Source organism: Nocardioides sp. JS614 (assembly GCF_000015265.1).
GTDB lineage: Bacteria > Actinomycetota > Actinomycetes > Propionibacteriales > Nocardioidaceae > Nocardioides.
On sequence record NC_008699.1, the window covers coordinates 3670171 to 3785513 of the forward strand.

The following is a 115343-nucleotide window of genomic DNA, read 5'->3' on the forward strand; positions in this document are numbered from 1 at the left end:
CACACCAGGAGGCTCCCGAGCGTGACCAGCCCGAGAACGGCGAGCATCAGCACCCAGTCGAGGCCCGGGGCCCTGAGACCGGGGGGCCTGAGACCGGGGGGCCTGAGGCCGGACGTCCGGAGCCCGGAGCGGGGGGTCGGCACGTCAGTCCTCCTCGTCGCGGCGCTCGGAGCCCTGCTCGGCCGGCGGCAGGATGGTGCCGTCCTTCATGAACGTCGGCAGCCGCTCGGGCGGCGTGGTGCCCGGGATCGCGGCCTTCGACGGGTCGACGGTCATCCCATCCACGCCGTACAGGGCCTCCCAGATCTTGCGGACCGCGGGGCCCGAGGTGCCCGAGCCGGTGCCGGCCTGGCTGACCATCATCACCACGACATAGTTCTCGTCGTACGACGCGACCCACGAGGTCGACTGCTTCCCGTAGACCTCGGCGGAGCCGGTCTTGCCGCGGATGTGGACCCGGTCCAGCGGGAAGCCCCCGAACCGCCAGGCCAGGGTGCCGACCTTCGGGGTGCCCTGGAGCGCCTGGTCGACGTAGCGCAGGCTCGCAGGCGTGGCGTCCACCTTGCCCTCGACGACCGGGTCGAACCGCTTGAGCACGGTGCCCTCGGGGCTGACGACCGCCTTGGCAACCCGTGGGGCGTAGAGCGTCCCGCCGTTCGACAGCGCGGCGTACGCGCGCGCGAGCTGGAGCGGGGTGACCATCGTGTCGCCCTGGCCGATCGAGTAGTTCACGGCGTCGCCGGCGCGGTAGTAGCTGCCCTCGAGGCAGAACTCGTGGGCGAAGACCCGCAGGAAGCTGCTCTTCGCGCTCCCCTCGCGGTCGAGCTTGCAGTAGTAGCCCTTCATCGCCTTCCAGTAGGCGAGCTTCCAGTGCCGGTCGGCGATCCGGCCACTGGCCTCTCCGGGGAGGTCGATGCCGGTCTCGCTGCCGAAGCCGAAGTTCTTGGCCTCCTGGACCAGCGGGTCCTTGGCGTCCACGTTCGTCGGGTCGGAGCCGTACTTCTGCCAGAAGTGCAGGCCGACGCGGTAGAAGAAGGTGTCGCAGGACAGCTGCAGCGCCTGGTCGAAGCCGATCATCCCGTAGGAGGCGGACTCGTAGTTCTTGAACCACCGGTTGCCGACCTGGAGGCCGGAGGAGCAGTCCAGGCGGGTGCCGGTGGAGAACCCGTTGTTCAGCGCCCCGACGGTCATGATCGGCTTCCAGGTCGACCCGGGCGCGAACTGGCCCTGGGTCGCGCGACCGAGCAGGGGGTTGCCGGCGGCGTCGGAGTACAGCCGCGCGAGCTGCTTCTTGGTGATGCCACCGACCCACACGCCGGGGTCGTACGTCGGCTGGCTGGCCATCGCGACGATCCGGCCGGTCTGCGCCTCCATCACGACCACCGCGCCGGAGTCGGCGCGGTAGTTGCGACGGGTGACCTCGTCGTAGGTCTGCCGCGCGGTCGAGATCGTGTCGGCGAGCTGCCGCTCGACCACGCCCTGCACCTTCGCGTCGATCGAGGTGACCAGGGTGTCCCCGGGCTGGCCGGCGACCTCGCCGTCGTCGCCCAGCACCCGGCCCATCGAGTCCACGGCGACGCTCTTGTAGCCGGGCATGCCGCGCAGCCAGCGGTCGTACTCCTTCTCGACCCCGGCCCGGCCGACCGAGGAGGCGCCGTTGACCGAACGGTCGCCGTTCTCCTCGGCGCGGTCGAGCTCGTCCTCGGTGATCGGGCTCAGGTAGCCGAGTACGTGCGCGAGGTTCACGCCGTACGGACGCGGGTAGGCGCGCACGCTCTGCTGCTCGGCGAGCACGCCGGGGTAGTCCTCGGGCTGCTCCAGGATCCGCAGCGCCACCGCCTGCTTGACGTCCATCGCGACCGGGACCGGCTGGTACGGCGAGCCGTTCCAGCAGGTGCCGGGAACGGCGCCCTCGTCCCCGCAGGTGACCAGCTTCTGGTCGATCTTCCGGGCCGGCACCACCACGGCGTCGGCGACCCGGCCGACCAGCACCTCCTGCTGGTGGGCGGTCATCCTGCCGAGCACGGTGCGGTCGATCGACACCACCCACGAGGTGCGGTTGGCGACCAGCGGGCGGCCCTGGTCGTCGACGATCAGCCCGCGCTGGGGCTGCACGACGATCTCGCGCACCGACTGGGCGGCCGCCTGGGCGTGGTACTCCTCGCCGCCGACGACCTGGAGGTAGTAGAGGCGCGCGAACAGGGTGGCGAACAGCGAGAACACCAGCACCTGGATCACCACCAGGCGCAGCCGACCTGAGCTCGTGGACACCGAAGACACCCCGGCCCTACGCGACCGCGCGATCGGGTTCGATCCGGCGCAACAGCGCCATCACCGCCGGCAGCACGAGCGGGGTGAGCAGCAGGTCCCACAGCAGCGCGACGCCAATCACCTCGAGCAGCTCGGGGATGCCGAGGGCCGGGTCGTCGAGCACCAGCCCGCTGAGCGCGAAGACCGAGGTGCCGAGGAAGGACGACGCGGCGACCGTCGCGACCACCGTGCCGACGGAGGGCCGGGCCCCCTGGCGCACCCGGCCGGCGACGTACGCGACGAGCACCAACGCCAGTGCCCAGCGGCCGGCGACGTGGTCGGCCGGCGGCGCGAGGTCGAGGGCGACCCCGGCTCCGAAGCCGAGGACCATGGCGAAGGAGCTGCCCTGGGTCAGGGCGGCACCGACGACCACGAGCAGGCACAGGTTCGGGACGATGCCGTCCCACGCGAGGTGCGGGAAGACCGAGACCTGGAGCACCAGCGCGACCGCTACCGCAGCGGCGGCCGCGGCGGCCCGTAGGGCGGTCACCGCAGGCTCCCGTCGGACTCGATGATCGCGCGGTCGCTGGTCGTGCCGGACGGCACCACGACGCCGACCAGGTCCAGGGCGCCGAAGTCGACGAACGGGTCGATCACGGCGCGCTGCGAGGTCTCCCGCAGGCTGCTGTAGACGGCGGTCACCCGCCCGACGGGCACGCCGGAGACGTAGGGGCCGCCGGCCTCGCTGCCCCAGGTCACCACCGCGTCGTGCTTGGCCGGGACGGCCGTCTGGTCGACCAGCTCCAGGTCGAGCCGGCCGTGGTCGCCGAGGACGCCACGGCCGTGCAGGAAGCCGACCTCCATGCTCTCCCCGACCCGGCCGCCGACGACCGAGGCGGCGTCGACGATGAGCAGCACGGTCGCGGTGGTGCGGGTGACCCGCAGCACCCGGCCGACCAGGCCGTCGTTGTTGATCACCGTGAGGTCCGGCTGCAGGCCGGCGTCCGAGCCGGCGTCGATGGTCACCGTGCTGGAGAAGGACTGCGACGACCCGAGACCGACGACGCGCGCCGGCACGAGGGAGTAGCCGAGGCTGCGAGCAGCCGCGGTGAGGCCGTCGTACTCCTCGAGGCGGTTGCGGTCGTAGCCCTGGGTCGCGAGGTCCGACCTGAGCCGGGAGTTCTCGGCCTGCAGCGCGATCAGGTCGTCACGCATCGAGTCGCGCGAGCGGAACCACTCGGGCACGGCCGTGAACGGCCGGACCGCGGTCGCGGCCGCCACCTCGACGGGGCCGAACACCTCGCCCGCGACCCGCCGGGCCGGCTCCAGCGGCGAGCCGTCGCCCGCCTGGTCGAGCGTGATCAGGCTCAGGCAGGCCAGCACCAGGGCGACCAACAGCGCCGACGACGAGGGCGGGGGCTCGCCCGGGCTGCGCCAGCGGCGCTCGCGGGACATCAGTGGCGCCTCTGGTCGCTGACCAGCACCTGCTGGAGGGCCTCGAACTCCTCGACGCACTTGCCGGCGCCGAGCGCGACCGAGCAGAGCGGATCCTCGGCGACGTGGACGGGCATCCCGGTCTCGTGGCGGAGCCGTTCGTCGAGCCCGCGCAGCAGGGCGCCGCCGCCGGTGAGCACGATGCCGCGGTCCATGATGTCGCCGGCCAGCTCGGGCGGGGTCTGGTCGAGGGTGGTGCGTACGGCGTCGACGATCGCGTGCAACGGCTCCTCGAGGGCCTGCCGCACCTCGGCGCTGGACACGGCCACGGTGCGCGGCAGCCCGGAGACCAGGTCGCGGCCGCGGATGTCCGCCTCGGGCTCCTCGGCCATCGGGAACGCCGAGCCGAGGGTCGTCTTGACCTCCTCGGCGGTGCGCTCGCCGAGCATCAGCGAGTGCTCCTTCTTCATCCACGCGACGATCGCCTGGTCGAGGTCGTCGCCCGCGGTGCGGATCGACAGGCTCGTGACGATGCCGCCCAGCGAGATCACCGCGACCTCGGTGGTGCCGCCGCCGACGTCGACGACCATGTTCCCGGTCGGCTGGTGCACGGGCAGCCCGGCGCCGATGGCGGCAGCCATCGGCTCCTCGACGATGTAGACCCGGCGGGCGCCGGCCTGGTAGCCGGCCTCCTTCACGGCGCGCTGCTCGACCGCGGTGATGCCGCTCGGGACGCAGATCACCATCCGCGGCTTGGCGAAGTAGCGGCGCCGGTGCACCTGCTGGATGAAGAAGCGGAGCATCTGCTCGGTGGCCTCGAAGTCGGCGATCACGCCGTCCTTGAGCGGGCGGATCGCGGTGATGTGGTCGGGCGTGCGCCCGATCATCCGCTTCGCCTCGTGGCCGACCGCCAGGATCTCGCCGGTCGTGTCGTTGAGGGCGACCACGCTGGGCTCGTCGAGCAGCACGCCCTTGCCACGCACGTAGACCAGGGTGTTGGCGGTCCCGAGGTCCACGGCCATGTCGCGGCCGATGAAGCTGTTCGCCATGCGTCGCCCTGTCGCTGGAGCCCCGCCGCCTGGGGACGGTGGTGCAGGTGGGGAAGGTGTGACAACAGGCTACGAAGGCAGGGCGCTGCCGCCGGGGAGGACACGCGGCCCGCCCGGTGGAATCGGTGCCGGGGCCGGCCCAAGAGGGGGCGCGAGTTTCATCGGCCGGCCGACGGAGCTCGTGCCTGGACGATGAAGCTTCGTCGTCCAGGCACGGGTTTCATCGGCCGGCCGATGAAACTGGAGGACCGTCCGCCCGGCCCGGAGCGGCCCCAGGTCAGGTCAGGTCAGGTCAGGTCAGAGACCCGGGAACCAGATCCCGATCTCGCGCTCGGCCGACTCCGGGGAGTCCGAGCCGTGCACGAGGTTCTCGCGGTTGGACAGCGAGAAGTCGCCCCGGATGGTCCCGGGGGCGGCCTTGCTGCCGTCCGTGGCACCGTTCAGCAGGCGCACCACGTCGACCGAGTTGTCGCCCTCGAGCACCAGCGCCACGAGCGGTCCGCCGGTCACGAAGTCGCGCAGCGGCGGGTAGAACTCCTTCGCGACGTGCTCGGCGTAGTGCTGGTCGGCGACCGCGGCGTCGATGGTGCGCTGCTCCATCGCGACGATGGTCAGGCCCTTCGCCTCGTAGCGCGACAGGATGGCTCCGACCAGCCCGCGGCGGACGGCGTCGGGCTTGAGGAGGACGAGGGTGCGCAGACTCATGGTCCGCACCCTAGCGAGCGGCGAGGGGGCCGCCACGAGGGCCCTTCGGCGCTCAGCGGCAGGGCTTTGGGCCGCTCATCCGCGGGACTCGGCCGCCCGCTGGATCTCCGCGGGGACCGGGCCGACGGCGTCGGGGTCGGGCACCGGCAGGCCCGCTACCCGGCGGATCGGGACGTGGCCGCCCCAGCCGCCCGCCGCCACGTCCTCGGGCTCGTCGCCCGGGCCACCGGCGCGGGCCTTCATCGACGCCTCGTGGAGGGGTACGGCGAGCACCGCGGTGGCGGCGAGCTCCTTGCGGGTCGAGGGTCGCAGGGTCGCCGTACGTCCCGGGACCATGTGGTCGACGACCAGGGCCAGCGCCCGGTCCCGCTCGGCCGGGTCGTCGACCAGCCGGGCCGGGCCGACCACGACCGCGCTGCGGTAGTTCATCGAGTGGTGGAAGGCCGAGCGGCCGAGCACCAGCCCGTCGAGCTCGGTCAGCGTGACGCAGACCGTCGCCCCCGCCGCCGCCCGGGCCCACCCGGCCGCGACGGAGCCGTGCAGGTAGAGGGTGCCGTCGCGGTCCGGACCGTCGAGGTCGACCCCGAACGCGACGGGGAGGACCAGCGGGTGGTCACCGACGACCACGCCGAGGTGGGCGACCAGCGCGTCCTCGAGCAACCGGTGCAGCTCGGCCCGGTCGTCGACGGCGCGGTTGCGGCCGCGGCCGACGGTGGTGCGGGCGGTGGGCGAGAGCGGGGATCGGGGCGTGGAGCTGGTCACCGCCCTAGGATCGTGGAGAAGTGGCCTGCGCACACGGGCCAATCCGAGGCGATTCCGACAGGACAATCCGATGCCCACCCTGCCGCTCCGGCTGGACCGCGATGCCCCTGGCCCGCTGGGCGTGCAGCTCTCCGGGCGGATCCGCGACCTGGTCCTGGCCGGCACGCTGGCACGGGGCGACCGGTTGCCGAGCACCCGGGCGCTGGCCGCCGAGCTCGGGGTCAGCCGGGCGGTGACGGAGCAGGCCTACGAGCAACTGCTGGCCGAGGGCTGGCTGACCGCCCGCCGCGGCGCCGGCACCTTCGTCGCGGCCGACGGGTCCGGGCGCGCCGGCGTACCGCCCCGCCCGACGCCGGCCCGACCCGGGCAGCTGGTCCGCCTCGACGCCGGGACGCCGTGGATCGACCCGCGGCACGCCGCCGGGTGGCGGCGCGCCTGGCGGGAGGTGTCGACGGCCCGCCCGCCGCGGGGGTACGACGACCCGCGCGGCCTGCCCGAGCTGCGGGCGGCGCTGGCCGATCGCCTGGCCCGCACCCGCGGCCTGGTCGTGCACCCGGACGAGGTCGCCGTCGTGAACGGGACCACCGACGGGCTGCGGCACCTGCTGACCGCGTCGCCGCCCGGGCCGGTGGCTCTGGAGGACCCGGGCTACCGGGCGGCGGTCGAGACCGTGCGCGGCCTGGGGCGCGCGGTGCGGGACCTGCCCGCGCTGGCGCCGGTGACCGACCTGACCGGTGTCGCCGCGGCGTACGTCACGCCGGCCCACCAGCACCCGTTGGGCCGGGTGCTGCCGGGACCCGAGCGGGTCGCGCTGCTGGCCGCGGCGGACGCCGCCGGGACGCTCGTGGTCGAGGACGACTACGACTCCGAGTTCCGCTACGACGTGGCGCCGGTTCCGGCGCTCGCGAGCCTGGACCGGAACCGGGTCGCCTACCTCGGGACCGCCGCCAAGTCCGTGGCACCGACCCTGCGCCTGGGCTGGCTGGTCGCTCCGCCCGAGCTCGGCGAGCGGGTGCAGGCGCGCCGCGTCGTCACCCACGAGGGTGCTCCGTGGCCGGTCCAGCGGGCGTACCTCGCGCTCCTGCGCGACGGGTACGTCGACCAGGTCGTGCGCACCGCCCGCCGGGTCTACGCCGAGCGGGCGCCGCGGGTCGCGGCCGCGCTCGCGCCGTACGCCGAGCTGGCCGGCCCGCTCGCGGGCATGTACTCGACCTGGCTGCTGCCGGCGGGCGACGCCGTCCGGGCCCGGGACGCCGCCCGCGGTGCGGGCTTCGAGGTGAACCTGCTCGCGGACTACTGCCGCTCGGCGACGCTCACCGGGCTGGTCGTCGGGTTCGGCGGGGTCACCGACGAGGAGCTCGACCGGGCCCTGTCCGCCCTGGTCTCAGCCCTCTGAGCCGCCGGCGGCGTAGGCCGCCGCACGCTCCCGCTCGATCTTGCGGCCGAGGACGTAGGCCGCCCCCCACAGCAGCGCGAAGATCGCGCCGAGGAAGAACATCAGCGGGATCACGAAGCCCAGCCCGATCGCGGCGCCCTGCACCACCCACCCGAGGCTGTAGGCCCACTCGCCGCGAAGCATCCCGGCCAGCAGCAGGCACGCGACCGCGAGGCCGAGCCCGATCCACAGCGCGGTCGCGACGTCGATGTCGGCGACCGTGATCATCACCGGCGTGGTGAGGCCGAGGGTGACGGCCTCCAGGGCCAGGATCGCCGCGCACATCCCGCGCCGCGGCGACCGCTCGGGGACACCGACCGGGCCGCTCATCTCTTCCGCTCCGGGCGGACCAGGAGGGAGCGGGCCTCGCCGGCGGTCACCACCGAGCCGGTGACCAGCACGGCGCCGGATCCGAGCGGGTCGCCGAACGCCTCGCCTGCCTCGGCCAGCGTGGCCGCCTGCTCGAGCGCGACCGCGACGCTGGGTGCGACCGTGACCCGGTCCGGCCCGAACACCTCACGGGCGACCGCCGCGAGCCGCTCGGCGGGCAGCGCCCGGGCGGTGGAGTTCTGGGTGCACACGACGTGGGCGAGGACCGGCTCGAACGCGGCGAGCAGGCCCTCGTGGTCCTTGTCCCCCATCACGCCGACCACACCGATGAGCGGGGAGAACGTGAACGAGTCCTGGATCGCCGCGGCCGTCGCCGCGGCGCCGTGCGGGTTGTGCGCCGCGTCGAGCACGATCGTGGGGCTGCGCCGGACGATCTCGAGCCGCCCGGGCGAGGTCGCCTCCGCGAACGCGGAGCGCACCAGGTCCTCGTCGAGGGCCTGGCCGTGCTCACCGGCACCCAGGAACGCCTCCACGGCGGCGAGGGCGACCGCGGCGTTCTGCGCCTGGTGCGCGCCGTGCAGCGGGAGGAAGACGTCGTCGTAGCGGGCGCGGAGGCCCTGGAGCGCGAGCACCTGGCCGCCGACGGCCGGCACCCGCGAGACGACGCCGAACTCCACGCCCTCCCGGACCACGCTCGCGCCGACCTCGGCGGCCCGCTCCAGGAGCACCCGCGCGACGTCCGGCGCTTGCTGGGCGAGCACCGCGACCGAGCCGGGCTTGATGATGCCGGCCTTCTCGACGGCGATCTCGGCCGGCGTCTCGCCGAGGTACGCCGCATGGTCGACCGCCACGGGGAGCACCACCGCCACCGTCGCGTCCGCGACGTTCGTCGCGTCCCACGACCCACCCATCCCGACCTCGACCACGGCGACGTCGACGGGCGCGTCCGCGAACGCGGCGTACGCCATGCCGACCACGGTCTCGAAGAACGACAGTGGGTGGTCCTCGCTCGAGTCCACGAGGTGGGTGTACGGCGCGACGTCGTTGAACGCGCGCACGAACTCCTCGTCGCTGAGCGGCTCGCCGTCCACCGAGATCCGCTCGGTCATCCGCTCCACGTGCGGGCTGGTGAACCGGCCGGTGCGCAGGTCCAGCGCGCGCAACAGGGTGTCGATCATCCGCGACGTCGAGGTCTTGCCGTTGGTGCCGGTCAGGTGGATGACTGGATAGCCGGACTGGGGGTCGCCGAGCACCTCGGTGAACGCGCGGATCCGGTCGAGGGACGGCTCCAGCCTCGTCTCCGGCCAGCGGGACAGCAGGGCGTCCTCCACCTCCTCGAAGGTCTCGGCGAGGCGGGGGCCCGCGGGAGTGTCGCTCATGGTGCAACGAGTCTAGGGACCGTCAACCTGCTGACAGAAAGTGGAACAGGTTCTAGGTTGCTCGTCATGAGAACCACGGTCGCGGTCGTCGACGGTCCCGGAGCGGAGTTCGTGCTCGAGGAGGTGGAGATCGACGGCCCGCGCGCCGACGAGGTGCTGGTGCGCATCGTGGCCACCGGCCTGTGCCACACCGACCTCTCGTTGCGCGACACCCTCCCCGCGGAGATGTTCCCCCGGGTCTTCGGCCACGAGGGCGCCGGCGTGGTCGAGGAGGTGGGCGCGGACGTGACCGGCATCGAGGTCGGCGACCACGTGGTGCTGAGCCTGGCCTCGTGCCGCGGCTGCGCGCGGTGCAGCGACGGGCTGGTCGGCTACTGCGAGCAGACGCTGATGCTCAACTACATGGGCTTCCGGGCGGACGGCTCGACGTCGTACTCCCGCGCGGCCGGACCGGTCTACGGCCACTTCTTCGGGCAGTCCTCGTTCGCGCGGCACGCGGTCGCGCTGGCCAGCAGCGTGGTCGTCGTCGACCAGGACCTCGACCTGACCCGGGCGGCGCCGTACGGCTGCGGGTTCATGGCGGGCTCCGGCGCGATCCTCAACGTCGCACGGCCGAAGGCGGGCGAGACCGTGGTGGTGTACGGCGTCGGCGCGGTCGGCCTGGCCGCCGTGGCCGCCGCGCGGGCCAGCGGCGTGGAGACGGTCGTCGCCGTGGACCTGCGGGCGCGCCGGCTCGAGGCCGCCGAGAAGCTCGGCGCGGTCGGCGTGGACTCGGCGGCGCTCGGCGAGACGTCCGTCGTCGACCGGGTCAAGGAGCTGACCGGCGGCGGCGCGTCGTATGCCATCGAGACGACCGCGGTGCCCGCGGTCCTCAAGGAGGCGGGCCAGTCCCTGGGCGTGCGCGGCACCCTGGTGGTGCTCGGACTGGACATGAGCCGCCCGGAGTTCCCCGTCGACGCGATCGACCTGCTCCAGAACGGCAAGGTCGTGCGCGGCTCGGTCGAGGGCGACTCCGACCCGCTGGAGATGGTGCCGCGGATGCTGCGCCTCAACGCCGAGGGGAAGTTCCCCGTGGACGATCTGGTGACCACCTATCCGTTCACCGAGATCAACACGGCGATCGCGGACGTCCTGGCGGGGAGGGTCGTCAAGCCGGTCCTGGTGTGGTGACCACCAGGTTCGCCATGTCGACCACGGCCTCGTAGCCCAGCGCCTGGTAGATCCGGTTCGACGTCGGGTTGGCCTGGTCGGTGAACAGGCAGCAGCGCACGCCCTGCTCGACGTACTGCCGGGAGACCTCGGCGACCGCGGCACCGGCGTAGCCGCGGCCCCGGTGCGGCGAGGGCGTGTAGACCGGGCCGACCCGGGTGACGCCGTTCGCCGGTGGGTTCGCGGCGGTGAGGTGCACGACCTCGCCGCGCTCGTCCTCCCAGAGCCAGACCACGCCCTGGTCGATCCGCTCCAGCATGTCGTCGGTCGTGAGGTCCGGCATCGCGTGGGGCTCGGACCGGCCGGCCTGCTCGGCGGCAGCCACCCCGAACGCCCGGAACCACTCCAGCGCCAGGTCGAGGTCGTCCGAGGTCGCGAGGCGCAGTCGGCCTGGCGGGCTGGGCGGCACGACGAGCTCACCGAGCTGGAAGAGCCGCAGGTGCTCGTGCACGCGCACCTCTCCGCCGGCCAAGCGCGCGGCCTCCTCCGCGACCAGCCGTGCGGCCGGCAGCGCCCCGTTCACCCCGGCGAGCGCCTCGCCCCGGTCGCGGACCAGGCGGGCCAGCTGCACCGCGGCCTCGTCGGGCATCGGCAGCACGTAGACCGGATACGGCGCGAAGGGCGCGGTCCGCATGGCGACGCCGGCCACCGCGCCCGTCTCGTCGCGGACGACCGCCCACCAGCGGGGGTGCTCACCGTGCGGCACCCCGCGCGCATCGGCCGCGGCGATCCGCGCGGTCACCGTCGCGATCACCGTGCTCAGCACCGGCTCGGCAGCCAGGTGGTCGCCCGCCGCGTCGAGGAACCCGGCCGCGTCGTCGAGGATCTCGAGGTGGTGTGCCATAGGCGGAAGTCAGCCACCCGGGGGTCCACCGTCACAACCGGTTTCCGCGGCACCGCGGCCTGAGCCTAGGATTTCGCCCATGACCGACACGCAGGCTGACCAGGCACCGGAGACGACGACCGCCCCGCAGGCCGTCGTAGCCGTACCCGACAAGCCTGCACTGGAGGGCCTCGAGGCCACCTGGAGCGAGCGCTGGCGCGCCGAGGACACCTACGCCTTCGACCGCACCCAGCCGCGGGAGAACGTCTACTCGATCGACACCCCGCCGCCGACCGTGAGCGGGAGCCTGCACGTCGGGCACGTGTTCTCCTACACCCACACCGACCTGATCGCGCGCTTCCAACGGATGCGCGGCAAGTCCGTGTTCTACCCGATGGGCTGGGACGACAACGGCCTGCCGACCGAGCGCCGGGTGCAGAACTACTACGGCGTCCGCTGCGACCCGTCGCTGCCGTACGACGCCGACTTCACCCCGCCCGCGAAGCCGGACCCGAAACGGCAGGTCCCGATCAGCCGGCCGAACTTCGTCGGGCTGTGCGAGGAGCTCGTCGTCGAGGACGAGGTGGTCTTCGAGCAGCTGTGGCGCACGCTCGGCCTCTCGGTCGACTGGGCGCAGACCTACACGACGGCCGGCAGCAAGGCGCGCGAGATCAGCCAGCGGGCCTTCCTGCGCAACTTCGCGCGCGGCGAGGCCTACCTGGCCGAGGCGCCGACGGTCTGGGACGTCACGGACCGGACGGCCGTCGCGCAGGCCGAGATCGAGGCGCGCGAGTACCCCGGCGCCTACCACCGGGTGGCCTACCACCGGCCCGACGGCACCGCCGTGCACGTCGAGACGACCCGCCCCGAGCTGATCGCATCCGCGGTAGCGCTGATCGCGCACCCGGACGACGAGCGGTACCAGCCGCTGTTCGGCACGACCGTGACCAGCCCGGTGTTCGGCGTCGAGATCCCGGTGCTCGCCCACCCGCTGGCGGAGATGGACAAGGGCGCCGGCATCGCGATGTGCTGCACGTTCGGCGACCTGACCGACGTGCAGTGGTGGCGCGACCTGCAGCTGCCCGTGCGCACCGTGATCGGCCGCGACGGTCGACTGGCCCGCGAGACGCCGGAGTGGCTCTCCTCCGCGCAGGCGACGCCCGCGTACGAGCGGCTCGCCGGCAAGACCGTCTTCTCCGCCCGGGAGGAGATGGTCGCGATGCTGCGCGAGACCGGTGACCTGGACGGCGAGCCGAAGCCGACCACCCGGATGGCGAACTTCTACGAGCGCGGCGACAAGCCGCTCGAGATCGTCGCGACCAGGCAGTGGTACATCCGCAACGGCGGCCGCGACACCGACGTCCGCGCCGAGATGCTGGACCACGGCTCCGAGATCACCTGGCTGCCGGCCCACATGAAGGTCCGGTACGACAACTGGGTCTCCGGCCTCACCGGCGACTGGCTGATCTCCCGCCAGCGGTTCTTCGGCATCCCGTTCCCGGTCTGGTACCCGCTCGACGCCGACGGCGAGCCCGACTACGACCACCCGCTCCTGCCCCGCGAGCAGGACCTGCCGATCGACCCGTCCACCGACGCTCCCGCCGGCTACACCGATGACCAGCGCGGGAAGCCGAACGGCTTCCTCGGCGACCCGGACGTGATGGACACCTGGGCGACGTCGTCGCTGACACCGCAGATCGCGGGCGGGTGGAGCGTGGACGACGACCTGTTCGAGCGCGTCTTCCCGATGGACCTGTGCACCCAGGCGCACGAGATCATCCGGACCTGGCTGTTCTCGCGGATCGTCCGCGCCCACTACGAGAACCACGCGACCCCGTGGACGCACGCGATGCTGTCCGGCTGGATCCTCGACCCGGACCGCAAGAAGATGTCGAAGTCCAAGGGCAACGTGGTCGTCCCGACCGAGATCCTGGACAAGTACGGCGCGGACGCCGTCCGCTGGCGCGCGGCGACCGTGCGGCCGGGGATGGACTCGCCGTTCGACGAGAGCCAGATGAAGGTCGGCCGCCGGCTGGCGATGAAGGTCCTCAACGCCTCCAAGTTCGTCCTGGGCGGCGTCGGCGCCACGGCCATCACGCCGTTCGAGGTCTCCGAGCCCGTCGACTGCGCCCTGCTCGGCCGCCTCGCCGAGGTGATCACCAAGGCCACCGACGCGTTCGAGGCCTACGACTACACGACGGCGCTCGAGGCCACCGAGAAGTTCTTCTGGGAGTTCTGCGACGACTACCTGGAGCTGGTCAAGGAGCGTGCGTACGACGAGGAGGGTGGCGCCGCCACCGCCTCGGCCAAGGCCGCGCTCGCGCTGGCCCTGCACGCCCAGCTCCGGCTGCTCGCGCCGTTCCTGCCCTACGTCACCGAGGAGGTCTGGTCCTGGTGGCAGGAGGGCTCCATCCACCGCGCCTCCTGGCCGACCGTGGTCGAGCTCGGCTCGGCCGCCGCCACCGACGCCGCCACCCTCGATGCCGTCTCGGCGGCGCTGATCGGCATCCGTGGTGCGAAGTCGAACGCCAAGGTGTCGATGCGCGCCGAGCTCTCCCGCGTCGAGATCCGGGGACCGCAGGCGCTGGTCCGGGCGGCCGAGCAGGCCGCCGACGACCTGCGCAAGACCGGCAAGGTCACCGGCGACCTGGTGTTCACCGTCGACGAGGCTGCGGCCGAGCTGAGCGTGGACGCGGAGCTGGCTCCGACGGAGTAGCAGCCGCGGCGCGTGGGCTAGCGGTGCCCGTGGCCCTGCCCGTGCCCGTGGCCCTGCCCGTGCCCGTGGTCGCCCCGGTCACCATCGTGCCCGTGCCCGTGCCCGTGCCCGTGGTCGCCCCGGTCACCGTCGTGGCCCTTCGCGTGGCCCTGGCCGTGGCCGCGGTCGCCGCCCCGGTCCGAGCGCCAGTCGTGGTGGTCGCGAGCCTGGGACGGGTGCGGCGGGCCGGGCGTGGTCACGTCCGGCTGCTCGCCCCGGCCCTCCCCGTGCCCGTAGGCGTGACCGTGCCCGTGGCCGGGCCCCGTCGAGTCGTCGTCACCCTCGCGGACCACCTCGCCGACGACGGAGCCGGTGGCGGTGCCATGGTGGCGGTGGGTCGCGGGTGAGTGCTCCGCGGGCGCCGGGTCGACAGCAGCAGGGGCGGCCGCGAGCGGCGCCGAGGAGCCGGCAGCCGGCCCGACCGGCAGCGGCCCTGCGGCGATCGTCCTCGAGTCCTGCACCGGGTCGTGCTCGAGGACGGTGGCCGCAATCACCCGCTGGCCGACGATGCCGTCCAGGCCCGCGCGCAGCCAGCTCGGGGAGGCCTCGCTGCGGGCCATGTACACCATCATCAGGGCGCAGGCCAGCGCCACGACCGTGAACGCCACGAGGGGCGGCTTGTGGTCGAGGAAGAGGCGCGGCCTGCGTCGGGCGTTCATCGCTCCCGAGTGTCCCGGGTCCAGCGACGTAGCTCCAAGCCTTCGCGCCACGATAGGCGCGATATGACCCGAATGGACTAGTCGGGCTAGTCAGGTGGGGTCAGGGGTGCAGACGCACCCGCTGCCACGTCCGCCTACGCGGACTTCTTCTTCTTCTCCGACTCGCGCGGGATCAGGGTCGGCGAGACCCCGTCCATGACGACCTCGCGGGTGACGATCACCTTCGCGATGTCGCCACGCGAGGGCACGTCGTACATCACGTGGAGGAGGACCTCCTCGATGATCGCGCGCAGGCCACGGGCACCGGTGCCGCGCTCGAGCGCGTTGTCGGCGATCGCCTCGATGGCGTCGGGGGTGAACTCGAGCTCGACACCGTCGAGCTCGAAGAGCTTCTGGTACTGCTTGACCAGGGCGTTGCGCGGCTCGGTGAGGATCTGCACGAGGGCCTCCTGGTCGAGCTTGCTCACGCTCGCGATCAGCGGCAGCCGGCCGATGAACTCGGGGATCAGGCCGAACTTCGTGAGGTCCTCGGGCCGGACCTGGGCGAGCAGGTCCTCGGCCTCGCGCTCGGCCTTGCCGCGGACCTCGGCGGTGAAGCCGAGGGTCTTCTTGCCGACCCGCTGCTCGATGATGTGCTCCAGCCCGGCGAACGCCCCACCCACGACGAACAGGATGTTCGTGGTGTCGATCTGGATGAACTCCTGGTGGGGATGCTTGCGGCCGCCCTGCGGCGGGACCGAGGCGGTGGTGCCCTCGATGATCTTGAGCAGCGCCTGCTGGACGCCCTCGCCGGAGACGTCGCGGGTGATCGAGGGGTTCTCCGCCTTGCGGGCCACCTTGTCGATCTCGTCGATGTAGATGATGCCGGTCTCGGCCTTCTTGACGTCGTAGTCGGCGGCCTGGATCAGCTTGAGCAGGATGTTCTCGACGTCCTCACCGACGTAGCCGGCCTCGGTGAGCGCGGTGGCGTCGGCGATCGCGAACGGCACGTTGAGCATCCGGGCCAGGGTCTGCGCGAGGTAGGTCTTGCCGCAGCCGGTGGGGCCGATCACCAAGATGTTGGACTTGGCGACCTCGACGACCTCCTCCTTGCTGTGCTTGCCCGACATGGGCTGGAGGCCGGCCTGCACCCGCTTGTAGTGGTTGTAGACCGCGACGGCGAGTGACTTCTTGGCCTGCTCCTGGCCGATGACGTAGGAGTTGAGGAACTCGAAGATCTCCTTGGGCTTCGGCAGCTCGTCGAGGCTGACCTCGGCGCCCTCGCTGAGCTCCTCCTCGATGATCTCGTTGCACAGGTCGATGCACTCGTCGCAGATGTAGACGCCGGGGCCCGCGATCAGCTTCTTGACCTGCTTCTGGCTCTTCCCGCAGAACGAGCACTTGAGCAGGTCGCCTCCGTCACCGATACGTGCCACGGGCGGTCATCCTCCGGTCTGTCGAGCAGTGCTTCGTGCTGTGCGGTCGATCCTGGTGCCGATGGGTGGGCCGAGGCCCTCTCCGACGGTACCTCCTGCCGCCCCCTGCCGGGGGCCGGACACGAGGAACACTCCGGACGGGTCAGCCGGCCACCGCGGGAGTGCCCTTGAGCGACTCGAGCACGGCGTCGATCAGGCCGTACTCGACCGCGCCCTCGGCGGTGAGGATCTTGTCCCGCTCGATGTCGTGGCTGACCTCCTCGATGGAGCGGCCGCTGTGGTCGCTGATCATCTTCTCGAGCAGCTCGCGCATCCGCAGGATCTCGTTGGCCTGGATCTCGATGTCGGAGGTCTGGCCGAAGGTGCCCTCGGTGTAGGGCTGGTGGATCAGGATCCGGCTGTTCGGCAGCGCCAGCCGCTTGCCGGGGGTGCCGGCCGCCAGCAGGATCGCCGCCGCGGACGCGGCCTGCCCGATGCACACGGTCTGCACGTCGGGCTTGATGAACTTCATCGTGTCGTAGATCGCGGTCAGCGCGGTGAACGAGCCGCCGGGGCTGTTGATGTAGATGCTGATGTCCTGGTCGGGGTTCATCGACTGCAGGCAGAGCAGCTGGGCGATCACCGCGTTCGCGACGTCGTCGGAGATCGGCGTGCCGAGGTAGATGATCCGGTCCTCGAACAGCTTGGCGTAGGGGTCGATGCGCCGGAAGCCGTACGACGTGCGCTCTTCCCACTGCGGGATGTAGTAGTTCATCTCAGACATTCGGGTCAGTCCTTCTGCCGGGCCGGGCGGCCGTCGTCGGCGGCCTCGCGAGCGCTCTTGATGACCTGGTCGACCAGGCCGTACTCCTTGGCCTGGTCGGCGGTGAACCACCGGTCGCGGTCGGCGTCCATCTCGATCTGCTCGACCGTCTGGCCGGTGTGCTCGGCGATCAGCTCGAGCAGGACCTTCTTGATGTGCAGCGACTGCTGGGCCTGGATCTTGATGTCCGAGGCCGAGCCGCCCATGCCGGAGGAGGGCTGGTGCATCATGATCCGCGCGTGCGGCAGCGCGTAGCGCTTGCCCTTGGTGCCCGCGCAGAGCAGGAACTGGCCCATCGAGGCGGCCAGCCCCATCCCGACGGTGGCGACGTCGTTGGGGATGTAGTTCATGGTGTCGTAGATCGCCATGCCCGCGTCGACCGAGCCACCGGGCGAGTTGATGTGGAGGAAGATGTCCGCCTCGGGGTCCTCCGCCGAGAGCAGCAGCAGCTGGGCGCAGATCGCGTTCGCGTTCTGGTCACGCACCTCGGAGCCGAGGAAGACGATCCGCTCGCGCAGCAGCCGCTGGTAGATGTGGTCGTCGAGCACGTTCATGCCCGCGCCGCCGTTGAGCTGTGGGCTGGAGTTCTGGGTCACGAGAGCGACCCTAGCCGGAAGGGAGGACAGAACCACTGCCAATCCCCCGCTGTTCGCCGACAGCAGATAAGTCACGCCTCGGCGGCGGCCTTCAGCCGGGCCACGGTGCGAGCCATGGCCTCCTCGAGCTCGTCGGCGTGCCCCTCGCTGCCACCCAGGGCGAGCGGTGCGAAGACCTTGCTCACCAGGGTGAGCCGCTTCGGGACCGGCCGGCGGTGCACCACCCGGGTGGCGGTCCCGTCGGGTCCGTCCGGGGTCAGCTCCCAGATCCACCGGGCGCCGCTCGAGACGGTGTCCCAGGCGATCCGGAGCCCCGGCTCCAGGGCGGAGACGACGTTGCGCGTGGGCCACACGGCCGCCTTGCGGCGGTTGATGCCGAGGTACCACTGCCCGACCCGGAGCCCGCCGGGCTTGAGGGGGATCATCCGGACCAGCTCCGGACTCCACTCGGGCATCCGGTCGAAGTCGGTGACCAGGGCCCACACCCGCTCGGGTGGCGCCTGGATGGTGGCCGCGGCGCTCAGCTCTCGCTCGGCCCTCGACGACTGGGTCACGTCAGGCAGTCTGGCAGAGCCAGTCCCGGAGGGCACGGTGCACCTCAGGGTGGTTGAGCAGCCCGAAGTGGTCGGTGCGGCCCACGTGCAGCACGTCGGCGTCGGGGAACAGCTCCGCGCCGTAGCGGTCGCGGCCGTACGCCGAGGGCACCCGGACGAGCAGGTCGCCCACGAGGTGCCCCACGGGGTGCCGCCTGCTGGCGGTCACGGTGGCCGCGACCAGCCGGTACCGGGCGAGCGGTAGCGGCGGGACGTCCTGCGCCAGTCCGGCGACGAGGTCGTGCACGCCGATCGAGCGCAGGTCGAGGATCCGCCCGAACGTCGCCGTCTCGGGCAGCCGGCCGAGACCGCGGCTGCCGTGCCCGACCCCCCGGGCGATCGGCGCGCCCAGGTGGGGAGTCCCGAGCGTGACCACGTCGGACACGAGGTGCGTCCACGGCCGCTCGACGCCGTGCGCCACCGCCCCGGCCGCGCGCAGGATGAGCCCGCCCATGGAGTGCCCGACCAGGGCGATCCGGCGCACCGGCTCCGGCCACTCCTCGACCAGCCGCTGGAGCAGCGCCGAGAGCGCGACCCCGTTCTCCCGCAGGCCGAGACCGGTGTTGGCGCGCAGGAAGACCGGGGTCCAGCCCGCGGCCGCCAGCATCTCGCCGTACGTCGTGCCGGTGCGCTCGCGGCCCCGATCCCAGTAGGACTCGTTCTCGCAGAGGCCGTGCAGGAGGACCACGACGCGGCCCGTGGCCTCGGGGAAGGCGGTGGCGAGGCCCGGCGCGTCCAGCGGCACGTCCCGGCCCGCCGACCGGACCGCCATGGGGATCGCGAGCCGCGGTCGCTCGGCCACCAACCGGTCGCCGATCAGCCCGTTGACGGCCGAGCTGACGAAGCGACCGCGCGGGCCGTCCTCCAGGCGCGGCCCGACACCGGTCTCGGCGACCCGGGCCAGCCCCGCGGAGGCCGCGCGCAGGCCGAGGCCGACGCCCCCGCACACTGCCGACGTGACGGTGTGGCCGGGATAGCCGCCGAACCGCCCGGCCCAGGCATCGTGGGTGTCTCGCACGCTGCGGACGACCAGCTCGTCGGCGACCTCGGACAGCAGGGAGAGCGCGTCGAGATAGGTCGGCGCGGAGGGGCTGCTCACGGCCGACACCCTAGCCGGTGAGTGCACAGTTGTGCACTCACCGGCTAGGGGTCACTGCTCGGTGTCGGCCTCGGTGTCGGTCTCGGCGGCCGGCTCGATCTCGATCTCGGTCTCGGCCTCGATCTCGTCCTCCGGCTCGCCGATGGTGCCGTCGGGACGCAGGTTCTTCAGCTCGACGACGTTGCCGGAGCCGTCCTTGACGACCGCGGCCTCCACGATCCGGGCGAGCGCCTTGCCGCGCAGGATCTCCTGCACCAGCTCGGGGATGTGGTTGTGCTCGAACATGTGGTTCGCGAACTCCTGCGGGTCCTGGCCGGACTGCTGGGCGCGGCGCACCAGGTGCTCGGAGAGCTCGGCCTGGTCGATGCCGAACTCCTCCTTCTTGGCGACCTCGTCGAGGAGGAACTGGGCGGCGACCGCGTCGCGGACCCGCCGCTCGAGGTCGGCCTCGAACTCCTCCATGGTCTGGCCCTCGTCCTCGAGGTACTTCTCCATGGTGATGCCGGCGTACGCGAGCTGCTGCTCGACGTTCTGGCGGCGGGCGTTGAGCTCGTCGGTGACCACGACCTCCGGCAGCGGCACCTCGACCCGGTCGAGCAGCTGCTCGAGGACGGCGTCGCGGGCGGCGGCCGCCTGCTCGAGGCGACGGCCCCGGCCGAGGCGCTCACGGACGTCTGCGGTGAGCTCCTCGACGGTGTCGAACTCGGAGGCCATCTGCGCGAACTCGTCGTCGAGCTCGGGGAGCTCCTGCTCCTGGACCTGACTCACGGTGACCGCGACGTCGACCGCCTCGCCGACCATGTCGCCGCCGACCAGCTCGGACTGGAAGGTCTTCTCGTCGCCGGCCGACATGCCGACCAGCGCCTCGTCGAGGCCGTCGAGCATGCCGCCGCGGCCCACGCGGTAGGACATGCCGGAGACCTCGGCGCCCTCGATCGGCTCGCCGTCCCGGGTCGCCACGAGGTCCATGACCACGAAGTCGCCCTCGGCGGCCGGCCGCTCGACGTCGATCAGGGTCGCGAACCGCTCGCGCAGCGCCTCCACCTGCTCCTCGACATCGGCGTCGCTGAGCTCGATGTCGTCGACCTGCGCCTCGACGCCGTCATAGTCCGGCAGCGCGATCTCGGGCCGGATGTCGACCTCGGCGGTGAACTCGAGGGCCTGGTTGTCCTCGAACTTGGTGACCTCGATCTCCGGCTGCGCCAGCGGCTGGAGGGAGTTGGCCTGGAGTGCCTCGACGTACTTCTGCGGGACGACGTCGTTGATCGCCTGGTCGAGGACCGCGCCGCGGCCGACCTGGCGGTCGATGATGGCCGGCGGGACCTTGCCGCGCCGGAAGCCGGGCACGTTGATCTGCTTGGCAATCTGCTTGTACGCCGCGTCGAGGCTCGGCTTGAGCTCCTCGAAGGGCACCTCGACGGTCAGCTTGGCCCGGGTCGGGCTCAAGGTCTCGACGGCGCTCTTCACAGGCTTTTCTCCTCATGCATCTGTTAGGTGGGTGGTGCGTCGGGGCGACAGGACTCGAACCTGCGATCTCCTGCTCCCAAAGCAGGCGCGCTAGCCACTACGCTACGCCCCGCCAAGCGGGGTCCGGTCCGCCTCGGTGGCGGCTCGGTCCCTGCTTGGAGCGGATGACGGGAATCGAACCCGCGTAGCCAGTTTGGAAGACTGGGGCTCTACCATTGAGCTACATCCGCGCACCCGGGGGCCAGGCCCCCGCGAACCCCCGAATCGTGCCATACGCGCACGGCAGCCCCCCAACCGAGGGCACCACGCGGGCCCGGCTCCCGCCCGGGTCGCACCGGTCGTCAGCGGCGGTGCAGCAGCACCAGTGCGCGGTCGTCGTTGTCCGAGCCGAGGGACTCGACCAGCCGGTCGGCGCCGCCCGCGAGCCCGCCGCGCAGCAGCCGCTCCGCCTGACCGAGCATCCGGTCGATGCCCAGGCCGATCTCGCGGCGCGGGGTCTCGACGAGACCGTCGGTGTACAGGAGCAGCGCGTCGCCGGGCCGGAGCAGGCCGTGGACGACCGCGAACTCGGCGTCCTCGATCAGCCCGAGCACCGGGCCCTCCCCCTCGTGGACGGTCCACCGTCCCGAGCCGGCGTCCAGCTGGGCGGCCGGCGGGTGGCCCGCCGTACGGACCTCGAACTCGCCCGTGTCGGTGTCCAACGAGAGATGGATGGCCGTGGCGAAGCCCTCGTCCCAGTCCTGGCGGAGCAGGTAGTCGTTGGCGGCCTCGAGGAACTCGCCCGGTGGCAGCGCGCCGAGCAGGCCGCCGAACGCCCCGGACAGCTGGAGGGCGCGGGTGCCGGCCTGCTCGCCCTTGCCCGAGACGTCGACCACGGCGAGCTCGACCAGGCTGCTGCGGCGGGGCCTGGTGGCGACGACGAAGTCGCCGGCGAACGGTGTGCCGCCCGCCGAGCGCAGCGCCGTCTCGAGCAGCCAGTCGTCGGAGAGCGCCGGGACGCCGCCCTGGTTGAGGATCCGGTCGCGCAGGTCGACGAGCATCGACTCGCCCAGGACCCCGGCGACCCCGAGCCGCGAGCGGCGGAAGGAGGTGACCAGCACGATGAAGCAGAGCAGGAAGACGATCGCGATCGAGATCACGGTGCGCAGCAGGATCCGCTCCTGGCGACCCACGGTGAGCATCAGCATCACCATCAGGAACACCACGAACCACGGCAGGTGCCGGGGCCCGAGCAGCAGGCTGCCGAGCAGCAGCGGGACCATCAGCGCGGTCAGCGGGATGATCGTCGGCCAGGTCATCACGACGGCGGTGATGACCACCGTGAGCGCGACCAGCGCGACCAGGACCCGGTTGTGCGGCCGGATCCCCCGCCCGATGGCCTGGCTGACGGAGGGTCGCCGCCGCGCGGACCGGAGGGGCCGGGCCACCTCGGAGGGAGCGGTCATGGTCGGGATCGGTCCTCGTGCTCGGGGGTGCTCACTGTAATGCCCGGGATCGGAACCGGGGCTGGCAACGCGGACACCAGAACAGGTTTCTCCCCTGGAGCTCGGCCGTGCGGACCGTGGCGCCGCAGACGTGGCACGGCTGTCCGGTCCGGCGGTAGACGTAGACCTCGCCCCCGTGGTCGTCGCGGCGCGGCGGCCGGCCCATCGCCTCGGGCGTGTGCTCGGGCCGCACGGTGTCGATCCGGCCGGTCCGGACGCCCTCGCGCATCAGCACCACCAGGTCGTCCCACATCGCCTGCCACTGCCCGACGCGCAGCGTGTTGCCGGGGCGTTGCGGGTCGATCCGGTGCCGGAACAGGAGCTCGGCCCGGTAGACGTTCCCGACGCCGGCAAGCACGGCCTGGTCCATCAGCAGGCCGCCGATCGGCGCCTTGCTGCGGCGGATCCGGGCCCAGGCCCGGCCTGGATCGGCATCGGCACGCAGCGGGTCGGGACCCGAGCGCGCGACGACGGCGTCACGCTGCTCCCGGGTCACCAGCTCGCAGGTCGTGGCGCCGCGCAGGTCGGCGTACGCGTGCCAGGACCGGTCCGCGGCCACGATCCGCAGGCGCACCTGCCCGACCGCCGCCGGCACCTGCTCGACGCCCGCGACCAGGTCGAGCTTCCCGTAGAGCCCGAGGTGGATGTGCACGAAGCGCTCGTCGGGGAAGGCGATGAACAGGTGCTTGCCCCAGGCCTCGGCGCCGACCAGCACCTGCCCGTCGACGAGGGCGGCCGAGTCGGCGAACCGGCCCTGCGGGCTGCCGGTGCGCACCACCCGGCCGGCGAAGGTCGCGGTGATCTCGTCGGCCAGGCGGTGGAGGGTGTGGCCCTCAGGCATCGCCGGGGAGGGCGGGGAGCTCGCCGGTGCTCTCGTACGCCGCCAGCTGCCCGATCCGACGCACGTGTCGCTCCTCGCCGCTGAACGGCTCGGCGAGGAAGATCTCGACGAAGCGGGTCATGTCCTCCAAGGAGTGCATCCGGCCGCCGACCGAGACGACGTTGGCATCGTTGTGCTGACGGGCGAGGACCGCGGTCTCCTCCGACCAGACCAGCGCACACCGGATGCCGTGCACCTTGTTCGCGGCCATCTGCTCGCCGTTGCCGGAGCCGCCGATCACCACGCCCAGGCTGTCCCGCCCGGCGGCCCGCTCCTCGGCCACCGCCGCCGCGGCGCGCAGGCAGAACACGGGGTAGTCGTCGAGGGCGTCGTAGGCGAACGGGCCGTGGTCCACGGGCTCGTAGCCGTGGTCGGTGAGCCAGCGACTGAGGTGGTCCTTGAGGTCGAGTCCGGCATGGTCGCAGCCGAGGTGCACGCGCATGGCGCCCATCCTGTCAGCCGTGCTGGCGCAGGAAGCCCGCCGCCTGCCGGATCAACGGCTCGGACGCGGTGAAGACGCTCGGGTGGCGCCAGAAGCCGTGCACCTGGCCGAGGTAGCGGGTGGCGGTCACCTCGACGCCGGCCTCGGCCAGCCGGCGGGCCAGCTCCTCGCCCTCGTCGCGCAGCGGGTCGTGCTCCGCGGTCACGACCAGGGTGGGAGGAAGCGTCCCGAGCCGCTCGGAGAGCAGGGGCGCGAGGCTGGGGTCGGCGAGGTCGGCCGGCGTTGCGGCGTACTGCTGCCAGTACCACTCCGCCTCCCGCCGGTCGAAGCCGTCCGCCGCGGTCCGGTAGGACTCGAACGCCGCCGTCGGGTCGAGGAACGGGTAGATCAGGACGAGCGCCGCGAACCGGTCGGGGTGGCGCAGGGCGGCGACGAGCGCCAGGTTGCCACCCGCGCTGTCTCCGTGCGCGAACAGCGGTCCGTCGAGCTCGCGCTCGGCCCAGGCGGACGCGGTCGAGACGTCGTCGGGCGCGGCCGGGAACCGGTGCTCCGGCGGTCGGCGGTAGTCCACGCTGAGCACGCTCAGGCCGCTGCGGTTCGCCAGCCGCCGTGCGCCCGGGTCGTGCACGTCGATGTCGTTGAACACGAACCCGCCGCCGTGGACGTGGAGGACCACGCCCGGCGCGGCGCCCGCCGGCCGGTAGAGCCGGCACGGCACCCCGTCCGCGTCGACGTCGCGCACCTCCGCGACCTCCTCGCGCGGCTCGGTCGCAGCCGCCTCCCGGGCCCGGGCGCGCGCGTCCTCGACGTCGTAGCCCTCGGCCCACACGGGCGTCTCGTCGGCCGCGGCCGCCACGGCGCGCTGCGCCTCGGGGTAGAGCATGGCCCGCACCCTACTGAGCCCTGCGGCCCGAGACGGCGCTCCTGGCCGAGGGCTGACCACGGCGGTACTCCGGGCCAGCCGATCGGCACCTCAGATGGAGGCGACCCGATCCCGCGGTTCCTAGCGTCGAGGCCATGACGATCCTGCTCGCGGACCGGCAGCGGACCGGTGCCGGGCCGCGCCCGGACATCGACCTCGCCGCGGTCGCCCACAACACCCGACTGCTCGCGGGTCGGGCGACCGGTGAGCTGATGGCGGTGGTGAAGGCCGACGACTTCGGGCACGGCGCGGTCGAGCTCGCACGCACGGCGCTCGCCAACGGCGCCACCTGGCTGGGCGTGACCACGATCGACGAGGCGCTCGCGCTGCGGGCGGCCGGGCTGACCGCTCCGCTGCTGAGCTGGCTCAACCCGGTCGACGCCGACCTCGCCGCCGCGGTCCGGGCGGGGGTCGATCTCGGCGTACCGGGCCTGCCGCACCTCGACGCGACGACGGCCGCGCGCGGTGCCCGGGTGCACCTGCACGTCGATGCCGGGATGGCGCGCGACGGTGCTGCGCCGGCCACGTGGGGGCAGCTGTGCCGCGCCGCCCGGCGGGCCGAGCAGCGCGGTGAGATCCAGGTGGTCGGCGTGATGGGTCACCTCGGCTGCGCCGAGGACCCGACCGACGAGTGCAACGCCCTCGGCCGCACTCGCTTCGCGTGGGCGCTCGAGACCGCCCGGGCGGCCGGGCTCCGCCCCGCGCACCGCCACCTGGCCGCCACCGCCGCGACCCTGACCGACCCACGCAGCCACCACACGATGAGCCGGGTCGGGGCGGGGCTGGTCGGGATCGACCCGTCGCACACCACCCGGCTGCGTCCTGCGCTGACGCTGATCGCCCCCGTCGTGCAGGTCCGCCGCGTCCGGGGTGGCACGCCGGTCGGCTACGGCCACGCCTACCGCACGTCCGCGGCCACCCACCTCGGCCTGGTACCGCTGGGCTACGCCGACGGGCTGCCGCGGCTCGCCTCGGGCCGGGCCGAGGTGCTGGTCCGCGGCCGCCGGCGCCCGGTGGTCGGCCGGATCTCCATGGACCAGCTCGTGGTCGACCTCGGCGAGCGGCCGGTCGACGTCGGCGAGGGCGTCACCGTCTTCGGGCCGGGCGACGCGGGCGAGCCGACGGTCGCGGAGTGGGCGGCCTGGTCGGAGACGATCGAGCACGAGATCGTCACCGGCATCGGCGCCCGGGTGCCGCGCCGGATCGGCCGTTCCGCGCACCTGCGGAGCCTGTCGTGAGGACCCGGGTAGCGGTCGTCGGTGGCGGTCGCAGCTGCGAGCACGACGTCTCGCTCGCCTCCGCCGCGGCCGTGGCGGCCGGGCTCGACCCGCACCGGTACGACGTGGTCCGGCTGACCATCGGCCGGGACGGCGCTTGGCGCGACGGCGATCGCCCGGTCGGCCTGGCAGCGGCCGTCGAGGTGCTGCGCCGCTGTGATGTCGTGTTCCCGGTCGCGCACGGCCCGCACGGCGAGGACGGCACCCTCGCCGCTCTCTGCGAGCTCGCCGGCGTCCCGTACGTCGGCTCCGGTGTCCGCGCCGGGGCGCTCGCGATGGACAAGTGGGCGACCAAGCTGGTCGCGGCGGCGCTCGGGATCGCCACCGCTGCCGGGCGTCTCGTGACCGCGGCGACGGCGACCCAGGAGACCTGGACGGGCCCGGTCGTGGTGAAGCCGGTCGCGGCCGGCTCCAGCATCGGCGTGGCGTTCGTGTCGGAGCCCGCGTCGTTGCCGCCCGCACTGGCGACCGCCCTCGCGCTCGACGACCGGGCCCTGGTCGAGGAGCTCGTGACCGGCCGGGAGATCGACGTCGCCGTGCTGCGCCGCGCCGACGGCGCGGTGGTCGCGTCCCCGCCGCTCGAGATCGTCGCCGACGGGCTCTTCGACTTCGACGCCAAGTACGGCGGGCGCGCCGACTTCCGGGTGCCGGCCGTGCTGGACGAGGTCGACGCGAAGGCACTCGAGGGCGCCGCGGTGGCGACGTACGACGCCCTGGGCTGCTCCGGTGTCGCCCGCGTGGACTTCTTCCTCACCGACACGGGCCCGGTGCTCAACGAGGTCAACACGGTGCCGGGCATGACCGAGCACTCCCAGGTGCCGCGGATGTTCGCCGCCGCCGGCCTGCCCTACCCCGACCTGCTCGACGAGCTGGTCTGCGGCGCCCACCGGTGAATGTGGTTCGCTTGGCGCGACCCGAGACGACCGACCAGGCGGGAGGACCGACCATCGCTGCCCGCACCGGTGCCGGCACCCGCTGGGCCCCCGACGTGCTCGCGGGCCTCGCGACCCTCCTGCTCGCACTGGTCGAGGCCAACCGGTTCACCTACTACACGAGCGTCGAAGGTCTCGTCCTGGTCGCCTTCGGCCTCGCGGTGGCTGTCGGTCTGTCCCGTGCCCTGCCGGGTGCCGCGCTGGCGATCGCCTGGTTCGTGGGGTTCTCCCAGATCGTCACCGGGACCAACCCGCTGCTCAGCGAGGCGCTGTTCGCCGTCGTCGCCTTCGGGTGCGCGCGCTGGGGCCGGCTGCCGACCCTGTGGCTGAGCGGGCTCTCGATCCCGGTGAGCGCGCTCGTCGTCGTGCTGTGGCTCTCACCGTCGGTCTTCTACGAGGCGCTCCGACAGGCGGGGGTCGAGGGGCTCGCCGAGTCGGCGTACCGCAACGGCAGCGACAACTGGCGGGTGACGGCCGCGGTCCTCGGGATGGCGGTGCTCGCCGCTCCGTGGGCCCTCGGCCTGGCGATGCGCTTCGCCGCACGGTCCCAGGCGTCGCGCCTCTCGCAGGTCGCCGCGGAGGAGCAGCGCGACCAGGCCGAGGAGATCGCCCGGCTGCGCGAGGACCAGGCCCGGTTGGCCCGCGACGTGCACGACGTCGTCGGCCACTCGCTGGCGGTGATCCTCGCGCAGGCCGAGTCCGCGCAGTTCCTCCGCGACGCCGACACCGGGACGCTCCAGCGCACGATGGACAACATCGCGACCACCGCGCGCGAGTCCCTCGACGACGTCCGCCAGGTGCTGTCCTCCACCGGCGGGGACGCCGCGCCCCGGCCCGGCAGCACCGACCTGGACAGCCTGGTCGAGGGCGTCCGGGCCAGCGGCAACGAGGTGCTGTCCACCGAGTTCGGCGTCCCGCAGCCGCTGCCGCCGGAGCTGGCGGCCGTGGCGTTCCGCGTGCTGCAGGAGATGCTGACCAACGCGCTCAAGCACGGCCAGCGCGGGGAGCCGGTGCGGGTGGAGCGACACTGGGAGGGCGAGCTGAGGATCGAGGTGCAGAACGTGGTGGAGCCCGGGGCGGAGGAGACCCAGCCACTCGTGGCGGCGGGTCCGGGCGGTGGCCCGACCGGCGGTCAGGGGCTCGACGGCATGCGGCGCCGGCTCGAGTCGGTCGGCGGCCGCCTCGACGTACGCCGGCGCACCGAGCCGCCCACGTTCACCGCGACCGCGTGGCTGCCGGTCCGCAGCCGATGAGCGAGCCGACCGCCGAGCAGCCGATCCGGGTGCTGCTGGTCGACGACCAAGAGCTGTTCCGCGAGGGCGTGCGGGTGATCGTGGACGCCCAGGAGGGCATGGGCGTCGTCGGGACCGCGGCGGACGGGCTCGAGGCCGTCGCGCTGGTCGAGGAGCTCGAGCCGGACGTGGTGCTGATGGACATCCGGATGCCGGACATGGACGGTGTGGAGGCGACCCGGCAGATCTTCCTGCCCGAGCGGGCCGCGCGCCGTCAGCGGCCGGTCCGGGTGGTGGTGCTCACGACCTTCAACCTCGACGACCGGGCCGCGACCGCGATCCGCCACGGCGCCAGCGGCTTCCTGCTCAAGGGCACCACGCCGGTGATGCTCGCCGACGCGATCCGCACCGTGCACGCCGGCAACGCGGTGCTCGCGCCCACCGACCTGACGACGCTGCTCGACGGCCGGCTCCGCTCCCAGGCGCCCCTGCCGCCGGCGTACCTCACGCTCACCGACAAGGAGCGTGAGGTCTTCACCGCAGTGGCCCGCGGGCTGTCCAACACCGAGATCGCCGGCCTGGTGTTCCTGAGCGAGTCGACCGTGAAGACCCACGTGGGCGCGATCCTGCGCAAGCTCGGGCTGCGTGACCGGGTGCAGATCGTGGTCTTCGCCTACGAGCACGGACTCGTGGGCGAGCGCTCCTAGCGGCGCCGTCCTAGAAGCCGAGGCGCCGGCCGGGCCGGTCGTTGCGGACCGCCTCACCCTTGTGCTGCGCGGTGGTTCGCAGCTCCGCCTGGAAGGCGCGCATCTTGTCCTGGAGCTCGGGGTCGGTGGCGGCCAGGATCCGCACGGCGAGCAGGCCCGCGTTGCGGGCGCCGCCGACCGCGACGGTGGCGACCGGGACGCCCGCGGGCATCTGGACGATCGAGAGGAGGGAGTCCAGACCGTCCAGGTTCTTCAGCGGCACCGGTACGCCGATCACGGGCAGCGGCGTCACCGCAGCGAGCATGCCCGGCAGGTGGGCGGCCCCACCGGCGCCGGCCACGATCACGGACAGGCCGCGGTCCGCGGCCTCCCTGCCGTAGGCCAGCATCTCCTCGGGCATCCGGTGCGCCGAGACCACGTCCGCCTCGTAGCCGATGTCGAACTCGGCCAGCGCCTCGGCGGCGGCCTTCATCACCGGCCAGTCGGAGTCCGACCCCATCACGATGCCGACTCGTGGCTCCACGGCCCGTCCTTCCAAGGGGTTACTCACTCTCGTCTCCCAGGTCACCGCGGAACCAGGCCGCGGCGTGCCGGGCCCGCTCGAGGCAGTCGTCGAGGTCCTCGCCGTAGGCGTTGACGTGCCCGACCTTGCGGCCCGGCCGCAGCTCCTTGCCGTAGAGGTGCACGCGCAGCATCGGGTCCCGGGCGAGCGCGTGCGGGTAGCCGTCGTACAGCCTGCCGACGCTCGTGTCGTCGCTGCCGAGGATGTTCACCATCACCGTCCACCGGGCCCGGGGCGTCGGCGAGCCGAGCGGCAGGTCGAGCACCGCGCGCAGGTGGTTCTCGAACTGGGAGGTGACCGCCCCGTCCTGGGTCCAGTGCCCGGTGTTGTGCGGGCGCATCGCCAGCTCGTTGACCAGGACCCGGCCGTCGCGGGTTTCGAACAGCTCGACCGCGAGGATGCCGGTCACGTCGAGCGCGCCGGCGATGTGCAGCGCGATCTCCTGCGCCCGGCCGGCGAGCGCGGGGTCGAGGTCGGGCGCCGGCGCGATCACCTCGCGGCAGATGCCGTCGACCTGGGTGGAGGCGACGACGGGGTACGCCGCGGCCTGCCCGCTGGGCGAGCGCGCCACGAGCGCCGAGAGCTCCCGCCGGAAGTCGACGAGCTCCTCGGCCACGAGGCGGACGTCGGCCTCGAGCGCGGCCCGGAACGGCTCCTCGCAGTCGCCGACCGAGCGGACGAACCACACGCCCTTGCCGTCGTAACCGCCCCGCGAGGTCTTCAGTACGCACGGGAACCCGAAGGCCGCCACGTCCTCGACGGTCCTGACCAGGGCGTTGCGGGGGCAGGGCACGCCGAGCTCGCCGAGGCGCTCTCGCATCACCGCCTTGTCCTGGGCGTGCACCAGGGCGTGCGGCCCGGGCCGCACCGCGACGCCGTCCTCCTCCAGCGCGTGGAGGTGCCCGGTGGGCACGTGCTCGTGGTCGAAGGTGACGACCGGGCAGCCGGAGGTGACCTTCCGCAGGGTCTCGAGGTCGCGGTAGTCCCCGACCACGTGGTCGGGGATCACCTGGGCCGCCGAGACGCCCTCCCCCTCCGCCAGCAGGCGCAGCGGGAGCCCGAGTGCGTTGGCCGGGGCGGCCATCATCCGGGCCAGCTGGCCGCCGCCGATCACGGCGAGGGTGGGGGCCATCCGCTGGCCGAGCCGACGCTCGGGGCTGGACTCACCGGGGCTGGGCACACCGGAACTCTAGACGGGGTCGCTCAGCGGGTCCGGTCCTCGGTCTCGAAGCGCAGCCCCTCGCCGCGGATCGTGGTGATCAGGCGCGGGTGCCGGCTGTCGTCGCCGAGCTTGCGCCGGACCCAGCCCAGGTGCACGTCGATGGTCTTCGACGAGGTCCAGAACGTCGTGTGCCAGACGTCGCGCATCAGGTCGTCCCGGGTGACGACCTCGCCCGCCCTCTCCATCAGCGCCCGGACGAGGTCGAACTCCTTGCGCGAGAGCACGATCTCGTCAGATCCACGCCACGTCCGCCGCGAGACCGGATCGAGCCTGATGTCCTGCACCTCGATCACGTTCCCACGGTAGGAAGTCGCCAGCCACGCCGCAGCGTAATGGCCGAAATGAGGCCCGCTCGCCAGGTTCCGCCCAGACGTCTGACCGAGGAGCAGGCGATGAGCAAGCGGCGACACCTCCAGCATGACCTCCCGCAGGCAACGCGCCCACCGCAACCACATCGTCGGGAGTCCGGCCCCCAGAGCGATCCCGCGGCCCGCGCGGCGACGAAGTCGACGCGCGAGACGCGGTCACGCGCGGCGTACGGCGACCGGCTCGACGATCCCGAAGCCGCGGACCGGCCGGGCCGGCAGCGGCCGGGTCTCGAACTCCTTGGCCGGCAGCAGCCCCGCGGTGGCGGAGTCGATGATGATCCGGTTGCGCCGGGCGACCGCGGTGAGCCGGGCGGCCAGGTTGACCGGTGGCCCGAAGACGTCCCCCAGCCGCATCACCACCGAGCCGCTGGCCAGTCCGAGGCGTACGTCGGGCATCCGGGTGTCCCGGCCGACCACGTTGATGATCCCCTCGGCCGTGTCGTACGCCCGGACCGGGTCGTCGTTCACGAACAGCACCGAGTCACCGATGCTCTTGATCACCCGCCCGCGCTGGGCAGCTACCACGTCGGAGCACCGGGACTCGAACAGCTCGACCAGGTCGCCGATCCGCTCCTCGCTCAAGCGGTTCGAGAGTGCCGTGAAGCTGACGATGTCTGCGAACCCGACGGTGAGCTGCACCGTGTTGAGGTCCTCCTCGTTGGCGCGCAGCGCCTCGACCCGCGAGACCGCTGCGGCCAGGTGCCGGCGCCAGACGTAGACGAGGAGCTCCTCGAACGGCTGGTTGATCTCGTCGATGAGCCGGATCGCCGACCCCTCCCGGCTGCCGGTCGCCTCGTCGCCCGCCTCCAGCTCCTCGACCCGGTGCACCAGGGTCGCGACCTCCCAGTCGGCGAGCCGGGCCATGGTCTGGCCGACGGCGCGGGTCAGGTTGACGGCCATGTCGAAGTTGATGGCGCCGGAGGCGACCACGTCGAGCAGGGTCGAGAGCGCGTCGGCGTCCGCGTCGGTGAACGCCGTCTCCAGCCCGTGCTCGGGGAACCCGAGCGCGCGCCACAGCCGGCGTGCCTCCGCGACGGTCACGCCGGTGCGGGCCGCGACCTCCTGGGCGTTGAAGGTAGGCGTCTCGCCGAGGATCGCTCGCTCGAGGTCCTCCGAGGTCGGTGCGGGCTCCGACCCGCTCGGGTCGTCGTCAGGTCCCGTCATGTCCTGCCGAGGGGTGGTTGAGGCTCTGCAGCATGGCGTTGACCTTGCGCTGGGTCTCCTCGACCCGCGGGATGTCGTGCAGCCGGATCTGCCCGTGCTCGCTGGCGTCGGAGATGATCAGCGTCCCGCAGCCGAGCATCCGGTCGATCAACCCGAACTCGTAGGCGATGTCGCTGATCCGCGCCAGCGGCATGTCGTGGCCCCGCCGCACGAGCACGCCGCTGCGGGTGATCAGCCGCCGGTTCGTGAACGTGTACGACGCGGTCGCCCAGATGATCGCCGGGCGCAGCACGTACCAGATGATCCCGACCGCCACGACCGCCCACACCACGTACGCGAGCGTCTGGTCCCACTGGACCTGGACGAAGGTGCCGATCGCCAGCAGGACGACCAGGACGAGGAGCGGGACGATCAGCGCCTTGACGTGCGTACGGGTGTCGACGACGACGGTCTCACCCTCGTTCAGCAGCTTGTGCGAGATGGCCACGCGCCGATCATGTCACTGATCGGCGGCGCGCACGTGCACTACGTCACCCGCGCCGACGACGGTCTCGCCGTCCGCGCCCAGCACCACCAGGCGCCCGGCCCCGTCGACGCCGGTCGCCCGGCCGGTCAGCAGCTGACCCCCGGGCAGGTCGACGCGCACCTCGCGGCCCACGGTCACACAGGCCGCGGCGTACGACGAGCGCAGCCGGGCGGTGGCCTCGGCACCGCCTGCCTGCCAGACGTCGTAGGCCTCGCGCAGCGAGCGGAGCAGCTCGACGAGCAGGTGGGTCCGGTCCGGCTCCGCGCCGGACTCGAGTGTCAGCGACGTCGCCGTCGGGACCGGCAGCTCGTCCGCGGTGAGGCTGACGTTCAGCCCCACCCCGAGCACAGCGGCCGGACCGGAGGGGGTCTCGACCCGCTCGACGAGGATGCCGACGAGCTTGCGATCGCCGACCAGCACGTCGTTGGGCCACTTCACCCCGACGTCGTACCCCTCGGCGCGCAGCGTCTTCATCACGGTGTAGCCGGTGAGCAGCGGCAGCCACGGCCAGTCGGCTGCCGGCGCCGTGGGCCGGACCAGCAACGAGAACGTGAGCGCGGACCGGGCGGGGGCCTCCCAGGCCCGGTCCAGGCGGCCCCGCCCGGCGCTCTGGTGCTCGGCGACGATGACCAGTCCCTCGTCGGCGCCCTCCCGGGCGCGGTCGGACGCGACCGCGTTGGACGAGGTCGCGCTCTCGAGCACCTCGACGACGAGGTCGGGTGCAAGCGCTGCGAGCGGGCGGGGGTCGAGTGATGTGCGTCGCACCGGGTCGGAGGTCACGGGCACTACATTGGCCCACGATCCCAACCCCGTGCCAGTGAGGAGCCCCCCAGAAGATGGCAGCGACGGCGAGCGCCCAGCCCGGCGAGGGAGCCGACTCCCCCGACCTCCACACGACGGCGGGCAAGCTCGCTGACCTCGACCGGCGGCTCGAGGAGGCGGTGCACGCGGGCTCGGCGAAGGCGGTCGAGAAGCAGCACGCCAAGGGTCGAAAGACCGCCCGCGAGCGGATCGAGATGCTCTTCGACGAGGGCTCGTTCGTCGAGCTCGACGAGCTGGCCCGGCACCGGTCGACGGCGTTCGGCCTGGAGAAGAACCGTCCGTACGGCGACGGCGTGGTGACCGGTTACGGCACCGTCGACGGCCGCCAGGTGTGCGTGTTCTCCCAGGACTTCACGGTCTTCGGCGGCTCGCTGGGCGAGGTCTACGGCGAGAAGATCACCAAGGTCATGGACCTCGCGATCAAGACCGGCTGCCCGATCATCGGGATCAACGAGGGCGCCGGAGCCCGGATCCAGGAGGGCGTCGTCTCGCTCGGCCTGTACGGCGAGATCTTCCGCCGGAACGTGCACGCCTCCGGGGTGATCCCGCAGATCTCGATGATCATGGGCTCCTGCGCCGGCGGGCACGTCTACTCCCCGGCGGTCACCGACTTCACGGTCATGGTCGACGGCACCTCCAACATGTTCATCACCGGTCCCGACGTGATCAAGACCGTCACCGGCGAGGACGTGTCGATGGAGGACCTCGGCGGCGCCCGCACGCACAACACCAAGTCCGGCAACGCCCACTACATGGGCTCGGACGAGGAGGACGCGATCGAGTACGTGAAGGCGTTGCTCTCCTACCTCCCGCAGAACAACCTCGACGAGGTCCCGGCGTTCGACGAGGCGGCAGAGCCCGAGTTCACCGACCTGGACCGCAGCCTGGACACGATCATCCCGGACTCGCCGAACCAGCCCTACGACATGCACGAGGTGATCGCGGCCGCCCTGGACGACCAGGAGTTCCTGGAGGTCCAGGAGCTGTTCGCACCGAACATCATCGTGGGCTTCGGCCGGGTCGAGGGCCACTCCGTCGGGGTGGTCGCCAACCAGCCGATGCAGTTCGCCGGCACCCTCGACATCGACGCCTCGGAGAAGGCCGCCCGCTTCGTGCGGTTCTGCGACGCCTTCAACATCCCGGTGCTGACCTTCGTCGACGTGCCGGGCTTCCTGCCGGGCACCGACCAGGAGTGGAACGGCATCATCCGCCGTGGCGCGAAGCTGATCTACGCCTATGCCGAGGCGACGGTCCCGCTGGTCACGATCATCACCCGCAAGGCCTACGGCGGCGCGTACGACGTGATGGGCTCCAAGCACCTGGGCGCCGACATCAACGTCGCCTGGCCGACCGCCCAGATCGCGGTGATGGGGGCCCAGGGCGCGGCGAACATCGTCTACCGCAAGGAGCTCAAGGCGATCGAGGCCGAGGGCGGCGACGTGGAGTCGCGCCGCGCGGAGGTGATCGACGAGTACGAGACCACCCTGGCCAACCCCTACATCGCCGCCGAGCGCGGGTACGTCGACGCGGTGATCGCCCCGCACGAGACCCGCCTGGAGATCGTCCGATCGTTGCGCCTGCTGCGCTCCAAGCGCGAGATCCTGCCCGCGAAGAAGCATGGCAATATCCCGCTGTGAGGGCGCCCCGCGCCCGAGCGCGGGGTATTGCCTGCTTCTTCGCAACCGCGCCGAGTCGGCGGTTCTTGCCGGAGGAGCGCAGCGGGGGAGGCAAGAACCGCCGACTCGGCGCCCCCCAGACCACGGTGAGACGAAAGGCAACGGTGAGTGAGGAAATGAACGAGACCACCGCAAGCACCGACCCCACCGCAAGCACCGACCCCACCCCCACCCGCCCCCTCCTGCGGGTGGTCCGCGGCGACGCGACGCCCGAGGAGGTGGCCGCGGTGGTCGCGGTGTTCGCCGCGCTGCGCACCACCCAGCCGCCCGCGCGCCGGCCCGCGCCGGCGTGGAGCGCCCACCACCGGCGGGTGCGACGCGCCCTCCCGCACGGTCCCGGCGGGTGGCGGTCGAGCGCGCTGCCACGCTGAGCCGTCGGCGCATTCCGCTGACGCGTCCCGGTCCAGACCACTAGGCTCCCGAATTGGGCGAATCTTTGAGGTTTACCGTGTGGCGTCTTGAGGTGCGCTCCCGAGACTGGTGAGGCCAGCAGAACCGGGCGGGCCGCATACGCGACCCGCACGCGACGGGAGACGACGAGCGTGAACGCGAACAGCACGGGTTCGGAGGCGGTGCCGCCGCTCTCGCAGGCGGGGGCCGACAGCCTGCCGTACGTGCGCACCGCCGACCCCGGCCTCGCCGCCTACGAGGGCCGGTTCCTCGGCGAGGTCGAGGAGCTGCCGACGTACCGCCCGACCGTCGGGTGCATCATCCCGGCGTACAACGAAGCCGAGACCATCGCCGGCGTCCTGGACTCCCTGCTCCAGCAGACCCGCCTGCCCGACGCGATCCACGTCATCATCAACAACACCAGCGACGACTCCGTCGAGATCGCCAGCCACTACGCCGGCCCGCACACCCGGATGACCCCGTCCGGGGAACAGAGCACGGTCATCTACGTGCACGACATCGGCAAGAACCCCGACAAGAAGGTCGGTGCCCTCAACTACGGCTACTCGCTCGTGGAGACGATGGACTACCTCCTCGGCGTGGACGGCGACACCACCCCGGAGCCGGACGCCATCGAGCACCTGGTCGACGAGATCGCCAGCGACGACCGGATCGGCGGCATCTCCGCGATCTACTCGATCGACGACAGCGCCCTGGACAGCTGGATGGCGAAGTTCCTGATCGCGGGGCAGCGGGCGCAGTTCTCGGCGTTCAACATGCAGAACCTGCTCAAGGGCCGCAACATGGCGGTCCTCGGCGGCCAGTTCTCGATCTTCTCGACGCAAGCGTTGCGTGACGTGCTGCGCGACAGCCACCAGCGCACCCCGTGGGTCAACGACAGCGAGGTCGAGGACTCGCTGCTCTCGCTGCAGATCAAGAGCGCCGGCTACCTCACCAAGATCAGCGCCCGGGCCCGCGCGCACGTCGGCGGCATGGACACGCTGCGCTCGCTGGACGCCCAGCAGGTGAAGTGGAACTTCGGCGCGATCGACCTGATGTGGCCCGGCCAGCGCGGCGACACCAAGGGGCAGCCCTTCCACCCCAACCTGCGGCTGCGGTGGTTCGAGCACATGTCGATGGTCATCAACATCACCACCCGCACGCTGTTCGTCCTGCTGCTCGCCGGCTCGCTCAACATCCACGCGTTCGTGTTCAGCCCGTGGTGGCTGATCCCGCCGGCGGCCGCCGTCGGGCTGAACTTCCGCGTGGCCCGGTCGATGGCCTTCGCCAACCGGCGCGACTACCTCTTCGCGGTGCTGATCGTCCCGGCGGAGGCCTACATGGTGATCCGGATGGGGCACTTCATCCGGGCCTGGCTGAAGTTCTTCAGTCGGCAGCAGACCGACAACTGGGCCGCCCAGGCCAAGGCCGAGCGCGGCAAGGGCATCGCCTGGACCTACCCCTTCGTCGCGTTCGGCGTCATGTTCGCGGTGTTCGCGGTGGTCTGGACGCAGTTCCTCTCGATCCCGCTGCGCTCCGACATCCTGGCGGTCTGCTGGCCGATCCTCGGCGTGATCACCGTCCTGCAGACCGCCTGGATGATCATCAAGGCCATGAAGCGCTACCGCGGCTTCAAGGCCTGACCCCCCGTGCCCCGATCCTCAGGAGATCCGATGCCTCGCACCCGCTCGCGCCTGTTCCCGGCCGTGGCGGCCCTCGCCACCGTCGCGGTGCTGCTGAGCGGCTGCTCGGTCATCGACGGGCTGACCGGCTCCGACGACGCCAGCGCCACCGCGAGCGCGTCGCCGACCGCCACGGAGACGCCGTACGACTCGCAGTTCACACGCGACGGCACGTTCCAGTCCCACATCGACGTCAACGGCCTCGACTTCGTCTACACGCTGTACCCGACGAAGTCCACGCCGCGCACCAACGAGTGGTACCCGAAGGGCAACAAGTTCTTCTCCTTCACGTTCCAGGCCTACGACCTGGACCGGTCCCTGCGCGACAGGTTCGCGACCAAGCGCAAGGTCTACCTCGAGCACATCACCGTGACCTCGGAGACCAAGACCACGGACGGCGGCCGGGTGCAGCACCCCTACCAGTTGGACGTGATCGCCAAGGACGTCACGTTCGACCCCGAGCCCCTGACGACCAGGTACGGGATGATCATCACCTCGCCCAAGGGGGCCTTCGAGCTGCGCAACCAGAAGATCAGGGGCACCTCACCCGACACCCGGGGCATCGACCTGCTGTTCACCGCGACCGTGTGGATCCAGGAGACCCCGGGATCGACCAGGTTCTACAAGAAGGTGATCCGCCAGAAGGTGCCGATCGCGATCTTCGAGAGCGACCAGCCCACCGAGGCCCAGCCCATCCCCGTCGACGCCAACTGAGCCCCGCGCGACCGCCCGCGCCGTTGGTCGAGCAGCGAGCGCCAGCGAGCGTCGTCGAGACCCCGTAGGCGAAGGCAGGGTGGCGACCACGCAGGCCGCGCAAAGTCTTTACTTTCGAATCTCCCAGGGCCCTGTGGAACAGGGCGTTCTGGGCTTCGGACTGTCGGTGGGCCCTGATCTGGCCGACGAGCTGTGGACCGACCGCTACCAGCCCACCCCGGCCCAGCACGAACAAGCCGTCCTGGCCCACCCGACCTGCGTCTTCCCGGCCTGCACCCGACCCTCGCGGGGCTGCGACCTCGACCACATCGTCCCCTGGCCCCTCGGCCCCACCGCGACGTCGAACCTCGCCCCGCTCCGCCGGCTGCACCACCGGCTGAAGACCACCGGCGGCTGGACCTACCACCGCCACACCCCGACCACGTTCGAGTGGACCAGTCCCCACGCCCGGACCTACCAGGTCACCTCGTCACGACATATCCACTGACCCCACCCGCCGACCCGCGTCGGCGGGGCCGCCGGCACGCGCGGACCACGGCCAGGGCTCAGACGGACTCGGCGAGCCGGTAGCCGACGCCGCGGACCGTCTCGATGTAGCGCGGCGTGGCCGCGTCGTCGCCGATCTTGCGGCGCAGGTTCGCGATGTGTACCTCGACCGAGCGCTTGTCGGCCTCGTTCACGAAGTACGACGTGACGTACTGCTGGCCGCGCATGGTGAGCACCAGGTCGGCCTTGCTGCGCACCCGCCGGCCGGTACTCAGCAGCGAGGCGAGCAGGTCGAACTCGGTGCGGGTCAGGTCCACCGCTGCGCCGTTGACGGTGACGACCCGGGTCTCGTTGTTGAGGGCGAGCCCGTTCAGGCGGACCCAGCCACCGTCGGCGTGCGGTGCCCCGGCCGCGTCCGCAGCGTGCTGCGGGTACGCCGGAGCCTGCTGCAGCGGCACCGGCTGCTGCTGCGGCGGCTGCTGGTACGTCGCGGGCGGGTAGTGCTGCGGCTGCTGGTAGACCGGCTCGACGGGCGGCGCCGGCTGGTAGGGCTGCGGCGCCGGCTGCTGAGGCTGAGGCGCAAGCGGCGGAGCCGGCTGCTGGGCCGGAGGAATCGGCTCGAGGTGGATCGGCTGCAGTGGATGGTTGGCAGCGAGGTCGCGGGCCGCGGCGGCCGCCCAGGACTCTTGATGGGGGTGGTGCTCCACGGCCTGGCCGTCATCGTCCGCCCAGCCCGCGGGCGTGTCGTAGCGGGTCCGCGGACGACGCAGCATCGAGTCCGCGCGGGCCCGCAGTTCACGCGGCCGGAACGGCTTGACCAGGTAGTCGTCGGCACCGGCCTCGAAGCCCTGTACGACGTCGATCTCGTCGGCGAGCGCGGTGATCATGATCAGGTAGGTGTTGCTGAACTCCCGCAGCCGCTTGGCCGCGGCGAAGCCGTCCATCCCGGGCATGTTCACGTCGAGCGTGGTGAGCAGCGGGTTGTGCTGGCGCACCGCCTCCACCCCGTCCGGGCCGTTCTCCGTGACGACCGTGCGGAACCCGGACTGGGTCAGCACGATGTCGATCAGGTCGCGCACATCTGGGTCATCCTCGATGATGACTGCCACCCAGTCGCTGCCCGCCTGCATGTGGCGAATGCTAACAACGCGCGCCTGTCCGCACCGAAAGGCCCGGCGCCCGCGCGCCGGTGTTCTGCCCGGGTCGGGTGATTCTCACCACCCGGACGAGACGGCCATCTCCAGCGCCCGCTCACGCCAGAAGCGCCCGGCGGGCGGCCCGCCTCCGCACTCGCCGTCGCTCTCCCCCGGCGGCTTGACCCAGACGTAGGCGTCGAGGTGCTCCGCGTCGCCCTCCGGCGCCGGCGCCGGGTCGGTGCCGTAGGCCCGACCGGTCGGGTTGCACCAATCCTCGGTCGAGCCGTTGCCGTTCCGTCCGGTGTCGACGATGTAGTGGGCTCCGTCGAGCAGGGCGCTGAGCTGCTCGCCGTACGCACGCTCGTCGGCGTCGGTCTGGTAGTTCGAGACGTTGGTGGCGAAGCCCCGGGCCTGGTCGATCCCGGCCTGCTCGAGCAGCCTCGCCAGCTGATCCGGCTCGATCCAGTGCGAGTGGCCGCCGTCGACGTAGGTCGTCACCTCGGCGTCGGCGAGCCGGGTCACGGCGTCGGCGATCAGCCGCACCCGCTCCGAGCGGCGGTCGCACGCGATCGCCGAGGCGAGCGCGTCCGGCTCGACGACCGCCACGACCGGGACCGAGGGGTCGGCGCCCGAGACGGCGTCCGCGATCTCCTGCACCCAGGGCCCGTACTGGTCCGCGGTCAGGCCACCGCCGGAGAAGCCGCCGGTGCAGTCGCGGTCGGGGATGCCGTACACGACGAACGTCGGCACCTGGCCGGCTGCGTCGGCGGCCCGGACGACCCGCGCGACCAACGGCGCGACCGAGCCGGGCGGGTACTCCTCGGGCGTCAGCCAGATGCCTTGCGGCGTGCTGGCGAGCCGGGAGAGGACCCGCTCCGCCTCGACGTCACCATCCGCCTTCGCCTGCGCTGCGGCCTGGGCGGTCCGCGAGGCCGGGTCGGCGAAGCCGGTCCGGCCCGCGTAGGGGTTGTCCGCGACCGGGTCCGCGCTGCTCGGCGCGTCGTCCGGCTCGCCGCCGCCCGAGCACCCGCCGAGCGCGAGCACGGCGGCCACCAGGGCGACCAGCATCAGGACCGGGGGCCGGATCGACGAGGCGGTCGGCGAGGGGCGGCGGCGCACCGCGCCATCATGCCCGAGGGCCGTCAGGCCCGAGGGGTGGCCCGCCTCCCCCTGCCGGGAGCGAGCAGCGCGGCGAGTGTCGCAACCGCCACGGCCCCGGCGCCGGTCAGCAGCGCCGGGCCGATCGCGCCGTCGTACCCGAGCGGCTCGATCGCGCCGCCGTTGCCGAGGAAGACCGCCGTGAGCACGGCGATGCCGAGCGCGACCCCGAACTCGCGGATCGTGGAGTTGGCCGAGCTGGCCATGGCGAAGTCCTCCTCGGGCAGGCCCTCGAGCACGGCAGTCGCCATCGGTGCGAACGTCAGCCCCATCCCGACCCCGGCCATCAGCAGCGCCGGCATGAACGCCGGGTAGCCCGCAGCGGTCTCGGTGAGCACCGCGAACCAGACCAGCGACCCGGTCTGGAGCGCCAGCCCCGTCAGGAGCAGCGCCCGCAAGCCGGTGCGCGGCGCCAGCAGGCCGGCGAGCGGCGCGACCACCATCGGTGCGGCCGTCCACGGCAGCGTGCGCACGCCAGCGGCGAGCGGGCTGTAGCCCTGGACCACCTGGAGGTACTGCGTGAGCAGGAAGACCGTCCCGAACATCCCGATGGTGAAGAACAGGGCGATCACGTTCGCGACGGAGAACCCACGCGCGGCGAACAGCCGCAGCGGCAGGACCGCGTGGGAACGACCTCGGGCCCAGCGCAGGTACGCCGGCGCCAGCAGCGCAGCGACCACGAGCGGGCCGAGGACCCGCGGATCGCCCCAGCCGTCGTCGTTGCCGTGCACGATGCCCCAGATCCCGAGGAGGACCGCGCCGCCGACGAGCAGGGTCCCGACCAGGTCGAGCCGCTGCCAGGCGCCGTGCGACTCGCGCACCCCGAGGACCAGCAGCGGCCCCGCGACCGCGGCCACCGGGACGTTGAGCCAGAAGATCGCCTGCCAGCTGACGCCCTCGACGACCGCGCCGCCGACCACGGGACCGAGCGCGACACCGAGCCCGCTGACGCCACCCCAGATCCCGATGGCGGCCGAGCGCAGGGCCGGGGGCACGGCGGAGGCGAGCAGGGTCAGGGAGAGCGGCATGATCGCCGCCGCACCGAGGCCCTGCACGGCGCGCGCCGCGATCAGCGCCTCCGAGGTGGTGCTCAGCGCCGACGCGACCGACGCGAGCGTGAAGACGGTCAGGCCCGCGAGCATCATCCGCCGTCGGCCGAGCCGGTCGCCGAGGGTCGCGGCGGGGAGCATGAAGGTCGCGAAGGTCAGCGTATAGGCGTTCATGAACCAGGAGAGCTGGTTGACCGACGAGCCGAGGTCGGTCCGGATCACCGGCAGCGCGCTGGTCATCACCAGGTTGTCAAGGGTGGCCATGAACATCGGCAGCGAGGCCGCGAGGACGGCGAGCCACACCGGCGAGCGTCGGGACCGCGTCGGGGCCGGTGCGACCGCCACGTCGAGAGCTGTCATCGGAGGTCCTTGGTTGTAATTGAATGATTACTTGACCGAAAGGACACTAAGTAATCGACTGATAACATGTCAAGCATGAGTGCCACGAAGGCGGTCCGGATGAGCGGCGAGGAGCGGCGCGAGGCGATCCTCGGCGCGGCGACCCGCGCGTTCGCGCTCGGCGGCTACCACGGGACCAGCACCGACGCGATCGCCCGGGAGGCGGGCGTCTCCCAGCCGTACGTCGTCCGGATGTTCGGCACCAAGCTCGAGCTGTTCCTAGAGGTCTTCCAGCGCTCGGGCGACCGGATCACGTCGGCGTTCGGCGCGGTCCTCGACGAGGGCCCGTTCGACCCGGAGAGCGAGGACGACAAGGCGAGGATGGGCCTCGCCTATGCCGCCCTGCTCCGCGACCGGGAGTTCCTGCAGGTGCAGATGCACGGCTTCTCGAGCGGCGGCGTGCCCGAGATCGCGGCGGTCGCCCGCCGCTGCATGGGCGAGGTGTTCGCGACGATCCAGCGCACCGGCTGGACCGACGAGCAGTGCCGCGACTTCGTCGCCTACGGCATGTTGCTCAACGTGATGATCTCGATGGGCGCGCCCGAGCACCTGCATCCGGGCGACCCGCTCGCGGCGCTCACCACCTGTTCGTTCGGCGAGGGCCTCGAGATGCTTCAATCCCCCGGGTGAGCACCCCCTCCGTCCAGCTCGTCCTGGCCTCCGCCTCCCCCGCCCGGCTCGCCACCCTGCGCAGCGCCGGCCTCGACCCCACGGTGGTCGTGTCCGGCGTCGACGAGTCGCAGCTCGACGGGCTGCCGCCGGCCGAGCTCGCCCTCCAGCTGGCCGAGCTGAAGTCGGCGGCCGTCGCCGGCCGGACCGACCTCCCGGAGGGTTCGCTGGTCCTGGGCTGCGACTCCGTGCTCGAGCTCGACGGGGCCGCGCTCGGCAAGCCCGCCGACGCCGACGAGGCGGTCGAGCGTTGGCACGCGATGCGTGGGCGCACCGGCGTGCTGCTGACCGGGCACTGCCTGACCGACACCGCCTCGGGCCGGGTGGCCGCGGCAACCGCCGCGACCACGGTCCATTTCGCGGACGTGACCGACGACGAGGTCGCGGCGTACGTCGCCACCGGCGAGCCGCTGGCCGTCGCGGGGGCGTTCACCGTCGACGGGCTCGGCGGCGCCTTCGTCACCGGCATCGAGGGCGACCACCACAACGTGGTCGGCGTCAGCCTGCCGCTGCTCAGGGACCTGGTCGCCGAGCTGGGTCACTCCTGGACGGATCTGTGGAGTCGGTGAGCACCACGGGCGCCACGTCGGGGTCGGCGAGCTCGTTGAGCTCGAAGACCTGGAGCGGGTTGTGCATCAGGTCCGGCAGGTGCACGGGCCGCTTGAAGACCAGGGTGCGGAACAGGTAGAAGCGCGCCACGAGGCCGAAGAACAGGCCGATCACGTTCGCCGAGATGTTGTCCGACCAGGGGTCGTCGAGGCCGAGCACGTCGCGGCTCAGCCACAGGCACGCGATGGGGAGCAGCATCGTGACGACGTTGATCGCGATGAACGCCGTGCGGCCGCCGTCGGCCGAGCGGGGCGGCCGGTGCTTGAACACCCAGGTGCGGCTGCCGCGGTAGCTGATCGTCATGCCGACCGTGTTGGCGATGACGTAGCCGAGGTAAGGCTGGCCGTCGAGCAGCGCCTGGTGCTCGGTGTTGAACCCGTGCACCAGGAAGTTGAAGATCACGAACGCGACGATCGTCGCGATGCCGCCCACAGCGAGGAACCGGTACGCCTCGGTGAAGACGCGTTCCCACCGGCCTCCCATGTTGACAAGGCTAACCGGTCGACCGACCAACTCCGGGACGCGGAGGCTATTCGACGGGCAGGCCCAGCCCGCGGGCGATGAGCAGCCGCTGCACCTCGGAGGTGCCCTCGCCGATCTCGAGGACCTTGGCGTCGCGGTAGAAGCGGGCGACGGGGTACTCCTCCATGAAGCCGTAGCCGCCGAAGACCTGGGTGGCGATCCGGGTGGCGGTCACCGCCGACTCGGTCGCGTAGAGCTTGGCGACGGCGGCGGCCTGCTTGAACTCCTTCATCGAGGCGCCGCCCCCGTCGCGCTGGCTGTCCTTCATCGCGGCGGCGCGGTAGGTGAGCAGTCGGCTGGCGTGCAGCATCACCTCGAGGTCGGCGATCTGGAAGGCCACCCCCTGCTTGCGTCCGATCGGGCCGCCGAAGGTCTGCCGCTCGCCGGCGTACTCCAGGCTGAGCTCCAGGCACGCCTGGATGCAGCCCACGGCGAGGGCGGCGATCGCGACCCGCCCGTCGTCGAGCGTCGCCAGGAACTGGGCGTAGCCGCGGCCGCGCTCGCCGAGCAGGTTGGCCTCGGGGACCCGCACGTCCTCGAGGCTCAACGGGTGGGTGTCGGAGGCGTGCCAGCCGAGCTTGTCGTAGGCCTTCTCGGCCGTGAAGCCGGGCGTCCCGCTCGGCACCATGATCGTGCTGATCTCGGCGGACCCGTTCTCCCGGGTCCCGGTGCGCGCGGTCACGGTCACGACGCTGGTCAGCTCCGAGCCCGAGTTGGTGATGAACTGCTTGGAACCGTTGACCACCCACTCACCGTTCTCGAGGACGGCGCGGGTCTTCGTCGCGCCGGCGTCGGAGCCCGCACCCGGCTCGGTCAGCCCGAACCCGGCGAGCCGCTCCCCGGAGACCAGGTCCGGGAGCCAGGTGTCCCGCTGGTCGGCGGTGCCGTAGGCCAGGATCGGGTTGATGCCGAGGCCGACCGCGGCCTCGAGCGTGATGCCCAGCGACTGGTCCACGCGACCGATCTCCTCGATCGCCACGCACAGGCTGGTGAAGTCACCGTCCTCGCCGGCCCCGCCGTACTCCTCCGGGGCGGTGAGGCCGAAGAGCCCCAGAGCGCCCATCTTGCGCACGACGTCGATCGGGAAGTGGTGCTCTCGGTCCCACTGCGCCGCGTGCGGCCCGATCTCGGCCTCCGCGAACTCGCGGACGCTGCGACGGAACTCCTCGTGCTCGCGGGACAGCTCGTAGGTCGACGACTCGCTCATGGCCGCCACCCTAACCCGTCCGGTTAGCGATTGTTAACCATCGATCCGCGGCCCGGCCGGCCGCGGCCCCGCCCACCCAGTAGGACGGAGGAGCAGCCATGACGTCGGTGGAACCGGAGCACAGCGCAACCGCCGGCTACCCACCCGGCGAGAGCGGCCATCCCCGCCGCGGCACAACCCACCGGGGCCCGGAAACGAGTCCTCCCGGTAGTCCACGGGTCGAGCCTTCACCCAGCTCGGGTGGCACGCTCGAGCGCTTGGAGCGCGTGCTCGTACCTCATGCCGGTCGCTCGGCTCAGCCCGAGTTCACAGGTCCGGTTCGAGGACAGGTAAAGGTCGTGCTCTGCTCGGCGCACCTCCGCCGCCTCGGCGGCGGTCGCGCTCGCCGTCAGCTCCGGATGCAGCATGCCGCGATCACCGGCGAAGCCGCAGCACCCCCAGTCGTCTGGCACCACCACGTCGGTCGCGAGCGCGGCCGCGATCGACGTGAGTGCGGCGGTGGTCCCCATCCGAGTCGTCGTGAAGGTCCGGGCCGCGGCGCCGGTTCAGGACAGGACCAGGCCGGTGTGCAGCAGGTCGGCCGTCAGGTCGACGAGGCGCTGCTCGGGGATCCCGACGGGCGGATCGAGCGCGATCCGCAGGCAGCTGCTCAACGTGACCCCGAGCGCGAGGTAGATGCGCGCCTCGGCCTCGGCCGGCTCCAGGTGCGGGGCGTGGATCGCGACGAACATCCGGGTGAACTGCGCCAGCTGCTGCTCCACCTCGGGCAGCACGTTGCTCTGCGCGCCGAGCGGCACCTCGTTGACCAGCGCTGCGGTGAGGGCCCGGTGCCGTTGCAGGGCGGCCACCAGGGTCGCGATGACCTCGCGGATCGCGTCGCGGGTGGCCAGCGGCGCCGCTGCGGACAGCACCGTCGTGAGATCGGCCAGGATGTCCGCGGTGCTGCGGACCCGCAGCTCGCGCACCAGGTCGTCCTTGTCGCCGAAGTAGCGGTAGAGCGAGCCGACGCTGACCCCGGCCACGGCCGCGACCCGGTTGGTGCTCAATCCGGCGTACCCGCGCTCGGCGAGGACGCGAGTGGCCGCCTCGAGGAGCCGGTCGACCATAGCCCGGGAGCGGTCTTGCACGGGGGCGTGCCGCGGGCCCATCAGCGCTCCCCCCACCCCGGGGCAGAACGCGAGTAGAACATGAGCATTTGCTCACTTTATCGTGGTGTCATGACTGACCTGCTCCCGACGCCCACCCGGTTCGGCTCCGACCCCGCGTGGGCCCGCCGCGCCGCGCGGCCGCTCCGCCTGGTCGCCGGTCGCCGCCCCGAGCCGACGCCGGCGGAGCTGGACCGCATGCGGGCCGCGCTGCTGCGCCGCGACGACGAGGCCCACGCGCTGGTCCGGGCGGTGCGCGAGGAGCACTCGGTGACGATGCCGCAGTTCCGCCAGGCCCTCGAGCACGGCATCGGGTCGGTGCCCGGGGCGCCGCCGGCGCTGCGCCGGTTCTTCGCGGTCGTGGACGCTCGCCCCGCGTGGGTCGACGACGCGCTCCTCGACCGCGGCGCCCGGGCCATGCAGAAGCTCGGCTGGGACGGGTTCGACCTGCTCACCTGGGGCTCACTGCTGGGCGGCTACCGCTCCGCCGCCGCCCTGGAGCCCCTCGTGCGGTCCGGGCGGCTGCTCGGCGCGAGCACCGCCCGTCGTACGGCGGAGACGAGCCGCTGGTTCCTCGCCTGCATCGAGGACGACGGGATGCGGCGGGGCTCGGAGGGGTGGCGGCTCACCGTGCACGTGCGGGTGATGCACGCGTTCGTGAACTACCAGCTCGAGCAGGACCCCACCTGGGACTGGGAGCTGCGCGGCACCCCGATCAACCAGTACGACCAGGCCAGCACGCTCGCCGTCTTCAGCACCACCCCCCTGCTCCAGGCCCGGTTGCTGGGCATCCGGGTCAGCCGCCGTGATTCACGCGCGGTCATGCACCTGTGGAGCTACATCGGCTGGCTGCTCGGGGTCGAGGACCACTGGCTGCCGCACACGGAGCAGGCCGGGCGGCGGATCATCTACCACCTGCTCGCCCACGACCCCGGGCCGGACGAGAGCAGCCGGGTGCTCGCGCGGGCCCTGGTCGACAGCCAGGCGGACGTGCCGGGCGGGGGGTGGCGCGGTGTCCTGGCCCGCGAGGCCGGGCTGAGCTCGGCGACCTTCCTCAACGGGCGCACCGGCATGCACGAGCTCGGCCTGCCCGCGCGGCTGCCGTGGTACCCGGCACTCCGCATCCCGGTGAATCTGCTGTGGACCCATCTAGTCGGCCGACTCCCCGGCGGCGAGGCCCTGGTGGTGCGCCGCGGGCGGCGCGGTCGCGACCGCCGGGTCCGGCTCCAGCACGGTCGGCTGGCCGAAGTACCACAGCCCGGCTGACGCACCCGCCACCGTCCGGCACCGCTCGCGGGTGCGACGTGCGCCACAACCCGAACGGCGTCCCGGACGGTAGCCTGCCCCGCGGAGATCAAGCCGAGAGCAGGAGACACATGACGGAGTCGAAGCCGCTACAGAAGGTCCTTGTCGCCAACCGCGGGGAGATCGCGGTGCGCGTGATCCGCGCGTGCAAGGACGCCGGCATCGGCTCTGTGGCGGTGTACGCCGACCCCGACCGCGACGCGCTGTTCGTCCGCCTCGCCGACGAGGCCTACGCGCTCGGCGGGGCGACCCCCGCCGACTCCTACCTCGACATCGCCAAGATCATCGCGGTCGCCGAGCAGTCCGGCGCCGACTCGGTGCATCCCGGCTACGGCTTCCTCGCCGAGAACGCCGACTTCGCCCAGGCGGTCATGGACGCCGGGCTGACCTGGATCGGCCCGCCGCCGGCTGCCATCGAGGCGCTGGGCGACAAGGCCAAGGCCAAGCACATCGCCGACAAGGCGAACGCCCCGTTGGCCCCCGGCACCAAGGACCCGGTCAAGGACGCCGACGAGGTCGTCGAGTTCGCGAAGGCCAACGGGCTGCCGGTCGCGATCAAGGCGGTCTTCGGCGGCGGCGGCCGCGGCCTCAAGGTCGCCCGCACCCTCGAGGAGATCCCCGACGCCTTCGAGTCCGCGGTGCGCGAGGCCGTCACGGCGTTCGGCCGCGGCGAGTGCCTGGTCGAGAAGTTCCTGGACAAGCCGCGCCACGTCGAGACCCAGTGCCTCGCCGACCAGCACGGCAACGTCGTCGTCGTCTCCACGCGCGACTGCTCGCTCCAGCGCCGCAACCAGAAGCTGGTCGAGGAGGCGCCCGCGCCGTACCTCACCGACGAGCAGCTGAGCGAGCTCTACGAGTCCTCCAAGCGGATCTTGAAGGAGGCCGGCTACTACGGCGCCGGCACCTGCGAGTTCCTGGTCGCCCAGGACGGCACCATCTCCTTCCTCGAGGTCAACACCCGGCTCCAGGTCGAGCACTGCGTGTCCGAGGAGGTCACCGGCATCGACCTGGTCCGCGAGATGTTCCGCATCGCGGCGGGCGAGGAGCTCGGCTACGACGACCCGGAGATCCGCGGCCACTCGATCGAGTTCCGCATCAACGCCGAGGACGGCGGCCGCAACTTCATGCCGGCGCCCGGCACCCTGTCGGCCTGGAGCCCGCCGAGCGGCCCCGGCGTCCGCCTCGACGGCGGCTACGAGAACGGCGAGACCATCCCCGGCTCGTTCGACTCCCTGATCGCCAAGCTGATCGTCACCGGCCGCGACCGCACCCAGGCGCTGGAGCGCTCACGGCGCGCGCTCGACGAGTTCGTCGTGGACGGCATGCCGACGGTCATCCCGTTCCACCGCGCGGTCGTCTCCGACCCGGCGTTCGTGGGCGACGACGAGAAGTTCGACGTCTACACCCAGTGGATCGAGACCGACTTCGACAACCAGATCACGCCGTACGGCGGCGACGCGGCCGCGGGTGACGAGCCCGAGGACCGGCAGCGGGTCGTGGTCGAGGTCGGCGGGAAGCGGCTCGAGGTCGTCCTGCCGGGTGGTCTCGGCCAACTGGCCGCCGGTGCGGCCGGCGGCGCCAAGAAGCCCAAGCGCGCGGCCGGCAAGAAGGCCGGAGCGGCGGCCAGCGGCGATGCGGTCACCAGCCCGATGCAGGGCACGATCGTCAAGGTCGTCGTCGAGGAGGGCCAGCAGGTCGCCGAGGGCGACACGGTGGTCGTCATCGAGGCGATGAAGATGGAGCAGCCGCTCAAGGCGCACAAGGCCGGAATGGTCACCGGGCTCGAGGCCGAGGTCGGTCAGACCGTCGGCAACGGCGCAGTGATCTGCGAGCTGAAGGACTGACGCTCGGCGCTAGGTTCGGTGGCATGACCGAGCAGAGCCAGCCGCGGCTGCGCGAGCCGAGCCAACGGGTCAGCCCGCGCGCCCGGCTGATGTGGGGCCTCGGGGCCGCCCTCGAGGCGGGTGCGCTGCTGGTCGTGCTGGTGGTCACCGGGCCGGTGGGCGGCTGGCTGCCGCTGCCGTGGTGGGCGCTGGTGCCGGTCGCGCTCGGGGCGGCGGCGTACGTCGTGGTCGTGCCGCAATGGCGCTACCGGGTGCACCGCTGGGAGGTCACCGGGACCGCCGTCTACACCCAGACCGGCTGGTGGGCCCGCGAGCGGCGGATCGCGCCCATGTCCCGCATCCAGACCGTCGACCACGCCGAGGGGGCCATCGCTCGGCTCTTCGGGCTCGCGACGGTCACGGTCACCACTGCGTCGGCCGCCGGGGCACTCGAGATCGATGGCCTGGAGCGCGAGCGGGCACTCGCCCTGGTCGACGAGCTGACGCTGATGGCCGACAGCGTCCCGGGTGACGCCACGTGAGCGACGACGCCGGCGCGGGCTGGCAGCGACCGGACCCCCGGATGCTGTTGGTCTATCCGGTCAAGGAGCTGGGGCGCTTCCTGCCCGTGGTGATCGGCGCCTTCGTCGCCGGTACGGCGTCCGGCGGCCCGGGCACGTGGTTGCAGCTGCTGGGCGTCGGGGTGCCCGTCGCCCTCGGCGTGCTGCGGTACGTGACGACGTCCTACCGGATCGCTCAGGGGCGGGTCGAGCTGCGCCGCGGCCTGCTGAACCGGCACGTGCTCTCCACCCCGCTGGACCGGGTGCGGACGGTCGAGGTCACGGCGCCGCCGGTGCACCGGCTGCTGGGGCTGACCTCGGTGCGGATCGGCACCGGTACGGCGTCCTCGGACGAGGACGACCACCTGGACCTGGACGGGCTGCCGGCCGAGCGCGCCCGCCGGCTGCGCGCCGACCTCCTCACCGCCGGCACCGGCCCGGCCGAGGAGGCCGCCGTCACGGTCCTCGACCTCGACCCGGCATGGGTCCGGTACGCGCCGCTCACCAGCTCCGGACTGGTGCTCGCCGCCGGTGTGCTCGGCCTCGCCAGCCAGGTCGCCGACAGCCTCGGCGGGATCCGGGTCGACACCCAGTGGCTGTCCGACGGCCCCGGCGGCTGGTCCCTCTGGGTCGCCGTACCGCTCGGCGTGCTCGGCCTCGTCGCGGCCGTCGCGCTGCTCTCGATCGGGGGGTACGTCGTCAGCAACTGGGGCTTCCGGCTGACCCACACCGGGCCCGGTCGGGGCGGGGCGTGGCACCTGCGCCGCGGGCTGCTCACCACTCGTGAGACCACGATCGACGACGTGCGGCTGCGCGGCGTGGTCGTGGGCGAGCCGATCGGGCTGCGGCTGGCCGGGGCGGCCCGTGCGTCGGCGATCGTCACCGGGCTCGACCGCGGCCGATCCGGATCCGCGGTGCTGGTGCCGCCGGCCCCGCGGGCGGTGGTCGAGCGGGTCGCCGGTGACGTGCTGCGCACCGCCGCGCCGCTCGACGCGCCGCTGGCCTGGCACGGCCCCCGGGCCCGGGCCAGGCGGTTCAGCCGGGCCCTCGGCCCCGCGCTGCTGGTCGCGGCGGTGGCGATCGTGCTGACGGCGGTCGCGGACCTGCCGCTCTGGCTGCCGGTGTTGGCGGCCCTCGGGCTGCCGGTCGCCGTCCTGCTCGCCGCCGACCGCAGCGCCGCGCTGGGGCACGCTCTGGTCGACGGCCACTTCGTGGTGCGCTCGGGCAGCCTGGACCGCCGCCGGGAGGCGCTCGAGGTGGACGGCGTCATCGGCTGGAACCTGCGGTCCACGTGGTTCCAGCGCCGCGCCGGGCTGACCTCGCTGGTCGCGACGACCGCCGGCGGCCGGCAGTCCGTGGCCGCCCTCGACGTCCCCGAGGAAGCCGCCGTCGCCCTGGCCCTGGCGGCGACGCCCGATCTGCTCCGGGCCTTCGTCACCGCGCCGCCGCGCTGACCGGGCGACACGTCTCGTCTCAGCGTGCGCAGGGCGGACGGAGCGGTGTCGGCTTATACGGTGTGCGCATGTTCTCCAAGGTCCTGGTCGCCAACCGCGGCGAGATCGCGATCCGGGCGTTCCGCGCCGCCTACGAGCTCGGCGCGCGCACGGTGGCCGTCTTCCCGTACGAGGACCGCTGGTCCGAGCACCGGCTCAAGGCCGACGAGGCCTACGAGATCGGTGAGCGCGGCCACCCGGTACGCGCCTACCTCGACCCCGAGGCGATCGTCGCGGTCGCGATCCGCGCCGGCGCGGACGCCGTCTACCCCGGGTACGGCTTCCTCTCGGAGAACCCCGCCCTCGCGGAGGCGTGCGCGAACGCCGGCATCACCTTCGTCGGCCCGACCGCCGACGTGCTCACGCTGACCGGCAACAAGGCCCGGGCGATCGCGGCGGCGACGGCCGCGGGGGTCCCGACCCTCGCCAGCGTCGAGCCGTCCACCGATGTCGACGCGCTGGTGGAGTCCGCCGGGGAGCTGCCGTACCCGCTGTTCGTGAAGGCCGTCGCCGGGGGCGGCGGCCGGGGCATGCGGCGCGTGGACGCGCCCGGGCAGCTGCGCGAGGCGGTCGAGACCTGCATGCGTGAGGCCGAGGGCGCGTTCGGCGACCCGACGGTCTTCATCGAGCAGGCCGTGGTCGACCCGCGCCACATCGAGGTGCAGGTCCTCGCCGACGGCGAGGGCCACGTGATGCACCTCTTCGAGCGCGACTGCTCGGTGCAGCGGCGCCACCAGAAGGTCATCGAGATCGCGCCCGCACCCAATCTCGACCCCGAGCTGCGGGACCGGATCTGCGCGGACGCCGTGCGCTTCGCGAAGGAGATCGGCTACCGCAACGCCGGCACCGTCGAGTTCCTGCTGGACGCCAAGGGCACCTACCACTTCATCGAGATGAACCCCCGCATCCAGGTGGAGCACACCGTGACCGAGGAGGTCACCGACGTCGACCTCGTGCAGTCCCAGCTGCGGATCGCGTCCGGCGAGACGCTGGCGGACCTCGGGCTCTCCCAGGAGACCGTGACCCTGCGCGGGGCGGCGCTCCAGTGCCGGATCACCACCGAGGACCCGGCCAACAACTTCCGCCCCGACACCGGGGTGATCACCACCTACCGCTCCCCCGGCGGCGGCGGCGTCCGCCTCGACGGGGGCACCGTGTACACCGGCGCCGAGGTGTCCGCCCACTTCGACTCGATGCTGGCCAAGCTCACCTGTCGGGGCCGCACGTTCGAGAAGGCGGTCGAGAAGGCCCGCCGGGCGGTCGCCGAGTTCCGGATCCGGGGCGTCTCCACGAACATCCCGTTCCTCCAGGCGGTGCTGGTCGACCCGGACTTCTCCTCGGGCCACGTCACCACCTCCTTCATCGAGACCCACCCACAGCTGCTGCAGGCGCGGAGCTCGGGCGACCGCGGCAGCAGGCTGCTGCACTACCTCGCCGACGTGACCGTGAACCAGCCGCACGGCCCCGCGCCGGTGAGCATCGACCCGGTGACCAAGCTGCCGGAGGTCAACCTCGACGTCCCGGCCCCGGACGGCACCCGCCAGCTGCTGCTCGACGTCGGTCCCGAGGAGTTCGCGCGCCGGCTGCGCGCGCAGACCGGCGTCGCGGTCACCGACACCACGTTCCGCGACGCTCACCAGAGCCTGCTCGCCACCCGGGTCCGCACCCGCGACCTGCTCGCGGTCGCCGGCCACGTCGCGCGCACCACACCACAGCTGTGGTCGCTCGAGGCCTGGGGCGGCGCGACCTACGACGTCGCCCTGCGGTTCCTCGCCGAGGACCCGTGGGAGCGGCTGGCCGCGCTGCGCCAGGCGGTCCCGAACATCTGCCTCCAGATGCTGCTGCGCGGCCGCAACACGGTCGGGTACACGCCGTACCCCGCCGACGTCACCCAGGCCTTCGTCGAGGAGGCGGCGGCCACCGGCATCGACGTCTTCCGGATCTTCGACGCCCTCAACGACGTCGAGCAGATGCGCCCGGCGATCGAGGCGGTGCGGGCGACCGGCACGGCCGTCGCCGAGGTCGCCCTCTGCTACACCGGCGACCTCTCCGACCCGGACGAGACGCTCTACACGCTCGACTACTACCTCGAGCTCGCCGACCGGATCGTCGACGCCGGGGCACATGTGCTGGCGATCAAGGACATGGCCGGCCTGCTGCGGGTGCCCGCCGCGCGCACGCTGGTCACCGCGCTGCGCGACCGGTTCGACCTGCCCGTGCACCTGCATACCCACGACACCCCGGGCGGCCAGCTCGCCACCCTGCTCGCGGCGATCGACGCAGGCGTCGACGCGGTCGACGCCGCGACCGCGTCGATGGCGGGGACGACCTCGCAGCCGCCGCTCTCGGCGCTGGTCTCGGCAACCGACCACGGGCCGCGGGAGACCGGGCTCTCACTCGGCGCGGTCTCCGCGCTCGAGCCGTACTGGGAGGCGACCCGCCGCGTCTACGCGCCGTTCGAGTCCGGCCTGCCCTCGCCGACCGGGCGGGTCTACCGCCACGAGATCCCCGGCGGTCAGCTCTCCAACCTGCGCCAGCAGGCGATCGCGCTCGGCCTCGGGGAGAAGTTCGAGCAGATCGAGGACATGTACGCCGCCGCCAACGACATCCTCGGCAACGTCGTCAAGGTGACCCCGTCCTCGAAGGTCGTCGGCGACCTGGCGCTGCACCTGGTCGCGGTGGGCGCCGACCCGACCGAGTTCGCCGACGAGCCCGGGAAGTTCGACATCCCGGACTCGGTGATCGGGTTCCTCAACGGCGAGCTCGGCGACCCCCCGGGCGGCTGGCCCGAGCCGTTCCGCACCAAGGCGCTCGCCGGCCGCACCCACAAGCCGCCGGTGGAGGAGCTCGACGACGAGCAGCGCGAGGGCCTCGCCGGGAGCAGCCCGACCCGTCGCCGTACCCTCAACGAGCTGCTGTTCCCCGGTCCCACCAAGGAGTTCACCGAGTCGCGGCTGCGGTACGGCGACACCTCGGTGCTGCCGACCCTGGACTACCTCTACGGGCTGCGGCGCGGCGAGGAGCATGCGGTCGAGATCGAGGAGGGCAAGACCCTGATCCTCGGCGTGCAGGCGATCACCGAGCCCGACGAGCGTGGCTTCCGGACCGTGATGACCACGATCAACGGGCAGCTCCGCCCGGTCAGCGTCCGCGATCGGAGCGTGGCCGCCGAGGTGGCCGCCGCCGAGAAGGCCGACACCTCGAAGCCCGGCCACGTCGCGGCGCCGTTCCAGGGCGTGGTGTCGATCGTGGTCGAGGAGGGCCAGCAGGTCGCCGCCGGCGACACCGTTGCCACGATCGAGGCGATGAAGATGGAGGCCTCGATCACCGCTCCGGTCGCCGGCACGGTCGAGCGGCTGGCCCTGTCCGGCACCCAGGCCGTCGAGGGCGGCGACCTGGTGCTGGTGCTGTCCTGAGCCACGCGCCCGACCGGCGCAGCACGCCGGTCCTCGCCGGCGTCGTCACCGCGGTCGTCGGCTTCAGCAGCTCCTTCGTGGTCGTCCTGACCGGGCTCGTCGCGATCGGCGCGACGGCGGCCGAGGCCGCGTCCGGCCTGCTCGTCCTGTGCGTGACCCAGGCGCTCGGCATGCTCTGGCTCGCGGTCCGGCACCGCATCCCGATCACGCTCGCGTGGTCGACCCCGGGGGCGGCCCTGCTGCTGTCCACCGGCACGGTCTCCGGCGGCTGGCCGGCCGCGGTCGGGGCGTTCGTGGTGACCGGCGTCCTGATCGTGCTCACCGGCCTGGTCCCGGCGCTCGGCGAGCTGATCGCCCGGATCCCGACCTCGCTGGCGCGCGCGATGCTCGCCGGCGTGCTGCTGCCGATCTGCCTGGAGCCGGTGACCGGCCTGGCCGACTCGCCGACGTACGTCGGTCCGGTCGTGCTCGCCTGGCTGGTTATGCACCGGGTCTCCCGCCGGTGGGCGGTGCCGGTCGCGCTCGCGGTCGCCCTGGTGGTGGTGCTCGTGGCGGCCGGCTCCTCGGTCTCGGCCCCTGACCTGGTCCCGGCGCTCGCCTGGACCACGCCGCACTGGACGGTGTCGAGCGCGATGAGCCTCGCCGTACCGCTCTACATCGTGACCATGGCCTCGCAGAACGTCCCCGGCGTCGCGGTCACGTCCAGCTTCGGCTACCAGATCCCGTGGCGCGAGACGATGACGGTCACCGGCGTCGGCACCCTCGCCGGCGCGCCGTTCGGCGGGCATGCGATCAACCTGGCGGCGATCACGGCGGCGCTCGCGGCGGGCCCCGCCGCGGGCGAGGACCGCTCCCGACGCTGGATCGCGTGCGTCAGCGCGTCGGGCACCTACCTGGTGCTCGCGCTCGGCTGCGGGGCGCTCACCACCCTGGTCGCCGCCGCGCCCGGTGACGTCATGCAGGCCGCCGCCGGCCTCGCGCTGCTCGGGACGCTCGGCGCCGCCCTGGCCGGCGCCCTCGACGACGAGGGCGGTCGGGAGGCCGTCGTCGTGTGCTTCCTCGTCGCCGCCTCCGGCATCACCGTACTCGGCATCGGCGCGGCCTTCTGGGCGCTGGTCGCCGGGCTGGTGCTCCGCCCGGTGCTCAGCGAGCGGCGACCCTGAAGGTCACCCAGGTCGAGCGCAGCCCGAGCACGGCCCGGAACGTGTCCCCGGAGACGACGACCTTGCCCTGGCTGCCGCGCATCGCGATCGTGCGGACCCGGCCGCCCCAACGGCCGTTGCCGTCCCGCGCGGTGACCGCGATCCGCCTCAGATCACCGAGCGCGGGCCAGGCCTGCTCGAGGCGCGCGTCGTCGACGGTCGTGGTCCAGGTGTGCACCGGGTTGCCCGACCAGCCGTCGTACGGGTCACGCTTGGCCGGCAGGTAGGGCACCGAGCCCGCCGACGTCCAACCGCCGCTGCTCGACCCGAACTGGGTGAACGCCGGCGCGCCGTCGCTGGTGAGGATCGACCCGGCGGTGGCATCGACGGCTCGGTCGGAGGCGGGGTGCTCCGCGTCGACCCCGCCGTAGACCTGGCAGGACCAGGTGTCGCAGAGCTGATAGGCCCGCGACTGCGGGTGCCGGCGCTCGTACGACGCGTAGGTGCGGGCCGCCACCGCCTGGGCGCGGACCGCCTCGGTGCTCCACAGCGCCGGGATCTCCAGCGGGACGACGCCCCTGAGGTAGCTCTCCAGGTCGACGTCGTTGACCGTGACCCGCTCGCCGGTGGCGGTCACCGCGACGCGGAGCCGGCCCCGGTAGGAGCGCTCACCGCTCGGGGTGACCAGCGTGACCGGCTCACCGCCCGCGTAGAACTCGCCCTGGCCCGTCAGGTCCCGCCACGGCTGCCAGCGCCGGTCCCGGTAGGAGACGCGGTTCACCCCGTCCTTGCCGACCGCGACCCGCCAGCGCTTCGCGCCGTTGTCGGGCAGCGCGACCCGGCCCTTGACCGCGGTGTCGCGGACGGTGAGCCCGGACCGGGCGTTCACGACCAGGTCGTCGGTGGTGTCGGCGGTCAGCAGCACGCTGATCCGGCCCTTGCTGGTCCCCCACTCGGTGCCGGGGTAGTAGAACTCCGCGATCTCGCGGTGGGTGAGGCCCTGGCGGGCGGCGCCCTCGGCGCCGTACTGCGACATCCCGTGGCCGTGCCCGTAGCCGCGACCCTTGATCGTGATGCTCGCGTGCGAGGGCACCTTCCAGACGTCCGCCTCCGCCTCCGCGGCCGCGGCCGGGCCGGCGGTCGCCAGCGCGCCCGCGGCCAGCATCGGGGTCGTCAGCGCGAGCGCGAGCAGGCTCGACACGGCGCGCATGGTGACCTCTGGGACGACTGTGACGGATGGGAACCCCAATCGCATCACGGGTCACACCCGTCCGCAATGTGAACCAGAGAACTACAGTTATGTAATTTCCAGCAGCGTGGTGCGCAGGCCCAGGTAGGAGCGGAAGGCCGAGCCGCTGACGTCCACCTCGCCCTTGGTGCCGGTGACCCGCAGCAGCGTCGCCCGGCCCCCCGGCACCTGCGCGGTGCCGTTGCCGTCGCGCTCGAGCACCTCCACCGACACCAGGTCACCGAGCCCGGTCCAGTGGCGGGTGATCTCATCGCCGGTGAACGTCCGGCTCGCCGGATCGCCGGGATAGCCGTGGTCCTGGTCGTCGGGCGCAGCCACCAGGTACGGGTAACCGCCATCGACGCTGTAGCCGCCGTTGCTCGCGGAGAACTGGGCGAAGATCGGCTCGCCGCCGTAGCTGCGGACCTCGCCTGCGGTCGCGGCGACGGCGGCGTCGGAGGCGGGGTGCTCCCCCGCCGCGCCGAGGTAGACCTGGCAGGCCGAGGTGTCGCACAGGTCGTAGTCGCGGCCCGCTGCCACGTTGCCACGCTCGAAGACGGCGTACGTGCGCGCCGCCACCGCCTGGGCCTGCACGGCCGCCGGCGACCAGCTCGCCGGCATCTCCTGGGCCACGACCCCGCGGACGTAGTTCTCGAGACCGACCGTGTTGACCACGCCGGACGGGGTGAGACGGAGCACGCCGCGATACGTCGCCGCCTTCACGAGGGCCATCGGCTGCCGGGACGCGAACGCTGCCGCGACCCGCGTCGTGCGCCACACGTGCCAGGAGCCGGTGCGGTAGGCCAGCTCCCACCGCTCGCCCGCGCGCCGGACCCGCCAGAGCTTGACGGACTTGCCGTCGCGACGGGTGGGCAGCGTCCAGGTCCTGGTTCCTGCCCGTGCCTTGACGCCCGAGCGTGCCTGGATGGTCATCCGACCGCCCGGTGCGGCGCTCAGCAGCACCCGGATGCTGCCGCGGGCGCTTCCCTGCGACGTGCCCGGGTAGTAGTGGTCGAGGATCTGGCCGTAGCTCTCCCCCGCGTCGGCGCGGTTGCGGGCGCCGTACTGCGAGAGGCCCTTGCCGTGGCCGTTGCCCCACGTGGAGATGGTGACGCTGGCCGGCTCCCGCTGGACGGGCGCCCGCTCAGACCGCTCGGCGTAGGCCGGAGCGACCGGCGCGGCGAGGGCGGCGGCCGTCAGCAGGACGGCGAGCCGTCGGATCATGGGTCCTCCGAGAGTCGTCGGCCGAGGGTCGTCGGCCTAGGCGCGGTGCAGGCGGCGAGCGGCCTCGGCGATCGAGCCGCTCATCGATGGATACACCGTAAAGGCCTGGGCAAGCTGGTCGGCGGTCAGCGACTCGGCGACCGCGATCGCCACCGGGTGGATCAGCTCGCTGGCCCGCGGGCCGACGACCACGCCGCCGACGATGGTGCGGGTGCCGGGCCGGCAGAGCAGCTTGACGAAGCCGTCCCGGACGCCCTGCATCTTCGCGCGGGGGTTGCCCGACATCGGCAGCATGACGACCTCGGCCAGGATCTCCCCTTCCTCCATGGCGCGCTGCGACCAGCCCACGGTGGCGATCTCGGGCGCCGTGAACACGTTCGAGGACACGGTCTTCAGGTCCAGGGGCTGCACGGCGTCGCCGAGGAAGTGCCACATCGCGATCCGGCCCTGCATGGCGGCGACGCTGGCCAGCATCAGCACGCCGGTGCAGTCGCCGGCGGCATAGATTCCGCGGGCCGACGTACGGGAGACCCGGTCGACGTTGACGAAGCCGCCGTCATCGAGGACCACGCCCGCCTCCTCCAGGCCCAGGCCCGCGGTGTTGGGCACCGACCCGAGCGCGAGGATGCAGTGCGAACCCTCGACGGTGCGCCCGTCGGTCAGCGTGACCGTGACCCGGTCGCCATCGCGCGACACCGACTCCATGCGCGAGCGGGCCAGGACCGTCATGCCGCGGCGGGTCAGGACGTCCTCGAGGACCTTCGCGGCGTCGGCATCCTCGCCGGGCAGGACGTGATCGCGGGAGGAGACGAGGGTGACGGGGATCCCGAGGTTGAGGTAGGCGCTCGCGAACTCGGCGCCGGTGACGCCGGAGCCGACGACGATCAGCTCGGTGGGGACCTCGGTGAGGTCGTAGACCTGCTCCCAGGTGAGGATCCGCTCGCCGTCCGGCTGCGCGGTGGGCAGCGTGCGCGGGGCGGCGCCGGTGGCGAGCAGGATCGCGTCGGCCTCGAGCACCTGCTCGGTGCCGTCGGCGAGCCGGGCCAGCACCCGGTCGGGACCGACCAGGCTGCCGCGGCCGCGGAGCACGGTGACGCCGTCGCGGTCCAGCCGCCGGCCGATGTCGGCGGACTGGGCGGCGGCGAGCCGCTTGACCCGCGCGTTGACCGTCGCGAGGTCGACCCGGATCGACGTGGCCACGTCGCCCTCGGCGTCGGCGAACGTCACGCCGAGCTCGGCCGCGTCGGCGAGGTCGCTCATCACCTCCGCCGTCGCGATCAGGGTCTTGCTCGGCACGCAGTCGGTGAGCACCGCAGAGCCACCGACCCCGTCGGTGTCGACGATCGTGACCTCGGCACCGAGCTGGGCCGCGACGTGGGCCGCCTCGTAGCCGCCGGGGCCACCGCCGATGATGACGACGCGCTGGCTGGTCATCCGACTGTCGGTCACAGGTTGATCATGTGGCCGGCGATGCCCTCGACGGCCTCCTTCATCGCCTCCGAGAGCGTCGGGTGGGCGAAGACGTTGCGGGCGACCTCGTCGGCGGTCAGGTCCCACTGCTGGGCCAGCGTCAGGGCGGGCAGCAGCTCGGTGACCTCCGGGCCGATCATGTGCGCGCCGACGATCTCGTTGTACGTCGCGTCCGCGACGATCTTCACGAAGCCGACGCCCTCGGCCATGCCGCGGGCCTTGCCGTTGGCGCTGAACGGGAACGTCGCGACCTTGACGTCGTACCCCTTCTCCTTGGCCTGGGCCTCGGAGTAGCCGAACGAGGCGATCTGCGGCTGGCAGAACGTCGCGCGCGGGATCATGTCGAAGTCGATCTCGTGGGTCTCGGCGCCGGCGATCGTCTCCGCGGCCACGACCCCCATCGCCTCCGCGGTGTGGGCCAGCATCAGCTTGCCGGTGACGTCGCCGATCGCGTAGACGTTCTCGACGCTGGTGCGGCCGCGGGCGTCCACCTCGATCGCGCCGCGGTCGCTGACCTCGACCCCGGCGTTCTCGAGGCCGTAGCCCTCGATCCGCGGCGCGAAGCCGAACGCCGCGAGCATCTTGTCGGCCTCGAGGACCTGCGCGTCGCCGCCGGCCGCCGGGCTGACGGTGACCCGGACGCCGGAGCCGGTGTCCTCGACCTGGTCGACCTTGGTCGAGAGCAGCACCTTCACGCCGAGCTTCTTGTACTGCTTGAGCAGCTCCTTGGAGACGTCCGCGTCCTCGGTCGGGACCATCCGGTCGAGGAACTCCACGATCGTGACGTCGACGCCGAAGTTGGTGAGCACGTAGGCGAACTCCACGCCGATCGCGCCGGAGCCGCCGATGATGATCGACTTCGGGAGCTGGTCGGTGAGGATCTGCTCCTCGTAGGTGACGACGTTCTGGCTCACGCTCATGCCCGGCAGCATCCGGACCCGTGCGCCGGTGGCGATGATCAGGTTGTCACAGGTGTAGGTCTGCTTCTGGCCGTCCTTGTCGACCTCGACCTCGCGCGGGCTCTTGATCGTGCCCCAGCCGTCGAGCTCGGTGATCTTGTTCTTCTTCATCAGGTAGTGCACGCCCTTGGCGCTCGCCTCCGCCACACCGCGGCTGCGCTTGTGAGTGGCACCGAAGTCCATCGTCGCCTCGCCGCTGATCCCGAAGGTGTCCTTCTCCTTCGTGATGATGTGGGCGATCTCGGCGTTGCGCAGCAGCGCCTTCGAGGGGATGCACCCGACGTTGAGGCACACGCCGCCCCAGTACTTCTCCTCGATGACGGCGACGGTCTGGCCCAGCTGGGCGGCGCGGATGGCGGCGACGTACCCACCGGGGCCGGCACCGAGGACGAGGACGTTGAAGTGGGTCACGGTCGCCAGCCTACTGACGTGACCGGGACCGGCTCCACGCCGCTCCACTACTCTGCACGCGTGACGCTTTACGCCGCCTACGGGACCAATCTGGATCCCGTCCGGATGAGCGAGCGCTGTCCGCACTCCCCGCTGTCCACGACGGGCTGGCTCCAGGGTTGGCGGCTCACCTTCGGCGGCGAGGAGCACGGCTGGGACGGCGCGCTCTCGACGATCGTCGAGGACCCGATCGACCAGGTCTTCGTCGCGGTGTACGACGTCACCCGCGAGGACGAGGCCGCCCTCGACGGCTGGGAGGCCGCCGACCTGGGCCTCTACCGCAAGACTCGCGTCCGGGTCGCCACGATGACTGGCGAGCTGGTCGCCTGGACCTACGTCCTGGACGCGTACGAGGGTGGGCTGCCCTCCGCGTCGTACCTCGGCATCCTCGCCGACGCCGCCGAGGCCGCCGACGCCCCCGCCGACTACGTCGCCGCGCTCCGCATCCGCCCCTGCCGCTCGATCGGGTTGTAGCCGCGGGCGAGCGCGTCGGTTTCCCCGGTTCACCGGGGAAACCGGAACTGTTGGGCCGAAACTTCGGGCCAACAGTTCCAGTTCTGCCTGAGCTTGAGGCCAGGTGGCGGGTCTCAGGCGGCGCGCGGGGCCAGCGCGCGGCGAATCATCGCGGCTGTCCGTGCCGGATCGGCCAAGTCGGCCCAGGTGATCCGGATGCATCGCCAGCCGGTGAGCCGGCAGATCATCGACTCGCGCTCCTTCTCCGCCACCACGACGTCCGACGCCCGTTGCCCTTCCTTGAGGAGCGCCTCGTACTTGATCTTCCCGTCGAACTCCAGGAAGACGCCCAGCTCGGGCCACGCGAAGTCCACGCGAGCGACGACTCGACCGTTCTCGTCCATGATCTCGTACTGGGGGATCGGCATCGGTAGACCCTCGCGGAAGCAGAGGTAGTACGTGCGGGACTCGCCGACCGACTCGAAGCGGCGGTCGGACAGTCGGAGGACCAGATCCGTCCGCAGCGTCTCCGGCCAGTGCTGCATCAGTTCGTAGCGGGCGCGAAGCGCCTCCATGGTGGTCGTGCCCGCGTGCAGCAGATGACTCACCACGCACACCGCGGCCTCGACGTCCACAACTGTCGTCGTCTCCAACGCCAGCCGGGTTGGCGCCATCACGGTGAGCCCGTCCAGCTCGACAGCGTCGCCGTCGAGGATCTTCCCGCAGTGCTGGTCCACGCCCGCCTCCGACCGTCCGGCTTTGCCGTCCTTCCTGGTGATGTGCACCAGGTCGAGGCTGATCCCCCAGGTCGGTGCATCGACGAAGGGCAGACCGGAGACGTGCGAGACGACGACGTTGGTCCGAGACTGCGCGACGACCGCCCGCGCCACCAACGCGTGTCGGCCCGCCTTGTCCAGCGCGTCCCAGGTGCTCGCATCGGTGTAGGCACCGTGTCGGATCTTGACCCACTCGCCGCCTTTGACGCGTTGAGCGATGGCCTTGTCGTTGAAGCCGTTCTCGAGCAGCTCCTTGCGCAGCATGACTCGCCCGCGGCGAGGGTCGTTCATCGGAATCATCATGCCGGTGGTCTGCCCGCGCCCGATCGGGCCGAAGCCGGCCGACTTCGCGCCTGTGGAGAACCCGCGCCGGCAACTTCGGGGGCAATACCGGAACCTTTGGGCCGAAGTTTCGGGCCAACAGTTCCAACTTCCCCGGTTCACCGGGGAAACCGCCCGCCCAAACCGGTCGAATCGTGCACCACGCCGCCGCCGCACTAGAGTCCGAAGCGTGACGCAGCAGCCCGAGACGCACAGCCCGCAGGACCCGTACGACCGAGCGACCGAGGCCGCCGCGCGGCTCGCGGAGCTCACCGGTGTGGAGCGGCACGACGTCGCCCTGGTGCTCGGCTCGGGTTGGCTGCCGGCCGTCGATGCGCTCGGGGAGGCGACCGCCGAGATCGCCACCACCGACCTGCCGGGCTTCTCCCCCGCCGCGGTCGCCGGTCATTCCGGCAAGATCCGCTCGATCCGCGCCGGCGACAAGCAGCTGCTGGTGTTCCTCAGCCGCACCCACTACTACGAGGGCAAGGGTGTCGCCGCGGTCGTGCACGGCGTGCGTACGGCGGCCGCCGCAGGCGCCCGGGCCATCGTGCTGACCAACGGCTGCGGCGGGCTCAAGCAGACCTGGTCGCCCGGGACCCCGGTGCTGATCAGCGACCACATCAACCTGACCGGCAGATCCCCCATCGAGGGCGCCCGGTTCGTCGACCTGACCGACCTGTACAGCCCGCGGCTGCGGGCCCTGTGCCACGAGGTCGACCCGACCCTCGACGAGGGCGTGTACGTCCAGTTCCCCGGTCCGCACTACGAGACCCCCGCCGAGATCGGCATGGTCCGCGCGATCGGCGGTCATCTGGTCGGCATGAGCACCACCCTCGAGGCGATCGCGGCCCGCGAGGCAGGCTTGGAGGTCCTCGGCATCAGCCTGGTGACCAACCTCGCCGCCGGCATCAGCGGCGAGCCACTCAACCACGAGGAGGTCCTCGAGGCCGGCCGCGCCGCCGCCTCCCGGATGGGCGACCTGCTCGGCCGCATCGTCCCGAGGATCTGACCCGCGTCGTGTCCGCCTCCACCGCCTCCCCCGCGACCGGCGCCTCCGCCGAGACGCGTCGACGGCTGGTCGAGGCGGCCACGGAGGCGTTCGCGGAGCACGGCGTGTTCACAGCGTCCCTCGTCGACATCACCCGGCGCGCCGGGCAGCGCAATCGGGGCGCGGTGCACTATCACTTCGGCTCCCGCGACGGCCTGATCGTCGCGGTCGTCGACCAGCACGCGGCCTTCCTCGCCCGACGCGAGGGCGAGCTCCTGGAGCTCGCCCGCAACCGCCCCGACGACGACCTGACCGCGGTCGTGGAGGCGATCGTGCGGCCGGCCGTCGAGCTCTCCGAGACCGGCACGGACGGCCGCCGCTACCTGGTGATCATCGGCCAGCTCGTCGAGGAGTACGACCGGGTGCACCCCGACGTGGCCGCCGCGCTCGAGCGCACCGGCGGCGTGCCCGTCTACGCGCTGCTGGCGGCGCGGCTGCCGGCGTACGACGAGGCGCTGCTCAACGAGCGGATGGCGCTGGTCACCAGCTTCATCCTGCGCTCGGTCGCCGACCGCGCCCGGGCCCAGGAGGGCGCCACGCCCGGCCGGGCCCAGCTGCCGACCGAGCGGTTCGTGACGAACCTGGTGGCGATGGCCGTGGGGATGGCGACCGCGCCGCTGCCGAGCGGTGACGGCTAGCCTTCGCCGGGTGAAGGTTCTCGTCACCGGCTCCGCCGGCAGCATCGGCCGCGTCGTCAGCCTGGGGCTTGCTGACCGCGGCCACGTCGTCGTCGGCCTGGACCGGGTGCCGCAGCCCGACGGCGAGGACGGCGCGTGGTACACGGTCGACGCCACCGACCCGGACGCGGTCGCCGCCGTGTTCGAGGAGGAGCGGGTGGACGCGGTCGTGCACCTCGCCGGCCACCCGGGCGAGGCGAGCCTCCGGGACTCCCTGACGTCTCACGTGGTCTCCACGGGTGCCCTGCTGGACGCGGCGGTCGAGCACGACGTGCGCCGCTTCGTCTACGCCTCCTCCAACCACGCGGTCGGCCGGACGCCCCGCGCCGGGCTCGGGGACGACCTGCTGGGCACCGACGTCCGGCCCCGGCCGGACACCTACTACGGCGTCAGCAAGGTCGCCGCCGAGGCGCTGCTGAGCCTGTACGCCGACCGCCACGACATCGATGCGGTCGCGTGCCGGATCGGGTCGTTCCTCGAGCGCCCCGAGACGATGCGCCAGCTGGCGACCTGGCTCTCCCACGACGACTGCGTGCGGATGGTCGAGGCCGCGCTGACCGCACCCGCCCCGGGCTTCGCGGTGCTGTACGGCATCTCCCGCAACACCCGCGCGTGGTGGGACCTCGAGCCCGGTCGGGCCCTGGGCTACGAGCCACAGGACGACGCCGAGGACTTCGCCGCCTCGGTGGCACCCGGCCCGGCGGACCAGGCGGAGGCCGCCCACGTCGGCGGCCCGTACGCGACGGCCGACCTGGAGCGACCGGCGCTGGACCGTTCCTCTTGACCTGACGCGACCAGCGGGTTGAGTAGGGGGATGACCATCCACCAGCGCACCCTCGGCACCGTCGCCCCGCTCACCGTCTCCCAGCTCGGCCTGGGCTGCATGGGCATGTCGGAGTTCTACGGAAGCCGCGACGAGGGCGAGGCGGTCGCGACCATCCATCGCGCTCTCGACCTCGGCGTCACCTTCCTCGACACCGCCGACATGTACGGCCCGTTCACCAACGAGCAGCTGGTCGGCCGCGCCATCGCGGGGCGGCGCGACGAGGTCCAGCTCGCCACCAAGTTCGGCAACGAGCGGCGCCCCGACGGCACCCGGCTCGGCATCAACGGCCGCCCCGAGTACGTCCGGTCGGCCTGCGACGCCTCCCTCGAGCGGCTCGGCGTCGACCACCTGGACCTGTACTACCAGCACCGCGTCGACAAGACCGTCCCGATCGAGGAGACGGTCGGCGCCATGGCCGAGCTCGTCGCGGCCGGCAAGGTCCGCCACCTCGGCCTCTCCGAGGCGTCCGCGGCCACGATCCGCCGCGCCCACGCCACCCATCCGATCACGGCGCTGCAGTCGGAGTACTCGTTGTTCACCCGCGACCTCGAGGACGAGATCATCCCGACGCTGCGCGAGCTCGGCATCGGACTGGTCCCCTACTCCCCGCTGGGTCGCGGCATCCTGACCGGCACGATCACCTCCGACACCTCCCTGGAGGAGGGCGACTCCCGGCGCTCGGCGTACTTCCCTCGCCTCAACGGCGAGGGCCTGCGCGCCAACCTCCGGCTGGTCGACCGGGTCCGGGCGATCGCCGAGGAGAAGGGCTGCACGCCCGGCCAGCTGGCGCTCGCCTGGGTGCTGGCGCAGGGCGACGACGGGCTCGGCGTCGCGCCGATCCCCGGCACCAAGCGGGTGCGCTACCTCGAGGAGAACGCCGCGGCCGCGGCGATCGAGCTGACCGGGGCCGACCTGGCCGCTCTCGACGAGGCGGTCCCGCGCGGCGCGGTCGTCGGCGAGCGGTACGGCGACATGAGCTCGATCGACAGCTAGCCCGATCGAGCGCTCAGCCGCGCGGAGAGACCCGCCACGCACCCGGCCATCATCCGGTGGTGGTTCCAGCGCAGCACCGGACCGGCGGCGTACGCCGCCAGCCCGAGCAGGCCAGGGACGGTGACCTCCTGGTCCAGGTCGAGGTGGGTGCCGCGGCCGTCGTCGGCGGGCGTCAGCTTGAAGCAGACCGACCCGATCAGGTCCCCCGAGACGCCGACCTCGAGCCGGGAGGGCGACCGGTCCGCAGCGTGCAGGACCAGGTCGAGGGTGTAGGGCAGCACCGAGCGGCACAGCACCCGCGCGTCGTCGGGACCCAGCGACGCGACGGCGACCACCTGCGGCCACCAGTCCGGGTAGTGCTCGAGGTCGACGAGCACGTCGTGCACCGCCGACGGCGACGCAGGGACGAACCAGCGACCACCGAACGCGAAGACCGGACCCACCCTCGTATCGTGCCCTCATGACCTCCGCCGATGTGAGCAGCCTGCTCCGGACCGCCCGTGCCTGGGTGGCCGACGACCCCGACGACCAGACCCGTGCCGAGCTCGAGGCGGTGATCGCGGAGGTGGAGTCGGGCGGTCCCGCCGACGACCTGCGCGACCGCTTCGCCGGGACCCTCGAGTTCGGCACCGCCGGGCTGCGTGGCGCGCTCGGCGCGGGTTCCAACCGGATGAACCGGGTCGTGGTGATCCGCGCCGCGGCCGGGCTCGCGGCGTACCTCAAGGACACCGGCACCGAGCGCGGCTCCGTGGTGATCGGGTACGACGCGCGGCACAACTCCGACGTCTTCGCGCGCGACACCGCGGAGGTGATGACGGGCGCCGGGCTGACCGCCTACCTCCTGCCGCGGCCGCTGCCGACGCCGCTGCTGGCCTACGCGATCCGCGAGCTCGGCTGCGCCGCGGGCGTGATGGTGACGGCGAGCCACAACCCGCCGCAGGACAACGGCTACAAGGTCTACCTCGGCGACGGCAGCCAGATCGTCCCGCCCGCCGACGCCGAGATCGCGGCGCGGATCGCGGCGGTCGGCGCGGTGGCCGACGTCCCGCGCGGGAGCGGCGGCACCGTGCTCGAGGAGGAGATCGTCGACCGCTACCTCGACACCGTGGCGGGGCTCGCCGAGGACGGCCCGCGCGACCTGTCGGTCGTCTACACCCCGCTGCACGGCGTGGGCGGTACGACGGTCCAGCGGGTGCTCGAGGCCGCAGGCTTCTCCGAGCCCGCGGTCGTCGTCCAGCAGGAGCTGCCCGACGCCGACTTCCCGACCGTCGCGTTCCCGAACCCCGAGGAGCCGGGCGCGATGGACCTGGCGATGGAGCTGGCCCGGGCGCGCGGTGCGGACCTGGTCGTCGCGAACGACCCGGACGCGGACCGGTGCGCGGCGGCCGTGCCCGGCCCGCACAGCTGGCGGATGCTGCGCGGCGACGAGGTCGGGGCGCTGCTCGCCCACGCGCTGCTGAGCCGCGGCAAGCAGGGCACCTACGCCACCAGCATCGTGTCGTCGAGCCTGCTCGGGAAGATGGCGAGGGCGGCCGGCCGGCCCTACGCCGAGACCCTGACCGGCTTCAAGTGGATCGGCCGGGTCGAGGGGCTCGCGTTCGGCTACGAGGAGGCGCTCGGCTACTGCGTCGACCCCGAGCACGTGAAGGACAAGGACGGCGTCTCCGCCCTGCTGCTGCTCTGCGAGCTCGCGGCCGCCGCGAAGGCCGAGGGCCGCGGGCTGGTGGACCTGCTCGACGACCTGGCCGTCGAGCACGGCCTGCACGCGACCGACCAGCTCTCGGTACGGGTCTCCGACCTCGGCGAGATCGCCGCGGCGATGGCCCGGCTGCGGGCGACCCCGCCCGCCGCGCTCGGCGGGCTCGCCGTCGAGCGCGCGGAAGACCTGTCGACCGGCAGCGCGGACCTGCCGCCGACCGAGGGGCTGCGCTACCTGCTGGCCGACGGCGCGCGCGTCGTGGTGCGCCCGAGCGGCACCGAGCCGAAGCTGAAGTGCTACCTCGAGGTCGTGGTGCCCGTCGACGCCGAAGGCGGAGTGGATGCGGCCCGGATCGCTGCCGCCGGCCGGCTCGACGCGCTGCGTGACGGCATCAAGCAGGCTGCCGGCATCTAGACCACCAGGGCGACCACCAGGGCCGCCACCAGCACGACCACGCCGGCGATCTCGGGCCAGGCGAGGGTACGGCGTACCTCCCCGGCGTCGTGGTGCAGCTCCCGGGCCTCGCGGGAGAGGTGGGTGATCCGCTCCTCGACGAACACCTGGTAGGTGTCCATCGCGGTCGGGGCCGGGCGGTTGCGAGCAGCACCAGCACGGTTGCGCAGGGTCTGGCGGGCGGTGTAGCCGACCACCGGGGAGGTGTAGCGCTTGTCCGCCGCGACCACGGCGAGCACCTGACCGACCACCACCTTCGTGATCGAGGCGAGGGGGACGTGGTCGGTGTGAAGCATGCCCCGCATCACCAGGTCGTCGCGGCCGGCCCACAGTGCCGGGCGCAGCAGCGCCACCCAGACGAGCAGTGCCCCGAGCAGCGCCGCGACGGCGACGACGGGCGCGTGCTCACCGCCCCAGGAGGCGATCGCGAGCGCCAGCACGATGCCCGCGCAGACCAGCCCGAGGTAGCCGCTGATCCGCCCGTTCGTCGCGTGGAAACGCTCCACGACGGCGTCGGGGCTGGGGTCGGTCATGAGGGCACTCTCCCGGTTGTGGTCCATGGCGCCGACAACCCTATGCTGGGTCGGTGAGCAGCACCCCCACCATCCTCGACCCCGCGTTCGAGGACGTCACCCGGTCGGAGGCGTCCCTGAGGAGGTTCCTCCACGGCCTGCCGGGCGTCGACCAGGTCGGCGCCGAGGCCCGCGCCGCCGGGCTCGCGACGCGGTCGATCAAGACCAGCGCCAAGGAGTTCGCCCTCGACCTCGCGATCCGGATGGTCGACCTGACCACCCTGGAGGGCCAGGACACCCCCGGCAAGGTCCGGGCCTTGTCCGCGAAGGCGATGCGCCCCGACCCCTCCGACCCGACCTGCCCGGCGACCGCCGCCGTCTGCGTCTACCCCGACATGGTCGGCATCGCGAAGCAGGCGCTCGGCACCAGCGGCGTGCACGTCGCCGCGGTCGCGACGGCGTTCCCCAGCGGCCGCGCCGCCCTCGACATCAAGCTCGCCGACGTCCGCGACGCGGTCGACGCCGGCGCCGACGAGATCGACATGGTCATCGACCGGGGCGCGTTCCTCGCCGGGCGCTACCAACACGTGTACGACGAGATCGTCGCCGTCCGCGAGGCGTGCCGCCGAGAGAACGGCGAGGGCGCCCATCTCAAGGTGATCTTCGAGACCGGCGAGCTGCAGACCTACGACAACGTCCGCCGCGCGAGCTGGCTGGCGATGATGGCCGGCGCGCACTTCATCAAGACCTCGACCGGCAAGGTCCAGCCGGCCGCCACCCTGCCGGTGACGCTGGTGATGCTCCAGGCCGTCCGCGACTTCCGCGGGGCCACCGGGCGGATGGTCGGCGTCAAGCCGGCCGGCGGCATCCGCACCGCCAAGGACGCCATCAAGTACCTCGTGATGGTCAACGAGGTCGCCGGTGAGGACTGGCTCGACCCCGACTGGTTCCGCTTCGGCGCCTCCACGCTGCTGAACGACCTGCTCATGCAGCGCACCAAGATGAAGACCGGCCGCTACTCCGGTCCCGACTACTTCACGCTGGACTGATCCCGATGCCTTCGCTCTTTGAGTACGCCCCCGCACCCGAGTCGCGCGCCGTGGTCGACATCAAGCCGTCGTACGGCCTGTTCGTCAACGGTGCTTTCGTCGACGGCCACGGCGCGTCGTTCAAGACGATCAGCCCCGCGACCGAGGAGGTGCTCGCCGAGATCTCCGAGGCCGACGAGTCCGACGTCGATGCGGCGGTGAAGGCCGCGCGTACCGCCTACGACAAGGTCTGGTCGCGGATGCCCGGCCGCGAGCGCGCCAAGTACCTCTACCGGATCGCCCGGATCATCCAGGAGCGCAGCCGTGAGCTCGCCGTGCTGGAGTCGCTCGACAACGGCAAGCCGATCAAGGAGTCGCGCGACGTCGACGTGCCGATCGCGGCGGCGCACTTCTTCTACTACGCCGGCTGGGCGGACAAGCTCGAGTACGCGGGCCACGGCCGGGATCCGCAGCCGCTGGGCGTCGCCGCCCAGGTGATCCCGTGGAACTTCCCGCTGCTGATGCTGTCGTGGAAGATCGCGCCGGCGCTGGCCTGCGGCAACACCGTGGTGCTCAAGCCCGCGGAGACCACGCCGCTCAGCGCGCTGCTGTTCGCCGAGATCTGCCAGCAGGCCGACCTGCCGCCGGGCGTGGTCAACATCGTCACCGGAGCCGGCGGCACCGGCCAGGCGCTCGTCGGCCACCCCGGGGTCGACAAGGTCGCGTTCACCGGCTCGACCGAGGTCGGCAAGGCGATCGCCCGGTCGGTCGCCGGCACCAGCAAGCGGGTCACCCTCGAGCTCGGCGGCAAGGCCGCCAACATCGTCTTCGACGACGCGCCGATCGACCAGGCCGTCGAGGGCATCGTCGACGGGATCTTCTTCAACCAGGGCCACGTCTGCTGCGCGGGCTCCCGGCTGCTGGTCCAGGAGAGCATCGCCGAGGACCTGCTCGAGCGGCTCAAGGCACGGATGTCCACGCTGCGCATGGGCGACCCGCTCGACAAGAACACCGACATCGGCGCGATCAACTCCGGCGAGCAGCTCAAGCGGATCCGCGAGCTCTCCGAGGTCGGCGACGCCGAGGGTGCCGAGCGCTGGGAGGTCGCCTGCGACCTGCCCACCAAGGGGTTCTGGTTCCCGCCGACCATCTTCACCGGCGTCTCCCAGGCCCACCGGATCGCCCGCGAGGAGATCTTCGGCCCGGTGCTGTCGGTGCTGACCTTCCGCACCCCGGCCGAGGCGCTCGAGAAGGCCAACAACACGCCGTACGGCCTGTCCGCGGGCGTGTGGACCGACAAGGGCTCGCTGATCCTCAAGATGGCCGCCTCGCTGCGCGCCGGCGTGGTCTGGGCCAACACGTTCAACAAGTTCGACCCGACCAGCCCGTTCGGTGGCTACAAGGAGTCGGGCTACGGCCGCGAGGGCGGCCGCCACGGGCTGGAGGCGTACCTAAGATCACCCCACGAAGGCGCGCGATGAGGGCGCTTCGCGCCGAGCGCGCACGCTTCCGCGGGGACCCCGATTGCCACGTGAGGATGTAGCGGTGAACAGGATCGACGTCCGCAAGACCTACAAGCTCTACATCGGGGGCGCGTTCCCACGCTCGGAGTCGGGCTACTCCTACGAGGTCTTGGACAGCAAGGGGAAGTTCGTGGCCAACGCCGCCCTCGCCTCCCGCAAGGACGCCCGCGACGCCGTCGCCGCGGCCCGCAAGGCCTTCGGCGGCTGGTCCGGGCGCACGGCGTACAACCGGGCCCAGATCCTCTACCGGATCGCCGAGGTCATGGAGGACCGCCGCCCGCAGTTCGTGCAGGTCGTCAGCCAGTCCGAGGGCCTCTCGGCCGCCAAGGCCGGCGGGGTCGTCGACGAGGCGATCGACCGCCTGGTCTGGTACGCCGGCTGGGCGGACAAGATCACCCAGGTCGTCGGCAACGCCAACCCGGTGGCCGGGCCGTACTTCAACCTCTCGACCCCCGAGCCCACCGGCGTCGTCGCGGTGCTCGCCCCGCAGGCGTCCTCGCTGCTCGGCCTGGTCAGCGTGGTGGCGCCGGTCATCGTGACCGGCAACACGACCGTGGTCGTCTCCTCCTACGAGCGGCCGCTGCCGGCCGTGACGTTCGCGGAGGTGCTCGCGACCTCCGACGTGCCCGGCGGCGTGGTCAACCTGCTGACCGGTTCGGCGGCGACCGTCGGCCCGTGGCTGGCCGCGCACATGGACGTGAACGCGATCGACCTGACCGGCATCGCCGGCGACACCGCACTGGCGACCGACCTCGAGGTCGCCGCGGCCGACAACCTCAAGCGGGTACGCCGGGCGCCGGCCGCCGAGCCGGACTGGTCGCCGGACCCGGGCCTCGAGCCGATGACGGCATTCCTCGAGACCAAGACCGTCTGGCACCCGATCGGGGTATGACCTGCCGGTGCGCGCGCGTGTGATCGTCCTCGCCGGGCCCTCGGGCGCCGGCAAGTCCCGCCTCGCCGAGCGGGTCGGCCTGCCGGTCCTCCGGCTCGACGACTTCTACAAGAACGGCGACGACCCGACCCTCCCGCGGATCGCCGAGGGCGCCAACGCCGGCCTGGTGGACTGGGACGACCCGCGGTCGTGGTGGCTCGAGGACGCGCTCGCCGCGCTGGACACCCTCTGCCGGGAGGGCAGCGCCGAGGTGCCGGTCTACGACATCGCGCGGGACGGGCGCTGCGGGGTGCAGACCCTCGACCTCGACGGCGCCGAGCTGTTCGTGGCCGAGGGCATCTTCGCCCAGGAGGTCGTGCCGCACGTGACTGACACGGGCCAGCTGGCGGCGGCGTACTGCGTGCGCCAGCACCCGGCCGTCACCTTCTGGCGCCGGCTGACCCGGGACCTGCGCGAACGCCGCAAGCCGCCGCTGGTGCTGGTCCGGCGCGGCTTCGCGCTGATGCGCGACCAGCGCCGCGTCGTCGCGCACGCGGTCGCGAAGGGCTGCGAGCCGGTCACGCCCGAGCAGGGCCTCGCCGCGGTCACCGCCCTGATCGGGAAGGGCGCGCTGCGGTGAGCGAGGACTGGCCGGAGCGGGTGTTCCGCGAGCGCCTGGTCCAGCCCGACCGGGTCTCCTGCGGCGCGACCGTCCTGGTCGTCGCGCGGATGATCCTCGACCACGGGTACGGCGAGTACATCGGCGCCGCCCCGTCCGTGCCGGACCGGTTCCGCGAGGAGGTGCTGGCGATGCACCGCCGGGTGACGGCGCCGGTGGACCGCGGCCGGCTGCAGCTGCCGTGGCCGCGGGCGCTCGGGACCCCGCCGTGGGCGGTCGCCCGCCAGCTCGGCGACCGGGACGTCCGGTGGATCCGCACCTCGCCGGCCACCGGGTACGACGCCATCGCCGCCGCGACCCGCGAGCACCAGCCGGTCCCCGTGTACGTCGGGAGTCGCTGGCTGCCCCGGCACGTGGTGCTCGCCCTCGGCGAGCACGAGGGCGCGCTGCGCTTCTTCGAGCCGGCGCGCGGGCGCCTGGTGGACGTCTCGCGCACCGAGTTCGCGTCGGCCCGGCTGGGCCTGGCCGGCTGGGACCACGCCTGGTGGGCGGTCCTGCCCGACTGAATCACGCGTGCTCGGCCTTGAGCACGGCGTACTCCGGCTTGATCACATCGGTGATCAGCGCCAGCCGCTCGTCGAAGGGCAGGAACGCCGACTTCATCGCGTTGATCGTGAACCACTCCAGGTCCTTCAACCCGTAGCCGAACGCCTCGACCAACGACCACAGCTCGTGGGTCACGGAGGTGCGGCTCATCAGCCGGTTGTCGGTGTTCACCGTCACCCGGAAGCCGAGCCGCTTCAGCAGCCCGATCGGGTGCTCGGCGATCGAGGTGGCCGCGCCGGTCTGCACGTTCGACCAGGGGCACATCTCCAGCGGGATCCGCTTGTCGCGGACGTACGCCGCCAGCAGGCCGAGGCTCACGGCCCCGTCCTCGGCGACCGTGATGTCGTCGATGATCCGGACGCCGTGCCCGAGCCGGTCGGCGCCACACCACTGGATGGCCTGCCAGATCGACGGCAGCCCGAAGCCCTCGCCGGCGTGGATCGTGAAGTGGGCGTTCTCCCGCTGCAGGTACTCGAACGCGTCCAGGTGGCGGGTGGGGGGATAGCCGGCCTCGGCACCGGCGATGTCGAAGCCGGCGACGCCGCGATCGCGCCACGCGACCGCGAGGTGGGCGATCTCCATCGACCGAGCCTGGTGCCGCATCGCGGTGAGCAGCTGGCGGACGACGATCCGCCCGCCGGCCGCCTCCACGCCCTGGTCGAAGCCCTCCTGGACCGCCGCGACGACCTCGTCGAGGCTCAGCCCCTGGACCACGTGCTGCTCGGGCGCGTAGCGGACCTCGGCGTACACCACGCCGTCGGCGACCAGGTCCTCCACGCACTCCCGCGCCACCCGGGTCAGCGCCGAGGCCGTCTGCATCACCGAGACCGTGTGGTCGAAGGTCTCCAGGTAGCGCTCCAGCGAGCCGGAGTCGGCGGCCTCCGCGAACCAGCGGCCGAGCGACTCGGCGGACAGGTCGCCCTCCACGGCCGGCAGCTGGTGCCCGATCTCCGCTGCGAGCTCGATGATCGACTGGGGCCGCAGCCCGCCGTCCAGGTGGTCGTGCAGCAGCGCCTTCGGCGCCCGCTGCACCTGGTCGAGGGTCGGGGACGGGTTCGGGGACGGGCTCGGCGACACGGTCATGCCGCGATCCTTTCACCTCTGGGCCCCGGTCCGCGCCGACTGCGGCGGACCGGTAGGTTCCCGGCATGCGCGTCTTCACGACCCTGGAACAGGTCGCCGCCGCGAGCGGCGAGGAGCTGGGCACCTCCGAGTGGCTCCCGATCGAGCAGGACCGGGTGGACCGGTTCGCCGAGGCCACCGGGGACCACCAGTGGATCCACGTCGACGTCGAGCGGGCGGCCACCGGGCCGTTCGGCGGCACCATCGCCCATGGCTACCTCACGCTGTCGCTGGTGCCGTTCCTGGGCAGCCAGGTGTTCTCGCTGGAGACCCCCGGGGCCAAGCTGAACTACGGCGTCAACAAGGTCCGCTTCCCCAACCCCGTCCGGGTCGGCAAGCGGGTCCGGGCGCACGTGACGCTCGCTGAGGTCGCCGAGATCCCGGCCGGCCAGCAGCTCACGCTGCGCTACACCGTCGAGATCGAGGGCGAGGCCAAGCCCGCCTGCGTCGCCGAGACCGTCGTCCTGCTCCTCCCCTGACCCCGGGTCAGGCGATCCGGTCGATCACCAGCGGCGTCGGGGTGTACGGCGAGTCCGCGGGCGCGATGTCGTAGCCGCCCCCGAGTGAGTCCAGGGCCCGCTCGAACCGGTGCTCGTCGTCGGTGAGCAGCGTGAACAGCGGCTGCCCCTCGGTGACGGCGTCCCCGGGGCGGGCGTGCCAGACGACGCCGGCGCCGGCCTGCACCGGGTCCTCCTTGCGGGCCCGGCCGGCGCCCAGCCGCCAGGCGGCCAGCCCGACGGCCATCGCGTCCAGCCGGGTCAGCACGCCGGACGCGGGAGCACTGACGACATGGCTCTCCCGCGCCTGCGGGAGCGCGGCGTCGGGGTCGCCGCCCTGGGCCCGGATCATCGCCTTCCAGGCGTCCATCGCGGAGCCGTCGGCCAGCTTGTCGGCCGGGTCGACGTCGTCGCGACCCGCGCCGGCCAGCATCTCGCGGGCCAGCGCCAGGGTCAGCTCCACGACGTCGGCCGGGCCGCCGCCGGCGAGCACCTCCACCGACTCGGCGACCTCGATCGCGTTGCCGGCGGTGCGCCCCAGGGGGGTAGACATGTCGGTCAGGAGCGCGACCGTGTGGACGCCCGCGTCCGTGCCGAGCGCGACCATCGTCTCGGCGAGCTCGCGCGCGGAGTCGATGTCCTTCATGAACGCGCCGGTGCCGACCTTGACGTCGAGCACCAGTGAGCCGGTGCCCTCGGCGATCTTCTTGGACATGATCGAGGAGGCGATCAGCGGGATCGCCTCGACGGTGCCGGTCACGTCGCGCAGCGCGTAGAGCTTCTTGTCCGCGGGCGCCAGCCCATCGCCGGCCGCGCAGATCACCGCACCCACCGACTCGAGCTGCGCCATCATCTCGTCGTTCGACAGGGCCGCCCGCCAGCCGGGGATGGCCTCGAGCTTGTCGAGGGTGCCACCCGTGTGGCCCAGGCCGCGCCCGGAGAGCTGCGGGACGGCGACCCCGCAGGCGGCGACCAGCGGCGCGAGCGGCAGCGTGATCTTGTCGCCGACCCCGCCGGTGGAGTGCTTGTCGGCGGTCGGCCGCGAGAGCGAGGAGAAGTCCATCCGCTCCCCCGACGCGATCATCGCGGCGGTCCAGCGGGCGATCTCGCGCCGGTTCATCCCGTTGAGCAGGATGGCCATCGCGAGCGACGACATCTGCTCGTCGGCGACCGCACCCCTGGTGTAGGCGTCGACCACCCAGTCGATCTGGCTGTCGGTCAGCTCGTGGCGGTCGCGCTTGGCGGCGATCACCTCGACGGCGTCATGGTCAGGCATGTGTTCCTCCCACGGGCACGCTACGGAACCCTCTCAACACGAACGTCCCGCGGCTCTCCGGCGCTCCGGTGAGGGCCAGGTCGGGGAACGTCTCGAACAGTTCGGACACCGACTCCGCCAGCTCCATCCTCGCGAGCGGGGCGCCCAGGCAGAAGTGCACACCGACCCCGAACGCCAGGTGGTTGTTGGGATCGCGGTCCACGTCGAACACGTCGGGGTCGTCGAAGACCGCCGGGTCGCGGTTCGCGGCGCCGAGCAGGGCGACGACCTTCTGCCCCTCCTCGACCAGCACGGCCTGCTCGCCCTCGCCGACCTGCACGTCCTCCATGGCGGTCCGCTCGAACAGCTGGAGCGCGGAGTCGAAGCGCAGCATCTCCTCGACCGTGCGAGGCACGTCGGACCCAGGACGCAGGCCGCGACGCAGCATCGCCGTCAGGCCGTTGCCGAACACGTTGACCGAGGCCTCGTGCCCGGCGTTGAGCAGCAGCACCACCGCGGCGACGACCTCGTCCTCGGTCAGCTCGGTCGCGACCAGGTCGGTGATCAGGTCCTCGGCGGGCGCCGTACGCCGCTCCCGCACCAGCTCGCGCACCAGGCCGGCGAAGTCGGTCGCGGCGGCGACGGCCGCGTCGACCGTCTCCTGCGGCGGCGAGACCTCGTACATCCGCACGATCGCCTGCGACCAGTCGCGCAGCGAGTGCGCGTAGGTGCGCGGCACCCCCAGCAGGTCCGCGATCACCAGCACCGGCAGCGGCTCGGCATAGTCCCCGACCACGTCGAAGCCCGCCGGGTCCACCCCGGCGAGCAGCTCGGCGGCCAGCTCCCGCACCCGCGGGCGCAGCCGCTCCACGTGCCCGCGGGCGAAGGCCGAGGCGACCGGGCGCCGGAGCCGGGTGTGCTCGGGCGGCTCGTTCTCCATCATCTGGTTGCGGTGCAGCAGGTTGAACGGCTCGAGGTGGTCGAGCGGCTCCTTGTCCTTCCAGAGCCGGCCCAGCCGCCGGTCGCGCTGCACCTGCCCGACCGTCGCGTGCGCGAACGTGAGGTACCGGCCGGTCGGCTCGTGCCACGCCACCGGGTGCCGCGCACGCTCGCGCGCGAAGTGCGGGTACGGGTCGGCGACGACGGCCGGGTCGGTCAGGTCAATCGAGGTCGTCGGGACCGAACGCATCCGGCAGCACCTCGTCCATCCGCTTCACGCCCGAGACCGTCCACAGCAGCAGCCCCGGCCCACCGTTCTCGTGCAGCAGCTGGCGGCACCGCCCGCACGGCATGATGATCTCGCGCTCGCCGTTGACGCACACGAAGTGCGTCAGCCGCCCGCCACCGCTGATGTGCAGCTGGCTGACCAGTCCGCACTCGGCGCACAGGCCGACGCCGTACGACGCGTTCTCGACGTTGCAGCCGACCACCGTCCGACCGTCGTCGACGAGCGCCGCGGCGCCGACCGAGAAGCGCGAGTACGGCACGTACGCGTGCCTCATCGCCTCCTCGGCCGCCGCCTTGAGCGACTCCCAGTCGAACTCGGTGTCCTGGGCGCTCACTACCCTGCGCTGCCCTTGCGGTAGATCTGCCCGTCGGCTGTCGGCATCCGCAATCGTTGTGAGGCGAAGGCGAGCACCAGCATCGTGATGACGTACGGCGTCATCCGGGTGAAGTCGCTCGGCACCTCGTCGATCGCGAAGTACAGCGCGCCGAGCGCGAGCGCCACGAACCCGGTCACGACCGCGGCCCGCTGCTGGCCCTGCCGGGCCTGCCAGACCGCCATGGCGAGCGCGAGCACTGCCAGTGCGAGCAGCAGCGCATGCACCGAGTCACCACCCTGGCGCAGGCTGAGCGTGTCGGTGTAGCCGAACAGGCCGGAGCCGGCCAGCAGGCCACCGGGGCGCCAGTTGCCGAAGATCATGGCTGCCAGGCCGATGTAGCCCCGCCCGGCCGTCTGCCCGTCGCGGTAGTTGCTCGACGCGACCATCGCGAGGAAGCCGCCACCCAGGCCGGCAAGGCCGCCGGAGACCAGGACCGCCACGAACTTGTAGCGCAGCACGCGGATACCGAGCGACTCCGCGGCCACCGGGCTCTCACCGCAGGAGCGCAGTCGCAGCCCGAACGGGGTGCGCCACAGCAGCCAGTAGCTGAGCAGCAGCAGCAGCACCGCGAGGACCACCAGCAGCGACAGGTTGGTCACCAGGGCCCGCAGCACGGCCGCGAGCTCGGAGACCACGAACAGGTCCTTCTTCTCGAGGTCGAACAGGCCGTCGCTGATCGGGTCGATGGTGACCGTCTGCACGTCGGGGATCTTCGGCGACTGCGTCTGCCCGCCGCCGGGCAGCCCGACGAAGGTGAGCGAGGCGAGGTACTGGACCGCACCGAGCGCGATGATGTTGATCGCGACACCGGAGATGATGTGGTCGACGCCGAAGATCACGGTCGCCACCGCGTGCACGAGGCCGCCGAGGACGCCCAACATGACCGCGCCCGCGACACCGGCCCAGGCGCCGTAGTGGTAGCCGAAGTAGCCGGCGCCCCAGGTGCCGAGGATCATCATGCCCTCGAGGCCGATGTTGACGATGCCGGCGCGCTCCGACCAGAGGCCGCCGAGACCGGCGAGCATGATCGGCACGGTGGCGATGAACATCGCCGAGACGGTGCCCGACGAGGTCAGGTCGTTCGCGCCGGTGATGATCTCCAGCACCGACAGCGCCGCCAGGATCGCGAAGAACCCGACGACGAACCACCAGCGGGGGATCTTGCGTCGAGGCTTGGCGCCGACGCTCGGCTCGGCCGCGTGGGTGGCGGTGGCGGGCACACTCATGCGCGTACTCGCTTCGCTCCGTGCGCGCATGAGGCACAGGACACGCTGTCTTGAATGATTCGCTCGCTGCGCTCGCTCATGCCTTGACCTCCTCGGCCGTGTCGTTCGATGTCTCGTTGCGTTCGCCCTCGAGGGCGCGGGCCACCTGCTGCTGTTCGAGGCGGTGGCGGTAGCGGCGCACGATCTCGTAGGAGATGACGACGGTCAGCACGATCACGCCCTGGGTGATGGCGACGATGTCGGGCGCGACGCCGACCAGGATCTGCAGCGGGTTGGACTGCTCGTCGAGGTAGGCGAACAGGAGCGCGCCGAGCGCGATCCCGATCGGGTTGTTACGGCCCAACAGCGCGATCGCGATGCCGGCGAAGCCGAGGCCGGACTGGAACGTCGAGCCGTAGGTGTAGGAGTCGCCGAACAGGATCGGGAGGCCGACCAGCCCGGCGAGGCCGCCGGAGATCAGCATCGCGGTGACGGTCATCCGCTTCACGCTGATGCCGCTCGCGACCGCTGCGGTGGTCGACTGCCCGGTCGCGCGCAGGTCGAAGCCGAACCGGGTGCGGTTGAGGACGAACCAGAACGCGAACCCGACCACGGCGGCGATGATGATGAAGCCGTAGATCTCGTAGCCACCGCCGATCCCGATGTTGGGGATCCGGCTGCCCTCGGGGATCTCCTTGGTGCCGATCTGGTTGCTGCCCTCCTCGCGCACCGCGACCTGGCGCAACAGGTAGGCGACCAGGAAGGTCGCGATCGCGTTGAGCATGATCGTGGAGATGACCTCGCTGACGCCGCGGGTCGCCCGCAGCACGCCCGCGATGCCGGCCCAGATCGCACCCACCGCCATCGCGCAGACGATCGCCAGCGCGGTGTTGAGGTAGCCCGGAAGCCAGGCCTCGCCGGCGACGACGGCGCCGGTGAACGCCGCAACCCGGTACTGCCCGTCGACGCCGATGTTGAACAGGTTCATCCGGAAGCCGACGGCCACCGCGATGCCGGAGAGGTAGAGCACGGTGGCGTTGTCGATGATGTTCGCCAGGTTGCGCTTCTCGGGGACCGAGAGGATCTGGTCCCAGACGTCGATCACCGGATCGCCGGCTGCGAGCAGCACCAGGCTGGTGATTGCGAACGCCGAGGCGAGCGCCAGGACGGGCGTGCTGAGGGCGAGCAGCACCCGGGTCAGCCGCCCGGTCATGCCGGGGCCCCCGCTCCGGTCATCGCCGACCCGAGCTGCTCGGGCGTGACGTCGTCGGGGTCGAAGCTGCCGACCAGGCGGCCTCGCAGGATGACCTCGATCCGATCGGAGAGCCCGATCAGCTCGTCGAGGTCGGCAGAGATCAGCAGCACGGCCAGCCCTTCACGTCGAGCCCTCTTGATGTGGTCCCAGATCGCGGCCTGGGCGCCGACGTCGACCCCACGGGTCGGGTGGCCGGCGATCAGCAGGATCGGGTCGCTGCTCATCTCTCGACCGACGATCAGCTTCTGCTGGTTGCCGCCCGAGAGCGCCCTGGCCAGCACGTCCGGTCCGGGCGTGCGCACGTCGTAGTCGGTGATGATCCGCTGGGTGTCCTCACGCGCGGCGCCGCGGTGGATCAGGCCGTGGCGTACGCCGGGCGGTCGGGTCTGGTGGCCGAGGATCCGGTTCTCCCACAGCGGGGAGTCCAGCAGCAGCCCGTGCCGGTGCCGGTCCTCGGGGATGTAGCCGACGCCCGCCTCCCGGCGCTGGCCGGTGGAGCGCTCGGTGAGGTCGGTCCCGTCGAGCTCGATGTGTCCGGTCGCGCCGGGGCGCATGCCCATGATCGACTCGACCAGCTCGGCCTGGCCGTTGCCCTCGACCCCGGCGATGCCGAGGATCTCGCCGCGGTGGATCTTGAACGAGATGTTCTCGAGCAGCGGCCGGCCGCCCGGGTTGGGCAGCGAGAGGTCCTCGACCGAGAGGAGCACGTGGTCGGTCACGGTGGAGGCCTCGGTGGACGGCGAGGGGAGCTCGGAGCCCACCATCAGCTCGGCGAGCTGGCGGGCGGTGACGCCGGCCGGATCGACGGTCTTGACCGTGGTCCCGCGCCGGATCACGGTGATCTCGTCGGCGACGGAGAGCACCTCGTCGAGCTTGTGCGAGATGAAGATGACGCTGAGCCCCTCGTTCTTGAGCTCGCGCAGGTTGCCGAACAGCTCGTCGACCTCGTGTGGGACGAGCACGGCGGTCGGCTCGTCGAGGATGACGATCTGCGCACCCCGGTAGAGGACCTTGAGGATCTCGACCCGCTGGCGGGCGCCGACGCCGAGGTCCTCGACCAGGCGGTCGGGCTCGATCCCGAGGCCGTAGGCGTCGGAGATCCGTCGGATCTCGGCGCGCGCCTTGGCCCCGATGCCGTGCCGCTTCTCGGCGCCGAGCACGACGTTCTCGAGCACCGTGAGGTTGTCGGCGAGCATGAAGTGCTGGAAGACCATGCCGACGCCGACCTTGATCGCGTCGGCCGGCGAGTGCAGGGAGACCTGCTCGCCGTTGATCTCGATGGTGCCCGAGTCGGGGGGCTGCACGCCGTAGAGGATCTTCATCAGCGTGGACTTGCCGGCGCCGTTCTCTCCGACGATCGCGTGGATGGTGCCGCGACGGACGTCGATGTTGATGTCGTCGTTGGCGATCACGCCGGGGAACCGCTTGCCGATTCCGCGCAGGCGGACCGCGATGTCCGGGGCTGGGGTGGGCACTATCCGTGACCTCCTTGTCAGGCTCGACCGATGACGCTACCGGTTCGGCGGCGTCGGGGGCGCGACAGGCCCGCGGGGCAGAGTGCCCCGCGGGCCCGTCACAGGTGTTGCTTCGTTCAGCGGTGGATCACTTGGGCTCGGTCGGGACCGTGATCTTGCCGTCGATGATCTGCTGCTTGTAGTCGTCGAGCTGACCGGTGATGTCGTCGATCATCCCGCCGCTGGTGGAGTAGCCCACACCGTCGACCGACAGGTCGTAGGTGGTGACGCCGGTCGGGAAGCTCCCGTCGTTGACCTGCTTGAGGTACTCGTAGACCGCAACGTTCACGTTCTTGAGCATCGAGGTCATGATGACGTCCTGGACGGACGGGTCGGCGGTGTTGTACTGGTCGGAGTCGACACCGATCGCGAGGTTGCCGGACTCGGCGGCCGCCTCGAAGACGCCACCACCGGAGCCACCGGCGGCGTGGTAGACGATGTCGGCGCCGGCGTCGTACATGCCCTGCGCAGCGGTCTTGCCCTTGGCCGGGTCACCGAAGCCGGAGAAGTCCGGAACCTGGGTCAGGTAGGTGACGTCGACCTTGATGTTCGGGTTGACGGCCGCGACGCCGGCCTCGTAGCCGGCCTGGAACTTCTGGATCAGCGGGGTCTCGACGCCGCCGATGAAGCCGACGTGGTCGGTCTTGGTCTTCAGCGCGGCAGCCGCGCCGACCAGGAACGAGCCCTGCTCCTCGGCGAAGACCAGGCTGGCGACGTTCGGGACGTCCGCGAGGCTGGAGTCGTCGATGATCGCGAAGTGCACGTCCGGGTACTCCGCCGCGACCTTGCCGACCGATGCGGCGTAGGCGAAGCCCACCGCGATGATCGGGTCGAAGCCGGCGTCGGCGAAGGTGCGCAGCCGCTCCTCGCGGGCGTTCTCGGCCTCGCCGTCCTCGGCCTCGGACTCGTTGGCGGTCATGCCGAACTCCTCGACCGCCTGGTCGAGACCGGCGGCCGCCGAGTCGTTGAAGGACTGGTCGCCGCGTCCGCCGACGTCGTAGGCCATGCCGACCTTGACGTCGGACTGGGGGGCCGAGGAGCTCGGGGTGTCGGACCCGGTGGTGCTCTCGCCGTCACTGTCGCTGCTGCCGCATGCGCCGAGGGCCAGGATGCCGGCCGTCAGCAGGGCTGCGAACTTCGTGGTGCGTCGCAAGACGCCCTCCTTCGTGTTCTGTGGACGCCCTACCGGGCGCGAAACACCGGCCACACTAGGGCCTGCGTCCGGCCGTCACAGCCACATCACGAAGTTGTTATCGAGTCGATGCCAGACGGCACGAGATTCCTCTTAAAGGTCCCCGATCGAGGTGACCAAGGACTCTGCCGCGACGTGCGCCAGCACCTTCGCGCCGATCGCCACCGCGCGCTCGTCGACGCGCAGGTTCCCCTGATGCAGGTCGTACGTCGGACCGCCTGGCGTCCGCGTGCCGAGCCGGCCCATCGCGCCCGGCACCCGGTCGAGGTACCAGCCGAAGTCCTCGCCGCCGAGGCTCTGCTGGGTGGGAACGTGCCCAACCTGCCCGACCACCCGTTCGACCGCGTGGCCGAGCAGCACGATCGACTCGACGTCGTTGACGACCGGCGGCACGCCGCGCTGGTAGTCGACCTGCGCGTGCACGCCGTACGGCGCGACGATCTGCTCGACCAGCACCGGCACCAGCTTCTCCGCCTCCGACCAGGCGATCGCGTCGAGCATCCGCACGGTGCCACCGATCCGGCCGGTCGCGGGGATGACGTTGTGGGCGGATCCGGCGCGCACCACGCCCCACACCACGCTGACGCCCGCGCGCGGGTCGAGCCGCCGGGACAGGATCGAGGGCAGCTCGGTGACCACCTTCCCGAGCGCGTAGGTGAGGTCCTCGGTCAGGTGCGGGCGGGAGGTGTGCCCGCCGGAGCCGGTCAGCGTCACCTCGAGGTGGTCGGCCGCGCCGGTGATCGGGCCCTCGCGCAGCCCGACCCGGCCGACGTCCAGGCTGGGATCGCAGTGCAGGCCGAAGAGCTGGGTGACCTCGTCGAGGGCGCCGAGCTCGATCAGGGAGAGCGCACCGCCGGGCATCACCTCCTCGGCCGGCTGGAAGAGCAGCCGCACCCGGCCGGGCAGCAGTCCCTCGGCGTGCAGCCGCGAGAGGGCGAGCGCGGCGCCGACCAGGGACGTGGTGTGCACGTCGTGGCCGCAGGCGTGGGTCACGCCCTCGACCGTGCTCGACCAGGGGTCGTCGGTGAGGTCGGCCACCGGGAGCGCATCGAGGTCGGCCCGCAGCGCGACGACCGGGCCGACCGTGCCGATCTCGGCCAGCAGCCCGCTGCGCGGGAGCTCGGTCACCCCCCAGCCGCTGCGGCGCAGCCGCGCGGCGACCAGGGCGGTGGTGCGCAGCTCGCGCCAGGAGAGCTCCGGGTGGGCGTGCAGGTCGCGCCGCAGGGCGATCAGCTCGTCGTGGGACTCGCCGACGGTCGTCTCGATCAGCGAGTCGACGCGCGTCGGCGGCGGAGTGGGCTCGTCCTCGGGCATCGCACTCGAGGTTAGTTCACCTGCCGTTCGCCCGCCGCATCGTGTCTCGCGGCGGTCAGCGACTCTCGTCGAAGGCGGTCAGGATCCGGTCGGCCGCGACCGTCGCGGGCAGCTCGCCGGAGAGCACCGTGTCGCGCACCTCGTCGCGGATCGCGCGGACCCCGGGTGAGTGCCGCAGGCGCTGCTCGAGCTCGTCGCGGACCAGCGCCCAGGTGAAGTCCAGCTGCTGGTGGGCGCGCTTGCGGGCCAGACCCTCCTCGCCCAGGTGGCTGCGGTGCGAGAGGACCCGCGCCCACACCTCGTCGACGCCGATGTCGTCGAGCGCGGAGCAGGTCACCACGGGCGGTGCCCACTCGTCCCGGCCGCGCACCAGGCGCAGCGCACCGGCGAGGTCCCGGGCCGCGACCCGCGCCTCCTGCTGACGGTCGCCGTCGGCCTTGTTGACCGCGATCACGTCCGCGATCTCCAAGATGCCCTTCTTGATGCCCTGGAGCTGGTCGCCGGTGCGGGCCAGGGTGAGGAACAGGAACGTGTCGACCATGCCCGCGACGGTGACCTCGGACTGGCCGACGCCGACGGTCTCCACCAGCACGACGTCGTACCCGGCGCCCTCGAGCACGCCCATCGCCTGCACCGTGGCGCGGGCGACGCCGCCGAGCGTGCCCGCCGACGGCGAGGGCCGGATGAACGCACGCTGGTCCTGCGCGAGCCGGGCCATCCGGGTCTTGTCGCCGAGCACCGATCCGCCGGTGCGCACCGAGCTGGGGTCGACGGCGAGCACACCGACCCGGTGCCCCGCGGCGGTCAGGCGGATACCGAGCGCCTCGATGAACGTGGACTTGCCGACCCCCGGCACGCCGGAGATCCCGACCCGCACCGCGTCGCGGCCCTCGCGCGCGAGCTCGGTCAGGAGCTCGCGGGCCTGCGCCCGGTGCTGGGGGCGGGTCGACTCGACCAGGGTGATCGCCCGCGACACCGCGGCACGCCGGCCCTCGCGGATGCCCTCGACGAGCCCCTCGACGAGGCCGGGAACGTCCGGCATCAGTGGCCGAGCTGCTCGCGCAGCCGGGCCAGCAGGTCGAGGGCGGACCCGGCGATGACCGTGCCGGGCAGGAACACCGCGGCGGCGCCCATCTCCATCAGCGTCGCCACGTCGTCGGGCGGGATCACCCCGCCGATCACGATCATGATGTCCGGCCGGCCCTGGTCGGCCAGCGCCTTCTTCAGCGCGGGCAGCAGCGTCAGGTGGCCGGCCGCGAGCGAGGAGACCCCCACGATGTGGACGTCCGCGTCCACCGCCTGCTGGGCGACCTCCTCGGGCGTGGAGAACAGCGGCCCCACGTCCACGTCGAAGCCCAGGTCGGCGAACGCGCTGACCACGACCTTCTGGCCGCGGTCGTGGCCGTCCTGGCCCATCTTCGCGACGAGGATCCGCGGGCGCCGGCCCTCGGCCTCCTCGAACCGCTCGGTCTCCTCCAGCACCTGGGCGACGACCGCGTCGCCGGCCCGGTCCGCCTCGGCCCTGTACACGCCGCTGATGGTACGGATCACGGCCTGGTGCCGCCCGTACACCTTCTCCAGCGCTGCGGAGATCTCCCCCACGGTCGCCTTCGCGCGGGCGGCGTCGACCGCGAGCGCGAGCAGGTTCCCGTCGAGGCTGCTCGAGGGGCCCTGGTCGGCGGCGTTGGTCAGCGCCTCGAGGGTGCGCTCGACCTCGTGGTCGTCGCGCTCGGCCCGGAGCCGCTCGAGCTTGGCGATCTGCTGGCGATAGACGTCGTCGTTGTCGACCTTGAGCACGTCCAGCTTGTCCTCGGCCGCCAGCCGGTAGGTGTTGACGCCGATCACCTTCTGGCTGCCTGCGTCGATCCGCGCCTGCGTGCGGGCGGCAGCCTCCTCGATGCGCATCTTCGGGATGCCCTGCTCGATCGCGGCCGCCATGCCACCGGCTTCCTCGGCCTCGAGGATGTGCGCCCAGGCCCGCTCGGCGAGATCGTGGGTCAGCCGCTCCACGTAGTAGGAGCCGGCCCACGGGTCGATGGTGCCGGTGGTGCCGCTCTCCTGCTGGAGCAGCAGCTGGGTGTTGCGGGCGATCCGGGCCGAGAAGTCGGTCGGCAGCGCGATCGCCTCGTCCAGTGCGTTGGTGTGCAGCGACTGGGTGTGTCCCTGGGTCGCCGCCATCGCCTCGATGCAGGTGCGTCCGACGTTGTTGAAGACGTCCTGCGCGGTCAGCGACCAGCCGGAGGTCTGGCTGTGGGTGCGCAGGCTGAGCGACTTGGGGTTCTGCGGGTCGAACTGGCGCACCAGCCGGGCCCACAGGGCCCGCGCGGCGCGCATCTTCGCGACCTCCATGAAGAAGTTCATGCCGATCGCCCAGAAGAACGACAGCCGCGGCGCGAACCGGTCGATGTCGAGCCCCGCGGACAGGCCGGCCCGGATGTACTCGACACCGTCGGCCAGCGTGTAGGCCAGCTCCAGGTCGTTGGTGGCCCCCGCCTCCTGCATGTGGTACCCGGAGATCGAGATCGAGTTGAAGCGCGGCATCCGCTCGGCGGTGTACCGGAAGATGTCGCTGATGATCCGCATGCTCGGGGCCGGCGGGTAGATGTAGGTGTTGCGGACCATGAACTCCTTGAGGATGTCGTTCTGGATGGTCCCCGCGAGCAGCGAAGGCTTCACCCCCTGCTCCTCGGCCGCCGCGATGTAGAGCGCCATGATCGGCAGCACCGCGCCGTTCATGGTCATCGAGACCGACATCGCGTCGAGCGGGATGCCGTCGAACAGCGTGCGGGCGTCGTAGATCGAGTCGATGGCGACACCGGCCATGCCGACGTCGCCGCGGACCCGCGGGTGGTCGGAGTCGTAGCCGCGGTGGGTGGCCAGGTCGAACGCGACGCTGAGGCCCTTCTGGCCGGCCGCGAGGTTGCGGCGGTAGAACGCGTTGGACTCCTCCGCGGTGGAGAAGCCGGCGTACTGCCGGATGGTCCACGGCTGGGTGGTGTACATCGTCGGGTAGGGGCCGCGCAGGAACGGGCTCAGGCCCGGCAGCGTGTCGAGGGCGTCGAGGCCCTCGAGGTCGGCGGGCGTGTAGAGCCCCTTGATGTCGATGCCTTCGGGGGCCAGCCAGGTGCGGTCGGCCCCCTCGTCGGCGGCGCCCGCCGCGCCGCCGGTGAGCGGCAGCCCGCGGAAGGTCTTGGGGACGGTCACGACAGCTTCTCCCTCGTCCGGGTCAGGAAGTCCAAGGCGTCGACCCCGAGTGCACAGGAGTCGTCCACCGCCTCGCCGAGCGGGCCGGCGGGCTTGCCGGCGAGGATCAGGTGCCGGGCGCCGGCGGCGCGCAGAGCCGCGGCCGCCTCGGCGCCCCACTCGGCGTAGGTCGGGTCCGAGCCGGCCAGGCAGACCACCGGCTGCCCGGCGTACGCCGCGACCACCTCACCGGGGTCGGCCGTCGGACCGGAAACCTCGACGCCGATCCCGCCGGCGGCGAACAGGTTGGTGGCGAACGTCGCCCGCGCCGTGTGGGCGGCGATGGTGCCCAGCGTGGCCAGGAAGACCGGCGTCGGTGACGGGTCGTCGCGCAGTGCCTCGAACGGGGCGCCGTAGGAGGCCACCCCGTCCCAGCCGTCGTACGGCGCCCGCTCGGGCAGCACCTCGGCGGCGTTCGGGAACTCGCTCAGCCCGGTGATCGGCCGCTTGCGCCGGGCGATCTCGGCCGCGCGCCGGGCGACGGTCTCGGCGATGGCGCCGTCCAGCGGCGCACCGTCGTCCAGCTGCCCGAACAGATCCCACGCCGCCAGCGCCAGGTCGTCGGTGAGCTTCTCGACGGCGTACGCGCCGCCGGCCGGGTCCGCGACGTGCGCGACGTGTGCCTCGTCGATCAGCAGGTGCGAGGTGTTGCGCGCGATCCGGCGCCCGAGCTGCTCGGGGCGACCCAGCGGGCCGTCGAAGGGCAGCACCGTGACGGCGTCCGCGCCGCCCACGCCGGCGGCGAAGGCCGCGACCGTGGTGCGGAGCATGTTCACGTACGGGTCGTAGCGCGTCATCATCGGCCGGCTGGTGACCGCGTGCTGGCGCTGGGACAGGTCGCCGGCCCCGCTGAGCTCGAGCACCCGGGCCCACAGTCGGCGGGCCGCGCGGAGCTTCGCGATGGTCGGGAACTGCTCGTCGGTCGCCGCGTAGCGGAACTCGACCAGGCCGGCCGCCTGCTCGACCGGGAGGCCTTCGTCCGTGAGCGTGCGCAGGTACGCCGCGCCGATGGCGATCGACCAGGCGAGCTCCTGGACGTCCGAGCCGCCCCGGTCGTGGACGGTGGTCGCGTCGACGACGAAGCCGAGCACCCCGCGGTCGGCGGCGCGGCGGGCGGCCTCGGCGGTGGCGTCCTGCGCGGCGACGCCGAGGTTGGTCAGCGGGTGCAGCTCGCGACCCTCGGCGTACGCGAGCAGGGCGGTGGGGTCGACGCCGTCGAGGACCACCGGCGCGAGGTCGAGGCGGACGCCCCCCAGGAGCGTGCCCAGGTCGGCCCCGCCCCGGAGCCACAGTGAGGTGGCGCCGCCCTCGAGGTCGACGAGGACCTCCTCGTTCGCGGTCTTCGCGTCGGCGCCGTCGACCTGCACCCGCACGTCCCAGTCGCCCTGGCGGGTCGGGCGTCCGACCGTCGTCACCTCGTCGAGCAGGGCGCGGGTCCCGAGCGGCGTGACCCCGATCCCGTCCAGCGTGGACCGGGTGAGCTTCTCCCAGACCAGGTCGTCGGGGTCCTCGTCGGTCAACCGGCGGGCCTTGCGCAGGACGGCGGCCGCGCCCCTCTCCCAGTCCGCGATCGTCCACGCGTCCTCGGGGGAGGCGAGGTCCAGCGACCCCTGCTCAGGCTCGAGCCGTGCCGGCTCGTCGAGGCCGCCTTCCACTCCACCGTCCACACTCATGCCCCGAACGATAGGTGTGCGGCACACCGCGGGGCCACGCGATGTGACGTTTTCGAGAGCAGGTCACGACCTAGGTCCCGCGGCCGCAGGCCCAAGGTCGGGGCTCGGGTCGGACGTCGCCAGCCAGGCCTCGACCGCGTCCCGGACGACCTCGTCGCGGGACCGCCCGTCCCGGGCCGCGTCCAGCCGCGCCACCAGGGTCGCGGGGATTGTCACGGACGCGGTGCCGGCCGGCGCGCCGAAACGGCTCAGCGCCGAGACGACGACCGTGCCGAGCACGTCGAGGATCGCGACCACGCCCATGCCGCGCAGCACGACGCCCGGCGGGTCGTCCTGGGTCACCAGGATCACGGACAGGGCGACCGCCAGCACCGTCGCGAGCACCAGCGTGCCGGCCAGCAGCCACCGCACCGCCGGGCGGCCGCGGGCGCCGATCGCCAGCAGCAGGGACGCCTGGGCCAGCGTCGCGGCGACCGTGGTCCCGACGCCGAACCCGCGGCCCACCAGGTCGCTCCCGTCCGCGCCGAGGTCGGCCCAGATCAGCACCAGCCCCGTGAGGACCGGGACGACCACGGCCATGCCGCCGGCGACCCCGACGAGCTGGTACGCCGTGCCGCCCGTCGCGAGGTAGCAGAGCACGGCGACGCTGGCGACGCCCACGAGCAGCGTGGTCAGCAGCACCCGCCCCTCGGTGCGTCCGAAGGCGCCGCCCCCCAGCAGCGCGACCACGCCGAGCAGCGCGGCCACGGAGAACGAGCCGATCGTCAGGCGCACGATCTGCGTGCGCACACCCCTCGTTGCCGTCATGCTCCATCGTGGGCCGGAACGGCGCCGCCGAGAAGCGGCGCAGGGCCCCTCCGACGCGGACGTTGGGCCTGCGCTACAGCTCGCTGCGCCCGTCGTTGTCGCGGTTGCGGATGCCGATCTTGCTGCCGAGCCAGACCAGCGGGTCGTACTTGCGGTCCACGACCCGCTCCTTCATCGGGATGATCGCGTTGTCGGTGATCCGGATCCCCTCGGGGCACACCTCGGTGCAGCACTTGGTGATGTTGCACATCCCGAGGCCGGCTGCGGCCTGGGCGAGCGCGCGGCGGTCGTGGGTGTCGAGCGGGTGCATGTCGAGCTCGGCGTACCGCAGGAAGAACCGGGGCCCGGCGAAGGCGGGCTTGTTCTCCTCGTGGTCGCGGATCACGTGGCAGGTGTTCTGGCACAGGAAGCACTCGATGCACTTGCGGAACTCCTGGCCGCGCTCGACGTCGACCTGGGCCATCCGGCGCTTGCCGTCCGCATCGCGTGGCGGCGGCGCGAACGACGGCAGCTCGCGGGCCTTCTCGTAGTTGAAGGACACGTCGGTGACCAGGTCGCGGATCACCGGGAAGGACCGCATCGGGGTGACCGTGATGGTCTCGGCCGGGTCGAAGTCGGAGAGCCGGGTCATGCACATCAGGCGTGGGCGACCGTTCACCTCGGCGCTGCAGGAGCCGCACTTGCCGGCCTTGCAGTTCCAGCGGACGGCGAGGTCACCGGCCTGGGTCGCCTGCACCCGGTGGATGGCGTCGAGGACGACCTCGCCCTCGGAGACCTCGACGTCGTAGTCGCCGAGGTCGCCGCCGTCCTGGTCGCCGCGCCAGATCCGCATCTTCAGCGTGTAGCCCATGACGGCCCCTTCACTCGAAGAACTTCTTGAGCTCGTCCGGCATCGCCGGGAGCGGCTGGTGGGCGAGGTCGACGCCGGTGCGGTCGGCGGCCAGCCGGAGCACCAGGTTCTTCGACCCCCACTCGGGGCTGGGCCCCGGGAAGTCGTCGCGGGTGTGCCCGCCGCGCGACTCCTCGCGCTCGAGCGCGGCCTTCGCGATGCACTCGCTGACCAGCAGCATGTTGCGCAGGTCGAGCGCGAGGTGCCACCCGGGGTTGTACTGCCGGTGCCCCTCGACCGTCATCCGCCGGGCCCGCTCCTTGAGCCGGTCGATCTCCTGGAGCGACTGCTCCAGCTCGGGGCGGGTGCGGATGATGCCGACCAGGTCGTTCATCGACTGCTGCAGGTCCTGCTGGACCGTGTAGGGGTTCTCCCCGCCACCCTCCGATGCGGTGACCTCGAACGGCGCGAGCGCGTCACGCTCGGCCGCCTTCACGTCCTCGTCCCGCACCGCCGGGCGGGACCCGCCGAGCGAGGTGGAGTACGACGCCGCAGACTCGCCGGCCCGACGGCCGAACACCAGCAGGTCGGAGAGGGAGTTGCCGCCGAGCCGGTTGGAGCCGTGCATGCCGCCCGAGCACTCGCCCACGGCGTACAGGCCCGGCACCGCCGACAGCTCGGTGTCGGCGTCCACCTCGATGCCGCCCATCACGTAGTGGCAGGTCGGCCCGATCTCCATCGGCTCCTGGGTGATGTCGACGTCGGCCAGCTCCTTGAACTGGTGGTACATCGACGGGAGCCGCTTGCGGATGAACTCGGGGGACCGGCGGGAGGCGATGTCGAGGTAGATGCCGCCGTGCGGGGTGCCCCGGCCGGCCTTGATCTCGGAGTTGATCGCGCGGGCCACCTCGTCGCGCGGCAGCAGCTCGGGCGGGCGGCGGCTGTTCGCCTTGTCGTCGTACCAGCGGTCGGCCTCCTCGACCGTGTCCGCCGTCTCGTCCCGGAAGTACTCCGGGATGTAGTCGAACATGAAGCGCTGGCCTTCGGAGTTCTTCAGGATGCCGCCGTCGCCGCGCACCGACTCGGTGACCAGCAGCCCCTTCACGGACGGCGGCCAGACCATGCCCGTGGGGTGGAACTGGACGAACTCCATGTTGATCAGGGCGGCCCCGGCGCGGAGCGCCAGGGCGTGGCCGTCGCCGGTGTACTCCCACGAGTTCGACGTGACCTTGAACGACTTGCCGATCCCGCCGGTCGCGAGCACCACGGACGGTGCCTCGAAGACGACGAACCGACCGGTCTCGCGCCAGTACGCGAACGCGCCGGCGATCGCCCCGTCCACCTTCAACAGCTCGGTGACCGTGCACTCCATGAACACGTCGATGCCGAGCGCCACGGCGCGCTGCTGGAGGGTGCGGATCATCTCCAGGCCGGTGCGGTCGCCGACGTGGGCGAGGCGGGCGTACTTGTGGCCACCGAAGTCGCGCTGCGAGATCAGCCCGTCGTCGGTCCGGTCGAACAGGGCGCCCCAGTCCTCGAGCTCCATCACCCGCTCGGGGGCCTCCTGGGCGTGCAGCTGGGCCATCCGCCAGTTGTTGAGCATCTTTCCGCCACGCATGGTGTCGCGGAAGTGCACCTCCCAGTTGTCCTCGGGCCAGCGGTTGCCCATCGCCGCCGCGATGCCGCCCTCGGCCATCACCGTGTGCGCCTTGCCGAGCAGGGACTTGCACACGATCGCGGTGCGCGCGCCCGTCTCGTGCGCGGCGATCGCCGCGCGCAGCCCCGCCCCGCCGGCGCCGACCACGACCACGTCGTACCGGTGCCGCTCCAGGCCGCCGGCCTCGGCGCCGGACATCTCGTTGCCCGTCATCGGGTGTCTGGTCTGGGGTTCAGTCATCTGTGGCCTTCCGGGGTCCCCGCGGAGTTGTCAGCGGAGGAGCGAAGCGGGGGAGCTGGGAACTTCGTGGGGTGGTTCAAAAGAACCTCGGGTCGTCGAAGGCCCCGGTGGCGAGCAGGTAGATGTAGAAGTCCACGATCGCGACCGAGAACAGCGAGTACCACGCGTAGGTGCCGTGCCGGGCGTTCAGCCTCGAGACCAGCGTCCACATCCGGTAGCGGACCGGGTGCTTGGAGAAGTGCCGGAGCCGGCCGCCCGTGATGTGACGGCAGGAGTGGCAGCCGAGCGTGTACAGCCAGATCAGCACCACGTTGGCGATCATCAGCAGGGTGCCCAGGCCCATGTGGATCCCGTCGGGCTCACCCGGTGCCGGGCCGAAGGCCAGCACCGTGTCCCAGGTCAGGATCAGCGCGATCACCACGGCGGCGTACCAGAACCAGCGGTGCAGGTTCTGCAGGATCAGCGGGAAGCGGGTCTCGCCGGAGTAGGCGCCGTGCGGCTCGGCGACCGCGCACGCGGGCGGGGAGAGCCAGAACGCGCGGTAGTACGCCTTGCGGTAGTAGTAGCACGTCATCCGGAAGCCCAGCGGGAAGATCAGGATCACCAGCGCCGGCGACAGGTTCCACCACGACAGCGGTCGGCCGAAGTCCGAGGACCCGGCCACGCAGTCCGCCGTGAGGCAGGGCGAGAAGAACGGCGAGAGGTACGGCTCGGAGTAGAAGTTGTCGCCCGCGAACGCCCGGTAGGTGGCGAACAGGACGAAGCCGCTGAACACGACGAACGTGGCGAGCGGCACGAGCCACCACCGGTCCTCGCGCAACGTCCTCGCGCCGATCCGGGCTCGCGTGGGCCCGTCCACACCTGTCGATCCTGGGGTCGTGCTGGGTGCGTCCGTCGACGCCATCGCCACCTCCGCCGGCTCCGGTGCTCGTGCCTTGGGTGTTGCCTAGGTGAGTCTGCACACTCGCGGCCGGATGTGAAAGAGGCCACACGGGCGAGGTTCACCCGACATCCACCTGGCCGCAGCGGCCCGGTCACCCCCCGAGGCGATCCTGACGACATGCGGATCGCCCTGGTGACCGAGACGTTCTTCCCCGCAGCGGACGGCACGACGACGACCGTCAAGGCCGTCGCCGACCGGCTCGTCGAGACCGGCCACGAGGTGCTCGTGGTCGCGCGCGGCCCCGGCCTGGCGTCGTACGGCGGGAGCGAGGTGGTCCGGGTCCGCCAGCTGGACCGGCCCGGCGCGCAGGTCCGCGAGGCGCTCGAGCGGTTCGGCCCCGACCTGGTGCACGTCACGTCCCCGGACGCCGTCGGGCGCAAGGCGCTCAAGCACGCCCGCCGGCTCGGCGTCCCCACGCTGGTCGTGGAGCAGTCCGCCCTGATGGACGTCGCCGCCGACTACTGGCGCAGCCGGGTCGCCCGGCGCAGCGACCGCGTGCTGGTGACGTCGCGGTGGATGGTGGGCCGCCTGGCCGAGTTCGAGGTCGACGCCGGCCTGTGGCCTCCCGGCACGGACCCGGCCGCGTTCACCCCCGCCCTGCGCGACGAGTGGCTGCACGAGCGGTGGTCGCGGGCGCGGTCCCGCACCGGCCCCCTGGTCGTCGTGGGGTATGTCGGCAGCCTCCGCAAGCGCCACGACGTGCGCCGGCTGGCGGCGCTCGTCCGGGTGCCGGGCATCCGCACGGTCGTCGTCGGCGACGGCCCGCAGCGCGCGTGGCTCGAGGCCCGGTTGCACGGCGCGAAGTTCACCGGGGAGCTCGGCACCGGCGACCTGGCCGCCGTGCTGCCGACGCTCGACGTGCTGGTCCATCCCGGTGAGCACGAGACCTGCTGCCATGCGCTGCGTGAGGCGGCCGCCGCGGGCGTGCCGGTCGTCGCGCCGCGCTCGGGCGGCGCTCCAGACGTGGTGGTGTCCCTCGAGACCGGCCTCCTCTACGACCCGACCGACGAGCACGCGCTGGCCCGTGCGGTCGCCGCCATCGCCGCGGACCGGCACCGCTCCCTGCTCGGCGCGCGCGCCCGCGAGCTCGCGACGCGCACCTGGCGACAGGCGGTCGACGAGCTCGTGGAGCGGCACTACGTCCCGCTCGCGGCGTCGCGGAGGGCCCCCGGCGCGGAGGAGAAGGTCCTGATTTCTCCGTAATCTGGCGTAAGTCACACGCCCCGCGGGGCTTACCGGTCGGTAGCAGCGGTAGCGTGTCGCAACGTGGCAACGACGACCTTGGTCAAAGGGGCGCGAGCATCACGCTCGACGATCACCCTGAAGCTCTTGATGGCCGCCAGCGGCCTCCTCTTCATCCTCTTCGTGCTCATGCACATGTACGGGAACCTCAAGGCCTTCGGCGGCCATGACACGTACAACGAGTACGCCGAGCACCTGCGCACCTTCGGCGAGCCGATCCTGCCGCGCGAGGGCCTGCTGTGGATCCTGCGCGTCGGACTCCTCGCCGCGCTGGTCCTGCACGTGTACAGCGCCCTCGCACTGTGGCACCGGGCCGGCAAGGCGCGGACCACGAAGTACGTGGTGAAGAAGAACCTCGCGTCCAGCCTGTCCTCGCGGACCATGCGCTGGGGCGGCGTGGCGATCCTGCTGTTCGTCGTCTGGCACCTGATCAACTTCACGATCGGGAAGGTCAACGTGTCCGGTGGGGCCACCAACGACCCGTACAACCTGCTTGTGGACTCGTTCAACTCCTGGTGGCTGACGGTGATCTACCTGGTCGCGATGCTCGCGCTCGGTATGCACCTGCAGCACGGTGTCTGGAGCGCCGCCCAGACGCTCGGCCTCACCAACAACGCCCGCGCACGTCGCAACGCCAAGAGCCTCGGCTGGATCATCGCCGTGGTGGTCGCGGGCGGGTTCTCCCTCGTGCCGATCTTCGTCCTCGCCGGCGTCATCGAGAAGTAAGGGCTGCACACATGACCGACATGCCGGACACCACTCTCACGCCCGAGCCCAGCCACGACGCGCCCGGCGCGCACGGCGACGACGCCGCGGGCTACTACCGCCCCGGCGACCCGGTCGCCGACGCGAAGGCTCCCGACGGCCCGATCGCGGAGCGGTGGAACACCCGCAAGTTCGAGGCCCGCCTGGTCAACCCGTCCAACCGGCGCAAGCTCGACGTGATCATCATCGGCACCGGCCTGGCCGGGGGCGCCGCCGCCGCCACCCTGGGCGAGGCCGGCTACAACGTGAAGTCCTTCTGCTACCAGGACTCCCCGCGCCGGGCCCACTCGATCGCCGCCCAGGGCGGCATCAACGCGGCCAAGAACTACAAGGAGGACGGCGACTCCGTCTACCGGCTGTTCTACGACACGGTCAAGGGCGGCGACTACCGCTCGCGGGAGTCGAACGTCTACCGCCTGTCCGAGGTCAGCTCGAACATCATCGACCAGTGCGTCGCGCAGGGCGTCCCCTTCGCCCGCGAGTACGGCGGCCTCCTCGACAACCGCTCGTTCGGCGGCGTGCAGGTCTCCCGCACGTTCTACGCCCGCGGGCAGACCGGCCAGCAGCTCCTGATCGGGGCCTACCAGGCGATGGAGCGCCAGGTCGCGGCCGGCACCGTCACCCAGTACACCCGCCACGAGATGCTGGAGCTGATCGTCGCCGACGGCCGGGCCCGCGGCATCATCGCCCGCGACATGGTCACCGGCGAGATCCAGACCCACCTCGCCGACGTGGTGGTGCTGGCCAGCGGCGGCTACGGCAACGTCTTCTACCTCTCGACGAACGCCATGGGCTCCAACGTCACCGCCAGCTGGCGGGCGCACCGCAAGGGCGCGTACTTCGCGAACCCCTGCTACACCCAGATCCACCCGACCTGCATCCCGGTCTCGGGATCGCACCAGTCCAAGCTGACCCTGATGTCGGAGTCGCTGCGCAACGACGGCCGGATCTGGGTCCCGAAGAACAAGGCGGACTGCGACAAGGACCCGCGCACGATCCCCGAGGAGGCCCGCGACTACTACCTGGAGCGGATCTACCCCTCGTTCGGCAACCTGGTCCCCCGCGACATCGCCTCGCGCGGCGCGAAGAACGTCTGCGACGAGGGCCGCGGCGTCGGCCCGGAGGTCGACGGCGTGCGCCGCGGCGTCTACCTCGACTTCAAGGACTCGATCGGCCGCCTGGGCGAGGACGCCGTGCGGGAGAAGTACGGCAACCTCTTCGACATGTACCTGCGGATCACGGGTGAGAACCCGTACGAGGTCCCGATGCGGATCTACCCCGCGGTGCACTACACGATGGGCGGCCTGTGGGTCGACTACGACCTCCAGTCGTCGATCCCCGGCCTGTTCGTGGCCGGCGAGGCGAACTTCTCCGACCATGGCGCCAACCGGCTCGGCGCGTCGGCACTGATGCAGGGCCTCGCGGACGGCTACTTCGTGCTGCCCCAGACGATCCGCGACTACCTCGCGGACGGGCCGTTCGACAAGATCGCCGAGGACCACCCGTCGGTGGTGGAGGCCAAGAAGTCCGTCGAGGACCGGGTCGCCCACTTCCTGAACACCAACGGCACCCGCAGCGTCGACTCCTACCACCGCGAGCTCGGCAACATCATGTGGGAGTACTGCGGCATGGAGCGGACCGCGGACGGCCTGAAGAAGGCGATCGACCTGATCCGCAGCCTGCGCGAGGACTTCTGGCGCAACGTCAAGGTCCTCGGCACCGCCGACAGCCTCAACCAGTCCCTGGAGAAGGCCGGCCGGGTGGCCGACTTCTTCGAGCTCGGTGAGCTCATGTGCATCGACGCGCTCAACCGGCGCGAGTCCTGCGGCGGCCACTTCCGGGCCGAGTCGCAGACCGAGGACGGCGAGGCGCTTCGCCACGACGACCACTTCGCGTACGTCGCGGCCTGGGAGTTCGCCGGCGACGGCGAGCTGCCGGTACTGCACAAGGAAGACCTCGTCTACACGGCCATCGAGATGAAGCAGCGGAGCTACAAGTAATGAAGGTGACTCTCAAGATCTGGCGGCAGCCGGACGCGGCCTCGAAGGGCGCGATGCACACCTACGAGGTCGACGAGGTGACCGGGGACATGTCGTTCCTCGAGATGCTCGACGTGCTCAACGAGCAGCTCAACGCCAAGGGCGAGGACCCGGTCGCGTTCGACTCCGACTGTCGCGAGGGCATCTGCGGCATGTGCGGCCTGATGATCAACGGCCAGGCCCACGGCCCCGAGGTCACCACCACCTGCCAGCTGCACATGCGCTCGTTCAAGGACGGCGACGAGATCGTCATCGAGCCCTGGCGCGCCGACGCGTTCCCGGTCATCAAGGACCTGGTCGTCGACCGCGGCGCGTTCGACCGGATCATCCAGGCCGGCGGGTTCATCTCGGTCAACACCGGCTCGGCACCGGAAGCGCACTCGGTGCCGGTCCCCCGCGAGGACGCGACCCGCGCCTTCGACGCGGCCACCTGCATCGGCTGCGGCGCCTGCGTGGCGGCCTGTCCGAACGGCTCGGCGGCCCTGTTCATGGGTGCGAAGATCACCCACCTCGGCGAGCTCCCCCAGGGCCAGCCGGAGCGCGACGACCGCGTCGTCAGCATGGTCGCCCAGCACGACCACGAGGGCTTCGGCGGCTGCACGAACATCGGCGAGTGCGTCGCGGCCTGCCCGAAGGAGATCCCGTTCGACGTGATCTCCCGCCTCAACTGGGACCTGCACGCCGCCCTGCGCCACGGTCACTGACGCGGCGCTCAGGACGGCAGCAGCCATACCTCGTCGTCGCCGCCGAGCGTCGGGCAGCGGGTGCCCGGGACGACTTGCACGTCGAAGATCTCGGTGACGGCGGTGTCGAACTGGAGCGTGGCGACCGTGGTGCCGCTCGCCAGCTCGACCACGCCGACGCCGCACAGCAGCTGGTCGTGGTACTCCGCGATCGGGGCGCCGCCGAAGACGTTGGTCTCCCGGATCCGGGACAGCCCGACGAAGGCGAGTCCGCCGTGGAAGGCCAGGCCGCGCGCGTAGCCGGGGAACGTGGCGACGATCTCGCGGCGGCCGCTCGAGGGCTCGACGTGCTCCAGACGACCGTAGCCGGAGTTCAGCACGAACAGGCGGCCGTCGTACCAGCGCGGGGAGTGTGGCATCGCCAGCCCCGCGGTCACGACCTCGCCGGACGCGACGTCGACGACGACGCCACTGTCGTTGCGCGTGGAGCGCCAGGCGCCGGGCTGGTCGCTGGGCGCGAACGCTGTGACCGAGGCCGGCCGGCCGTCCCGCATCGCCAGGCCGTTGAGGTGGCAGCGGTCCTCGGCCGCGAGCCCCGAGACGAACGGCGGTCGCCAGCGCGGAACGAAGCTGAAGCGGTCGTCGAGCGTCGCCAGGCAGGAGAACGCCGTGTTCACGACCCAGAGGCCGGACTCACCCCAGGCCAGCTCGTGGCAGGCGATCGCGCCGGTGACGACCGACGCACGGGGCAGCCAGCACCGGTCGTACCGCCCCTTCGGGGCGATCGCGGGCGCGACGTCGGAGTGGTCGCGCAGCGTCCAGACCTGGGTCTTGCCGCCGACGGCGACCCGGTCGGCGCCGACGGCCACGCCCATGGCCTGGTCGAACCTGCGGAACGAGAAGGTCGGCCGTCCGTCGTGGGTCCCGATGGCGACCAGCTGTCCGGCCTGGTAGGTGGAGACCAGCAGCGAGCAGCCGGCCTCCTCGAGCACCTGCGGGAAGGTCGCACTGTGGTGGAACCCGACCTCGGTGGCGTCGCCCGCAGCGGTCAACGCAGCCTCAGCGTGTACCTGTGGACCACGCCGTTGCCGGCTCCGCCGCACGGGGTGAACGTGAACCGCGCCAGGACCCGCAGCTCGCCGTCCTTCCGCAGCGCGCGCAGGCCGGCCCGGGTGGGCCGCAGGGTCACGGTGGTCGTGCCGGCCTCGGTCACGTCGGTGGTCGACCGCCGGATCTCCGACCCGGCTGCCGGGGCCACCGTCAGGGTTCCGGCGCCCTGGACCGAAACCTTCAGGCGCAGCGTGCCGGCCCGGGTGTCGGCCTTGCCGTCGGACTGGACGGCGAACCCGCCGCCCTTGTTGATGTCCGCGACCATGGCGGTGCCGGCGGCGGTGCCGTCGGACCTCCAGAGCTCGCTGCCGTGCCGGCCGTCGTCCGCGCGGAAGTAGACGGTCCCGCCGACGGCGGCGAGGGAGGTCGGGCTGTAGGAGACGCCCGACGGCTGTATGTCCTTGACCATCGTGGTGCCGGACTCGGTGCCGTCGGAGGTCCACAGCTCCCGCCCGTGGAAGCCATCGCCCGCGGTGAAGAACAGTGTGCCGGCCGCGTCGACCAGCCAGTACGGCGTGCTGCTGTAGAGGTCGGGGTTGATGTCCTTGACCATCACGGTGCCCGCCTCGGAGCCGTCCGAGCGCCACAGCTCCTGCCCGTGGACGCCGTCGTCGGCGCGGAAGAAGAGGGTCCCGCCGACGTCGGTCAGGCTGGTGGCTTCGTAGTAGGACTCGTCACTCGGGTCGATGTCCTTGACCAGGACCGTGCCGGCCGCGGAGCCGTCCGACTTCCAGAGCGCCCGGCCGTGCTCGCCGTCGTCGGCGCTGAAGAACAGGGTCCCGCCGGCCTCGGTCAGGTAGCCGGGCCGGGCGGAACCGGCCCCGGGGTCGACGTCCTTGACCAGCTGCGTTCCCGCGGCGGTCCCGTCCGACTTCCACAGCTCGGCCCCGTGGACGCCGTCCCGGGCGGTGAAGAACACCGTGTCCCCGTTCGCCGTGAAGTCGCTGGGCGAGCCGCCGTACTCACCGGCTCGGATCTCCTTGAGCATCGCCGTCCCGGCACGGGTGCCGTCCGAGGTCCAGAGCTCGCGGCCGTGCGTGCCGTCGTCGGCGGTGAAGAACAGCGTGTCACCCACGGCGGTCAGGCCGACCGGGCCGCGGTCGTAGTACCCGCCCTCCGAGGGGAGGTCGGTGACCCGGACGGTGCCGCGTCGGGTGCCGTCCGAGCGCCACAGCTCGCGGCCGTGCGTGCCGTCGTCGGCGGTGAAGAACAGCGCGTCGCCCACCGCGGTGAGGGACGCCGGCCCGCCGTAGTACGACCCGTCCTCGGGATCGATGTCCCTGACCAGCACGGTCCCGGCCGCGGTCCCGTCGGACCTCCACAGCTCCCGGCCGTGCTCACCGTCGTCGGCGGTGAAGAACAGGGTCGCGCCCACGGCGGTCAGCTGCGACGCATGGTCGTAGTAGCCGTCACCCTGGGTGAGGTCCTTGACCAGGACGGTTCCGGCCGCGGTCCCGTCCGAGGTCCACAGCTCCCGGCCGTGGACCCCGTCGTCGGCCAGGAAGAAGAGGGCGTCACCGACCTGGGTGATCTGGTACGGCGAGCTCGCCGGGGTGGGGACATCGCCACCGCACTGCACCGGCGCGCTGGTGGCGCCCAGGGTGCCCGAGGCGCTCGCGGTGCTCGTCGGGGTGGCGAGCGCCGGCGCCGTCAGGCCGGACAGGCCGACGGCGGCCACGGTCGCGGCGCCCGCGGCGCGGCTCAGCCGGGCCCGGCGCCGATGCTCCTTGGCCCGAGCCACCCTCTGCCGGAGTGCCTGCTCATGTGCAACTCGACGCCGACGACTCATGTCCGACCTCCGCTAGCTGGATGCTACGCAGGTCAGACGCCGCGCGGAGGCGTTTGGTTGCCAGCCTGGAGAGGGAAATCGCGAGTGGGTCGCCAGCCGGTCCGGTCGTCGTGCACGTAGAGGTGGAAGCGCTCGGCCTCGAACTGGCACTCGAACCCGGCGAGCTCCTCGAAGGCCTGGTCCAGCAGGTCGTCGCCGAGGTGATGGGCGATGGTCACGTGCGGGTGGTAGGGGTACTGCAGCTCCGCGTCGAGCGGTCCCCGGCGCAGGGCCTTGGCGAGCTGCTCGCAGCGAGAGATGCCCTCCACCAGGGTCACGAAGACCACCGGTGAGACCGGTCGGAAGGTGCCGGTGCCGCGCAGGTGCACCCGGAACGGGTCGGCACCCGCGGCGACGTCCTCGAGATGCCTCTCGACCTCCGCCGCCTGGCCCGGGTCGATCTCGGTCGGCGGGACCAGCGTGATGTGGGTGGGGATCATCGCGGCGGTGTGGTCGCCGACGGCCTTCCGGTAGTCCTGCAGCTCAGAGGCCCAGGGCTCCGGGATCGCGAGCGCTACGCCAATCGTCGACACGTGGCAGACCCTACTGGCCCGCCGCGACGAAGCCGACCCGCTGGTAGACGTCGCGCAGGGTCGTGGCCGCCACGGCGCCGGCCTGCTCCGCGCCCCGGCGGAGTACGTCGGTCAGGTAGGCCTGGTCGTCGAGCAGCTCGAGCGTGCGCTCGCGGAACGGGGTCACGAAGTCCACGACTGTCTCGGCCAGCTCCTTCTTGAGGTCGCCGTACCCACGGCCCTCGTACTCCTCCTCGAGGTCCGACACGGCGCGCCCGGTGAGGGCCGAGAAGATCGTGAGCAGGTTGCTGACTCCGGGCTTGGTCTCGGGGTCGAAGCGGATCTCCGAGCCGGAGTCGGTCACCGCGGAACGGATCTTCTTCGCCGAGACCCGCGGGTCGTCGAGCATCTCCACGATGCCGGACGGCGAGGACGCCGACTTGGACATCTTCGAGGTCGGGTCCTGGAGGTCGGTGATCTTCGCGGTCGCCTTGAGGATGTAGGGCTCGGGGAGCCGGAAGGTCTTCTTGTAGCGGCTGTTGAAGCGCTGCGCGAGGTCGCGGGTGAGCTCGAGGTGCTGGCGCTGGTCCTCGCCGACGGGGACGTAGTGCGGCCGGTACAGCAAGATGTCGGCCGCCTGGAGGATCGGGTAGGTGAACAGACCGACGCTGGCCGCGCCTTCGCCGCCCTTGGCGGACTTGTCCTTGAACTGGGTCATCCGGCGGGCCTCGCCGAAGCCGGTCAGGCACTGGAGCACCCAACCGAGCTGGGCGTGCTCAGGGACCTGCGACTGCACGAAGATCGCCGACCGGTCGGGGTCGATGCCCATCGCGATCAGCTGCGCGGCCGCCCGGAGGGTGCGCTCCCGCAGCACCTTCGGGTCCTGCTCCACGGTGATCGCGTGCAGGTCGGCGATGAAGAAGAACGGCTGGTAGTCCTCCTGCAGGTCCACCCACTGCCGCAGCGCGCCCAGGTAGTTGCCGAAGTGGAACGAGTCAGCGGTCGGCTGGATCCCGGAGAGGACCCGCGGACGGGACGTCCCCGAGCCCTGGAGGGACGCCGAGACCTCGGGCGCGGTCGTGGTGGACATGGCGTCCATTGTTCCTGATCGGCCGGGGCCGACGGGCACAGGGCCCTGGGTCCGGCTCGGGGTCCGGCCGGGGGTCACCGGCCCCGCACGACCAGGCGCACCGCGCTGGCGCCGCGGTCCTGGGCGACCACGAGCACCCGGGCGTCCGGGGCCGAGACGACGCGTCCCCCGGTCACGGTCACCCGGTAGCCGTCGGGGTAGACCAGTCGCGGCAGGCTCAGGGTCGTCCGGCTGCCGGCCGCGAACCCTCCCCCACCGGCCCGCGCGGTGCGCCAGGTCGCCTCGAAGGCCCGGCTGTCGCGGTCGAAGGAGTACGCCGTCGGCACCCCGGACACGGCCAGCGGGTACGGCACCACGATCGCCCTCAGCTTCTGCCGGTCGACGTTGTCGCCGACGGGCGGCCGGGACGGGTCGAGGACCAGCGCCTGGGTCGCTCCCGGGCCGGTCGTGGTGGGGTCGTCGCACCCGCAGTAGGCCCAGTACTGCCAGCCGACCCGGTGCGCGGCCGCCCGGTCGACCATGGTGGTCAGGGTGGTCCGGTCGGTGGTCGCGCCGAACTCGGTGAGCAGCGGCGGGTGCCCGAGGTCCGTTCCGTGCTGGACGGCGTTCTGGAACACCAGGTCGTCGAAGGTGCCACAGGCCTGCTGGCCGGCGCCCTCGGCGTCCGCCTCCGCGGTCAGGCAGTAGTCGTGGAAGGAGAAGCCGAGCCGGTCGCCGGTCGGCGCGACGTGGGTCTGGGCGCCGTTGTTGAACAGCACGTTCGGCTCGTAGAACACGGCGGTGCGGCGGTCCACCGCGCGGATCGCGTCGGCAGCCCGCTGCGAGAACGCCTGGAGCTGGGCGTCGAACGCCGGGCAACCGGCCGGGTTGGCGCAGGTCGACCACGCGGACCCGGGCCACGGCTCGTTGAACAGGTCGAGGCCGAGGACCCGCGGGGCGTCGGCGAAGTACTCCGCGACGTGCGCCCACGCCGCGGCGTAGCGGTCCTGCAGGCCCACCCCGCCGGGGCCGGGGTCGTTGGCCCAGAAGTGGTAGAAGGCGCGCAGCAGCGGCGCCATGCCGAAGTAGTTGTAGGGGAAGCCGAGCTGCGGTTGGGCCGGCAGGCCCTCGTCCTGGACCGCCCAGTCCGGCGCCCCTTCTCCCTGGAACCGCTCGTTGTAGAGGTCCTGGTGGAAGTCCAGGAGCGTCCAGATGCCCTCCGCCGCCAGCACCTCGGTGGTGTGCTCGATCCGCGCGAGGTAGGCGTCGTCGTACTCCCCCGGCTCGGGCTCGACCGCCTTCCAGATCAGTCCGAGCCGGACGGTGGTGAAGCCCTGGCGGGCGAGGAACCGCGCGTCGTCACGGCCGAAGCCGACCTGGTCCGGGGCGTACGGAGCGATCTTGGAGACCATGTTGAGCCCGTGCAGCACCAGGACCCGGCCCTGCGGGTCGACGATCCAGCGACCGGAGGTCCGCGCCCGGGTGGCCCCGTCCGAGGAGGCCGACGCGGTCGGCACGGGGCCGAGGAGCAGGAGTCCGAGGGTCACCAGGACGGCGAGGAGGCGCATGCCCGGGCAACGACCGGCGGCGAGGACGGTTATCGGTTTGTCGCGTCACACGGCGGTTGGCAGGGTGTGCCCATGACGACCGAGCCGCTGCCCGCGCTCGACAACCCGGTGGTCGAGGGTGCCGGCGTCCGGCTGCGCCCGTTCACCGACGCCGACGTGCCCCGGATCGTCGAGGGGATCGGCGATCCCGACACGCAGTACTGGCTCGCGTTCCTGCCGCGCGACCCCGGGGCGGCGCAGGCCCGCGCCTACCTCGAGCAGGTCGCCGAGCGGCTCGCCGCCCGCCACACCGTCACCTGGGCGGTCTGCACGCCGACGGACGAGGCGCTGCTCGGCGTGGTCGGCATCTACCGGATCACCGAGGAGCCCGAGGTCGGCTACTGGACGCACCCGCAGGCCCGGGGCCGCGGCATCACCATCCGCGCGGCCGGCCTGGCCATCCGGCACGCCTTCGACACGCTCGGGCTGGACCGGCTGGCGGGCTACGCCTCCGCGCCGAACCTCGCCTCGCTGCGGGTGCTCGAGGCCAACGGAATGCGCCGTTCCGGCGTCCAGCGCGCGGCCGTGCACACCGGCGACGGCACCCCGGTCGACCTGGTCGGCTACGAGCTGCTGGCCTCGGAGTACGCCGAGGCGCGCTCCTCGCGCCCGTGGACCGAGGCCGACCACAGCAGCACGGCCACCCCGACCACCGAGAGCGCGCCCCCGACGAGCGCGGGCGCGCGGTAGCCGTAGCCCGCGGCGATCACGAGGCCGCCGAGCCAGGCGCCGAGGGCGTTGGCGAGGTTGAGCGACGCGTGGTTCATCGCGGCGCCCAGCGTCTGCGCCTCGCCGGAGACCGCCATCAGCCGCAGCTGGAGGTTGATCACCAGGACCGAGCCGATCGCGGTGACCAGGAACACCGCCGGCAGCAGCAGCCACCCGTGCGGGGCGGCCGCCCAGACGACCAGCATGACCAGGCCGGAGCCGATGCCGGACCAGATCAGCGACCGGAGGACCGACCACTCCGCCAGCCGGCCGGCCAGCCAGGTGCCGGCGACCATGCCGACGCCGAAGGCGGCGGTGAACACCGGCACGGCGGACTCCGCGAGCCCGCCGACCTCGGTGACGGTGGGGGCGATGTAGGAGTAGACCGCGAACAGCCCGCCGAAGCCGACGGCACCCGCCAGCAGGGTCAGCATCGCCTGCCCGTTGCGGAAGAACTGCAGCTCGCGACGCCCGGTCGCGGCGGGGTTGCCGGGGCACGAGGGCACGAAGAGCAGGACCATCACGATCGTCGCGGCCGAGATGAGCGCCGTCGAGAGGTACGCCGCGCGCCAGCCCGCCTGCTGGCCCAGCCAGGTCGCGGCGGGGACGCCGACCACGTTGGCGACCGAGAGCCCGAGCATCACCGAGGCCACGGCGCGGCCACGCCGGGCCGGCGGCGCGAGGCTCGCGGCGACCAGCGAGGCGACCCCGAAGTAGGCGCCGTGCGGCATCCCGTCGAGGAACCGGGCGACGAAGAGCACGCCGTACCCGGTCGCCACCGCGCTGAGCAGGTTGAACGCGGCGTAGGCGACCATCAGCCCGACCAGCAGCCCGCGCCGCGGGAGCCGGGCGCCGAGCACCGCGATCAGCGGGGCGCCGACGACGACGCCGAGCGCGTACGCCGAGATCACGTGGCCGGCGGTCGGGATCGAGACGTCGATCCCGTCCGCGATCTGCGGCAGCAGCCCCATCGTCACGAACTCGGTGGTGCCGATCGCGAAGCCGCCGAGCGCGAGGGCCAGCACCGCGAGCGCGAAGTGCGAGGCGCGGCTGCTCGGCGCCAGCCCCGCTGCGGGCGCGGTCGTCGTCATGGGCGTGCGGGGCCTTCCGGTCGTCGTGGCACTGCCAGTCTGCAACCGGACGACCGGTGGCGCCTATTCCGCGCCGCGCCGGGCGCGCTGTTCGTACGCCGCGCGTGCGGCCGGGTCTGCCTTCGCGAGCACGTCGTCGGCGCCCATCGCCCTGGCCATCGCGTCCTGGACCCGCCGCGGCAGCGCCTGGGTGACCTTGGTCGGCCCCTGCACCCAGCGCGGCACCCACACCTCTGCCCGCGGCTTGCGCACGACGCTCTCGATGACCGCGGCGACGTCGTCGGCCGTCACCGGCGGCACGCCCTTCGCGGCCGGGATGCCGGCGGAGAGCTCGGTCTGCACCACCGTCGGCAGCACCAGGGAGACGTCGATGCCGAGCGGTCCGAGCTCGGCCCGGGTGGCCTCGCTGAACCCGACGACGGCGAACTTCGAGGCGGAGTACGACGCGCCGTCGGCGACCGCGAGCCGGCCGACGGCGGAGGCGACGTTGACGATGTGGCCGTGGCCGCGCTCGGCCATCCCCGGCGCGACCGCCTTCGTGCCGTTGATCGGACCGTGCACGTTGACGTTGAAGATCGCCCGGGTCACCTCGTCGGGCTCCTTGAGCACCGAGCCGAGCGGCATGATGCCGGCGTTGTTGACCAGCACGTCCCACGGCCCGAGGTGGGCGACCTCGCCGAGGAACTCCCGCCACGAGGCCGGGTCGGTGACGTCGAGCCGCGCGGCGACCACGCGGTCGCCGTACGCCGCCGCGACCTCCTCGGCCAGCTCGGCGTCGAGGTCGCCGATGGCGACCGAGGCGCCCTGCCGGGCGAACCGCTCGACCGTGGCCCTCCCGATGCCGCGGGCGCCGCCCGTCACGATGATGGACATGCCGGAGATCTGACGACTCAAGATTCACCTCGGGGGTCGGTGCGGACGAGGTCGATGGGCTGGCCGTCCTTGGCGAAGGGCAGCGAGTGGTTGTCGTACGGCGCGGCGTACCCGGGGTCGACGCTCCAGCGGTGGTTGCGCAGCAGCCGGTGCAGGATCGCCTTGACCTCGATGCCGGCGAAGTAGAGCCCGATGCACTTGTGCACCCCACCGCCGAACGGTTCCCAGGCGTAGCGGTGCGAGCGGTCCTCGCGGCGCTCGGGGGAGAACCGTTCGGGGTCGAACACCATCGGGTCGGTCCAGTAGTCCTCCATCACGTGGGAGAACTGGACCCCGACCATCACGTCGGTGTCGGCGGGGATCAGATGGCCCTGGACGACGGTGTCCTTGACCGTGCGCCGGACCAGGATCGGCACCGGCGCGTGCAGGCGCAGCGCCTCCTTCATCACCCAGTCCAGGGCCTGGAGCCCCTCGAGCTCGGCCAGGGTCGGCTCGGGGCCGAGCGCGAGGGCCTCCGCTCGGCAGCGCTCCTGCCAGAGCGGGTGCTGGCCGAGGAGCTGGAGGATGGTCGAGGTGGTGATCGTCGAGGTGTCGTGGGCGGCCATCATCAGGAAGATCATGTGGTTGACCACGTCCTCGTCGCTGAACCGCTGGCCGTCCTCGGTCTCGATGTGGCAGAGCACGGAGAAGATGTCCTCGGTGCGGGTCGCGCGCTTGGCCGGGAGGTAGTGGCGCAGGAACTCCTCGAGCACCTTGCGACCGCGGTAGGCGCGGCCCCAGCGGGTGAACGGGACGTCCGCGCGGACGATCCCGGCGGCGGCCTGGACGCAGGCGATGAAGGCGCGGTTGACGCGGTCCATCTCCGCCCGGCTGGTGTCGCCCGCACCGCCCATGAAGATGTCGGCGGCGATGCCGAGGGTGAGCTGCTTGAGCGCCGGGTAGGAGCGGAACCGGCGCTCCGTGTCCCAGGACGCCGTCCCCTCGGCGATCGCCGGGTGCATCCGGGTCGCATAGGTCTCCAGGCGGTCGCGGGTGAACGCCTCCTGCATGATCCGCCGGTGCGCGTGGTGCTCATCGAAGTCCAGCAGCATCAGGCCGCGCTTGAAGAACGGACCCACGATCTTGCCCCAGGCCGGCTCGTTGGCGAATGCCTTGTCCTTGTTGCGCAGCACCTGTTCGCACGCGTCCGGGCCGAGCAGCACGACGGCGTGGTCGAGGGCCGAGTCGAACGGCGAGACCGGTCCGTAGGTCTCCCACTGGTGGCGGAAGAACCCGATCGGGTCCCGGGTGTAGTCGAACAGCCGCCCCACGAGGGGGAGCCCCCGGTCGCTGCGGAGCTGGGCCGGCACCTCGAGCGTCGCCTGGTCCACCATCCCGCAACCATGATTCAGGAAGGGCGTCCTGTCAATGTTTCACCCGGGACGCGACCGGCCGTGAGAGGGTGACGCCATGGCGGTGCAGTCAGGTGTGTACCGGGGCGTCCCCGCCGAGGAGCGGGTCGCGGAGCGCCGCACCCGGCTGATGGAGGCGACGCTCGCGGTGTGGGCCGAGCCGACCACGAGCACCACGATGACGAGGATCTGTGCCGAGGCCGGGCTCACCGAGCGCTACTTCTACGAGAGCTTCCGCAACCTCGACGAGGCACTGACCGCGGTCCTCGACGCGATCGCAGTGGAGATCGAGGAGCGCTCGGCCGCCGCGTCCGAGGCGGCCGGCGACGAGCCCACCCAGCGCATCGTCGCCTCGATGCGGGCCTTCGTCGAGCTCCTGCTGGAGGACCCGCGCAAGGGCCGGGTCGCGATCATCGAGGCCGGCACGATGCCCGCCCTGCGGCATCGGCGTACCGAACTGCTGCACCACTTCGCGAGCCGCTCCGCTGAGGAGGCCCGCACGCTGTGGGCCGGGTCGCGGCGCAGCGAGCACGACGACGAGGTCGCCGGGGCGCTGTTCATCGGCGGCATGGCCGAGCTCATCGGCCGGTGGCTCACCGGGTCGCTGGAGGCGACGCCGGACGAGATCGTCGACGCCGCCGCCCGCAGCTTCCTGGGTCTCTACGGCTGACGCAGTCCTCGGTCGTCTCGCGGCACCTCGGCACAGCGCGAGCGTCGCCCACAGCAGGCCGACCTGCACTGTCGTCGGTAGGCCGACGCTGCGGCGCGGATCCCTCAGCCGATTGCGCCCGGTTGCGGTCGTTGCCGACGAGGGCATTCCGCCCAGATAGACGCAAACGCACGATGACGAAACCAGGCTAGCGACTGGGCTCATTGGCGTTCGGGTGGGACGTCGTCGCTCAGTCCTAGAACCGCCGCTGTCGAGCAGCTAGAACGTTGTCGCGCCACGCACTGGCGGCGACCTCCGCTCGGTGCCAGTCACCACCGAACATGCCACCAAGCAGCGGCCACCAGCGCTCGCGCTGTCCTTGCACATCACGGACTGTGTCCGGCGCGAGACCAGCGTTCTCGTCAAGGTAGCGCTCGGCGTGCCCAATGCGACCGATCCAGTGCGAGCGCCCTCGTCGGTACTCCGCGACCACGTCGCTGTTTGCTGCGAAATCCAGCTCGGACATGGCAACGAATCCCTCCGTCCGGTTGAAGAGCTGTTCGTACTCTTGGTCGTCGAGCACGAACGGTTCTGCCAGCGGACGAAGCACGCGAAACAAGTGCTCGGATATGGGTGTGTAGAACTTTCCTGCGCCCTTTTGGTACTCAGCGAGGCGTTCCTCGATGGTCCCTCCGCTCATGCCAACACGCGCCAGGACTGATGCTGCAACCTCGACTTCCTGGAACGGCTGCCACGGGCTGGTCGCAGCGGTCAACGCAAAAGAGCGCCCGTTGATCTCCACCTGCGGGTCGAGCGTGAACGCACGCACCATGCGACCGTTGCGTCGCGCTACTGCACCCATGACTCCGGCGTACATGACGGGCAACAGCGCGTACTCGCGCAGGTGGATCAGTGCGGTGAAGCCACCTTGCACATCATTAGTGACCGCCGCGATGCGTGACATTGCCCGGGTGAAGCGCCCCAGGTTTGATGCCGCATCCTTTTGAGTTGGAAGGATGCGAACCATGCCGAAGAAGATCGATCCCGCAGTCAAGGAGCGGTGCGTGCGGCAGGTGCTGGAGCACCTGCCGGAGTACCCGTCGCTGACCGCGGCCGCCGAGTCCGTCGCACGCCGCGAAGGCCTCGGGAAGGAGACCGTGCGCCGGTGGGTCGTCCAGGCCCAGATCGACGGCGGCCAGCGCCAGGGCGCAACCAGCGAGGAGCTCGCTGAGATCAAGGAGCTCAAAGCCAAGGTCCGTCGGCTCGAGGAAGACAACGAGATCCTCCGCCGGGCCTCAATTTTCTTCGCGGGGGAACTCGACCCCCGCAATCGCTGATCGTCGCGTTCATCGACGAGCTGCGGGCCGAGGGCCACGCGGTCGAGTCGATCTGCCGGGTCCTGCGCGAGCAGGGCTGCCAGATCGCCGCGCGGACCTACCGCGACTGGGCACAAGCCAACTGCCTTGTCGCAGCCCGGACGATCACCGACGCTCAGGTCACCAACCAGGTCCGTGACCTGGCCTGGACCGTCGACCACGAAGGGGTGCGCCGGATGACACCCGAGGGGCTCTACGGGCGTCGGAAGATGACCGCGCTGGTGCAGCGCACGTCGCCCGAGGCATCGCCCGGCAGCGTGGACCGGGCGATGAGAACCCTGTCCCTGCAAGGGGTTCGGCGTTCGAAGGGGATCCGGACCACGATCCCGGCCAAGGACGGCAAGCGAGCCGGTGACCTGCTGGATCGCGACTTCACCGCCGAAGCGCCGAACAGGACCTGGGTCATGGACTTCACCTACGTGAGAACCTGGGCCGGGTTCGTCTACGTCGCGTTCATCCTCGACGTGTTCGCCCAGAAGATCGTCGCCTGGAACGTCGCGCCCACCAAGGCCGTCGAGTTGGTCGACGTCCCGCTGCGAATGGCGTTGTGGCAACGCGACCGCGAGGGCCACCCGATCGTGCCCGGCGAACTGATCGGCCACGCCGACGCCGGATCGCAATACACCTCGATCACCTTCACCGAACACCTCGCCGAGGAAGGCATCCGGCCCTCGATCGGGACGGTTGCCGATGCCTATGACAACGCCCTGATGGAGTGCGTGATCGGGCTCTACAAGACCGAGTGCATCCGCACCACGGTCTTCCACGCCGGCCCCTACCGGACCATCGGCGACGTCGAGTACGCCACCGCCGGCTGGGTCGACTGGTACAACAACAGGCGCCTGCACGGCTCGCTTGGGATGATGACCCCAGTGGAGTTCGAGCAGGCCCACTACGCGACTCTCAACCGAGAGCCGCAACCCGCATAGGAGCGGCACAGAACCTGAGGCGCTTCAGGGTGACGAGGCCGGCGTGCTCTTCGGCACCCCAGGCGCCGAGCGTGATTGCAGCATGGGCGAGCGGCGTCACAAGTTGGTCGTACTCCTGGGCGCGCTCGACCACGGCCACCACGTTTGGTGCCGCGCCCCCGCCCAACGGGAAACGTTCTTGGTCCTTGAGCGCTTCGATAACCGTCTTCACTTCGCCGAGGAACAGATCCTCCGTCTCCATCACCTTGGTGGGGTCGGTCATACCCAGCTTGAGTGCTTCCGCCAAACGTGGGCCGCGCTCGGCATCGTTCGCCGTCGCGATGGCCGCTGCGATCGTGGCTGGCGATGTGGTCGACGTGCCAAATATGCCCATGACGGCAGCGACCAACCGAGCAAGATTGGCTTCGCGGTTCGGACCGAAAAGGTCGATGCGCTGGAGGCTGTTGAGTGTCCGACCGCCACCGAGGTCGTAGTTCGGAAGCTCACAGTCGTCCAGCCGAACCGGAAGAAGCCAAACATGGCCGGGTGGCCGGAGCCGAAACTGGTCGACCGCCAGCGCCAGCTCCTCGTTCATGAAAGTCCTGGTCTTGGAGACGCTACTCGTTGAGAAGCAGGCGACGAACGCCAGGGAGCCATCCTCGATCGCCGACCGGATCTTCTGCTTCCAGTCCTCGCCGGGCCACAGGGCCTCGGTGTCCTTCCACACCGGAATCCCTGCCGCACGTAGCACCGACGCCAACTGCTCGACGGCCTCGGCGTTTTCGTGAACGTAGGAGAGGAACGCGTGCTGCACAGGACTGTCGACCACCCCAGCAGGGTAGGGCTCACCACCGACGAAACGACGCGAGACATCGACACCTACCGCGAACCGTCGCCTGCGACCGAAGGCTCACCGGCTGTACCGGGTTGCGACTGCATCATTCCGCCGCCAGCGGCACGTCAAGAAATCAGGGAGGCGGTGCACAGCTAGGGCAGTAATCGGTGGCATTCCGCCACCTCACCCACCCGGCGCGTCTGGCATCGGTGCGCTGAGCGGTTCCCGACTCGCCGGGGCGACGGGTTGTGCGTGGCTCAGGGTCCTCACGCCAGATGCGCCCGCAGGAGTCGCAGACAAGCAGAACCCGAGTCACGATGCTCACGGCGACAATGTTGGCCTACATCGAACAGGGATGCGACGGGATCTTGCGTCGTTGCGCCGCGTGCGAGAAGCGAATTCAGCCCGGCCCGTGCAGCTGAGCTCCGTTTCGACAGCAATCGAACGCAACGCTGCGCGCTCCGACGCTAGACCTGCAGCGCCGGCGCCTTGAAGCGGACCGGAGGCGCGTCACCGACTCGCTCGAACCACTGTCCACGGATCTCGTACTTGATCCGCACATTCGCGCGCTGCGCTTGAGCCCACTCGGCATGCTTGCTCGGTGGGAGGCGTAGCTCGGCCCGTCCTCCTGGTCGGGTCCTGGGGCTGTCGAGCGTGAGCCTCGTGGTGTGGCTCCTTCCGGCGTCCAGCGTGTGCACAGGCTTCAGACTTCCAAACCCGTCCCACTCACCCGTGATCTTGTGAACCTTCTGTTCGCTTAGGTTGTTGACCACAGTGGCTCGAATCTCTCGAACTAGTTCGCCTTGATAGACCCCGATCTGGCAGTGGACTTGCACGTTCGACGCCTCTTCAAGGTCCGCCTCATCTCGCTCGGATCGGCTCATGAGCAGGCGTCGCTGCTCGACGAGACGCTGCCGCTCGACAGACCGGAAGCTCGCGATACCGGCGCCAACTGCAAGCAGGGCACCGATTGCGCCAAACCATGTCCCCGCAGCCTCGACCGCGCCTACCTTGACCTCGCAGCCGTGGTCGGATGCCGCGCAAGAGGTCAAGCCACCGACCCACCATCCGACCATGAAGCCGAGGAGTACTCCGACGGTTATCCATCCGACTCTGGCGTGGTGGGCGTCCCAGAGCATCCAGAACCATTTGAACCGCTGTTGCTCCAAGTACTGCTCGATTGACTGGCCGGGCTGCGTCACGGGCTGATCGTGCCGTAGCCAAGCGGGCGCCGAGCGGGTTTTCCGATATCAACCGTCAGGCGCCGCTGTCCAAGAACCCGGCGGCCGCCACTACTGCTTGGACGACTGTCGCAGCGGATCGTCCGCGCCGGACGCGTCAATCCACCGCTACCGGGCGAGTCCGTCCGCGGCCGCCAGCCCTCAGGGTTGCCGGCCTATGCCGCGTCCGGCGACCTGGTGGACTTCTCCGTAGGGACCTTCCTGAGAGCGAGGCCGACTTGGACTCGCTCGAGTGCACCCTGGGTCCCGATGCCGACGAGGCCACCGATCACACCCAGTGCGAGAAGAACCCAGGAGTCCTGGAGGTCGAGCGCAACAATGACTGTTCCGAGGACCAACGAGGTCACGATGATCGCGGCCGCGGAAAGCCAGGCATCCAGTCGCTTCGCATGTGCGGCGCGGCGAGTCGCGTACACCCGGACGCTTTCGCGCGCATGCGCCTTGATCTGGTCGATCATCGGGTCGTTGGCACCAAGAAGCGCCTTGGCGCGGTCGTGCAGCTGAAGGTCTTCAAGCGCCGCTGTGCGGGCACGCCGAAGCCGGGATCCGCGGTTCAGACAGAAGGCCGCGACGGCGCCGACCATCGGTGCCAGGAAGGGAATGATCCAGGTGCTTCCCACGGACGCGAACATACCGGCGCTCGCACGATGTCGCCGCGTCATACCGGCTCCTGAGTGCGGTACGGCGGGGCCTTCCGCGTGTGCGACGGGTGCGCGGTGGGGCCCAGACGGTCTTCCGTCAGCCGTCGATGGCTGATACCGCCGCAACGACCTCTTGCACCGATGCGTTCGCGAGTGACGAGTCGTTCGGACCGAAGGCCTCACCGGGATCGTCGCCTGTGCGGATCCGTAACTGCTTGCGAGCGCGCTTATAGAAGGATCGCTGCACGACCATCAATTTGGAGTGGACCACATTCCACGACCCGTTGTGGGGCTCTACTCCCTGCTCCGCCAATCGGCGCAACGCGTAAACGCACCGCACCACCAGCCGCGCCTTCTGAAGGACCGACGGTGAAGCTACGAGCGCCATACGGTCAAACGCTCGCCTCAGTTCCTCGTGTAGTTCGTCAAAGATCGCGCGCGCCTCACTGCTAGCAATCGATCCCTCGGGAGAGTCCGTCCCCTGCCCGTTGCGGTGCGCCCGTGAGTACCGAGCCGCACCGTCTCTCGCAGCACGGGCTGCCCCAGCGAATTCAGCGAAGGCCGTGTACGTCATCTCGTCCCAGCGGTAGCGCCGGCCTCGAAGGTCCTTCACTAGGTCGCTGAGGGCGGCAAGTAACACGCCTCCGACGGCGCCAAGGACAGCCACCAGCCAGGTCGGTGCGTCTAGATCCGGGATCAGACTTTCGACAATCAAGAGCTCTACCTTCCGCCATCCGACTAAGCGCTACTTCCGCAGCGACGAGCGGACGCTAGCGGATGCCATGCGGCGAGCGGTGAGCCCA

The 115343-nt window shown here is 71.8% G+C and carries 106 protein-coding genes, 2 tRNA genes, 2 pseudogenes and 1 other annotated feature (1 of these 111 running past the window's edge); of the genes and pseudogenes, 39 read left to right on the top strand and 71 right to left on the bottom strand.

Going from position 1 to position 115343, the window contains the following annotated elements; genetic code table 11:
* The 7 genes from rodA to NOCA_RS19030 form a co-directional block, all read right to left on the bottom strand.
* A protein-coding gene (rodA, locus tag NOCA_RS19000) for a rod shape-determining protein RodA (RefSeq protein ID WP_140403967.1) crosses the window boundary here: on the bottom strand, positions 1–47 show its beginning. The gene continues 1099 nt to the left of window position 1, outside the view; 47 of the gene's 1146 nt are visible here — the first part of the coding sequence; the start codon lies at positions 45–47; the stop codon falls past the left edge of the window.
* Positions 48–144: 97 nt separating this feature from the next.
* Complete coding sequence (gene mrdA, locus NOCA_RS19005) at positions 145–2271, bottom strand: penicillin-binding protein 2 (RefSeq protein WP_011756895.1); 2127 nt, start codon at positions 2269–2271, stop codon at positions 145–147.
* Positions 2272–2287: 16 nt separating this feature from the next.
* Positions 2288–2800 carry a rod shape-determining protein MreD gene (mreD, locus tag NOCA_RS19010; RefSeq protein ID WP_011756896.1) on the bottom strand — a complete coding sequence of 171 codons (513 nt, stop codon included), beginning with the start codon at positions 2798–2800 and terminating at the stop codon, positions 2288–2290.
* Positions 2797–3705 (bottom strand): rod shape-determining protein MreC, encoded by a 909-nt coding sequence (gene mreC / locus NOCA_RS19015; protein WP_011756897.1) that lies wholly within the window; start codon positions 3703–3705, stop codon positions 2797–2799. Before mreC ends, mreD begins: the two co-directional genes overlap by 4 nt.
* A complete protein-coding gene (locus NOCA_RS19020; RefSeq protein ID WP_011756898.1) occupies positions 3705–4733 on the bottom strand; it encodes a rod shape-determining protein in 1029 nt (342 codons plus the stop codon). The genes mreC and NOCA_RS19020 overlap by 1 nt, the downstream gene beginning before the upstream one ends.
* Positions 4734–5030: 297 nt before the next feature.
* Positions 5031–5438, bottom strand: coding sequence for a nucleoside-diphosphate kinase (ndk, locus tag NOCA_RS19025; RefSeq protein ID WP_011756899.1), 408 nt, complete (start codon positions 5436–5438; stop codon positions 5031–5033).
* Between the two features lie 75 nt (positions 5439–5513).
* Entirely contained in the window at positions 5514–6200 is a 687-nt protein-coding gene (locus NOCA_RS19030) for a pyridoxamine 5'-phosphate oxidase family protein (protein ID WP_011756900.1), read from the bottom strand.
* 70 nt (positions 6201–6270) lie between these two features.
* On the opposite strand from NOCA_RS19030, the gene NOCA_RS19035 reads away from it, so the two are divergent.
* Entirely contained in the window at positions 6271–7596 is a 1326-nt protein-coding gene (locus NOCA_RS19035; protein WP_011756901.1) for an aminotransferase-like domain-containing protein, read from the top strand.
* On the opposite strand, the gene NOCA_RS19040 is transcribed toward NOCA_RS19035, so the two are convergent.
* The gene (locus NOCA_RS19040; RefSeq protein WP_011756902.1) at positions 7585–7965 is read right to left on the bottom strand and encodes a DUF4233 domain-containing protein; all 381 of its coding nucleotides are present in this window, start codon (positions 7963–7965) and stop codon (positions 7585–7587) included. The two genes, NOCA_RS19035 and NOCA_RS19040, sit on opposite strands and share 12 nt — an antisense overlap.
* Positions 7962–9344, bottom strand: a complete 1383-nt coding sequence (folC, locus tag NOCA_RS19045; protein ID WP_011756903.1) for a bifunctional tetrahydrofolate synthase/dihydrofolate synthase — start codon at positions 9342–9344, stop codon at positions 7962–7964. The genes NOCA_RS19040 and folC overlap by 4 nt, the downstream gene beginning before the upstream one ends.
* 66 nt (positions 9345–9410) lie before the next feature.
* Between folC and NOCA_RS19050 the strand changes: the two genes are divergently transcribed.
* Entirely contained in the window at positions 9411–10514 is a 1104-nt protein-coding gene (locus tag NOCA_RS19050) for an NAD(P)-dependent alcohol dehydrogenase (RefSeq protein ID WP_041546687.1), read from the top strand.
* Here the strand turns inward: NOCA_RS19050 and NOCA_RS19055 are convergent.
* Positions 10492–11397: a GNAT family N-acetyltransferase gene (locus NOCA_RS19055; RefSeq protein ID WP_011756905.1), complete on the bottom strand. Its 906-nt coding sequence runs from the start codon at positions 11395–11397 to the stop codon at positions 10492–10494. The genes NOCA_RS19050 and NOCA_RS19055 overlap by 23 nt on opposite strands.
* Before the next feature lie 79 nt (positions 11398–11476).
* Between NOCA_RS19055 and valS the strand changes: the two genes are divergently transcribed.
* Complete coding sequence (gene valS / locus NOCA_RS19060; RefSeq protein WP_011756906.1) at positions 11477–14092, top strand: valine--tRNA ligase; 2616 nt, start codon at positions 11477–11479, stop codon at positions 14090–14092.
* 17 nt (positions 14093–14109) lie between these two features.
* Here the strand turns inward: valS and NOCA_RS27185 are convergent, their stop codons facing one another.
* The 13 genes from NOCA_RS27185 to NOCA_RS19125 all read right to left on the bottom strand — a co-directional run bounded on the left by NOCA_RS27185 (position 14110) and on the right by NOCA_RS19125 (position 24451).
* Positions 14110–14790 carry a hypothetical protein gene (locus NOCA_RS27185; RefSeq protein WP_011756907.1) on the bottom strand — a complete coding sequence of 227 codons (681 nt, stop codon included), beginning with the start codon at positions 14788–14790 and terminating at the stop codon, positions 14110–14112.
* Between the two features lie 134 nt (positions 14791–14924).
* Positions 14925–16205 carry an ATP-dependent Clp protease ATP-binding subunit ClpX gene (gene clpX, locus NOCA_RS19070; RefSeq protein WP_011756908.1) on the bottom strand — a complete coding sequence of 427 codons (1281 nt, stop codon included), beginning with the start codon at positions 16203–16205 and terminating at the stop codon, positions 14925–14927.
* 142 nt (positions 16206–16347) lie between these two features.
* Entirely contained in the window at positions 16348–16959 is a 612-nt protein-coding gene (locus NOCA_RS19075; RefSeq protein ID WP_041546689.1) for an ATP-dependent Clp protease proteolytic subunit, read from the bottom strand.
* Positions 16960–16973: 14 nt separating this feature from the next.
* On the bottom strand, positions 16974–17561 hold the full coding sequence (locus NOCA_RS19080) for an ATP-dependent Clp protease proteolytic subunit (RefSeq protein WP_011756910.1): 588 nt from the start codon (positions 17559–17561) through the stop codon (positions 16974–16976).
* Between the two features lie 113 nt (positions 17562–17674).
* Positions 17675–18157 carry an SRPBCC family protein gene (locus tag NOCA_RS19085; protein ID WP_011756911.1) on the bottom strand — a complete coding sequence of 161 codons (483 nt, stop codon included), beginning with the start codon at positions 18155–18157 and terminating at the stop codon, positions 17675–17677.
* 1 nt (position 18158) lies between these two features.
* Positions 18159–19295, bottom strand: coding sequence for a lipase family alpha/beta hydrolase (locus tag NOCA_RS19090; RefSeq protein WP_011756912.1), 1137 nt, complete (start codon positions 19293–19295; stop codon positions 18159–18161).
* A gap of 51 nt (positions 19296–19346) precedes the next feature.
* Positions 19347–20762: a trigger factor gene (gene tig, locus NOCA_RS19095; protein WP_011756913.1), complete on the bottom strand. Its 1416-nt coding sequence runs from the start codon at positions 20760–20762 to the stop codon at positions 19347–19349.
* A gap of 39 nt (positions 20763–20801) precedes the next feature.
* Positions 20802–20874 (bottom strand) — tRNA-Pro (locus tag NOCA_RS19100).
* A gap of 44 nt (positions 20875–20918) precedes the next feature.
* A tRNA-Gly gene (locus NOCA_RS19105) sits at positions 20919–20992 on the bottom strand.
* 111 nt (positions 20993–21103) lie between these two features.
* Positions 21104–22207 carry a PP2C family protein-serine/threonine phosphatase gene (locus NOCA_RS19110; protein WP_011756914.1) on the bottom strand — a complete coding sequence of 368 codons (1104 nt, stop codon included), beginning with the start codon at positions 22205–22207 and terminating at the stop codon, positions 21104–21106.
* 31 nt (positions 22208–22238) lie between these two features.
* Complete coding sequence (locus NOCA_RS19115) at positions 22239–23087, bottom strand: Fpg/Nei family DNA glycosylase (protein WP_011756915.1); 849 nt, start codon at positions 23085–23087, stop codon at positions 22239–22241.
* Entirely contained in the window at positions 23080–23568 is a 489-nt protein-coding gene (locus NOCA_RS19120) for a ribose-5-phosphate isomerase (RefSeq protein ID WP_011756916.1), read from the bottom strand. The genes NOCA_RS19115 and NOCA_RS19120 overlap by 8 nt, the downstream gene beginning before the upstream one ends.
* A gap of 13 nt (positions 23569–23581) precedes the next feature.
* A complete protein-coding gene (locus tag NOCA_RS19125; protein ID WP_011756917.1) occupies positions 23582–24451 on the bottom strand; it encodes an alpha/beta hydrolase in 870 nt (289 codons plus the stop codon).
* A gap of 134 nt (positions 24452–24585) precedes the next feature.
* Between NOCA_RS19125 and alr the strand changes: the two genes are divergently transcribed.
* Genes alr through NOCA_RS19145 form a run of 4 tightly spaced genes read left to right on the top strand, consistent with a single transcriptional unit; the run spans position 24586 to position 28638 of the window.
* Entirely contained in the window at positions 24586–25728 is a 1143-nt protein-coding gene (gene alr, locus NOCA_RS19130) for an alanine racemase (RefSeq protein WP_011756918.1), read from the top strand.
* The gene (locus tag NOCA_RS19135) at positions 25725–26660 is read left to right on the top strand and encodes a D-alanine--D-alanine ligase family protein (RefSeq protein WP_011756919.1); all 936 of its coding nucleotides are present in this window, start codon (positions 25725–25727) and stop codon (positions 26658–26660) included. The genes alr and NOCA_RS19135 overlap by 4 nt, the downstream gene beginning before the upstream one ends.
* An 11-nt stretch (positions 26661–26671) precedes the next feature.
* The gene (locus NOCA_RS19140) at positions 26672–27952 is read left to right on the top strand and encodes a sensor histidine kinase (protein WP_011756920.1); all 1281 of its coding nucleotides are present in this window, start codon (positions 26672–26674) and stop codon (positions 27950–27952) included.
* Positions 27949–28638: a response regulator gene (locus NOCA_RS19145; protein WP_011756921.1), complete on the top strand. Its 690-nt coding sequence runs from the start codon at positions 27949–27951 to the stop codon at positions 28636–28638. Before NOCA_RS19140 ends, NOCA_RS19145 begins: the two co-directional genes overlap by 4 nt.
* 10 nt (positions 28639–28648) lie before the next feature.
* Here the strand turns inward: NOCA_RS19145 and purE are convergent, their stop codons facing one another.
* The 6 genes from purE to NOCA_RS19175 form a co-directional block, all read right to left on the bottom strand.
* On the bottom strand, positions 28649–29206 hold the full coding sequence (gene purE / locus NOCA_RS19150; RefSeq protein ID WP_443189690.1) for a 5-(carboxyamino)imidazole ribonucleotide mutase: 558 nt from the start codon (positions 29204–29206) through the stop codon (positions 28649–28651).
* Entirely contained in the window at positions 29181–30332 is a 1152-nt protein-coding gene (locus NOCA_RS19155; RefSeq protein ID WP_041546693.1) for a 5-(carboxyamino)imidazole ribonucleotide synthase, read from the bottom strand. The genes purE and NOCA_RS19155 overlap by 26 nt, the downstream gene beginning before the upstream one ends.
* 71 nt (positions 30333–30403) lie before the next feature.
* Positions 30404–30715: a winged helix-turn-helix domain-containing protein gene (locus NOCA_RS19160; RefSeq protein ID WP_041546695.1), complete on the bottom strand. Its 312-nt coding sequence runs from the start codon at positions 30713–30715 to the stop codon at positions 30404–30406.
* 231 nt (positions 30716–30946) lie between these two features.
* Complete coding sequence (locus NOCA_RS19165; RefSeq protein ID WP_011756925.1) at positions 30947–31954, bottom strand: adenylate/guanylate cyclase domain-containing protein; 1008 nt, start codon at positions 31952–31954, stop codon at positions 30947–30949.
* On the bottom strand, positions 31941–32441 hold the full coding sequence (locus tag NOCA_RS19170) for a PH domain-containing protein (protein ID WP_011756926.1): 501 nt from the start codon (positions 32439–32441) through the stop codon (positions 31941–31943). Before NOCA_RS19170 ends, NOCA_RS19165 begins: the two co-directional genes overlap by 14 nt.
* A 12-nt stretch (positions 32442–32453) precedes the next feature.
* On the bottom strand, positions 32454–33260 hold the full coding sequence (locus tag NOCA_RS19175) for a biotin--[acetyl-CoA-carboxylase] ligase (RefSeq protein ID WP_238383370.1): 807 nt from the start codon (positions 33258–33260) through the stop codon (positions 32454–32456).
* 56 nt (positions 33261–33316) lie between these two features.
* Between NOCA_RS19175 and NOCA_RS19180 the strand changes: the two genes are divergently transcribed.
* From NOCA_RS19180 to NOCA_RS19200, 5 genes are all read left to right on the top strand, one after another.
* Entirely contained in the window at positions 33317–34939 is a 1623-nt protein-coding gene (locus tag NOCA_RS19180; protein ID WP_011756928.1) for an acyl-CoA carboxylase subunit beta, read from the top strand.
* Between the two features lie 155 nt (positions 34940–35094).
* On the top strand, positions 35095–35349 hold the full coding sequence (locus NOCA_RS19185) for an acyl-CoA carboxylase epsilon subunit (protein ID WP_011756929.1): 255 nt from the start codon (positions 35095–35097) through the stop codon (positions 35347–35349).
* A gap of 171 nt (positions 35350–35520) precedes the next feature.
* Positions 35521–37011, top strand: coding sequence for a glycosyltransferase family 2 protein (locus NOCA_RS19190; RefSeq protein WP_011756930.1), 1491 nt, complete (start codon positions 35521–35523; stop codon positions 37009–37011).
* A gap of 30 nt (positions 37012–37041) precedes the next feature.
* Positions 37042–37764, top strand: a complete 723-nt coding sequence (locus NOCA_RS19195) for a hypothetical protein (RefSeq protein ID WP_011756931.1) — start codon at positions 37042–37044, stop codon at positions 37762–37764.
* A 166-nt stretch (positions 37765–37930) separates the two neighbouring features.
* Positions 37931–38251, top strand: a complete 321-nt coding sequence (locus NOCA_RS19200) for an HNH endonuclease signature motif containing protein (protein WP_238383371.1) — start codon at positions 37931–37933, stop codon at positions 38249–38251.
* 58 nt (positions 38252–38309) lie between these two features.
* Here NOCA_RS19200 and NOCA_RS19205 read toward each other — a convergent pair whose 3' ends face one another.
* The 3 genes from NOCA_RS19205 to NOCA_RS19215 all read right to left on the bottom strand — a co-directional run bounded on the left by NOCA_RS19205 (position 38310) and on the right by NOCA_RS19215 (position 41953).
* Positions 38310–39380, bottom strand: a complete 1071-nt coding sequence (locus NOCA_RS19205; RefSeq protein ID WP_011756933.1) for a response regulator transcription factor — start codon at positions 39378–39380, stop codon at positions 38310–38312.
* 84 nt (positions 39381–39464) lie between these two features.
* Positions 39465–40505 (bottom strand): glycoside hydrolase family 6 protein, encoded by a 1041-nt coding sequence (locus NOCA_RS19210; protein WP_011756934.1) that lies wholly within the window; start codon positions 40503–40505, stop codon positions 39465–39467.
* 23 nt (positions 40506–40528) lie between these two features.
* Positions 40529–41953, bottom strand: coding sequence for an MFS transporter (locus NOCA_RS19215; RefSeq protein WP_011756935.1), 1425 nt, complete (start codon positions 41951–41953; stop codon positions 40529–40531).
* A 75-nt stretch (positions 41954–42028) separates the two neighbouring features.
* Here NOCA_RS19215 and NOCA_RS28495 point away from each other — a divergent pair, with 75 nt between their 5' ends.
* Together NOCA_RS28495 and NOCA_RS19225 are read left to right on the top strand one after the other, a co-directional pair.
* Positions 42029–42622 carry a TetR/AcrR family transcriptional regulator gene (locus tag NOCA_RS28495; protein ID WP_041546699.1) on the top strand — a complete coding sequence of 198 codons (594 nt, stop codon included), beginning with the start codon at positions 42029–42031 and terminating at the stop codon, positions 42620–42622.
* On the top strand, positions 42619–43230 hold the full coding sequence (locus NOCA_RS19225) for a Maf family protein (protein ID WP_011756937.1): 612 nt from the start codon (positions 42619–42621) through the stop codon (positions 43228–43230). The genes NOCA_RS28495 and NOCA_RS19225 overlap by 4 nt, the downstream gene beginning before the upstream one ends.
* On the opposite strand, the gene NOCA_RS19230 is transcribed toward NOCA_RS19225, so the two are convergent.
* The 4 genes and pseudogenes from NOCA_RS19230 to NOCA_RS26025 all read right to left on the bottom strand — a co-directional run bounded on the left by NOCA_RS19230 (position 43175) and on the right by NOCA_RS26025 (position 46147).
* Positions 43175–43753 (bottom strand): GtrA family protein, encoded by a 579-nt coding sequence (locus NOCA_RS19230; protein WP_011756938.1) that lies wholly within the window; start codon positions 43751–43753, stop codon positions 43175–43177. The two genes, NOCA_RS19225 and NOCA_RS19230, sit on opposite strands and share 56 nt — an antisense overlap.
* A 46-nt stretch (positions 43754–43799) precedes the next feature.
* The gene (locus tag NOCA_RS19235; RefSeq protein ID WP_011756939.1) at positions 43800–44999 is read right to left on the bottom strand and encodes an acyl-CoA dehydrogenase family protein; all 1200 of its coding nucleotides are present in this window, start codon (positions 44997–44999) and stop codon (positions 43800–43802) included.
* A 227-nt stretch (positions 45000–45226) separates the two neighbouring features.
* Positions 45227–45526 (bottom strand): annotated as a pseudogene (locus NOCA_RS19240) (heterodisulfide reductase-related iron-sulfur binding cluster); the annotation flags it as partial.
* Positions 45527–45544: 18 nt separating this feature from the next.
* Positions 45545–46147 (bottom strand): TetR/AcrR family transcriptional regulator, encoded by a 603-nt coding sequence (locus tag NOCA_RS26025; protein ID WP_011756941.1) that lies wholly within the window; start codon positions 46145–46147, stop codon positions 45545–45547.
* A 69-nt stretch (positions 46148–46216) separates the two neighbouring features.
* On the opposite strand from NOCA_RS26025, the gene NOCA_RS19250 reads away from it, so the two are divergent.
* From NOCA_RS19250 to NOCA_RS19275, 6 genes are all read left to right on the top strand, one after another.
* Positions 46217–47410, top strand: coding sequence for an oxygenase MpaB family protein (locus tag NOCA_RS19250; protein WP_041546700.1), 1194 nt, complete (start codon positions 46217–46219; stop codon positions 47408–47410).
* Positions 47411–47520: 110 nt separating this feature from the next.
* Complete coding sequence (locus NOCA_RS19255; protein ID WP_011756943.1) at positions 47521–49293, top strand: acetyl/propionyl/methylcrotonyl-CoA carboxylase subunit alpha; 1773 nt, start codon at positions 47521–47523, stop codon at positions 49291–49293.
* Between the two features lie 23 nt (positions 49294–49316).
* Complete coding sequence (locus NOCA_RS19260) at positions 49317–49814, top strand: PH domain-containing protein (protein ID WP_011756944.1); 498 nt, start codon at positions 49317–49319, stop codon at positions 49812–49814.
* Entirely contained in the window at positions 49811–51286 is a 1476-nt protein-coding gene (locus NOCA_RS19265) for a PH domain-containing protein (protein WP_011756945.1), read from the top strand. Before NOCA_RS19260 ends, NOCA_RS19265 begins: the two co-directional genes overlap by 4 nt.
* 68 nt (positions 51287–51354) lie before the next feature.
* Positions 51355–54741, top strand: coding sequence for a pyruvate carboxylase (locus NOCA_RS19270; RefSeq protein WP_011756946.1), 3387 nt, complete (start codon positions 51355–51357; stop codon positions 54739–54741).
* Entirely contained in the window at positions 54738–55904 is a 1167-nt protein-coding gene (locus NOCA_RS19275) for a benzoate/H(+) symporter BenE family transporter (protein WP_041547940.1), read from the top strand. The genes NOCA_RS19270 and NOCA_RS19275 overlap by 4 nt, the downstream gene beginning before the upstream one ends.
* Here NOCA_RS19275 and NOCA_RS19280 read toward each other — a convergent pair.
* From NOCA_RS19280 to lpdA, 4 genes are all read right to left on the bottom strand, one after another.
* On the bottom strand, positions 55885–57084 hold the full coding sequence (locus NOCA_RS19280; protein WP_158305684.1) for a SpoIID/LytB domain-containing protein: 1200 nt from the start codon (positions 57082–57084) through the stop codon (positions 55885–55887). The genes NOCA_RS19275 and NOCA_RS19280 overlap by 20 nt on opposite strands.
* Before the next feature lie 96 nt (positions 57085–57180).
* Positions 57181–58335, bottom strand: a complete 1155-nt coding sequence (locus tag NOCA_RS19285; RefSeq protein WP_011756949.1) for a SpoIID/LytB domain-containing protein — start codon at positions 58333–58335, stop codon at positions 57181–57183.
* 36 nt (positions 58336–58371) lie between these two features.
* The gene (locus NOCA_RS19290) at positions 58372–59769 is read right to left on the bottom strand and encodes an NAD(P)H-quinone dehydrogenase (RefSeq protein WP_011756950.1); all 1398 of its coding nucleotides are present in this window, start codon (positions 59767–59769) and stop codon (positions 58372–58374) included.
* Positions 59770–59780: 11 nt separating this feature from the next.
* Positions 59781–61175 (bottom strand): dihydrolipoyl dehydrogenase, encoded by a 1395-nt coding sequence (lpdA, locus tag NOCA_RS19295; protein WP_011756951.1) that lies wholly within the window; start codon positions 61173–61175, stop codon positions 59781–59783.
* Positions 61176–61235: 60 nt separating this feature from the next.
* On the opposite strand from lpdA, the gene NOCA_RS19300 reads away from it, so the two are divergent.
* On the top strand, positions 61236–61688 hold the full coding sequence (locus NOCA_RS19300; protein ID WP_041547947.1) for a gamma-glutamylcyclotransferase: 453 nt from the start codon (positions 61236–61238) through the stop codon (positions 61686–61688).
* A gap of 113 nt (positions 61689–61801) precedes the next feature.
* On the opposite strand, the gene NOCA_RS26030 is transcribed toward NOCA_RS19300, so the two are convergent.
* Positions 61802–62887 (bottom strand): hypothetical protein, encoded by a 1086-nt coding sequence (locus NOCA_RS26030; RefSeq protein ID WP_148217937.1) that lies wholly within the window; start codon positions 62885–62887, stop codon positions 61802–61804.
* A 67-nt stretch (positions 62888–62954) separates the two neighbouring features.
* On the opposite strand from NOCA_RS26030, the gene NOCA_RS19310 reads away from it, so the two are divergent.
* From NOCA_RS19310 to NOCA_RS19325, 4 genes are read left to right on the top strand one after another with little or no spacing between them, the layout of a single operon-like run.
* A complete protein-coding gene (locus tag NOCA_RS19310; protein WP_011756954.1) occupies positions 62955–63776 on the top strand; it encodes a purine-nucleoside phosphorylase in 822 nt (273 codons plus the stop codon).
* An 8-nt stretch (positions 63777–63784) separates the two neighbouring features.
* A complete protein-coding gene (locus NOCA_RS19315) occupies positions 63785–64453 on the top strand; it encodes a TetR/AcrR family transcriptional regulator (protein WP_011756955.1) in 669 nt (222 codons plus the stop codon).
* A gap of 10 nt (positions 64454–64463) precedes the next feature.
* The gene (locus tag NOCA_RS19320) at positions 64464–65276 is read left to right on the top strand and encodes an NAD-dependent epimerase/dehydratase family protein (protein ID WP_041546702.1); all 813 of its coding nucleotides are present in this window, start codon (positions 64464–64466) and stop codon (positions 65274–65276) included.
* A 30-nt stretch (positions 65277–65306) separates the two neighbouring features.
* A complete protein-coding gene (locus NOCA_RS19325; RefSeq protein WP_011756957.1) occupies positions 65307–66311 on the top strand; it encodes an aldo/keto reductase in 1005 nt (334 codons plus the stop codon).
* Here NOCA_RS19325 and NOCA_RS19330 read toward each other — a convergent pair.
* The gene (locus tag NOCA_RS19330; RefSeq protein WP_011756958.1) at positions 66308–66754 is read right to left on the bottom strand and encodes an SRPBCC family protein; all 447 of its coding nucleotides are present in this window, start codon (positions 66752–66754) and stop codon (positions 66308–66310) included. The two genes, NOCA_RS19325 and NOCA_RS19330, sit on opposite strands and share 4 nt — an antisense overlap.
* 17 nt (positions 66755–66771) lie before the next feature.
* Between NOCA_RS19330 and NOCA_RS19335 the strand changes: the two genes are divergently transcribed.
* The gene (locus NOCA_RS19335; RefSeq protein ID WP_011756959.1) at positions 66772–68424 is read left to right on the top strand and encodes a phospho-sugar mutase; all 1653 of its coding nucleotides are present in this window, start codon (positions 66772–66774) and stop codon (positions 68422–68424) included.
* On the opposite strand, the gene NOCA_RS19340 is transcribed toward NOCA_RS19335, so the two are convergent.
* Positions 68421–68996: a hypothetical protein gene (locus tag NOCA_RS19340; RefSeq protein ID WP_140403965.1), complete on the bottom strand. Its 576-nt coding sequence runs from the start codon at positions 68994–68996 to the stop codon at positions 68421–68423. The genes NOCA_RS19335 and NOCA_RS19340 overlap by 4 nt on opposite strands.
* A gap of 53 nt (positions 68997–69049) precedes the next feature.
* Here NOCA_RS19340 and deoC point away from each other — a divergent pair, with 53 nt between their 5' ends.
* From deoC to NOCA_RS26035, 5 genes are all read left to right on the top strand, one after another.
* Positions 69050–70024: a deoxyribose-phosphate aldolase gene (gene deoC / locus NOCA_RS19345; protein ID WP_011756961.1), complete on the top strand. Its 975-nt coding sequence runs from the start codon at positions 69050–69052 to the stop codon at positions 70022–70024.
* A 5-nt stretch (positions 70025–70029) separates the two neighbouring features.
* Positions 70030–71484 (top strand): aldehyde dehydrogenase family protein, encoded by a 1455-nt coding sequence (locus tag NOCA_RS19350; RefSeq protein WP_011756962.1) that lies wholly within the window; start codon positions 70030–70032, stop codon positions 71482–71484.
* Between the two features lie 64 nt (positions 71485–71548).
* Positions 71549–72418 carry an aldehyde dehydrogenase family protein gene (locus NOCA_RS19355; RefSeq protein ID WP_011756963.1) on the top strand — a complete coding sequence of 290 codons (870 nt, stop codon included), beginning with the start codon at positions 71549–71551 and terminating at the stop codon, positions 72416–72418.
* A gap of 7 nt (positions 72419–72425) precedes the next feature.
* Positions 72426–73037 (top strand): ATP-binding protein, encoded by a 612-nt coding sequence (locus NOCA_RS19360; protein ID WP_011756964.1) that lies wholly within the window; start codon positions 72426–72428, stop codon positions 73035–73037.
* Positions 73034–73582, top strand: a complete 549-nt coding sequence (locus tag NOCA_RS26035; protein ID WP_011756965.1) for a hypothetical protein — start codon at positions 73034–73036, stop codon at positions 73580–73582. The genes NOCA_RS19360 and NOCA_RS26035 overlap by 4 nt, the downstream gene beginning before the upstream one ends.
* A 1-nt stretch (position 73583) precedes the next feature.
* Here the strand turns inward: NOCA_RS26035 and NOCA_RS19375 are convergent, their stop codons facing one another.
* On the bottom strand, positions 73584–74705 hold the full coding sequence (locus NOCA_RS19375; protein WP_011756966.1) for an adenosine deaminase: 1122 nt from the start codon (positions 74703–74705) through the stop codon (positions 73584–73586).
* 65 nt (positions 74706–74770) lie between these two features.
* On the opposite strand from NOCA_RS19375, the gene NOCA_RS19380 reads away from it, so the two are divergent.
* Positions 74771–75223: a MaoC family dehydratase gene (locus NOCA_RS19380; RefSeq protein ID WP_011756967.1), complete on the top strand. Its 453-nt coding sequence runs from the start codon at positions 74771–74773 to the stop codon at positions 75221–75223.
* A gap of 7 nt (positions 75224–75230) precedes the next feature.
* On the opposite strand, the gene NOCA_RS19385 is transcribed toward NOCA_RS19380, so the two are convergent.
* The 15 genes from NOCA_RS19385 to NOCA_RS19455 form a co-directional block, all read right to left on the bottom strand.
* On the bottom strand, positions 75231–76517 hold the full coding sequence (locus NOCA_RS19385; RefSeq protein WP_011756968.1) for a thymidine phosphorylase: 1287 nt from the start codon (positions 76515–76517) through the stop codon (positions 75231–75233).
* The gene (locus NOCA_RS19390; protein WP_011756969.1) at positions 76510–77685 is read right to left on the bottom strand and encodes a cytochrome P450; all 1176 of its coding nucleotides are present in this window, start codon (positions 77683–77685) and stop codon (positions 76510–76512) included. The genes NOCA_RS19385 and NOCA_RS19390 overlap by 8 nt, the downstream gene beginning before the upstream one ends.
* The gene (locus NOCA_RS19395) at positions 77657–78058 is read right to left on the bottom strand and encodes a cytidine deaminase (protein WP_011756970.1); all 402 of its coding nucleotides are present in this window, start codon (positions 78056–78058) and stop codon (positions 77657–77659) included. Before NOCA_RS19395 ends, NOCA_RS19390 begins: the two co-directional genes overlap by 29 nt.
* Entirely contained in the window at positions 78058–79326 is a 1269-nt protein-coding gene (locus NOCA_RS28045) for an ABC transporter permease (protein ID WP_041546707.1), read from the bottom strand. The genes NOCA_RS19395 and NOCA_RS28045 overlap by 1 nt, the downstream gene beginning before the upstream one ends.
* Positions 79327–79402: 76 nt before the next feature.
* Positions 79403–80518: an ABC transporter permease gene (locus NOCA_RS19405; RefSeq protein WP_011756972.1), complete on the bottom strand. Its 1116-nt coding sequence runs from the start codon at positions 80516–80518 to the stop codon at positions 79403–79405.
* Positions 80515–82035 carry an ABC transporter ATP-binding protein gene (locus NOCA_RS19410; protein ID WP_011756973.1) on the bottom strand — a complete coding sequence of 507 codons (1521 nt, stop codon included), beginning with the start codon at positions 82033–82035 and terminating at the stop codon, positions 80515–80517. Before NOCA_RS19410 ends, NOCA_RS19405 begins: the two co-directional genes overlap by 4 nt.
* A 127-nt stretch (positions 82036–82162) precedes the next feature.
* Entirely contained in the window at positions 82163–83227 is a 1065-nt protein-coding gene (locus NOCA_RS19415) for a BMP family lipoprotein (RefSeq protein WP_011756974.1), read from the bottom strand.
* A 132-nt stretch (positions 83228–83359) separates the two neighbouring features.
* Complete coding sequence (locus NOCA_RS19420; protein WP_011756975.1) at positions 83360–84580, bottom strand: amidohydrolase; 1221 nt, start codon at positions 84578–84580, stop codon at positions 83360–83362.
* A 55-nt stretch (positions 84581–84635) separates the two neighbouring features.
* Complete coding sequence (gene meaB, locus NOCA_RS19425) at positions 84636–85622, bottom strand: methylmalonyl Co-A mutase-associated GTPase MeaB (RefSeq protein WP_011756976.1); 987 nt, start codon at positions 85620–85622, stop codon at positions 84636–84638.
* On the bottom strand, positions 85622–87784 hold the full coding sequence (scpA, locus tag NOCA_RS19430) for a methylmalonyl-CoA mutase (RefSeq protein WP_011756977.1): 2163 nt from the start codon (positions 87782–87784) through the stop codon (positions 85622–85624). The genes meaB and scpA overlap by 1 nt, the downstream gene beginning before the upstream one ends.
* Positions 87781–89496 carry a methylmalonyl-CoA mutase family protein gene (locus tag NOCA_RS19435; protein WP_140403963.1) on the bottom strand — a complete coding sequence of 572 codons (1716 nt, stop codon included), beginning with the start codon at positions 89494–89496 and terminating at the stop codon, positions 87781–87783. The genes scpA and NOCA_RS19435 overlap by 4 nt, the downstream gene beginning before the upstream one ends.
* Positions 89497–89559: 63 nt before the next feature.
* Positions 89560–90285 carry a hypothetical protein gene (locus tag NOCA_RS19440; protein WP_041546708.1) on the bottom strand — a complete coding sequence of 242 codons (726 nt, stop codon included), beginning with the start codon at positions 90283–90285 and terminating at the stop codon, positions 89560–89562.
* A gap of 91 nt (positions 90286–90376) precedes the next feature.
* Entirely contained in the window at positions 90377–91153 is a 777-nt protein-coding gene (locus NOCA_RS19445; protein ID WP_011756980.1) for a succinate dehydrogenase/fumarate reductase iron-sulfur subunit, read from the bottom strand.
* 10 nt (positions 91154–91163) lie between these two features.
* A complete protein-coding gene (locus NOCA_RS19450; RefSeq protein ID WP_238383372.1) occupies positions 91164–93002 on the bottom strand; it encodes a fumarate reductase/succinate dehydrogenase flavoprotein subunit in 1839 nt (612 codons plus the stop codon).
* Between the two features lie 103 nt (positions 93003–93105).
* On the bottom strand, positions 93106–93888 hold the full coding sequence (locus tag NOCA_RS19455) for a hypothetical protein (RefSeq protein ID WP_238383373.1): 783 nt from the start codon (positions 93886–93888) through the stop codon (positions 93106–93108).
* 201 nt (positions 93889–94089) lie between these two features.
* Here NOCA_RS19455 and NOCA_RS19460 point away from each other — a divergent pair, with 201 nt between their 5' ends.
* The 4 genes from NOCA_RS19460 to NOCA_RS19475 all read left to right on the top strand — a co-directional run bounded on the left by NOCA_RS19460 (position 94090) and on the right by NOCA_RS19475 (position 98722).
* Entirely contained in the window at positions 94090–95175 is a 1086-nt protein-coding gene (locus NOCA_RS19460) for a glycosyltransferase (RefSeq protein WP_140403962.1), read from the top strand.
* 63 nt (positions 95176–95238) lie between these two features.
* On the top strand, positions 95239–95940 hold the full coding sequence (locus NOCA_RS19465; protein ID WP_011756984.1) for a succinate dehydrogenase cytochrome b subunit: 702 nt from the start codon (positions 95239–95241) through the stop codon (positions 95938–95940).
* A 20-nt stretch (positions 95941–95960) separates the two neighbouring features.
* The gene (locus NOCA_RS19470) at positions 95961–97979 is read left to right on the top strand and encodes a fumarate reductase/succinate dehydrogenase flavoprotein subunit (protein ID WP_011756985.1); all 2019 of its coding nucleotides are present in this window, start codon (positions 95961–95963) and stop codon (positions 97977–97979) included.
* Entirely contained in the window at positions 97979–98722 is a 744-nt protein-coding gene (locus NOCA_RS19475) for a succinate dehydrogenase/fumarate reductase iron-sulfur subunit (protein WP_011756986.1), read from the top strand. Before NOCA_RS19470 ends, NOCA_RS19475 begins: the two co-directional genes overlap by 1 nt.
* An 8-nt stretch (positions 98723–98730) precedes the next feature.
* Here the strand turns inward: NOCA_RS19475 and NOCA_RS19480 are convergent, their stop codons facing one another.
* The 5 genes from NOCA_RS19480 to NOCA_RS19500 all read right to left on the bottom strand — a co-directional run bounded on the left by NOCA_RS19480 (position 98731) and on the right by NOCA_RS19500 (position 104788).
* Entirely contained in the window at positions 98731–99753 is a 1023-nt protein-coding gene (locus NOCA_RS19480; protein WP_011756987.1) for a TIGR03032 family protein, read from the bottom strand.
* Positions 99750–101552, bottom strand: coding sequence for an ELWxxDGT repeat protein (locus NOCA_RS19485; protein ID WP_049774411.1), 1803 nt, complete (start codon positions 101550–101552; stop codon positions 99750–99752). The genes NOCA_RS19480 and NOCA_RS19485 overlap by 4 nt, the downstream gene beginning before the upstream one ends.
* Positions 101553–101632: 80 nt before the next feature.
* Positions 101633–102172 (bottom strand): 2'-5' RNA ligase family protein, encoded by a 540-nt coding sequence (locus tag NOCA_RS19490; protein WP_011756989.1) that lies wholly within the window; start codon positions 102170–102172, stop codon positions 101633–101635.
* Positions 102173–102182: 10 nt separating this feature from the next.
* Positions 102183–103241 (bottom strand): tryptophan--tRNA ligase, encoded by a 1059-nt coding sequence (gene trpS / locus NOCA_RS19495; protein ID WP_011756990.1) that lies wholly within the window; start codon positions 103239–103241, stop codon positions 102183–102185.
* A 74-nt stretch (positions 103242–103315) separates the two neighbouring features.
* Positions 103316–104788: a cellulase family glycosylhydrolase gene (locus tag NOCA_RS19500; RefSeq protein ID WP_011756991.1), complete on the bottom strand. Its 1473-nt coding sequence runs from the start codon at positions 104786–104788 to the stop codon at positions 103316–103318.
* A 72-nt stretch (positions 104789–104860) separates the two neighbouring features.
* Between NOCA_RS19500 and NOCA_RS28315 the strand changes: the two are divergent.
* Positions 104861–105316 (top strand): annotated as a pseudogene (locus NOCA_RS28315) (GNAT family N-acetyltransferase); the annotation flags it as partial.
* Positions 105317–105390: 74 nt separating this feature from the next.
* Here the strand turns inward: NOCA_RS28315 and NOCA_RS19505 are convergent.
* From NOCA_RS19505 to NOCA_RS19515, 3 genes are all read right to left on the bottom strand, one after another.
* Positions 105391–106626, bottom strand: a complete 1236-nt coding sequence (locus NOCA_RS19505; protein ID WP_011756993.1) for an MFS transporter — start codon at positions 106624–106626, stop codon at positions 105391–105393.
* 63 nt (positions 106627–106689) lie between these two features.
* Positions 106690–107520: an SDR family oxidoreductase gene (locus NOCA_RS19510; protein ID WP_011756994.1), complete on the bottom strand. Its 831-nt coding sequence runs from the start codon at positions 107518–107520 to the stop codon at positions 106690–106692.
* Positions 107517–108872 carry a cytochrome P450 gene (locus NOCA_RS19515; protein WP_011756995.1) on the bottom strand — a complete coding sequence of 452 codons (1356 nt, stop codon included), beginning with the start codon at positions 108870–108872 and terminating at the stop codon, positions 107517–107519. The genes NOCA_RS19510 and NOCA_RS19515 overlap by 4 nt, the downstream gene beginning before the upstream one ends.
* 76 nt (positions 108873–108948) lie before the next feature.
* Between NOCA_RS19515 and NOCA_RS19520 the strand changes: the two genes are divergently transcribed.
* Positions 108949–109560, top strand: a complete 612-nt coding sequence (locus NOCA_RS19520; RefSeq protein ID WP_011756996.1) for a TetR/AcrR family transcriptional regulator — start codon at positions 108949–108951, stop codon at positions 109558–109560.
* 235 nt (positions 109561–109795) lie between these two features.
* On the opposite strand, the gene NOCA_RS19525 is transcribed toward NOCA_RS19520, so the two are convergent.
* Positions 109796–110566 carry a hypothetical protein gene (locus NOCA_RS19525; protein WP_140403958.1) on the bottom strand — a complete coding sequence of 257 codons (771 nt, stop codon included), beginning with the start codon at positions 110564–110566 and terminating at the stop codon, positions 109796–109798.
* Between NOCA_RS19525 and NOCA_RS19535 the strand changes: the two genes are divergently transcribed.
* Positions 110565–111844 (top strand): IS3 family transposase gene (locus NOCA_RS19535; RefSeq protein ID WP_086000400.1). Its coding sequence is split into 2 segments (ribosomal slippage): positions 110565–110838 and positions 110838–111844, totalling 1281 coding nucleotides; the frame shifts between segments, so codons are not numbered across the junction. The two genes, NOCA_RS19525 and NOCA_RS19535, sit on opposite strands and share 2 nt — an antisense overlap.
* Positions 110834–110968, top strand: a sequence feature (AL1L pseudoknot). It overlaps the preceding gene by 135 nt.
* Here NOCA_RS19535 and NOCA_RS19540 read toward each other — a convergent pair.
* The 3 genes from NOCA_RS19540 to NOCA_RS19550 form a co-directional block, all read right to left on the bottom strand.
* The gene (locus NOCA_RS19540; protein ID WP_083768205.1) at positions 111819–112652 is read right to left on the bottom strand and encodes a toll/interleukin-1 receptor domain-containing protein; all 834 of its coding nucleotides are present in this window, start codon (positions 112650–112652) and stop codon (positions 111819–111821) included. The genes NOCA_RS19535 and NOCA_RS19540 overlap by 26 nt on opposite strands.
* Positions 112653–113125: 473 nt before the next feature.
* Positions 113126–113860 carry a hypothetical protein gene (locus NOCA_RS19545; RefSeq protein ID WP_011756998.1) on the bottom strand — a complete coding sequence of 245 codons (735 nt, stop codon included), beginning with the start codon at positions 113858–113860 and terminating at the stop codon, positions 113126–113128.
* 194 nt (positions 113861–114054) lie between these two features.
* The gene (locus NOCA_RS19550; protein ID WP_140404191.1) at positions 114055–114519 is read right to left on the bottom strand and encodes a hypothetical protein; all 465 of its coding nucleotides are present in this window, start codon (positions 114517–114519) and stop codon (positions 114055–114057) included.
* Between the last annotated feature and the right edge of the window lie 824 nt (positions 114520–115343).

Coding starts and splice junctions, on each gene's coding strand:
- mreC (WP_011756897.1), bottom strand. CDS start 3,705: ATGTCCCGCGAGCGCCGCTGGCGCAGCCCGGGCGAGCCCCCGCCCTCG.
- NOCA_RS19020 (WP_011756898.1), bottom strand. CDS start 4,733: ATGGCGAACAGCTTCATCGGCCGCGACATGGCCGTGGACCTCGGGACC.
- ndk (WP_011756899.1), bottom strand. CDS start 5,438: ATGAGTCTGCGCACCCTCGTCCTCCTCAAGCCCGACGCCGTCCGCCGC.
- NOCA_RS19035 (WP_011756901.1), top strand. CDS start 6,271: ATGCCCACCCTGCCGCTCCGGCTGGACCGCGATGCCCCTGGCCCGCTG.
- NOCA_RS19040 (WP_011756902.1), bottom strand. CDS start 7,965: ATGAGCGGCCCGGTCGGTGTCCCCGAGCGGTCGCCGCGGCGCGGGATG.
- folC (WP_011756903.1), bottom strand. CDS start 9,344: ATGAGCGACACTCCCGCGGGCCCCCGCCTCGCCGAGACCTTCGAGGAG.
- NOCA_RS19050 (WP_041546687.1), top strand. CDS start 9,411: ATGAGAACCACGGTCGCGGTCGTCGACGGTCCCGGAGCGGAGTTCGTG.
- NOCA_RS19055 (WP_011756905.1), bottom strand. CDS start 11,397: ATGGCACACCACCTCGAGATCCTCGACGACGCGGCCGGGTTCCTCGAC.
- valS (WP_011756906.1), top strand. CDS start 11,477: ATGACCGACACGCAGGCTGACCAGGCACCGGAGACGACGACCGCCCCG.
- NOCA_RS27185 (WP_011756907.1), bottom strand. CDS start 14,790: ATGAACGCCCGACGCAGGCCGCGCCTCTTCCTCGACCACAAGCCGCCC.
- NOCA_RS19075 (WP_041546689.1), bottom strand. CDS start 16,959: ATGAACTACTACATCCCGCAGTGGGAAGAGCGCACGTCGTACGGCTTC.
- NOCA_RS19080 (WP_011756910.1), bottom strand. CDS start 17,561: ATGAACGTGCTCGACGACCACATCTACCAGCGGCTGCTGCGCGAGCGG.
- NOCA_RS19110 (WP_011756914.1), bottom strand. CDS start 22,207: ATGACCGCTCCCTCCGAGGTGGCCCGGCCCCTCCGGTCCGCGCGGCGG.
- NOCA_RS19115 (WP_011756915.1), bottom strand. CDS start 23,087: ATGCCTGAGGGCCACACCCTCCACCGCCTGGCCGACGAGATCACCGCG.
- NOCA_RS19120 (WP_011756916.1), bottom strand. CDS start 23,568: ATGCGCGTGCACCTCGGCTGCGACCATGCCGGACTCGACCTCAAGGAC.
- NOCA_RS19125 (WP_011756917.1), bottom strand. CDS start 24,451: ATGCTCTACCCCGAGGCGCAGCGCGCCGTGGCGGCCGCGGCCGACGAG.
- alr (WP_011756918.1), top strand. CDS start 24,586: ATGACGATCCTGCTCGCGGACCGGCAGCGGACCGGTGCCGGGCCGCGC.
- NOCA_RS19145 (WP_011756921.1), top strand. CDS start 27,949: ATGAGCGAGCCGACCGCCGAGCAGCCGATCCGGGTGCTGCTGGTCGAC.
- NOCA_RS19155 (WP_041546693.1), bottom strand. CDS start 30,332: ATGGCCCCCACCCTCGCCGTGATCGGCGGCGGCCAGCTGGCCCGGATG.
- NOCA_RS19165 (WP_011756925.1), bottom strand. CDS start 31,954: ATGACGGGACCTGACGACGACCCGAGCGGGTCGGAGCCCGCACCGACC.
- NOCA_RS19180 (WP_011756928.1), top strand. CDS start 33,317: ATGGCAGCGACGGCGAGCGCCCAGCCCGGCGAGGGAGCCGACTCCCCC.
- NOCA_RS19185 (WP_011756929.1), top strand. CDS start 35,095: ATGAACGAGACCACCGCAAGCACCGACCCCACCGCAAGCACCGACCCC.
- NOCA_RS19195 (WP_011756931.1), top strand. CDS start 37,042: ATGCCTCGCACCCGCTCGCGCCTGTTCCCGGCCGTGGCGGCCCTCGCC.
- NOCA_RS19205 (WP_011756933.1), bottom strand. CDS start 39,380: ATGCAGGCGGGCAGCGACTGGGTGGCAGTCATCATCGAGGATGACCCA.
- NOCA_RS19215 (WP_011756935.1), bottom strand. CDS start 41,953: ATGACAGCTCTCGACGTGGCGGTCGCACCGGCCCCGACGCGGTCCCGA.
- NOCA_RS28495 (WP_041546699.1), top strand. CDS start 42,029: ATGAGTGCCACGAAGGCGGTCCGGATGAGCGGCGAGGAGCGGCGCGAG.
- NOCA_RS19230 (WP_011756938.1), bottom strand. CDS start 43,753: ATGGGAGGCCGGTGGGAACGCGTCTTCACCGAGGCGTACCGGTTCCTC.
- NOCA_RS19235 (WP_011756939.1), bottom strand. CDS start 44,999: ATGAGCGAGTCGTCGACCTACGAGCTGTCCCGCGAGCACGAGGAGTTC.
- NOCA_RS26025 (WP_011756941.1), bottom strand. CDS start 46,147: ATGGGCCCGCGGCACGCCCCCGTGCAAGACCGCTCCCGGGCTATGGTC.
- NOCA_RS19250 (WP_041546700.1), top strand. CDS start 46,217: ATGACTGACCTGCTCCCGACGCCCACCCGGTTCGGCTCCGACCCCGCG.
- NOCA_RS19255 (WP_011756943.1), top strand. CDS start 47,521: ATGACGGAGTCGAAGCCGCTACAGAAGGTCCTTGTCGCCAACCGCGGG.
- NOCA_RS19260 (WP_011756944.1), top strand. CDS start 49,317: ATGACCGAGCAGAGCCAGCCGCGGCTGCGCGAGCCGAGCCAACGGGTC.
- NOCA_RS19270 (WP_011756946.1), top strand. CDS start 51,355: ATGTTCTCCAAGGTCCTGGTCGCCAACCGCGGCGAGATCGCGATCCGG.
- NOCA_RS19285 (WP_011756949.1), bottom strand. CDS start 58,335: ATGATCCGACGGCTCGCCGTCCTGCTGACGGCCGCCGCCCTCGCCGCG.
- NOCA_RS19290 (WP_011756950.1), bottom strand. CDS start 59,769: ATGACCAGCCAGCGCGTCGTCATCATCGGCGGTGGCCCCGGCGGCTAC.
- NOCA_RS19325 (WP_011756957.1), top strand. CDS start 65,307: ATGACCATCCACCAGCGCACCCTCGGCACCGTCGCCCCGCTCACCGTC.
- NOCA_RS19335 (WP_011756959.1), top strand. CDS start 66,772: ATGACCTCCGCCGATGTGAGCAGCCTGCTCCGGACCGCCCGTGCCTGG.
- NOCA_RS19340 (WP_140403965.1), bottom strand. CDS start 68,996: ATGACCGACCCCAGCCCCGACGCCGTCGTGGAGCGTTTCCACGCGACG.
- NOCA_RS19350 (WP_011756962.1), top strand. CDS start 70,030: ATGCCTTCGCTCTTTGAGTACGCCCCCGCACCCGAGTCGCGCGCCGTG.
- NOCA_RS19375 (WP_011756966.1), bottom strand. CDS start 74,705: ATGACCGTGTCGCCGAGCCCGTCCCCGAACCCGTCCCCGACCCTCGAC.
- NOCA_RS19380 (WP_011756967.1), top strand. CDS start 74,771: ATGCGCGTCTTCACGACCCTGGAACAGGTCGCCGCCGCGAGCGGCGAG.
- NOCA_RS19385 (WP_011756968.1), bottom strand. CDS start 76,517: ATGCCTGACCATGACGCCGTCGAGGTGATCGCCGCCAAGCGCGACCGC.
- NOCA_RS19390 (WP_011756969.1), bottom strand. CDS start 77,685: ATGCGTTCGGTCCCGACGACCTCGATTGACCTGACCGACCCGGCCGTC.
- NOCA_RS28045 (WP_041546707.1), bottom strand. CDS start 79,326: ATGAGTGTGCCCGCCACCGCCACCCACGCGGCCGAGCCGAGCGTCGGC.
- NOCA_RS19405 (WP_011756972.1), bottom strand. CDS start 80,518: ATGACCGGGCGGCTGACCCGGGTGCTGCTCGCCCTCAGCACGCCCGTC.
- NOCA_RS19420 (WP_011756975.1), bottom strand. CDS start 84,580: ATGCCCGAGGACGAGCCCACTCCGCCGCCGACGCGCGTCGACTCGCTG.
- meaB (WP_011756976.1), bottom strand. CDS start 85,622: ATGCCGGACGTTCCCGGCCTCGTCGAGGGGCTCGTCGAGGGCATCCGC.
- NOCA_RS19435 (WP_140403963.1), bottom strand. CDS start 89,496: ATGAGTGTGGACGGTGGAGTGGAAGGCGGCCTCGACGAGCCGGCACGG.
- NOCA_RS19445 (WP_011756980.1), bottom strand. CDS start 91,153: ATGGGCTACACGCTGAAGATGCGGATCTGGCGCGGCGACCAGGACGGC.
- NOCA_RS19450 (WP_238383372.1), bottom strand. CDS start 93,002: ATGACGGGCAACGAGATGTCCGGCGCCGAGGCCGGCGGCCTGGAGCGG.
- NOCA_RS19460 (WP_140403962.1), top strand. CDS start 94,090: ATGCGGATCGCCCTGGTGACCGAGACGTTCTTCCCCGCAGCGGACGGC.
- NOCA_RS19470 (WP_011756985.1), top strand. CDS start 95,961: ATGCCGGACACCACTCTCACGCCCGAGCCCAGCCACGACGCGCCCGGC.
- NOCA_RS19475 (WP_011756986.1), top strand. CDS start 97,979: ATGAAGGTGACTCTCAAGATCTGGCGGCAGCCGGACGCGGCCTCGAAG.
- trpS (WP_011756990.1), bottom strand. CDS start 103,241: ATGTCCACCACGACCGCGCCCGAGGTCTCGGCGTCCCTCCAGGGCTCG.
- NOCA_RS19500 (WP_011756991.1), bottom strand. CDS start 104,788: ATGCGCCTCCTCGCCGTCCTGGTGACCCTCGGACTCCTGCTCCTCGGC.
- NOCA_RS19505 (WP_011756993.1), bottom strand. CDS start 106,626: ATGACGACGACCGCGCCCGCAGCGGGGCTGGCGCCGAGCAGCCGCGCC.
- NOCA_RS19515 (WP_011756995.1), bottom strand. CDS start 108,872: ATGGTGGACCAGGCGACGCTCGAGGTGCCGGCCCAGCTCCGCAGCGAC.
- NOCA_RS19520 (WP_011756996.1), top strand. CDS start 108,949: ATGGCGGTGCAGTCAGGTGTGTACCGGGGCGTCCCCGCCGAGGAGCGG.
- NOCA_RS19525 (WP_140403958.1), bottom strand. CDS start 110,566: ATGGTTCGCATCCTTCCAACTCAAAAGGATGCGGCATCAAACCTGGGG.